The organism is Streptomyces sp. DSM 42067 (assembly GCF_055792885.1).
Window position 1 is genome coordinate 2,270,441 of record NZ_CM147706.1, and the last position, 115,343, is coordinate 2,385,783.

General features: G+C 70.2%; 97 protein-coding genes, 3 rRNA genes and 2 pseudogenes (2 of these 102 running past the window's edge). 31 read left to right on the forward strand and 71 right to left on the reverse strand.

Features of this window, described 5'->3' with window-relative positions:
• The 4 genes from ACSMXV_RS10705 to ACSMXV_RS10720 form a co-directional block, all read right to left on the reverse strand.
• Positions 1-130, reverse strand: the 5' portion of a protein-coding gene (locus ACSMXV_RS10705) for a haloalkane dehalogenase (protein WP_473177430.1). It extends 743 nt beyond the left edge of the window; only the first 130 of its 873 coding nucleotides appear in the window; it begins with the start codon at positions 128-130; its stop codon lies off the left edge, out of view.
• 201 nt (positions 131-331) lie between these two features.
• Positions 332-1,828, reverse strand: coding sequence for a tripartite tricarboxylate transporter permease (locus ACSMXV_RS10710; RefSeq protein ID WP_473177431.1), 1,497 nt, complete (start codon positions 1,826-1,828; stop codon positions 332-334).
• Position 1,829: 1 nt separating this feature from the next.
• Positions 1,830-2,366, reverse strand: coding sequence for a tripartite tricarboxylate transporter TctB family protein (locus tag ACSMXV_RS10715; protein WP_181660906.1), 537 nt, complete (start codon positions 2,364-2,366; stop codon positions 1,830-1,832).
• Positions 2,363-3,346, reverse strand: coding sequence for a Bug family tripartite tricarboxylate transporter substrate binding protein (locus tag ACSMXV_RS10720; RefSeq protein WP_473178884.1), 984 nt, complete (start codon positions 3,344-3,346; stop codon positions 2,363-2,365). Before ACSMXV_RS10720 ends, ACSMXV_RS10715 begins: the two co-directional genes overlap by 4 nt.
• A 236-nt stretch (positions 3,347-3,582) precedes the next feature.
• Here ACSMXV_RS10720 and ACSMXV_RS10725 point away from each other — a divergent pair, with 236 nt between their 5' ends.
• Positions 3,583-4,269 carry a response regulator gene (locus tag ACSMXV_RS10725; RefSeq protein ID WP_473177432.1) on the forward strand — a complete coding sequence of 229 codons (687 nt, stop codon included), beginning with the start codon at positions 3,583-3,585 and terminating at the stop codon, positions 4,267-4,269.
• A gap of 174 nt (positions 4,270-4,443) precedes the next feature.
• On the opposite strand, the gene ACSMXV_RS10730 is transcribed toward ACSMXV_RS10725, so the two are convergent.
• From ACSMXV_RS10730 to ACSMXV_RS10755, 6 genes and pseudogenes are all read right to left on the reverse strand, one after another.
• Positions 4,444-5,418: a DNA polymerase Y family protein gene (locus tag ACSMXV_RS10730; protein ID WP_473177433.1), complete on the reverse strand. Its 975-nt coding sequence runs from the start codon at positions 5,416-5,418 to the stop codon at positions 4,444-4,446.
• Positions 5,415-8,972 (reverse strand): DNA polymerase III subunit alpha, encoded by a 3,558-nt coding sequence (locus ACSMXV_RS10735; protein ID WP_473177434.1) that lies wholly within the window; start codon positions 8,970-8,972, stop codon positions 5,415-5,417. The genes ACSMXV_RS10730 and ACSMXV_RS10735 overlap by 4 nt, the downstream gene beginning before the upstream one ends.
• Positions 8,973-9,209: 237 nt before the next feature.
• Entirely contained in the window at positions 9,210-10,292 is a 1,083-nt protein-coding gene (locus ACSMXV_RS10740) for a S1 family peptidase (RefSeq protein WP_473177435.1), read from the reverse strand.
• Positions 10,293-10,767: 475 nt separating this feature from the next.
• A complete protein-coding gene (locus ACSMXV_RS10745) occupies positions 10,768-11,670 on the reverse strand; it encodes a S1 family peptidase (RefSeq protein ID WP_473177436.1) in 903 nt (300 codons plus the stop codon).
• A gap of 361 nt (positions 11,671-12,031) precedes the next feature.
• Positions 12,032-12,862: a DUF1684 domain-containing protein gene (locus ACSMXV_RS10750; protein ID WP_473177437.1), complete on the reverse strand. Its 831-nt coding sequence runs from the start codon at positions 12,860-12,862 to the stop codon at positions 12,032-12,034.
• Positions 12,863-12,958: 96 nt separating this feature from the next.
• Positions 12,959-14,066 (reverse strand): annotated as a pseudogene (locus ACSMXV_RS10755) (hypothetical protein).
• 348 nt (positions 14,067-14,414) lie between these two features.
• On the opposite strand from ACSMXV_RS10755, the gene ACSMXV_RS10760 reads away from it, so the two are divergent.
• The gene (locus tag ACSMXV_RS10760; protein ID WP_473177438.1) at positions 14,415-14,861 is read left to right on the forward strand and encodes a cell division protein SepF; all 447 of its coding nucleotides are present in this window, start codon (positions 14,415-14,417) and stop codon (positions 14,859-14,861) included.
• A 408-nt stretch (positions 14,862-15,269) separates the two neighbouring features.
• Here ACSMXV_RS10760 and ACSMXV_RS10765 read toward each other — a convergent pair whose 3' ends face one another.
• Positions 15,270-17,105: an MFS transporter gene (locus ACSMXV_RS10765; RefSeq protein WP_473177439.1), complete on the reverse strand. Its 1,836-nt coding sequence runs from the start codon at positions 17,103-17,105 to the stop codon at positions 15,270-15,272.
• A 608-nt stretch (positions 17,106-17,713) separates the two neighbouring features.
• Here ACSMXV_RS10765 and ACSMXV_RS10770 point away from each other — a divergent pair.
• Positions 17,714-18,727: a phosphatase PAP2 family protein gene (locus ACSMXV_RS10770; RefSeq protein WP_473177440.1), complete on the forward strand. Its 1,014-nt coding sequence runs from the start codon at positions 17,714-17,716 to the stop codon at positions 18,725-18,727.
• A 123-nt stretch (positions 18,728-18,850) separates the two neighbouring features.
• Here ACSMXV_RS10770 and ACSMXV_RS10775 read toward each other — a convergent pair whose 3' ends face one another.
• The 5 genes from ACSMXV_RS10775 to ACSMXV_RS10795 all read right to left on the reverse strand — a co-directional run bounded on the left by ACSMXV_RS10775 (position 18,851) and on the right by ACSMXV_RS10795 (position 23,533).
• Positions 18,851-19,066 carry an I78 family peptidase inhibitor gene (locus ACSMXV_RS10775; RefSeq protein ID WP_181660896.1) on the reverse strand — a complete coding sequence of 72 codons (216 nt, stop codon included), beginning with the start codon at positions 19,064-19,066 and terminating at the stop codon, positions 18,851-18,853.
• A gap of 308 nt (positions 19,067-19,374) precedes the next feature.
• A complete protein-coding gene (locus ACSMXV_RS10780; RefSeq protein WP_473177441.1) occupies positions 19,375-20,433 on the reverse strand; it encodes a helix-turn-helix transcriptional regulator in 1,059 nt (352 codons plus the stop codon).
• 49 nt (positions 20,434-20,482) lie between these two features.
• Entirely contained in the window at positions 20,483-21,349 is an 867-nt protein-coding gene (locus tag ACSMXV_RS10785; RefSeq protein ID WP_473177442.1) for a hypothetical protein, read from the reverse strand.
• 49 nt (positions 21,350-21,398) lie between these two features.
• Positions 21,399-22,670, reverse strand: a complete 1,272-nt coding sequence (locus tag ACSMXV_RS10790) for a glycosyltransferase family 4 protein (RefSeq protein WP_473177443.1) — start codon at positions 22,668-22,670, stop codon at positions 21,399-21,401.
• A gap of 257 nt (positions 22,671-22,927) precedes the next feature.
• Entirely contained in the window at positions 22,928-23,533 is a 606-nt protein-coding gene (locus ACSMXV_RS10795; protein WP_473177444.1) for a transglycosylase family protein, read from the reverse strand.
• 534 nt (positions 23,534-24,067) lie between these two features.
• Here ACSMXV_RS10795 and ACSMXV_RS10800 point away from each other — a divergent pair.
• Together ACSMXV_RS10800 and ACSMXV_RS10805 are read left to right on the forward strand one after the other, a co-directional pair.
• Positions 24,068-24,847 (forward strand): hypothetical protein, encoded by a 780-nt coding sequence (locus ACSMXV_RS10800; protein WP_473177445.1) that lies wholly within the window; start codon positions 24,068-24,070, stop codon positions 24,845-24,847.
• A 268-nt stretch (positions 24,848-25,115) separates the two neighbouring features.
• Complete coding sequence (locus tag ACSMXV_RS10805; protein ID WP_473177446.1) at positions 25,116-25,415, forward strand: hypothetical protein; 300 nt, start codon at positions 25,116-25,118, stop codon at positions 25,413-25,415.
• 69 nt (positions 25,416-25,484) lie between these two features.
• Here the strand turns inward: ACSMXV_RS10805 and der are convergent, their stop codons facing one another.
• The 5 genes from der to aroH all read right to left on the reverse strand — a co-directional run bounded on the left by der (position 25,485) and on the right by aroH (position 30,051).
• Entirely contained in the window at positions 25,485-26,957 is a 1,473-nt protein-coding gene (gene der, locus ACSMXV_RS10810; RefSeq protein ID WP_473177447.1) for a ribosome biogenesis GTPase Der, read from the reverse strand.
• Between the two features lie 84 nt (positions 26,958-27,041).
• On the reverse strand, positions 27,042-27,740 hold the full coding sequence (locus ACSMXV_RS10815) for a lysophospholipid acyltransferase family protein (protein WP_376773013.1): 699 nt from the start codon (positions 27,738-27,740) through the stop codon (positions 27,042-27,044).
• Positions 27,698-28,399, reverse strand: coding sequence for a (d)CMP kinase (gene cmk / locus ACSMXV_RS10820; RefSeq protein WP_473177448.1), 702 nt, complete (start codon positions 28,397-28,399; stop codon positions 27,698-27,700). The genes ACSMXV_RS10815 and cmk overlap by 43 nt, the downstream gene beginning before the upstream one ends.
• A gap of 207 nt (positions 28,400-28,606) precedes the next feature.
• Positions 28,607-29,692 carry a prephenate dehydrogenase gene (locus ACSMXV_RS10825; protein WP_473177449.1) on the reverse strand — a complete coding sequence of 362 codons (1,086 nt, stop codon included), beginning with the start codon at positions 29,690-29,692 and terminating at the stop codon, positions 28,607-28,609.
• A complete protein-coding gene (gene aroH, locus ACSMXV_RS10830; protein WP_181660887.1) occupies positions 29,689-30,051 on the reverse strand; it encodes a chorismate mutase in 363 nt (120 codons plus the stop codon). Before aroH ends, ACSMXV_RS10825 begins: the two co-directional genes overlap by 4 nt.
• A 321-nt stretch (positions 30,052-30,372) precedes the next feature.
• On the opposite strand from aroH, the gene ACSMXV_RS10835 reads away from it, so the two are divergent.
• The 4 genes from ACSMXV_RS10835 (at position 30,373) to ACSMXV_RS10850 (ending at position 33,032) form a co-directional block, all read left to right on the forward strand.
• Positions 30,373-31,071: a hypothetical protein gene (locus tag ACSMXV_RS10835; RefSeq protein ID WP_473177450.1), complete on the forward strand. Its 699-nt coding sequence runs from the start codon at positions 30,373-30,375 to the stop codon at positions 31,069-31,071.
• A gap of 67 nt (positions 31,072-31,138) precedes the next feature.
• Positions 31,139-31,729, forward strand: coding sequence for a DUF6529 family protein (locus tag ACSMXV_RS10840; protein WP_473177451.1), 591 nt, complete (start codon positions 31,139-31,141; stop codon positions 31,727-31,729).
• Positions 31,726-32,262: a Rieske (2Fe-2S) protein gene (locus ACSMXV_RS10845; protein WP_473177452.1), complete on the forward strand. Its 537-nt coding sequence runs from the start codon at positions 31,726-31,728 to the stop codon at positions 32,260-32,262. Before ACSMXV_RS10840 ends, ACSMXV_RS10845 begins: the two co-directional genes overlap by 4 nt.
• A 23-nt stretch (positions 32,263-32,285) precedes the next feature.
• Positions 32,286-33,032, forward strand: coding sequence for a nucleotidyltransferase domain-containing protein (locus ACSMXV_RS10850; RefSeq protein ID WP_473177453.1), 747 nt, complete (start codon positions 32,286-32,288; stop codon positions 33,030-33,032).
• A 68-nt stretch (positions 33,033-33,100) separates the two neighbouring features.
• On the opposite strand, the gene ACSMXV_RS10855 is transcribed toward ACSMXV_RS10850, so the two are convergent.
• The 11 genes from ACSMXV_RS10855 to ACSMXV_RS10905 all read right to left on the reverse strand — a co-directional run bounded on the left by ACSMXV_RS10855 (position 33,101) and on the right by ACSMXV_RS10905 (position 46,697).
• Positions 33,101-34,141 carry an ADP-ribosylglycohydrolase family protein gene (locus tag ACSMXV_RS10855; RefSeq protein ID WP_473177454.1) on the reverse strand — a complete coding sequence of 347 codons (1,041 nt, stop codon included), beginning with the start codon at positions 34,139-34,141 and terminating at the stop codon, positions 33,101-33,103.
• On the reverse strand, positions 34,138-34,851 hold the full coding sequence (locus ACSMXV_RS10860) for an NUDIX hydrolase (protein WP_473177455.1): 714 nt from the start codon (positions 34,849-34,851) through the stop codon (positions 34,138-34,140). The genes ACSMXV_RS10855 and ACSMXV_RS10860 overlap by 4 nt, the downstream gene beginning before the upstream one ends.
• 117 nt (positions 34,852-34,968) lie before the next feature.
• On the reverse strand, positions 34,969-36,060 hold the full coding sequence (locus tag ACSMXV_RS10865; RefSeq protein ID WP_473177456.1) for a pseudouridine synthase: 1,092 nt from the start codon (positions 36,058-36,060) through the stop codon (positions 34,969-34,971).
• A complete protein-coding gene (scpB, locus tag ACSMXV_RS10870) occupies positions 36,060-36,722 on the reverse strand; it encodes an SMC-Scp complex subunit ScpB (protein WP_473177457.1) in 663 nt (220 codons plus the stop codon). Before scpB ends, ACSMXV_RS10865 begins: the two co-directional genes overlap by 1 nt.
• Positions 36,719-38,020, reverse strand: coding sequence for a segregation and condensation protein A (locus ACSMXV_RS10875; protein ID WP_473177458.1), 1,302 nt, complete (start codon positions 38,018-38,020; stop codon positions 36,719-36,721). The genes scpB and ACSMXV_RS10875 overlap by 4 nt, the downstream gene beginning before the upstream one ends.
• A gap of 74 nt (positions 38,021-38,094) precedes the next feature.
• Positions 38,095-38,751, reverse strand: coding sequence for a hypothetical protein (locus tag ACSMXV_RS10880; protein WP_473177459.1), 657 nt, complete (start codon positions 38,749-38,751; stop codon positions 38,095-38,097).
• Complete coding sequence (locus ACSMXV_RS10885; RefSeq protein ID WP_181660876.1) at positions 38,736-39,863, reverse strand: ParA family protein; 1,128 nt, start codon at positions 39,861-39,863, stop codon at positions 38,736-38,738. The genes ACSMXV_RS10880 and ACSMXV_RS10885 overlap by 16 nt, the downstream gene beginning before the upstream one ends.
• A 365-nt stretch (positions 39,864-40,228) precedes the next feature.
• A complete protein-coding gene (gene ald / locus ACSMXV_RS10890; protein WP_181867215.1) occupies positions 40,229-41,344 on the reverse strand; it encodes an alanine dehydrogenase in 1,116 nt (371 codons plus the stop codon).
• Positions 41,345-41,567: 223 nt separating this feature from the next.
• Entirely contained in the window at positions 41,568-44,015 is a 2,448-nt protein-coding gene (locus tag ACSMXV_RS10895) for a tetratricopeptide repeat protein (RefSeq protein ID WP_473177460.1), read from the reverse strand.
• Between the two features lie 256 nt (positions 44,016-44,271).
• Entirely contained in the window at positions 44,272-44,898 is a 627-nt protein-coding gene (locus ACSMXV_RS10900; RefSeq protein WP_473177461.1) for an NUDIX domain-containing protein, read from the reverse strand.
• A 116-nt stretch (positions 44,899-45,014) separates the two neighbouring features.
• Positions 45,015-46,697 carry a CTP synthase gene (locus ACSMXV_RS10905; protein WP_181867214.1) on the reverse strand — a complete coding sequence of 561 codons (1,683 nt, stop codon included), beginning with the start codon at positions 46,695-46,697 and terminating at the stop codon, positions 45,015-45,017.
• 489 nt (positions 46,698-47,186) lie between these two features.
• On the opposite strand from ACSMXV_RS10905, the gene ACSMXV_RS10910 reads away from it, so the two are divergent.
• Both ACSMXV_RS10910 and ACSMXV_RS10915 read left to right on the forward strand, forming a co-directional pair.
• Entirely contained in the window at positions 47,187-48,950 is a 1,764-nt protein-coding gene (locus ACSMXV_RS10910; RefSeq protein WP_473178885.1) for a glycoside hydrolase family 15 protein, read from the forward strand.
• A 408-nt stretch (positions 48,951-49,358) separates the two neighbouring features.
• The gene (locus tag ACSMXV_RS10915) at positions 49,359-51,101 is read left to right on the forward strand and encodes a PucR family transcriptional regulator (protein ID WP_473177462.1); all 1,743 of its coding nucleotides are present in this window, start codon (positions 49,359-49,361) and stop codon (positions 51,099-51,101) included.
• 36 nt (positions 51,102-51,137) lie between these two features.
• Here the strand turns inward: ACSMXV_RS10915 and ACSMXV_RS10920 are convergent, their stop codons facing one another.
• From ACSMXV_RS10920 to ACSMXV_RS10945, 6 genes are all read right to left on the reverse strand, one after another.
• On the reverse strand, positions 51,138-52,274 hold the full coding sequence (locus tag ACSMXV_RS10920) for a glycosyltransferase family 4 protein (protein ID WP_473177463.1): 1,137 nt from the start codon (positions 52,272-52,274) through the stop codon (positions 51,138-51,140).
• 215 nt (positions 52,275-52,489) lie between these two features.
• Complete coding sequence (locus ACSMXV_RS10925) at positions 52,490-53,299, reverse strand: hypothetical protein (protein ID WP_473177464.1); 810 nt, start codon at positions 53,297-53,299, stop codon at positions 52,490-52,492.
• Positions 53,300-53,389: 90 nt separating this feature from the next.
• Complete coding sequence (gene recN, locus ACSMXV_RS10930; RefSeq protein WP_473178886.1) at positions 53,390-55,117, reverse strand: DNA repair protein RecN; 1,728 nt, start codon at positions 55,115-55,117, stop codon at positions 53,390-53,392.
• Positions 55,118-55,362: 245 nt separating this feature from the next.
• A complete protein-coding gene (locus ACSMXV_RS10935; protein WP_181867209.1) occupies positions 55,363-56,268 on the reverse strand; it encodes an NAD kinase in 906 nt (301 codons plus the stop codon).
• Positions 56,265-57,080, reverse strand: a complete 816-nt coding sequence (locus ACSMXV_RS10940; protein WP_473177465.1) for a TlyA family RNA methyltransferase — start codon at positions 57,078-57,080, stop codon at positions 56,265-56,267. Before ACSMXV_RS10940 ends, ACSMXV_RS10935 begins: the two co-directional genes overlap by 4 nt.
• Before the next feature lie 7 nt (positions 57,081-57,087).
• Complete coding sequence (locus tag ACSMXV_RS10945) at positions 57,088-57,519, reverse strand: hypothetical protein (protein WP_473177466.1); 432 nt, start codon at positions 57,517-57,519, stop codon at positions 57,088-57,090.
• A 42-nt stretch (positions 57,520-57,561) separates the two neighbouring features.
• Between ACSMXV_RS10945 and ACSMXV_RS10950 the strand changes: the two genes are divergently transcribed.
• Positions 57,562-57,909 (forward strand): SCP2 sterol-binding domain-containing protein, encoded by a 348-nt coding sequence (locus ACSMXV_RS10950; RefSeq protein WP_473177467.1) that lies wholly within the window; start codon positions 57,562-57,564, stop codon positions 57,907-57,909.
• Here the strand turns inward: ACSMXV_RS10950 and ACSMXV_RS10955 are convergent.
• The 4 genes from ACSMXV_RS10955 to ACSMXV_RS10970 form a co-directional block, all read right to left on the reverse strand.
• On the reverse strand, positions 57,893-58,747 hold the full coding sequence (locus tag ACSMXV_RS10955) for an ABC transporter ATP-binding protein (RefSeq protein WP_181660950.1): 855 nt from the start codon (positions 58,745-58,747) through the stop codon (positions 57,893-57,895). The two genes, ACSMXV_RS10950 and ACSMXV_RS10955, sit on opposite strands and share 17 nt — an antisense overlap.
• A 131-nt stretch (positions 58,748-58,878) precedes the next feature.
• Complete coding sequence (locus ACSMXV_RS10960) at positions 58,879-59,910, reverse strand: FecCD family ABC transporter permease (protein WP_473178887.1); 1,032 nt, start codon at positions 59,908-59,910, stop codon at positions 58,879-58,881.
• 92 nt (positions 59,911-60,002) lie between these two features.
• Positions 60,003-61,046: a FecCD family ABC transporter permease gene (locus tag ACSMXV_RS10965; RefSeq protein ID WP_473177468.1), complete on the reverse strand. Its 1,044-nt coding sequence runs from the start codon at positions 61,044-61,046 to the stop codon at positions 60,003-60,005.
• Positions 61,047-61,124: 78 nt separating this feature from the next.
• Entirely contained in the window at positions 61,125-62,159 is a 1,035-nt protein-coding gene (locus ACSMXV_RS10970; RefSeq protein ID WP_473177469.1) for an HAD hydrolase-like protein, read from the reverse strand.
• 72 nt (positions 62,160-62,231) lie between these two features.
• Here ACSMXV_RS10970 and ACSMXV_RS10975 point away from each other — a divergent pair, with 72 nt between their 5' ends.
• Positions 62,232-63,581 (forward strand): DUF1015 family protein, encoded by a 1,350-nt coding sequence (locus ACSMXV_RS10975; RefSeq protein ID WP_473177470.1) that lies wholly within the window; start codon positions 62,232-62,234, stop codon positions 63,579-63,581.
• 79 nt (positions 63,582-63,660) lie between these two features.
• Here ACSMXV_RS10975 and ACSMXV_RS10980 read toward each other — a convergent pair whose 3' ends face one another.
• The 6 genes and pseudogenes from ACSMXV_RS10980 to ACSMXV_RS11005 form a co-directional block, all read right to left on the reverse strand.
• Entirely contained in the window at positions 63,661-64,515 is an 855-nt protein-coding gene (locus ACSMXV_RS10980; RefSeq protein WP_473178888.1) for a tetratricopeptide repeat protein, read from the reverse strand.
• Positions 64,516-64,995: 480 nt separating this feature from the next.
• Positions 64,996-65,799 (reverse strand): annotated as a pseudogene (locus ACSMXV_RS10985) (tetratricopeptide repeat protein); the annotation flags it as partial.
• A 98-nt stretch (positions 65,800-65,897) separates the two neighbouring features.
• A 5S ribosomal RNA gene (gene rrf / locus ACSMXV_RS10990) occupies positions 65,898-66,014 on the reverse strand.
• A gap of 104 nt (positions 66,015-66,118) precedes the next feature.
• Positions 66,119-69,241: ribosomal RNA gene (locus ACSMXV_RS10995) — 23S ribosomal RNA — on the reverse strand.
• Positions 69,242-69,557: 316 nt separating this feature from the next.
• Positions 69,558-71,083 (reverse strand): 16S ribosomal RNA (locus tag ACSMXV_RS11000).
• The 16S, 23S and 5S rRNA genes sit together here, the layout of an rRNA operon.
• 576 nt (positions 71,084-71,659) lie before the next feature.
• Positions 71,660-72,310 carry a DNA-3-methyladenine glycosylase gene (locus ACSMXV_RS11005; protein ID WP_473177471.1) on the reverse strand — a complete coding sequence of 217 codons (651 nt, stop codon included), beginning with the start codon at positions 72,308-72,310 and terminating at the stop codon, positions 71,660-71,662.
• A 184-nt stretch (positions 72,311-72,494) separates the two neighbouring features.
• Here ACSMXV_RS11005 and ACSMXV_RS11010 point away from each other — a divergent pair, with 184 nt between their 5' ends.
• The 3 genes from ACSMXV_RS11010 (at position 72,495) to ACSMXV_RS11020 (ending at position 74,649) form a co-directional block, all read left to right on the forward strand.
• The gene (locus tag ACSMXV_RS11010; protein ID WP_473177472.1) at positions 72,495-73,277 is read left to right on the forward strand and encodes a sporulation protein; all 783 of its coding nucleotides are present in this window, start codon (positions 72,495-72,497) and stop codon (positions 73,275-73,277) included.
• Positions 73,278-73,316: 39 nt separating this feature from the next.
• Positions 73,317-73,856: a YbhB/YbcL family Raf kinase inhibitor-like protein gene (locus ACSMXV_RS11015; RefSeq protein WP_473177473.1), complete on the forward strand. Its 540-nt coding sequence runs from the start codon at positions 73,317-73,319 to the stop codon at positions 73,854-73,856.
• A gap of 286 nt (positions 73,857-74,142) precedes the next feature.
• Positions 74,143-74,649 (forward strand): HNH endonuclease, encoded by a 507-nt coding sequence (locus ACSMXV_RS11020; RefSeq protein WP_473177474.1) that lies wholly within the window; start codon positions 74,143-74,145, stop codon positions 74,647-74,649.
• A gap of 63 nt (positions 74,650-74,712) precedes the next feature.
• On the opposite strand, the gene ACSMXV_RS11025 is transcribed toward ACSMXV_RS11020, so the two are convergent.
• The 3 genes from ACSMXV_RS11025 to ACSMXV_RS11035 form a co-directional block, all read right to left on the reverse strand.
• The gene (locus ACSMXV_RS11025) at positions 74,713-75,660 is read right to left on the reverse strand and encodes an SPFH domain-containing protein (protein WP_181659400.1); all 948 of its coding nucleotides are present in this window, start codon (positions 75,658-75,660) and stop codon (positions 74,713-74,715) included.
• Positions 75,661-75,835: 175 nt separating this feature from the next.
• Positions 75,836-76,264 (reverse strand): NfeD family protein, encoded by a 429-nt coding sequence (locus ACSMXV_RS11030; RefSeq protein ID WP_473177475.1) that lies wholly within the window; start codon positions 76,262-76,264, stop codon positions 75,836-75,838.
• 62 nt (positions 76,265-76,326) lie between these two features.
• The gene (locus tag ACSMXV_RS11035) at positions 76,327-77,118 is read right to left on the reverse strand and encodes an ABC transporter ATP-binding protein (protein ID WP_473177476.1); all 792 of its coding nucleotides are present in this window, start codon (positions 77,116-77,118) and stop codon (positions 76,327-76,329) included.
• A 122-nt stretch (positions 77,119-77,240) separates the two neighbouring features.
• Between ACSMXV_RS11035 and ACSMXV_RS11040 the strand changes: the two genes are divergently transcribed.
• On the forward strand, positions 77,241-78,023 hold the full coding sequence (locus tag ACSMXV_RS11040) for a hypothetical protein (protein ID WP_473177477.1): 783 nt from the start codon (positions 77,241-77,243) through the stop codon (positions 78,021-78,023).
• Between the two features lie 346 nt (positions 78,024-78,369).
• On the opposite strand, the gene ACSMXV_RS11045 is transcribed toward ACSMXV_RS11040, so the two are convergent.
• The 4 genes from ACSMXV_RS11045 to ACSMXV_RS11060 form a co-directional block, all read right to left on the reverse strand.
• Positions 78,370-78,609: a chaplin gene (locus tag ACSMXV_RS11045; RefSeq protein WP_473177478.1), complete on the reverse strand. Its 240-nt coding sequence runs from the start codon at positions 78,607-78,609 to the stop codon at positions 78,370-78,372.
• A 230-nt stretch (positions 78,610-78,839) separates the two neighbouring features.
• Positions 78,840-79,085 (reverse strand): chaplin, encoded by a 246-nt coding sequence (locus tag ACSMXV_RS11050; RefSeq protein WP_181659395.1) that lies wholly within the window; start codon positions 79,083-79,085, stop codon positions 78,840-78,842.
• A gap of 197 nt (positions 79,086-79,282) precedes the next feature.
• Entirely contained in the window at positions 79,283-79,924 is a 642-nt protein-coding gene (locus ACSMXV_RS11055) for a response regulator (RefSeq protein ID WP_181659394.1), read from the reverse strand.
• On the reverse strand, positions 79,917-81,062 hold the full coding sequence (locus tag ACSMXV_RS11060) for a GAF domain-containing sensor histidine kinase (protein WP_473177479.1): 1,146 nt from the start codon (positions 81,060-81,062) through the stop codon (positions 79,917-79,919). Before ACSMXV_RS11060 ends, ACSMXV_RS11055 begins: the two co-directional genes overlap by 8 nt.
• Before the next feature lie 213 nt (positions 81,063-81,275).
• On the opposite strand from ACSMXV_RS11060, the gene ACSMXV_RS11065 reads away from it, so the two are divergent.
• From ACSMXV_RS11065 to ACSMXV_RS11075, 3 genes are all read left to right on the forward strand, one after another.
• On the forward strand, positions 81,276-81,983 hold the full coding sequence (locus tag ACSMXV_RS11065; RefSeq protein WP_473178889.1) for an SDR family NAD(P)-dependent oxidoreductase: 708 nt from the start codon (positions 81,276-81,278) through the stop codon (positions 81,981-81,983).
• Entirely contained in the window at positions 81,974-83,083 is a 1,110-nt protein-coding gene (locus tag ACSMXV_RS11070; protein WP_473177480.1) for an S-adenosylmethionine:tRNA ribosyltransferase-isomerase, read from the forward strand. The genes ACSMXV_RS11065 and ACSMXV_RS11070 overlap by 10 nt, the downstream gene beginning before the upstream one ends.
• Before the next feature lie 291 nt (positions 83,084-83,374).
• Positions 83,375-84,121, forward strand: coding sequence for a transglycosylase SLT domain-containing protein (locus ACSMXV_RS11075; RefSeq protein WP_473177481.1), 747 nt, complete (start codon positions 83,375-83,377; stop codon positions 84,119-84,121).
• 152 nt (positions 84,122-84,273) lie between these two features.
• On the opposite strand, the gene ACSMXV_RS11080 is transcribed toward ACSMXV_RS11075, so the two are convergent.
• Positions 84,274-86,799 (reverse strand): ABC transporter ATP-binding protein/permease, encoded by a 2,526-nt coding sequence (locus ACSMXV_RS11080; RefSeq protein ID WP_473177482.1) that lies wholly within the window; start codon positions 86,797-86,799, stop codon positions 84,274-84,276.
• Positions 86,800-87,143: 344 nt separating this feature from the next.
• Between ACSMXV_RS11080 and ACSMXV_RS11085 the strand changes: the two genes are divergently transcribed.
• Together ACSMXV_RS11085 and serB are read left to right on the forward strand one after the other, a co-directional pair.
• Positions 87,144-89,033 carry a streptophobe family protein gene (locus ACSMXV_RS11085; RefSeq protein ID WP_473177483.1) on the forward strand — a complete coding sequence of 630 codons (1,890 nt, stop codon included), beginning with the start codon at positions 87,144-87,146 and terminating at the stop codon, positions 89,031-89,033.
• 125 nt (positions 89,034-89,158) lie between these two features.
• The gene (gene serB / locus ACSMXV_RS11090; protein ID WP_473177484.1) at positions 89,159-90,364 is read left to right on the forward strand and encodes a phosphoserine phosphatase SerB; all 1,206 of its coding nucleotides are present in this window, start codon (positions 89,159-89,161) and stop codon (positions 90,362-90,364) included.
• A gap of 135 nt (positions 90,365-90,499) precedes the next feature.
• Here the strand turns inward: serB and ACSMXV_RS11095 are convergent, their stop codons facing one another.
• The 4 genes from ACSMXV_RS11095 to ACSMXV_RS11110 all read right to left on the reverse strand — a co-directional run bounded on the left by ACSMXV_RS11095 (position 90,500) and on the right by ACSMXV_RS11110 (position 93,409).
• Positions 90,500-91,021 (reverse strand): SixA phosphatase family protein, encoded by a 522-nt coding sequence (locus tag ACSMXV_RS11095; protein WP_473177485.1) that lies wholly within the window; start codon positions 91,019-91,021, stop codon positions 90,500-90,502.
• A gap of 272 nt (positions 91,022-91,293) precedes the next feature.
• Positions 91,294-91,509 carry a hypothetical protein gene (locus ACSMXV_RS11100; RefSeq protein WP_181659386.1) on the reverse strand — a complete coding sequence of 72 codons (216 nt, stop codon included), beginning with the start codon at positions 91,507-91,509 and terminating at the stop codon, positions 91,294-91,296.
• Positions 91,510-91,715: 206 nt separating this feature from the next.
• Positions 91,716-91,832 (reverse strand): SGM_5486 family transporter-associated protein, encoded by a 117-nt coding sequence (locus tag ACSMXV_RS11105; protein WP_107441149.1) that lies wholly within the window; start codon positions 91,830-91,832, stop codon positions 91,716-91,718.
• A gap of 71 nt (positions 91,833-91,903) precedes the next feature.
• Positions 91,904-93,409, reverse strand: coding sequence for an MFS transporter (locus ACSMXV_RS11110; protein WP_473177486.1), 1,506 nt, complete (start codon positions 93,407-93,409; stop codon positions 91,904-91,906).
• A gap of 241 nt (positions 93,410-93,650) precedes the next feature.
• Here ACSMXV_RS11110 and ACSMXV_RS11115 point away from each other — a divergent pair, with 241 nt between their 5' ends.
• The gene (locus tag ACSMXV_RS11115; RefSeq protein WP_473177487.1) at positions 93,651-94,412 is read left to right on the forward strand and encodes a FadR/GntR family transcriptional regulator; all 762 of its coding nucleotides are present in this window, start codon (positions 93,651-93,653) and stop codon (positions 94,410-94,412) included.
• On the opposite strand, the gene ACSMXV_RS11120 is transcribed toward ACSMXV_RS11115, so the two are convergent.
• The 3 genes from ACSMXV_RS11120 to fabG all read right to left on the reverse strand — a co-directional run bounded on the left by ACSMXV_RS11120 (position 94,396) and on the right by fabG (position 96,615).
• A complete protein-coding gene (locus ACSMXV_RS11120; protein WP_473178890.1) occupies positions 94,396-94,680 on the reverse strand; it encodes a hypothetical protein in 285 nt (94 codons plus the stop codon). The two genes, ACSMXV_RS11115 and ACSMXV_RS11120, sit on opposite strands and share 17 nt — an antisense overlap.
• 442 nt (positions 94,681-95,122) lie before the next feature.
• Complete coding sequence (gene fabI / locus ACSMXV_RS11125) at positions 95,123-95,890, reverse strand: enoyl-ACP reductase FabI (protein WP_473177488.1); 768 nt, start codon at positions 95,888-95,890, stop codon at positions 95,123-95,125.
• Positions 95,891-95,895: 5 nt separating this feature from the next.
• Positions 95,896-96,615: a 3-oxoacyl-[acyl-carrier-protein] reductase gene (gene fabG, locus ACSMXV_RS11130; RefSeq protein ID WP_181659383.1), complete on the reverse strand. Its 720-nt coding sequence runs from the start codon at positions 96,613-96,615 to the stop codon at positions 95,896-95,898.
• Between the two features lie 302 nt (positions 96,616-96,917).
• On the opposite strand from fabG, the gene ACSMXV_RS11135 reads away from it, so the two are divergent.
• The 3 genes from ACSMXV_RS11135 (at position 96,918) to tyrS (ending at position 101,292) form a co-directional block, all read left to right on the forward strand.
• The gene (locus ACSMXV_RS11135; protein ID WP_473177489.1) at positions 96,918-98,441 is read left to right on the forward strand and encodes a TldD/PmbA family protein; all 1,524 of its coding nucleotides are present in this window, start codon (positions 96,918-96,920) and stop codon (positions 98,439-98,441) included.
• An 82-nt stretch (positions 98,442-98,523) separates the two neighbouring features.
• The gene (locus ACSMXV_RS11140; RefSeq protein ID WP_473177490.1) at positions 98,524-99,933 is read left to right on the forward strand and encodes a metallopeptidase TldD-related protein; all 1,410 of its coding nucleotides are present in this window, start codon (positions 98,524-98,526) and stop codon (positions 99,931-99,933) included.
• A 90-nt stretch (positions 99,934-100,023) separates the two neighbouring features.
• Positions 100,024-101,292: a tyrosine--tRNA ligase gene (tyrS, locus tag ACSMXV_RS11145; protein WP_473177491.1), complete on the forward strand. Its 1,269-nt coding sequence runs from the start codon at positions 100,024-100,026 to the stop codon at positions 101,290-101,292.
• Positions 101,293-101,430: 138 nt separating this feature from the next.
• Here tyrS and ACSMXV_RS11150 read toward each other — a convergent pair whose 3' ends face one another.
• Positions 101,431-101,703: a GlsB/YeaQ/YmgE family stress response membrane protein gene (locus ACSMXV_RS11150; protein ID WP_473177492.1), complete on the reverse strand. Its 273-nt coding sequence runs from the start codon at positions 101,701-101,703 to the stop codon at positions 101,431-101,433.
• A gap of 245 nt (positions 101,704-101,948) precedes the next feature.
• On the opposite strand from ACSMXV_RS11150, the gene ACSMXV_RS11155 reads away from it, so the two are divergent.
• Both ACSMXV_RS11155 and ACSMXV_RS11160 read left to right on the forward strand, forming a co-directional pair.
• Positions 101,949-102,380 carry a DUF3099 domain-containing protein gene (locus ACSMXV_RS11155; protein WP_473177493.1) on the forward strand — a complete coding sequence of 144 codons (432 nt, stop codon included), beginning with the start codon at positions 101,949-101,951 and terminating at the stop codon, positions 102,378-102,380.
• A gap of 281 nt (positions 102,381-102,661) precedes the next feature.
• On the forward strand, positions 102,662-102,946 hold the full coding sequence (locus ACSMXV_RS11160; RefSeq protein ID WP_473177494.1) for a hypothetical protein: 285 nt from the start codon (positions 102,662-102,664) through the stop codon (positions 102,944-102,946).
• A gap of 63 nt (positions 102,947-103,009) precedes the next feature.
• On the opposite strand, the gene moaA is transcribed toward ACSMXV_RS11160, so the two are convergent.
• The 3 genes from moaA to ACSMXV_RS11175 all read right to left on the reverse strand — a co-directional run bounded on the left by moaA (position 103,010) and on the right by ACSMXV_RS11175 (position 106,331).
• Positions 103,010-103,999, reverse strand: coding sequence for a GTP 3',8-cyclase MoaA (gene moaA / locus ACSMXV_RS11165; RefSeq protein ID WP_473177495.1), 990 nt, complete (start codon positions 103,997-103,999; stop codon positions 103,010-103,012).
• Positions 104,000-104,322: 323 nt separating this feature from the next.
• Positions 104,323-105,966, reverse strand: coding sequence for a solute symporter family protein (locus ACSMXV_RS11170; protein ID WP_473177496.1), 1,644 nt, complete (start codon positions 105,964-105,966; stop codon positions 104,323-104,325).
• On the reverse strand, positions 105,963-106,331 hold the full coding sequence (locus ACSMXV_RS11175) for a DUF485 domain-containing protein (protein ID WP_473177497.1): 369 nt from the start codon (positions 106,329-106,331) through the stop codon (positions 105,963-105,965). Before ACSMXV_RS11175 ends, ACSMXV_RS11170 begins: the two co-directional genes overlap by 4 nt.
• 350 nt (positions 106,332-106,681) lie before the next feature.
• Between ACSMXV_RS11175 and ACSMXV_RS11180 the strand changes: the two genes are divergently transcribed.
• The 3 genes from ACSMXV_RS11180 to ACSMXV_RS11190 all read left to right on the forward strand — a co-directional run bounded on the left by ACSMXV_RS11180 (position 106,682) and on the right by ACSMXV_RS11190 (position 111,057).
• Positions 106,682-108,232, forward strand: coding sequence for a S8 family peptidase (locus tag ACSMXV_RS11180; RefSeq protein ID WP_473177498.1), 1,551 nt, complete (start codon positions 106,682-106,684; stop codon positions 108,230-108,232).
• A gap of 80 nt (positions 108,233-108,312) precedes the next feature.
• On the forward strand, positions 108,313-109,821 hold the full coding sequence (locus ACSMXV_RS11185) for a CoA transferase (RefSeq protein ID WP_473177499.1): 1,509 nt from the start codon (positions 108,313-108,315) through the stop codon (positions 109,819-109,821).
• Positions 109,822-110,082: 261 nt separating this feature from the next.
• Entirely contained in the window at positions 110,083-111,057 is a 975-nt protein-coding gene (locus tag ACSMXV_RS11190) for a CopD family protein (RefSeq protein ID WP_473177500.1), read from the forward strand.
• Here the strand turns inward: ACSMXV_RS11190 and ACSMXV_RS11195 are convergent.
• The 4 genes from ACSMXV_RS11195 to ACSMXV_RS11210 form a co-directional block, all read right to left on the reverse strand.
• Complete coding sequence (locus ACSMXV_RS11195; protein ID WP_473177501.1) at positions 111,026-111,802, reverse strand: lysoplasmalogenase; 777 nt, start codon at positions 111,800-111,802, stop codon at positions 111,026-111,028. The genes ACSMXV_RS11190 and ACSMXV_RS11195 overlap by 32 nt on opposite strands.
• Positions 111,799-112,698 (reverse strand): sterol desaturase family protein, encoded by a 900-nt coding sequence (locus ACSMXV_RS11200; protein ID WP_473177502.1) that lies wholly within the window; start codon positions 112,696-112,698, stop codon positions 111,799-111,801. The genes ACSMXV_RS11195 and ACSMXV_RS11200 overlap by 4 nt, the downstream gene beginning before the upstream one ends.
• A 314-nt stretch (positions 112,699-113,012) precedes the next feature.
• On the reverse strand, positions 113,013-114,275 hold the full coding sequence (locus ACSMXV_RS11205) for an amidohydrolase family protein (protein ID WP_473178891.1): 1,263 nt from the start codon (positions 114,273-114,275) through the stop codon (positions 113,013-113,015).
• A 20-nt stretch (positions 114,276-114,295) separates the two neighbouring features.
• Positions 114,296-115,343, reverse strand: the 3' portion of a protein-coding gene (locus tag ACSMXV_RS11210; protein WP_473177503.1) for an amidohydrolase family protein. The gene runs 302 nt beyond the window's last position; the window shows 1,048 of its 1,350 coding nt (coding positions 303-1,350); the start codon falls outside the window, past its right edge; it ends in the stop codon at positions 114,296-114,298.

Here is a 115,343-nt window from a genome sequence, read left to right on the forward strand (position 1 = left end):
GCGGGATGACCTTGCGCCACAGGTACGACGACGTGGGGTTACCGTGCAGGAAAACGACCGGGACGCCGCCCGTGCCGGCCTCGACATAGGCCATGAACGAATCGTGGACCTCGACACTTGCCTTGATCACTGTGTCCTCCCGATGTGAACCGCATCTGCGTTCACTTGGTTGGACACAGCCGCCCCGGCCGCTGTGACGTCCCCGCCGAAAAAATCTTCAGGCGGTACCGGATCCGCCGACGGCTGGGCCGGCAGCACCGGAGGCCCGTCAACAGACCACCGGTGACGGGCCCCATCGGGTTCGCAGGCGAGCCGGAGGCGATGCCGTCCGTCAGGCCGCCTCGGTACGGCGTCGTCCCACCAGCCTCTTCAGCAGCGGCCAGGCGACGATGACCACGATCACGCCGTACACCGTCACCGAGAAGGGCGTGTTGACCAGGCCCGTCACGCTGCCGTCGCTGATCTGCAGAGCGCGCCGCAGCTGCTGCTCGGCGCTCGGGCCGAGGATGACGCCGATGACGGCGGGCAGCACCGGCAGCCCGTAGCGCCGCATGCCGAAACCGATCAGGCCGATGATCAGCAGGATCACCAGGTCGATGACCTCGCCGCCGACCGCGTACGCGCCGACCGCCGCGAAGAACAGGATTCCCGCGTACAGATACGGCCGCGGGATACGCAGCAGCTTCGCCCAGAGCGGTGCCAGCGGCAGGTTCAGGGCGAGCAGCAGCACCATGCCGACGAACAGCGAGGCGATCAGGCCCCAGACCAGCTCCGGTTCGCGTTCGAAGAGGAGCGGTCCTGGCTGGATGCCGTACTGCTGGAAGGCGGCGAGCATCACGGCGGCGACGGCGGTGGTGGGCAGGCCGAGTGTCAGCATGGAGACGAGCGTTCCGGCCGCGGAGGCCGACGACGCCGACTCCGGTCCCGCGACGCCTTCGATCGCGCCCTTCCCCCACTCTTCCTTGTGCTTCGACAGCCGCTTCTCCGTCACGTACGACAGGAACGTCGGGATCTCCGCGCCGCCCGCCGGGATCGCGCCGAACGGGAAGCCGATGACAGGGCCGCGCAGCCAGGACTTCCAGGTGCGCCGGACGTCGTCGCGGCCCAGCCAGGGGCGGCCGACGGGGATCGGTTCGCCGGGCGTGCGGCGCAGATGCGCGGCCACCCACAGGGCCTCGCCGATCGCGAAGAGGCCGACCGCGACGATCACCACGTCGATGCCGTCGGTGAGTTGGAGCGAGCCGAAGGTGAGCCGCTGCTGGCCCGTCATCTGGTCGAGGCCGACGAGGCCGAGGGTGAGGCCGATCAGCAGCGATGCCAGTCCGCGGATACGGGAGGAGCCGAGCACGGACGTCACCGCGATGAACGCAAGCACCATGATGGCGAAGTAGTCGGGCGCGCCGATGTCGACGGCGAGGTCGGCGACCGTCGGCGCGAGCGCGACGAGCAGGATCGTGCCGATCATGCCGCCCGCGAAGTGCCCGATGGCGGCCGCCGCGAGAGCCTGGGCGCCGCGCCCGGCCTTGGCCATCGGGTTGCCTTCCATCGCGGCGACGACGGCGGCGCTCTCGCCGGGGGTGTTGAGGAGGATGGAGGTGGTCGAACCGCCGAACATCGCTCCGTAGTAGATGCCCGCGAACATGATGAACGCGCCCGTCGGGTCCAGGCCGTATGTCACGGGGAGCAGGAGCGCGACCGCCATCGCCGGGCCGATGCCTGGCAGTACGCCGATCGCGGTGCCGAGGAGCACGCCGATGGCGGCCCAGAGCAGGTTCAGCGGGGTGAGGGCCGTGCCGAAGCCGTCGAGAAGGGAGTTGAGGGCGTTCATCTCACAGCGCTCCCATCAGCGGGCCGCCGGGCAGCGGCACTCCGAGCAGGTTGTTGAAGACGACGTACGTGATGAGTGAAAGCCCGGCGGCGATCAGCGGGTCGCGGTCGATGCGCCGGCTGCCGAGGGCGAAGGCCGCGCCCCAGAAGAGCAGCGCGCCCGCGACGGGGAAGCCGAGCGGTTCGATGAGGACGGCCGTGGCGAGGAAGACCCCGGCCAGGAGCAGGACCGTGCGCCAGTCGGCGGGTTCGGACAGGTCGATGTCCTCGCCGGTCTCGGCCTGTCCGCTGCCGCCGCGCAGCACGTCGACGGCGAGGAGGGCGGCGATGACGAGCAGGCCGATGCCGACCACGATCGGCACGGTCTTGGGGCCGATGGGCCCGCGCTGGGCGATGTCGACGTCCATCGTGAGGGCGTCGGTGAGGACGAGTACGCCCAGTGCGAGCAGCAGGGCGCACACACCGAGTTCGGAGTGCTCGCGCAGCCAGGAGCGGCGCTCCCCCGCCTCGGTACGTTCCGGTGTCTGCGTCGTCGTCACAGTCCCAGCTCCTTCAGCACCGAAACCACGCGCTTGTCCTGGGCGTCCAGGAAGGCGCCGAACTTGTCGCCGGTCAGGAAGGCGTCGTCCCAGCCGTTCTTCTTGAGGGACTCCTGCCATTCGGGAGAGTCGTGCAGCTTGGTGATGAGGTTGGTGAGCTTGTCGCGTTCGGCGTCGGAGAGGCCGGGAGGGGCGACGACGCCGCGCCAGTTGGTGAAGTCGACGTCGTAGCCGGACTCCTTGAGCGTGGGCGCGTCCAGCCCGTCCACCCGCTCGGGCCCGGTGACGGCGAGCAGCCGCAGCTCCCCCGACTTGATCTGGTCGAGGTATTCGCCGACGCCCGAGACGCCGAAGGCGACCTTGTTGCCGAGGATGGATGCGAGGAGTTCGCCGCCGCCGTCGAAGGGGATGTAGTTGACGTCCTTCGGGGCGATCCCGGCGGCGCGCGCCATCAGCATGGGCGCCAGATGGTCGGGCCCGCCGGGCGAGGAGCCGCCGCCGACGGGCAGCTTGCCGGGGTCCTTCTTCCAGGCGTCGATCAGCTGGTCGATCGTCTGGTACGGGGAGTCCTTGGCGACCACGACGACGTCCTGCTCCTCGGTGAGGCGGGCGATCGGTGTGGTCTCGGCGAGCGTTGTCGGCGCGTGGTTGGAGCGTACGGCTCCTACGACGCCGAGGCCCATGGACATGGCGAGCTTGCCGTTGCCGTGCTCGCCGACGAGCCGGGTGAGGCCGACTGTGCCGCCGGCGCCGGGCAGGTTGAAGACCTCGATGTTGTGGGTGAGCCCGGCGTCCTCGGCGTTCTTGGCGGCGGTGCGGGCCGTGATGTCGTAGCCGCCGCCGGGCGTGTTGGGGACCATGAAGCGCAGGCCGGGGATCTGTGTGCCGGTCTCGGCGCCGCTGCCGGTCGTCAGCAGCGGCGGTCCCGCGAGCACGAGCACCGCGGCCCCGAGCAGGGCGAGGGGAGTGCGCAGCCGCACGTGTGCCACCACCTGTCGGTACGTCGTCGGTATGGGGACGGGTTCCGTCTGTGGGGGAATCCGTGGTGAACGGGGAGAACGGAGATCCGTGTGTGGGACACCTCACCCGGATCCGCTCGGGGGAGTCGTGGATCCGAGTGAGGTGGCCCACATGTTGCCCGCGTGTTAACGAGCTGTCTCTCTTCCGCAAGCAAGGAACGTTGTGGTCCTTGTGGTCGGGCCCATAGCCTGCGGCGGTGACGAAGGTGCTGGTCGTGGACGACGACTTCATGGTCGCCAAGCTGCACAGCCGCTATGTGTCCGCGACGGACGGGTTCACGGTCGTCGGCGTTGCACACAGCGGCGTGGAGGCGCTGCGTGCGGTGGAGCAGCTGAGCCCTGATCTCGTACTCCTGGACGTCTATCTGCCCGACATGGACGGGATCGGCGTGCTGCGCGAGCTGCGGGCCGCCGAGGAGCGCGATCCGGAACGGGCTCAGGTGGACGTCCTGTTCATCACCGCGGCGCGGGATGCGGAGGTGGTGCGGGCCGCCTTGCGCGCCGGGGCGCTGCACTATCTGATCAAGCCGTTCAACCAGGCGGCGCTGCAGGAGCAGTTGCGGCACGTGGCGGCGTTGCGGGCACGTCTCGACGGCCTCGACGAAGCGCGCCAGGAGGATGTCGACCAGATCTTCGGCACCCGCCCGCCCGGCTCACGCGAGCTGCCGAAGGGCCTGGCGGCACACACCGCGGAACTGGTCGAACGCACCCTGCGCGCCCACCCGGACGGCCTGTCCGCCTCGGAGTGCGCCCAGGCGGGCAGCCTGTCCCGGGTCAGCGCCCGCCGCTACCTCGAGTACTTCGCGTCCACGGGCCGGGCGCAGGTGACGCTCAAGTACGGGAGGACGGGCCGGCCGGAGCGGCGCTACCGGTGGGTGGGCTGAGGCCGTCGCCTCCCGGACGCTCTGCACTCCCCCGGACGCTTTGCACTCCCCGGGCGCTCTGAACTGCCCCGGGCGCCCTGAACCCCCGGGACGCCCTGAACCCCCCGGACGCCCTGACTCCCCGGACGCCCTGAACCCCCCGGGCGCACTGAACCCCCCAGGCGCACTGACGCCCTACGCCGCCAGCGTCCCCGGCCTGACCGCCCCGGGGCCGAACCGGGCGCGGGCCCGGTCCGCCGCCTCCTCCAGACGGCGGGCCTTCTCGTCCGCCGGGTCGAAGCTGAGCTGGTGGGCGGTGCCTTCGGCCGGGCCCAGGCCCTCGGCGCGCAGGGCGACGGCGCGCACCCGGGCCCGCTGCAGGCCGAGCGCCTCGTACATCCGGTACGCCGCGTCGGTGAGCGAGGACGAGTGGGCGGTGGGCTCGGGGAGCGTCCGGCTGCGCGTGGTCGTCGAGCGGTCCGCGTAGCGCACGGTGAGGGCCAGTACCCGGCACACCTGTTCGTCGGCGCGCAGCCGGGCGCCCAGCTCCTCGGTGATCGAGAGAAGGGCGCGCCGGTGCTGGAACGGGTCCAGCTCGTCGCGCGGGAAGGTCCGTTCGGAGGCCAGCGAGCGCGCAGCCGCGTTGGGGACGACGCGGCTCCGATCGATGCCGTGTGCCTTCTCGTGCAGCTCCCGCCCGGCGCGGGCCCCGACGAGCCGCTGCACGGTGGACAGGGGTGCGGCGGCGAGCCTGCCGATGGTGTCGAGCCCGTACGAGCCGAGGGTACGGGCGGTCGCGGCGCCGACCCCGGGGAGCGCCGAGACCGGCTTGCCGGCGAGGAACTCGGCGATGGCGTCCGGGTGTTCGGGCACGACCCGGGTCACGCCCGGCGCGGCGTCGCGTGCCGCCATCCGCGCCAGCATCGGCCCTGGACCGGCCCCGATCGCACAGTCGACGCCGTACAGGGCGAGCGCGCGCACCCGTATCACCGCGGCCAGCTCGGCCGCGTCGCGCCCGAAGTACCGCACCGCTCCGCCCAGATCCGCGAGTGCCGCATCGGGCGGGGCCGCCTCGACGACGGGGGTGAACTCTCCGAGCAGCGTGAGGAGCCCCGGCAGGACGGCCTCGCCCGCCGCGGGCAGCTGGAAACGCAGACAGAGGATGGTCATCCCGCACTCCCTGGACTCTGGTGCCACAACTTCCGCCCGCTCGCCGGGCCTTCACCCGCCGGACGCAGATCCGCCCACGGATGCATCTCGTATCCGGTGGGCATACGGATGCGACGGCCGTCCGCACCGCCCTCACGGCCGTCGCCTTCCGCCTCTCCCCCGCCGCCCTCACCGGGCCCCTCCGTAGCCGGGGCCCCCGCCGTCGCCGGCTCGGCCAGCCGCTGCGCCACCGCGTCGAGGCCGCCCTCGCGGCGCAGTTCCAGCAGGTCGGCGAGGTTCCAGGCGGCGGAGCCGACCACGCTGAGGCTGCGGGGGCCGCGGCGCTGCACCACTCCGCGTACGAGCAGCAGCCAGGAGTGGAAGACCGTGTGCGCGCACGTGGCGTGGGCGTCGTCGAAGAAGGCGAGGTCGACCAGGCCCGTGCCGTCGTCGAGGGTGGAGAAGATGACCCGTTTTCCGGAGCGGATCGGCGGCGTCTGCGTGGCCGCCTTCGCCCCCGCGACCAGGACCGTTTCGCCGTGCCTGGCCGTCCGCAGCCGACGCGCCGGCACCACGCCCAGCTCGTCCAGGAACTCCTGGTAGTCGCCCATGAGATGGCGCGACGCGTCCATGCCGAGGACGCCGAGCTCGGCGCTGAGCCGCTCGGCGGCGCCCAGGTCGGGCAGCCCGGCCGGGGCGGTCTTCCGCCCGCCGGCGAGGGGCAGCTGAGGAGCGCCCGACGCGTGTGCGCCGCGGTGCAGCTCCGACAGGTGCAGTTGCAGATCCCGGCGGTTGGCGCCGAACTCGTCCAGCGCGCCTACCTGTGCGAGCCGCTGGGCGACCGGCCTGCTGGGCCTGGCCCGCTCCCAGAAGTCGAGCAGCGAGGAGTACGGCTGCCCGTCGGCGATCCGCTGCGCCTCTGCCTTGCTGATGCCGTGTACGTCGGAGAGGGCGAGCCGGAGCCCCCACCGGCCGCGGCCATCACCGTCACGAGGACCCTGGGAACCCCCGGAACGACCCTGGGAACCCCCAGAACCAGACACCAGTTCGATCCGATGATCGACCCCGGACCGGTTCACATCCAGCGGCAGGATCGGCACCCCCTGCCGCCGCGCGTCCGCGAGCAGCAGCCGCTTCGGGTACATCCCGGGGTCATGGGTGAGCAACCCGGCGTAGAACGCGGCTGGATGATGGGCCTTCAGCCACGCCGACTGGTACGTCGGAACGGCGAAGGCGACCGCATGCGCCTTGCAGAAGCCGTACGAGCCGAAGGCCTCGACGATCTCCCACGTCCGGGCGATCGTCTCGGCGTCGTACCCCTTCGCCGCCGCCTCCTGCGCGAACCAGGCGCGGATCCGCCCCTGCGACTCGGGGTCGGAGAGACCACGCCGCACCTGGTCCGCCTCGTCGCGCCCGCAGCCGGTCATGATGCGCAGGATCTCGATGATCTGCTCATGGAAGACCACGACTCCGTAGGTCTCCTTGAGCGGCTCCTCCAGATCGGGGTGCGGATAGCGGACCGGTGCCCGGCCGTGCCGTGCCGCGATGAACGGCCGCACCATGTCGGCCGCGACCGGGCCCGGCCGGAAGAGCGATATGTCGACGACGAGGTCGTGGAAGGTCTCCGGCTGCAGCCGCCCGATCAGATCGCGCTGGCCCGGCGACTCGATCTGGAAGCAGCCCAGCGTCTCGGTGGAGCGGATGAGTCGATACGTCGATGGATCACCCTCGGGCACGGCGTCGATGTCGACATGGACACCCGTGACCCGCTCGACCTCGGCGATCGCGTGCGCCATCGCCGACTGCATCCGCACGCCCAGCACGTCGAGCTTGAGCAGCCCGAGGTCCTCGACGTCGTCCTTGTCGAACTGCGACATCGGGAAGCCCTCGCCGCTGGTGGGCATGGTGGGCGTACGGGAGAGCAGGGAGGCGTCCGAGAGCAGCACCCCGCACGGGTGCATGGCGACCCCGCGCGGCAGCGCGTCCAGCGCCTCGACCAGCTCCCACAGGCGGCCATGCCGCTCCCGCTCCCCCGCCACCTCACGCAGTTCGGGCAGCTCGTCCATGGCCGCCCGGGCGTCGCGCGCACGGATGTGCGGGAAGGACTTGGCGATCCGGTCGATCTCCGCCGGGTCCATGGACAGAGCGGCGCCCACATCGCGGATGGCGTGCCGCACCCGGTAGGTCTCGGGCATGGCGACGGTCGCGACCCGCTCGGTGCCGAACCGGTCGATGATCGCGCGATAGACCTCCAGCCGGCGTGCGGACTCCACGTCGATGTCGATGTCCGGCAGCGCGGTCCGCTTCTTGGACAGGAAGCGCTCCATCAGCAGGTTCTGCTCCACCGGGTCGGCGTGCGCGATACCGAGCAGGTGGTTGACGAGGGACCCGGCGCCCGAGCCGCGCGCGGCAACACGGATACCCATCCGCCGGATGTCGTCGACGACCCCGGCCACCGTGAGGAAGTACGTGGCGAAGTGGTGGTGGGCGATGATGTCCAGCTCGTGGTGCATCCGCTCCCAGTACACGCGGGCGTCGGGGCGGCGATCGTAGCCGCGCAGCACCATGCCCGCCGCGGCACGCGACGCCAGCACGCGCTGCGCGCTCCGCCGCCCGGCGCCGACGAGATGCGGCTCGGGGAAGTGGACGGAGCCGATCCCGAGATCGTCCTCGGGGTCGACGAGGCATTCGGCGGCGGTGGCCTGCGTCTGTTCGAACAGGCGGTACGCGGTGTCGCGGCGGTAGCCCGCGGCATCGACGATCCGCTCGGCGACGCGCAGCATGTCGTCCGCGCCCTTGAGCCAGCGCTCGCCGCCGTCCAGCTCCTTGCGGGGATCGATGGGGACGAGGCGGCGGGCCGCGTCGAGAACGTCGGCGACCGGGCCGAGACCCGGGTCGGCATAGCGGACGTCGTTGCTCAGCACGGGGCGAATGCCCTGCTCGGCGGCGAAGCCGACGGTGCGGGCGGCGAGCCGGAGCGAGCCGGGGCCCGCACCCTCCCGGCCGTGGTGGACGGCTTCCAGGCGCAGCGCGTCGCCGTAGATCTCGCGCCAGGGGGCGAGCAGTGCGGCGGCCCGGTCCGGGCGGCCCGCGGCGAGCGCGAGTCCCACGTCGGATGCGGGGCCGAGCAGCACGGTCAGCCCTTCGCCGTGGTTCTCCTGCCACGGCAGGACCGGGCGGTCCTCGGGGATGCGGCGGCCCTCGGCGCTGTGGGCGGCGGTGATCAGGCTGCACAGGGCGGCCCACCCGCGGGCGCCGTCCTGGGCGAGGTAGGTGACACGAGGTGTCGACTCATCGATGAAGGCACCTCCGCGTACGGGGGTACGTGCGTGAGCGCGCCCCTGCCGGCGCGGTGCGGGCGCGGCGACCGCCAGCTCCGCCCCGAACAGCGGCCGCACTCCGGCCCGCGCACACGCCTTGGCGAAGCGGACCGTGCCCGCCACGGTGTCCCGGTCGGTGAGCGCGAGGGCGTCCATCCCCCGCTCGGCGGCGCGCTCGGCCAGCCGCTCCGGGTGCGAGGCTCCGTACCGCACGGAGAAGCCCGAAACGGTGTGCAGATGCGTGAACCCTGGCACACGCACCTCCTGATCACACCTGCTCTCGCCACCCCCAGCTCCACCATAGACCATTTTCGAACAGACGTACGAGGCGACGCGCGGGCTCGGGCAGGCGCGGCCCGTGCAGACGAGGCGAAGGCGTTCGCGTCCCGGCAGGCGACGCTCGGGCAGACGAAACAGGCCGACCCGCCACAACGGCGGGCCGACCCTCGTTTCGCGGCACCCTCACGACTTCGCGGGGGACCGTCCGCGCCGTCAGCCGATCTCGGCCCCGTACGCGTTCAGCGCCTCCGTGACCGGCTGGAAGAACGTCTCGCCGCCCGAGGTGCAGTCGCCGCTGCCGCCCGAGGTGAGGCCGATCGCGGTGCTGCCGGAGAACAGCGAGCCGCCGGAGTCGCCGGGCTCGGCGCAGACCGTGGTCTGGATGAGCCCGTTGACGATGTCGCCGTTGCCGTAGTTCACGGTCGCGTCGAGCCCCGTGACCTCGCCGTCGTGCACCTGGGTCGTGGAGCCGCTGCGCGTCACCTGCATGCCGACGGTCGCCTCGCCCGCCCCGGTGATCTGCTGCGCGCTGCCGTCGTAGAGGTTGACCTCGCTGGGGTGGTCGACGTCGGCGGTGTACTTGACCAGGCCGTAGTCGTCGCCCGGGAAGCTGGAGTCCTCGTTCTCACCGATCACATTGCCGTCCGAGTCCGACCAGGTGGAGATCGACTCGGTGCAGTGCCCGGCGGTCAGGAAGTACGGCTCCCCGCCCTTGACCACGTTGAAGCCGAGCGAGCAGCGGCCACCGCCACCGGTGATCGCGTCGCCGCCGGCGATGAAGGGCTTGAACTCGCCCTTGGTGCGCTTGAGTTCGGCCGTGCCGCCCAGGCTCTCGACGACCTCGGTCAGCTTGTCCAGCTCCGCGCCCTCGACCGTGCGGTCCGCCGTGACGACGACCTTGTTGGACGCCGGGTCGACCGCCCAGGCGGTGCCGGGAATGGTCGCCTTGTCCTTCAGCGTGGTCCGGGCGCTCTTCAGCTCGGCCAGGGAGTTCTGGACGATTCTCGCCACGGCGCCGGCCGCCTCGGCGGTCCCCGCCGCGTCCTCGTCGAGGACGTTCACGACGAGGTGCTTGGCCTTCGCGTCGTAGTACGTGCCCGCCGCGTCGGCGCCGAGCTCCTCGGTGAGCGACGAGGCGAGCTTTCCGGCCGTCGCCACCGAGAGGGTTTCCGGGGTGAGAGTGGGGGTGTCCGTGCTCGCGTTCGCGGTCTGGAAGGTGACGCCCGCGGCGACCAGTGCGGCGATGCCCGCACCTGCCACGGCGGCACGCCGCCTGGGTATGCGTCGGTGCTTCAACTCACGTCCTCCTGTGGGGGGTCGGTCCCGGTTGCTGTGGGGACGCGCGGGACCGGAAGGCGTACGGGCATGGACCCGGCAGACACCAAAAAGCCGCGTCCATGCCAATCGTGACGCCCACTATTCCGAGGCCTTCGGGTAACACACAAGGTCGACTTCTGGACGCGCGCGCAGCAAGGGCCCTGCGGTCCACGCGCGTTGAGCGCCGCCCGTATGCCGGGAGCGCCGCTGATCGCGGCACCACCGCGCCGCGTCGGTTCCCGGTGCAAACACCCCGTGCAAGCGTCGGGTGGGCAGCGTGTGAGGACTAGTCCTGTCCGGATTCCGCTGTTCGCCGTGACGCCGCGGTACGAACAAGGGCGAGCCCCCGCACGGCAGTTCCGTGCGGGGGCTCTCCTGCTGCTGGCTGCAGGTCTTCCGGGTGGTGCGTGTGGTACGCGCGCGTGCGTGTCGTTACGTGTAGCCGGTGCGCGGGTCAGTAGACGCTGACTCCGTATGCGCTCAGTGCCTCGGTGACGGGCTGGAAGAAGGTCGTGCCGCCGGAGGAGCAGTTGCCACTGCCGCCGGAGGTCAGGCCGTAGGCGATGCCGCTGTTCGAGTAGAGCGGGCCGCCGGAGTCGCCGGGCTCGGCGCAGACCGTGGTCTGGATCATGCCGTAGACGATGTCGCCGCCGCCGTAGTTGACGGTCGCGTTGAGGGCGGTGACGCGGCCGCTGTGGGTGCCGGTGGTGGAGCCGCGGCGGTAGACGGTCGTGCCGACGCTCGGGGTGGCGGCACTGGTGATGTCCACGCTGCCGACGGTGCCCGACTTGGTCACCGAGGTGTTGGTGTACCGCACGATGCCGTAGTCGTTGCCCGGGAAGCTGGATCCGGCGGTCGAGCCGAGGACCGTCGTACGGCCGGAGTTGGACCACCAGGTGCCCGCGCCGTCGGTGCAGTGACCGGCTGTCAGGAAGTAGTAGGTGCTGCCGCTGCGCACGTTGAAGCCGAGGGAGCAGCGCCAGCTACTCGCATAGATGGCGTCGCCGCCGGAGATCAGCTTGTTGAACTTGCCCGGGGTGCGCTTGATCTGGATGGCGCCGGCGGTGCTGCCCGCCGTCTCCTTGATCTTCGCGATCTCTGTCTGGGAGACCGTGCTGTCGACCGTGACGACAAGACGCTTCGTCTTCTGGTCGACCGCCCAGGCGGTGCCCGGCACATCGGCCTTGAGCACCGAGTCGCCCGCCTTGGTGAGCTGGGACGCGCTGTAGGTCTGGACTTCGCCCGCGTTCGCGGTGGGTACGGCGAAGCCTGCCACGGCCACGAGTCCGGTGGCCACGGCGATCAGCCGCGTCCGTCTCGCAATACCGCTGCGGGGGGTGGTGCGCTTGATCCTCACTGGTCGTTCCTCCCGAGGGGAAGTCGGGGGCCCCTGTGGGGTCGGGGCCCGTGAGGCGCAGCCAAAGAGCCCGGCTGCTCCGGATTCCGGATAAGCCGTGCCCCTGACAAGCGCTGCTCGGGAGTATTCGGCGCGAGGACTGCCTGGCACAAGGGCGCCTTTCGGCCGTCTGCGCATACACGCCAACCGGCCCCGGTAGCTCTGCGTTCCTGCAACAGGCCACCGGGGCTTGGTCATCGGCAACGGTTCTGACGTACGGGCGGCCGAAAGGGTTCCCGCCCGATCGAGTTTCGCTCGAAGGAGTGACCCTGCCTGATTGGGCGTCACCCGACCGGGTTCCACACGGCCGGAAGCACGCCCTTCAGCCGCCGGCGAGCCGCCGCTCCCCCGCTTCGATCGCGGCATCCAGCGCGTTGCCGGGCGGAGGGAAGGGGCAGACGAAGTGGTCGGCGAAGGCGCAGGGCGGCAGCAGCGACCGGTTGAAGTCCACGGTCGTACGACCGTCGGGGTCGGGGGCCGCCGGCCGCAGGAACCGGAAGCGGTAGCTTCCGCGACCGCTGGTGGAGTCGGAGAACACCGCCCACAGCGAGCCGTCCTCCTCGACCGCCACCTGGAGGGTGTGGCCCTGTCCGTCGAGGTCGAAGGCCAGGATCCCGCCGAGCCCCAGGCCGCGCCGCCGCCCGTCGGCGTTCGTCACCAGGACGGTGCGGCTCTCCCCGTACGGGGTGAAGTGCCCCGGCACGGACCAGCGCTCGTCGTACTCGGTGACCTCGATGCCGTGGAAGTCACGCCGCGCCTGTGCGCCGGGGTCGAAGTCGCGTACGGCCCACAGCCCTTCGCGCGCGATCACGACGAGCCGGCGTTCGCCCAGCCCGACCCTCGCGTCGGCCGCGGGACCGCCGTCCGCGGTGAGCCGTACCTCTCCGACGAAAGGCTCTCCGTCGAGGGTGAGGCCGTCACCCTCGGTCGCTGTCAGGACGACCGCGTCGCCCTGCGGGGATTCGGCCCAGTGCCCGGCGATGGCCGGAATTCGACCTTCCGCATGGCCCGCGAGCCAGTACGTGCCGGTGAGTGAGAGCGGCCCGTAGGGCGCCGTCACGGACTCCGTGCGCCGGTCGCGCCAGAGCTTCCAGTCCCGCAGAGCCGCGTCGGCGGCGTCCGGCGCGAACTCCTGCTGTGCGTCAGTACTCATGTCCGACATGTTTTCAGCCCTTTACTGCGGGTGCGTGCAGCCGTGAATCGACCGCGACGTCGCGCCGGGCCGACGTCAGCAGTCGCACCAGCAGTCTCAGCAGTCGCACCCGCAGTCGCAGTCGCAGCGGTCACAGCAGTTGCCGCAGCAGTCACAACAGTTGCAGCAGTCGCCGCATCCGCTGCAGTTGCCGTCGCACTGGGTGCAGAGCCCGTCCTTGCGTTCCCTGGTCCAGGGATCCTCGTACGTTCCGCAGCACGTCTGGCACGTGCAGGCCAGACCCGCCCACACCAGGCACCCGGTGATCAGGCCGCGCCGGTTGCGGTGCGGGGGCTCGGGAGGAAGCGGCGGGCCGCCCGGCCCACTGGGGGCGTACGGTCCGCCGGGTGGTGGCCCGTACGCCTCCGCCTGGTGCGAGCAGCTGCTCGTACCGAAGGCCCGGTCCACGGAGAGTCGCAGCTCATGGGCGAGCAGCACATGCGCCAGCCTGCCATCCGTGAAGTCGACTTCACGCAGGGCGAGCCGTATGCCGTGCAGGGCGTCGTCGGCGAGGCGGCGCGCCTCGGCGAGATCCGTGCCGGTGGCGGATGGGGGTCCCCCCAGGCGTTCAGCTCTGGGGGAGGGTTCCAGGCACCCGACGCCGCGTCAGCTTCCCTGTCCTCGACGGCGTCCAGCAGATGGGCGAGCCGGCCGAAGAGCCGGCCGGCCTCGGCGAGCGGCTCTGCGTTGCCCGGCCGGCCGGCGAGAACGGCGGTGTGCGCGAAGGCCGCAGCAGTCGCGGTCTCGGTCGGTTCGGTGACCGTCGACAAGGGTGTGCCGGGCCCTGCGAGAGCCTCGATCCCGGTCTGCCGGTCGACGGCGTCGACGAGGACCGCCGTGTCGAAGCCGACCTCGGCGCCGGTGCGCTGCCCGGCCCGCCCCCAAGTTCGCGGCGACGCGCTGCGCAGCGGCCGCCATCGGCTTCCGCGCCAACAGCCCGTCCCCTGCGCGACGGAGGCGGTACGCATGCCGCGGTTGGGGTCTCCCCTGCTCCTTAAGAGCTTGGGGAAGGACACGGGCCGGCCGTTCGCCGCCATCCCGTGGTGCGCTCGGCCTGAGCCTCCGTCAGGACCGAGATGAGCAGACCGTCGTAGTTTGTGACGACTCTCGCGAGCTGCCCGTGGTCGCCGCGCAGCGCGAGACACAGCCCGCACAGATGCGCCATCCACTGGGTCTTCAGTCCCTCACCGAGACGATGTGCGCAGGGCCTGACTATGCCGAACACGACGGTCCCCCCGTGAGCCGTACGAGCTGAGTCGCCGCAGCCTACCGAAAGCGCCGTTCACCCGGACGCTCCGACCGTCACCCATACGCCGAGAAGAATATTATTTCACTCTCAGTCAGCAGCCTTACACAGCAAGACCCTTGGGAATCAAGGTCACCAACGGGTTTGCTGTGCACCAGAACCGTCACGAAAAACCCGCGCGGCGACTATCCCCTTGGCGCACAGTCAGCATCATGGACGACCATAGGGGTGCGGCACACAGAAAGACCGCTGTGAGAGGAGGCGTCCATGGGATCGGTGCGCAAGGCGAGTGCCTGGCTTGGCCTCGTCGACGACAACAACAACGACGAGCGTTACTACGACGGCTATGACGACGACTCGGCCGAGGGCCACGAGCCCGGAGACGTCTGGGTGACCGATCCTCGCGTGAAGGTGGCGACGGAGGAGGCCGAGGAGAAGGGCCGCCGGATCGGCACGATCACGCCGGACAGCTTCCGTGACGCCCGTACCATCGGCGAGCTGTTCCGGGAGGGCGTCCCGGTCATCGTCAACCTCACGGCCATGGAGCCCGGCGACGCCAAGCGCATCGTGGACTTCGCGGCCGGGCTGATCTTCGGCCTGCGCGGCTCGATCGACCGCGTCGCACATCGCGTCTTCCTGCTCACCCCCGCGCACACGCAGATCGTCAGCGAGGCGGCGGGCCGCCCGGAGGATGGTTTCTTCAACCAGAGCTGAGGCAAGGCACGCCTGGCGTGCCTTGCCTTCGGCCCGGCCTCGACGTACACCTCGCAACGGCCGCAGCACAACCGGCCACCGGCCAGCAGTCGCGTACATGCCGAAGAGAACGTGCCGGGATGTGCGCCCGCTGGCGGTACCTCCCAGGCCCTCAAGGCACTGGGGGAGGCCGGCGCAATCGTTCGGCTCCGTCAACCACAAGGGCTCGGCGCCCAGACCGAGGACGTACGTTCCGGCGTGGCCCCGCCCCAGGTGGCGCCCGCCTGCCAGCGGCAGGTGGCGCACCCGCCGGTCACCGGCCCAGAGCCGAGTGCGTATCCCGCATCGCCCTTCGGGCTCGTCCTCAAACTCCCCCGGCCGACTCCCCCAGCTAACGCTGGGCGTGCCCCCAGGAAATTCAGGCGTCCGTCAGCCCGCGGCTTCCGCGCCGATCCGTCCGGCCCTGGCCGTGTCCTGCGGCGACTGCACATTCCGGAGCGCCCTGTCGCGAGGCGCCGCGTCATGGGACACCGCGTGGTGGGCCTCTGCATGATGGGGGGCCGCATGACGGGGCGTCGAACCACCCGGCGTCGCATTCCGGCGCGGCGCACCACCAGGCGCCACCGCCGAAGGCGCCGTATCGCGACGCGCCGCATCCCGCGCCGTCGGAACCTCCGCGGGGTTCCCCTCAGTGACCGCCGGGGGCTCCCCGCACTCCATGACCCGCGGCAGCCGCAGCGCCATCAGCGCACCGAGGAGCAGCAGACCCGCGCTGACCAGCAGCGTCACATGAAGACCGTGTACGAACGCGGTGCGGGCCGCCTCGCGCAGGGCCGGGCCCGCGGTGCCGCCGAGGTGGCCGGACACCTCGTACGCCTCGCCGAGCGAGTGGCTCGCGGCGTTGCTCGCCGCGGCCGGGACGCCCGGCACCGCGGAGAGCCCGGGCGCATACGCGGCGTTCATCACGCTGCCCAGCAGCGCTATGCCGATCCCGGCGCCCAGCTGGTACGACGTCTCGCCGATCGCGGCCGCCCCGCCCGCCTGCTCCTGCGGTGCCTCACTGAGCATGGACTCGTAGGCACCGAACAGCGTCGTCTCCAGGCCGAAGCCGAGCAGGACGAATCCTGCCAGCAGCAGCCCGGGGTTGTCGTGGCCGCCCATCGCGGTGAGGGTGATGACGGCTGCCGCGGTGAGGCCGAAGCCGAAGCAGACCATCCGGCGCGGCCCGAAGCGGTGCAGCATCTTCGAGCCCGCGAGGCCCGCGGCCATCGCGGCGACGGTGAGCGGCAGCAGCCGCAGTCCCGTCTCCAGGGGTGAGAGTCCGAGGACGAGCTGCAGATACTGCGCGGCGATCAGCTCGAGTCCGACCAGGGCGAGCATCGCGAGGACGATGCAGCCGACGGAGGTGGAGAACGCGGGCCGGGCGAACATCTTCAGATCGACGAGCGGCTGCGTCCGCCGCCGCTGTCTGCGGACGAAGCCGACGAGCAGTGCGGCACCCACCAGCAGCGGCAGCACGGTCATCGGGCTGACCAGCGGCTCGCCGCCGCCCGCGCGCTTCACACCGAGCACGACGCCGAAGAGACCGACCGCCGCCATCAGCGCGCCCGCCACGTCCCATGGTCCCTTGCCGTCGCCGGTGGACTCCGGCAGCAGCCAGCGGCCGACGGGCAGGCTGACCAGCATCAGCGGGATGTTGACGAGGAAGACCGAGCCCCACCAGAAGTGCTCGAGGAGGAAGCCGCCGAGCAGCGGTCCTACAGCGGCGCCCACGGCTGCCACCGCGCTCCAGATGCCGATCGCGAGGGCGCGCTCGCGACGGTCGGGGAAGACCTGTCGGAGGATCGACAGCGTGGCCGGCATGATCATGGCGCCGCCGACGCCGAGCAGCGCGCGGGCCGCTATGAGGATCTCCGGGGTGTGGGCGAACGCTGCCGCCGCGGAGGCCACGCCGAACAGCGCGTACCCGAGGAGCAGGACGCGTCTGCGGCCGATACGGTCACCGAGCGTGCCGAAGAGGATCAGCAGCGAGGCGCAGACGAGCGGATAGATGTCGACTATCCAGAGCAGCTCTATGGCACCGGGTCTCAGGTCCTCGGTCACGGCCGGGACCGCGACATGCAGCACGGTCGCGTCGACGGCGACCAGCAGCAGGCTGACGCAGAGGACGACGAGGACAAGCCAGCGGTTGGTGTCCTGCGCCCGGTGGTGATGTCGGGGGGCGCCCGCGGGACCGCGCGCAGCGGCCGTGGTCGTCCCGGACATGGCGTACCTCCAATGTTCCCTCGCGCTCGGCGGGCCTGCGGGGGTGGGGGACGGATCCCGCAGCGTCGGCACCGGAGGAGCGGCTCCCGGGCCCCGGCTACACAACACGAGTGAGCCGCCAGAGTACGCGAGATCCCACCGATGGCACGTGGCGGACCTCTCATGGATGTACACGACGGCGTGTGGCGTACGCCACTCCTCTGTCTGTGCACCACGCCCCCAGGGGCGGCCTGGTTCCCCGAGTCCTCGATAATCGGGTTGATGACTCGATCTTGCTCCGCCCTCTCGCCGGCCCGGATCCGCGCCACGCGGGCAGGGGTCCGCCGCGCGTGCTGCGCGTACGCGGTCGGGGGCCGCTGACGCCCCTCCGAACGCTCGCACACCCGGTGAGCGCCGGGGAAATTCCCCGCCAGCACCCGGTGAACAGAATTCGGCCCGTCATAAAACTGCCCCAGCACAGTCCTTGAGGGAATTGCGGGAGAAACGCCGGACGGATTCCCCAAATGCACTGAATAAAGCCCTCGTTGAGAGCAATCCCACATCACATCGTCATCACAAAAGCGAGGATTCGACCAGGTCGGCACCTCACTCGCTGTAACGTCGATTGGGTGCGTACCGAACAAAACCTGACCCGCGTGGACCGGGTCTTCGCCCGGCTGGACCGGGAGCCGGAACGGCCGGCCCATCTCGACATGCCGCATATGAGCCGGCACCGGGTCGTGCTGTTCGGGCTCACTCTGGCCTTCTACGCCGCCATCGTGTGGGCCGTGGTCACCACTTCGTGGCTGGTCCGGTTCGACTGGCAGGTCATGTTCTTCCGCCCGTACCAGCAGTGGCCGGAGATCCACGCCTTCCTCGACTACTACGTGGTCCTGGGCCAGCGCGGCCCGACCGCCGTCATGGTCGCCGCCTGGCTGGGCTGGCGCTCCTGGCGGCAGCACACGCTGCGTCCGCTGCTGACGCTCGGCGCATCGCTGCTGCTGCTCAATGTGACCGTGGGTGCCGCCAAACTCGGTATGGGCAGACTCGGCCCGCACTACGCGACCACGATCGGCTCGAACGAGATGTGGCGCGGCGGCGATATATTTCCGTCAGGCCACACCGCGAATGCCGTCGTGACCTGGGGCATTCTCGCCTACATGGCATCGACGCCGCGGGCCAGGCGCTGGCTGTCCGCCCTCTCCGCCGTGATCGCTCTCGGCGTCGGACTGACCACCGTCTACCTCGGTACGCACTGGCTGAGCGACGTCCTGCTCGGCTGGGCCGCGGGTCTGCTGATCCTGCTGGCGCTGCCCTGGTTCGAACCGCTGATCAACCGGGCCGAGGCCTGGATCTTCGGCCTGCGGGACACCTGGCGCAGCCGTCGGGCCGGCACGGCGCCCGTACCTGCCCCGGTCGGCGCCCCGGAGCCGGTCTCGCAGCGTCCCCAGCCGGACGAGGAGACGACGCCGGTGCGCGACCCGGTCGCTTCCCCGCGTGTCGGCGCCCAGCGCGGCCCGGTCCACCTGGCGCCGGGACCGCACTCGGCACGGTCGGAGCGCACTCCGGTCACTCCGGTGGGCAGCCGACGCCCGCCCCACCCGGACCGGCCGACGCGCGGCGCGAGTTCGGCCGCCCGTTGACGGGCAACTGACCGACAGCGGCGGAGTCCTGGTACGCACACCCGCTCCCCGCACCACGAAGGCCCCGGCTCCCGCCTTTTCAGGCAGGTGCCGGGGCCTTCGCCATGTCGGCGGTAGTGGGGCTCAGCCCTTCCAGCAGCGCGTCACCGTGCCGTTGGTGACCTCGAAATTGAGACGTCCCGCGCGGTACTCCATGGTGATGATCGCGCCCGGCGGCAGTGACCTGACCGTGGACCAGCCGCGCGCGCGGGCGTGCCGCTCTGCGGACTCGGCGTCGAGGCCCACATACGAGTCGGGGCTGTCCTTGGGCTCTGCGGGTGGAGTGGGAATGGGTGCCATGCCCGCCACGTTAGGCGGCCCGACGCGCAGGCGAAAGGCCGTTCAGGATCACTCTCATAAGTGACCAGGCGTCACTCATTCCTCTCCTGTCACACTTCTGTCACAGGATCACTACGGGTATCACCGTGAACTCCGTTACCCGCAGCGGCGGAATCCGCGTTACTCAAGGCCCGTCTCCGGGCTTCCCGTCGGGATAACCCCGGGGCCTCTTGGCACTGACGGAAATAGGCCACAGGAAAAGACGCCGAGAGCAAGCCAGCGGCCCGTTCCCTTTCCGTGTCAGGTGCTCTTCACGAGCATTTGACCGCTCACGGGGAATCCGTTCTGGACTGGCTGGGCGCGGAGGGCATGCCCCAGCACAACTTCGTCACGCTGCCTGTACTCGGCGACCCGGCGGGAGAGCCGGGCCGCTCCAGAGCCCGGTCGAGGCGGTCACGGAGCGTCCTGATGTGATCGGTGAGTTCGGCCGGTTCGACGACCTCGAAATCGAAGCCCAGCAACGCCACGTGGATCACCATCACGTCGAGGCTCGCGGCCCCGGTGCGCAGCAGGCAGGTGCCTTCGCTCTCGGCCTCCAGCACCCCGGCCGTCGGTGAGATCCGGAGCCTGGCCTCCTCGACCGGTACGAGCAGTCTGATGACGGCTTGCGTGGCGTACGCGCGTGTGGAGATGCCCTGGGAGACATAGGCGGCGAGGTCCGCGGCGGGCGGGGTGCGCGGCTCGAAGCGCGGTCCGTGGGGCGGCTTGGGCGTGATGCGATCGACGCGGAACGTACGCCAGTCGTCGCGGTCCAGGTCCCAGGCCACCAGGTACCAGAGCCGCTCGGTGCACACCAGCCGGAGCGGTTCGACGGTGCGCCGGGACGAGGAGCCGCCGTGGTCGCGGTACTCGAAGCGCAGCCGCTCGGAGTCCCGGCAGACCGCCGCCAGTTCAGTGAGGAGGGAGGGGTCCACGGCGGAGGTTCCCGGGCCGCGCAGCATGGGCACCGTGAAGGCGTTCAGCGCGCCGACGCGGCGGCGCAGCCGGCTGGGCAGCACCTGTTCGAGCTTGGCCAGGGCGCGTACCGAGGTCTCGCCGATGCCCTCGATGCCGTGACCGGCGGCGGTGCGCAGGCCCACCGCGACGGCCACGGCCTCGTCGTCGTCAAGCAGCAGCGGCGGCAGTTCCGCGCCCGCGCCGAGCTGGTAGCCGCCGCCGGTGCCGCGGCTCGCGTTGACGGGATAGCCGAGTTCGCGCAGCCGGTCCACGTCCCGCCGGACGGTGCGGGGCGTGACACCGAGACGATCGGCCAGGTCCGCACCGGACCATTCGCGGTGGGTCTGCAGGAGGGAGAGCAGACGCAGCAGTCGAGCCGAAGTCTCCAGCATGCGTCCGAGTCTGCCAGCCCATGCGGACAACCACTGTCCGCAAGGGCTCTCAGCCGTCCTTGCCCGGCCCGGCCGCCCGCACGTGCACCGACAGATCGTTGTCCAGGGTGTAGTACGGGCCGGTCTCGACCGGTCCGTACTCCGTCTCCATGCGCATGAACGGGTAGGTGAAGATCGCCTTCTTGTCCGGCACATCGTCCAGCAGTCGCGCGATCCGTACGCGCGGCCCGCTCTCACCGGCCGGGCGCAGCCACAGGTTCCACCGGCCGGGGCCGGTCCCGGTCAGCAGCCCGTAGTGAAGGATGACGGTGAAGTCCCTGCCCGCGACGGTGACTTGGGACCGCTGGACACGGTCCTGCTCGGTGCGCGGGACCGCCTCGGCGTAGGCGTCCGGGGTAAGTGGGGTGCCGTAGACGCGGCCCCGGATGTCGATCGACGCCTCGCTGATGAGGATCTCGCCCGCTTCGGCGTGCGGGGAGCGCAGCCAGCTGCGCACGGTGAGGTTGCCGTGCTTGGTCGCGTAGGGGATGCGCACGGCGATCTGTTCGCCGGTGCTGTCCGGGGCGCGGTCGACCAGCGAGCGCAGATCGTTGACGCCGGGCGCCAGACGCTGCGGCTCCTCGCCCGCCTGCTGGGCGTAGACGTCCCACCGCCCCTCCGCCAGCCGGACGCTGCTGGGCAGCGCGGCCCGCAGCCGGCCGTCCGCCGCCGGGGTCAGCGGCAGCCGTACCTCGTCGGCGGGATGACCGGAGTCCCGGCGGCGCAGCACCAGATGCACCGGGCCGGGCGTGCCCGGGTCGCTGATGTCGAAGGTCAGTCCACCCGCGGAGTCGGCCTGGCAGTCGACGCGGGGCGGCGCGACCTGGTCCGCTTCGGAGTGCCGGTCCCCAGCGGGGTTGGGTGCCAGGGTGGTCATACGACGTGCCCTCTCTTCGGTGCCGGAGTGGTGGTCCGGGCCGTGCCGCTCATGCCGTACGCCTCTTCTTCAGCGCTGCGCGTCCGGCGTCCCGAACGACGTACGCACCCCCGAGCAGCGCTCCACGGGCACGATGCAGCGAGCCGCGCATCCGGCCCGCCCCGCCGGCGCCGCCGCCGCGTGCGACGAGCGCGGAGAACATCGCTTCGTACCGCTCGGCGATCCGGGCCGGGTCGAAGCGCTGCGAGTCCTCGAGGGCGGCGTGGCCCATCTGCTGCCGCAGTTCGTCGTTGTTGATCAGTTCGAGTAAGCCACCGGCGATGGCGTCGACATTGCCGACCTCGACGAGCCGTCCGTCGACTCCGTTGACGATGATCTCGCCGGGCCCGTGCGGGCAGTTCGTGGAGACCACGGGCAGGCCGCAGCGCATCGCCTCGACGATGGTCATGCCGAAGGACTCCAGGCTGGAGGTGACGGCGGCGATGGAGCCCTTGGCCCACTCCGGCTCGATGGGGCTGGCGGGACCCATCAGATAGACGTGGTTGTAGAGGCCGAGTTCGTCTATCAGGGCCCGCAGTGCCTCCTTCTCCTTGCCGCCGCCATAGATCCTCAGGCGCCAGTCGGGCCGCTGGTCGCGTACCTTGTCGAACGCTCTGATCAGCAGGTCGTAACGCTTCACCGGGGCGAGTCGGCCGGCTGCGACGACCCACTTGTGCGAGCCGTCCGCTGGCTCTATACCGGGTTCCGGCACGGGGTTCGGCAGGGCCTGGATGCGCACTCCGGGCAGCCGCATCTTGCGGCGGTACGCCCCCGCGTCCGCCTCCGTGGTCGTCGTCAGCGCGTCGAGTCGCGGATACACCCCACGCAGTCGCGCGCGCAGTGCCTTCGAGTGGCTGTCGAGCGTGAGGTGTTCCTGACCCACCCGCACGGGGCCGGGCCTGGTCTCCAGGGCGAGATGCACATTGAGCCCGGGCCGGGTGCCGACCACCACATCGGACTCGACCGCGGCGAGATGCCCGGCGATACGCCGGTCGGTCAGGGCGCTGTACTGCTCGTAGCGGCCCTCCGCGCGCGGGAAGGTGCGCGCCGGACGCGCATGCTCGGGGTCGTCGCCCTCGTACCCCGGGGCGTCCTCACGAACGTCGACGAGGTGGTGGACACGGACTCCCTCCGCGGGCGTGAAGACCGGCTCGTCGCGGTGGCGGAAGACCGAGACGATCTCCACATCGTGCTGCTGGGCGAGGGCGCCCGCGAGGTTGTACGTCGTCCGGATCGTCCCTCCGATTCCGTAGGCGTTGTGAATCAGGAAAGAGATATGCATACGGCCCCGTATCCCACGCTTCCTCGCGGACAGTCCCGTCTCGTCCGCCTACCGCAGGGTTAGACCCGGGGCATGGTGCGTGGGTTGGGCATCATCATCATCTTGTGCCCGAACAGTTGCGCCATCGAAAGCGGTATCGGGGAACCATTCGGCGACTTCGGGCATACGTGCAGGTGGAGCGCAGCTGAACGCCGCATGGCCCCGTCGGGCCGGAGCACCAGACGGGGCCACGCGCGCGTGCATCCGCACCAGGAGGGTCAGAGGTCGAGCCGCTGCCCCGGCACGATCAGGTTCGGGTCGTCTCCGATGACCGCCTTGTTGGCGGCGTAGACCGCACGCCAGGACGTACCGTGCTTCGCGGCGATGGAGCTCAGGGTGTCGCCGCGCTTGACGGTGTAGTCCGCACGCGCGGAGCCCCGGTCCGTGTGACCCGACGAGCGAACCGGCGCCTCCGACGGCTGCTTCGAGGGGGCTGCCTCGGTGGTGGCCGACGCCGCGGGAGCGCTTCCGGACGCCCCGGCGCGCGCCGAGCAGGTGGGCCAGGCACCCCATCCCTGTGCGCGCTGGACCTTCGTGGCGACAGCGATCTGCTGCGCCTTGGAGGCCTTGTCGGCGGTGGCCGCATAGGCCGTACCTCCGTACGCGCGCCACGTGCCGGCGGAGAACTGCAGTCCGCCGTAGTAACCGTTGCCGGTGTTGATGTGCCAGTTCCCGCCGCTCTCGCACTGCGCGATGCGGTCCCACACTCCGCTGTCCGCTGCCTGGGCGGTGCCCGTGGCGGCGGCGAGCAGTCCCAGCGGGGCGAGCAGGGCGGCCCCGACGAGAACTGCCGTCGTACGAGTGGACTCGGGACGTGCGGACATAGAGATCCCTCTCTACGGACCCGGGCTCCCCCAAGGCGGTTCGGCCGCCCAGCGCATACGGCGCCGGGCTGTGCCGCTCCACCCCGTCCGCCGACGGCCGGCTTGCGATCTGGCTGGTGCGGCCGGCGGACGTACCCGAGCGGTGCTCGATGCACACGGCGGAGGAATCTAGGCAGCTGTTCGCCCCGACATCAACCAACTCCTTGTCTTTCGAGGTCAGTTGCCCATTACCAGCGGTATCGACGATTTTCGGCCACCCACTTCATTCGCCGATTTCCGGATTTGTCGACCTCACCCCACGAGGATCTGTGACTCACTTCACCGGCCCAACTCCCTTGCATCTTTCGAGAGTTGGCATGGAGTGACCGATTCCGGGCACGACATCACGCTGCGCTTCGGATGGTTCGATTCCGTTCACATCCGGGCGTGACTCCGGCCACAGATCGTCCGTTGTTCATTCATGAGCCGGGAACCGCCCGGCTCAAGCCGGGAAGCGCCCGGTGTCCGTACCAAGCGAATTCCGAGGAGCCACCCGTGCCGCGCATGCTCGACGTCAGCGACGACGTACGCGCCGAGATCGGCGACGAAGAAGCGAACCGGCTGCTTGCCGGAGAGAACACCCCCGGCAGTTACGACTGCACGTCCTGCCGCACCCCGGGCAACTCGGAGCAGGAACGCACCAGCACCGTCCTGTTCGTCGGCGACGAGACCGCCGTGCTCGCCTTCGCCCACGCCACGTGTCTGCCCTCCCAGGTCGTCCAGGTCAGCGAGGAGCAGCTGCAGGGCGCCGTGCGCTCGATGGCCACAGGCGACGAACTCCTCGGTCCCCGCTCCGCGTCCGAGCCGGCCGTCCTCGGTGTGACCAGCGGTCTGGTCCTCATCGAGGGCGAGCTCCACCCGGCGCTCGTCGTCGAGCCGACCGGCCCCATCGCGCGCCCCGGCGCGACGGGTGGCGGCGACGACTTCCTGCCGCTGCTCATCGAGCAGGGCTTCATGCCGGTCTCCGAGGTGAACACCATGCCGCATGTGCAGCACGGCTGGTCGGTGCTGCTCGCCATGGGCCAGCTGCACGCCGTGCTCCAGCCGGGCGCGGGCGGCGGCTCCCCCGTCGCCTGGTGGCAGGCACACCAGCCGCTCCAGGTCACGGACGGCTGGCGGACGGCGGCCAACAAGCTCCAGCAGGTGCTGGTCTTCGCGGCCCCGGTCGGCACGATCGGCCGCCAGCCCCGCGAGGACCTGCTGCGCGAGGCCCTGGACCGGGCCGCGGCCGCGGGCAGGCTGGTCGCGGCGGCGATGCCTCTCGCCGGCACCTGAGCCTGCGCCGGCATACTTCGACTCCCGACCCGGGCGTCGCGGACGTCGAGCGTCCCTGAGCGACAGCTCTCGGGGGCGCCGCGGCAACCATCAATGGAGGCACCACGACGGCGAGCAACCAGGTCCGCGAGTGGGGGTATCCCCGGACGGAGTCTTGGGGAGGTGCCGGTTTAGGCACAAAAGGCAGTATCTGTTCGGGTAGGGAGTCGTTGGCACGTACGTGCACACTTACAACCCCTCCCGCCAGCCGTATCAGACCATCCCCTCCATGCGCCCCCCTCAGGAGGCGACGGTCAGCCACTCGGCCACGCCGATCTACGACACGCTGTACGCCGAGTACCGCAGGTCCTTCAGGACACTGCCGGGCGACCGCAGCGGCGAGGAGGACCTGGTGTTCACCGGTTTCGGGACGGGGTCGGGCGCCCGGCGCCATGACACCCGGGGCGCCGGCGGGCACGCCGGACCGACTAGCCCGACCACCGGCGTCTGGCAAGCAGTCGGGCGGCAGCACGGCTTCGGGAGTCTCCTCCCAGCCGCGCTGCCGCCCGTTCCGCGCAGAGAGCGCTGACTCCGTTCCGCGCGGAGAGCGCTGATCTCGGCGCCGCGCTCTCTGCGGTCTACTGCCTGCTTCTTCCGCTTACTTCTTCCTGCCGCGCTTCTCCCGCACCCGCACGGAGATGTGGATCGGAGTGCCCTCGAACCCGAACTCCTCGCGCAGCCGGCGCTCCACAAAGCGCCGGTAACCGTGCTCGATGAAGCCGGAGGCGAAGAGCACGAACCGCGGCGGCTTGGTCCCGGCCTGCGTACCGAACAGGATGCGCGGCTGCTTGCCGCCGCGGATCGGGTGCGGGTGGGAGGCGACCAGCTCGCCGAGGAAGGCGTTCAGCCGGCCCGTCGGGACGCGGGTCTCCCAGCCCTCCAGCGCCGTCTCGATCGCCGGGACGAGCTTCTCCATATGACGGCCGGTGCGCGCCGAGACGTTGACCCGCGGCGCCCAGGCGACCTGACCGAGTTCGGTCTCGATCTCCCGCTCCAGGTAGTAGCGGCGCTCCTCGTCGAGGGTGTCCCACTTGTTGTACGCGAGGACGAGCGCGCGGCCCGCCTCGACGGCCATCGTGACGATGCGCTGGTCCTGGACGGAGATCGTCTCGGACGCGTCGATGAGGACGACGGCGACCTCGGCCTTCTCGACGGCGGCGGCCGTGCGCAGCGAGGCGTAGTAGTCGGCGCCCTGCTGAAGGTGGACGCGCTTGCGGATGCCCGCCGTGTCCACGAACTTCCAGGTCTTTCCGCCGAGTTCGATCATTTCGTCGACCGGGTCGCGGGTGGTGCCCGCGATCTCGTTGACGACCACGCGCTCCTCGCCCGCGACCTTGTTGAGCAGCGAGGACTTGCCGACGTTCGGGCGGCCGATGAGGGCGATGCGGCGGGGGCCGCCGATCGCGGTGCCGAACGTCTGGGCCGGGGCCTCGGGCAGCGCCTCCAGGACGGCGTCCAGCATGTCGCCGGTGCCGCGGCCGTGCAGGGCGGAGACCGGGTGCGGCTCGCCGAGGCCGAGCGACCAGAGCGCAGCCGCGTCTGCCTCGCCGCTCGGCCCGTCGACCTTGTTGGCGCACAGCACGACGGGCTTGCCCGCCTTGCGCAGCAGCCGTACGACCGCCTCGTCCGTGTCCGTGGCGCCGACCGTCGAGTCGACGACGAACACGACCGCGTCGGCGGCCTCGATCGCGTACTCGGCCTGCGCGGCGACGGACGCGTCGATGCCGAGGACGTCCTGCTCCCAGCCGCCGGTGTCGACGACCTTGAAGCGGCGGCCCGCCCACTCGGCCTCGTACGTCACACGGTCACGCGTGACGCCCGGCTTGTCCTCGACGACGGCTTCGCGACGGCCGATGATGCGGTTCACGAGGGTCGACTTGCCGACATTCGGGCGGCCGATGACGGCGAGTACCGGCAGCGGGCCGTGTCCGGCTGCCTCGATCGCGCCTTCGACATCCTCGATGTCGAAGCCCTCTTCCGCGGCGAGCTCCATGAACTCCGCGTACTCGGCGTCGCCAAGCGCCCCGTGCTCGTGCTCCGCCGAGCCCTCGGGCTGGATCTGGTCGTTCATGAAGTCCGTACCTCGTTGTTCATCGTGGTGATCGGTGGACTCCCCGTGGGGTGAACCATGGGTGATCCACTACTCAAGTGTCGCCTAGCGTCCGGTCAGACGCCTGGCGTTTTCCAGGTGGGCGGTGAGCTGTCCCTGGATGCGTACGGTCGCCTCGTCGAGCGCCTTGCGCGTACGCCTGCCACTGCCGTCGCCCGCCTCGAACGGGTCGCCGAAGACGACGTCGACGCGGCTGCGCAGCGGGGGCAGCCCCCGTATCAACCGTCCGGGCCTCTCGTCGCTTCCCAGCACCGCGACCGGCACGATCGGCGCGCCGCTGCGCACCGCGAAGTACGCCAGGCCGGCCCGCAGCGAGGCGAAGTCGCCGCTGCCCCGCGTGCCCTCCGGGAAGATGCCGAGGACTCCGCCGCTCTCGAGGACTCCGAGGGCCTGGGTGATCGCCGTGCGGTCGGTGCTCGTGCGGTCGACCTTCAGCTGGCCGATACCGCGCAGGAACGGGTCGAGTGGACCGACGAACGCCTCTTTCTTGATCAGGAAGTGCGTGGGCCTGGGCGCGACGCCCATGACCATCGGGCCGTCGATGTTGTGGGAGTGGTTCACGGCCAGGATCGCCGGGCCGGTCGCGGGGACCTTCCAGGCGCCGAGGACGCGCGGCTTCCACAAGCCGTACATGAGTCCGACGCCGATACGGCGCCCGACCTCGGCCCCCTGCCGGGACGGCGTCGCGCTCACCGCCGTGGTCACTTCGCGGCCCGCTTCTCCTCGATGAGGGTGACGACGCACTCGATGACCTGCTGCAGCGTGAGGTCGGAGGTGTCCACCTCGATCGCGTCGACCGCCTTGGCGAGCGGAGAGGTCTTGCGGCTCGAGTCGGCCGTGTCCCGCTTGATCAGCGCCGCCTTGGTGGCGGCGAGGTCGGCGGCCTCCTTGCCCTTGAGCTCACCGTTGCGGCGGGCGGCGCGGGCCTCGGGAGATGCGGTGAGGAACACCTTGAGGTCCGCGTCGGGCAGCACGGTCGTGCCGATGTCACGGCCCTCGACGACGATGCCCTTCTCGGCGGCGGCGGCGATGGACCGCTGCAGCTCGGTGATGCGGGCGCGCACCTCCGGAACCGCGCTGACCGCGCTCACCTTGGAGGTGACCTCCTGGGTGCGGATGGGACCGGCGACGTCGGTGCCGTCGACGGAGATCGTCGGCGCGGACGGATCCGTACCCGAGATGATGTCGGGCTTGCCGGCCACGGCGGCTATCGCGCCGGGGTCGGTGATGTCGATCCCGTTGTTCACCATCCACCAGGTGATCGCCCGGTACTGGGCGCCGGTGTCCAGATAGCTGAGGCCGAGCTGGGCGGCGACGGCCTTGGACGTGCTCGACTTGCCCGTGCCGGAGGGGCCGTCGATGGCGACGATCACTGCCTGGGCAGTCCGGGCGGCGGTTTCCACGGCGAAGGACACCTTCCTGGTACGGGGTGGTGGGCTGATGCGGGACACGATCGTGCCCCGCACAAGGTTACTGGCTCCCTGGACCCGCCATTACGGACCGGGCCTGGGAGCCGGGTCCCCTGCCAGGGGCGCACACGAGGGCTGAGGGTCCCAGTCCGTGGCCGCAACCGCAGCCCGTGGCCGCAACCGCAGACCGCGGGCGAGCCGCTACTGCCGGATCGCCCAGCCCCTCTCCCGCAGCGCGGCCGTCAGCACAGGCGCCGTCTTCGGCTCCACCATCAGCTGCACCAGGCCCGCCTGCTGGCCCGTCGCGTGCTCGATGCGGACGTCCTCGATGTTGACCCCGGCCATCCCCGCGTCCGCGAAGATCCGGGCCAGCTGGCCCGGCTGGTCGCTGATCATGACGACGACGCTCTCGTACACGGTCGGGGCAGCGCCGTGCTTGCCCGGGACGCGGACCTGGCCTGTGTTGCCGCGGCGCAGGACGTCCTCGATGCCCGTGACGCCTTCGCGGCGCTTCGCCTCGTCCGAGGACTGGAGTGCGCGCAGCGCCTGCACCGTCTCGTCGAGGTCGGCGGCCACGTCCGCGAGCAGATCGGCGACCGGCCCGGGGTTCGCGGACAGGATGTCGATCCACATCCGGGGATCGGACGCGGCGATGCGCGTCACGTCGCGAATGCCCTGGCCGCACAGGCGTACCGCGGCCTCCTCGGCGTGCTCCAGGCGGGCCGCGACCATGCTGGACACCAGGTGGGGCATGTGCGAGACGAGCGCGACCGCCCGGTCGTGGGAGTCGGCGTCCATGACCACCGGGACGGCGCGGCAGAGCGCGACCAGCTCCAGGGCGAGGTTGAGCACCTCGGTGGCGGTGTCGCGGGTGGGCGTCAGCACCCAGGGGCGCCCCTCGAAGAGGTCGCCGGTGGCGGCGAGCGGCCCGGACTTCTCGCGGCCCGACATGGGGTGCGTGCCGATGTACGCGGACAGGTCCAGGCCCAGCGCCTCGAGATCGCGGCGGGGGCCGCCCTTGACGCTGGCCACGTCGAGGTAGCCCCGGGCGGCGCCCCGGCGCATCGCGTCGGCGAGCGTCGCGGCGACGTGCGCGGGCGGTACTGCCACGATCGCGAGGTCGACAGGGCCCTCGGGAGCGTCGTCCGTACCGGCGCCCAGCGCGGCCGCCGTACGGGCCTGCTCGGGATCGTGGTCGACGAGATGGACGGTGACGCCGCGGCCAGCGAGCGCGAGGCCGGCGGAGGTGCCGATCAGGCCGGTTCCGATGACGAGGGCGGTTCTCACTGGGCGATGTCCTTGCGGAGTGCGGCCGCGGCGCCGAGGTAGACGTGCGCGATCTCGGACCTGGGCTTGTCGGATTCGATGTGCGCGAGGACACGGACGACGCGGGGCATGGCCCCGTCGATGTCGAGCTCCTGCGCACAGATCAGCGGCACGTCCACGATGCCCAGCTTGCGGGCGGCGGCTGCCGGGAAGTCGCTGTGCAGATCCGGGGTGGCCGTGAACCAGACGCTGATCAGATCGTCGGCGGTCAGTCCGTTCCGCTCCAGGATGGCGGTGAGCAGCTCGCTGACCTGCTCGTCCATGTGCCCGGCCTCGTCCCGCTCAAGTTGGACGGCGCCCCGGACCGCTCGTACCGCCACGGTGTTGCTCCTTGCTCGCGTACGTACTGCATGCCACCTGCTGCATGCCTGATGCCACCTGCATGCCGTCTGCCGCATGCCTGTGCAGCCAGCCTAGTCAGCGCGGTACGCGCGCGTGCGCGACGCCCGCGTGCCGAGACGGGCGCCCACCGAGACGGGCGCGTCCCGAGACGGCGCGGCGCGCTGACCGATGGTCCTACGCACGCGGACGTACGCGGTGTCCGGCGTGTTCCGGACCGGGCCCGGCCCGCTCTGGACGCGGTGGCCGGGGTCCGGTTGCATGGATGAGGTCGCGCACGGTGCGCCTCGGGGGAGGCTGGTATGAAGCGCTCCGGACCCCTTTTCACGCTCTTCGCGGGGCTGTTGCTCGCCCTGTTCATGCTGTCGCTCAACGAGACGACGGGGGCGGGGACTTCGTCGTACGGGGGCGCGTCGCCCGGCACGGCGTCGCCGAGCCCGTCCGGCACTCCGCCGTCGCCCTCGGAGACACCGCCCTCCCAGCCGCCGTCGGGAGGGCCCTCCGAGAGCCCGTCGGCGAGCCCCACCAAGAGTGCTCCGCCGAACGCCGACTACGCGGGCCGTACCGACGACGATTCCTCCGCGGTCGCCGTCTCGCTGCGGGACGGCAAGGCCATCGCGTACTTCTGCGACGGGCGCGACCAGGAGTCCTGGCTGAAGGGCGATGTCGAGGACGACGGCAGCATGAGGCTGACCGGCAAGCACGGCGCCAAGCTCGAGGGCACCCTGAGCGGCAGGAAGATCCGCGGCACCGTAGAGATCGACAAGCAGCGCTGGGCCTTCACGGCCGACAAGGCGATCAAGCCGTCGGGGCTCTACCGCGCGACGGCCGAGGTGCGCGGCGCGCAGATCGACGGCGGCTGGATCGTGCTGCCCGGCGGCCGCCAGGTCGGCATCCTCAAGCGCGACGGCGAGCCCGCGCCGGCTCCCGAGATCGACCCGGAGACCGGTGCCGTGACGGTCGACGGACAGCGCCTCACCGCCCGCCCGGTGGTCCCCTGATCTGCCACCTGACCGATCTGTCCCCTTGATCCCCCGCCCCTCGTCCCCACTGACCCAGGGAGCCGGCATGACCGTCGACCCCAATGCCGTCACACAGGACTTCCCCTCGCCCCATCCGGGGACAGGTCACCGGCGCCCGCACGCGGCGCGTTATCTCGTACCGACGCTGGTCGCCGCGGCGGTCGCGGTGGGCCTCGGCGTGTACGGAAAGGTGCACGACCCTCAGGGCACGGCCTTCAACCTGGCCGGGTTCAGCAGCACGGGTGCGGTCAAGTCATGGCTGGCGACGACGGCGTTCGCCTTCGCGCTGCTGCAGGTCGCGTCGGCGTTCATGGTGTACGGACGGCTGCCGGGGCCGTCCTGGGCTCCTGCCCTGCACCGCTGGTCGGGCCGGATCGCATTCCTGGTCTCCGTGCCCGTCGCCGTTCACTGCCTCTACGCGCTCGGCTACCAGTCGCACGAGCCGCGCGTGCTGTGGCACTCGCTGCTGGGCTGCTTCTTCTTCGGGGCATTCAGCGCCAAGATGCTGCTGCTCCGCTCGGAACGGCTGCCGGGCTGGCTGCTGCCGGTCGTCGGCGGCCTCGTCTTCACCGTGCTGACGGTGGTCTGGCTGACGTCGGCGCTGTGGTTCTTCCGGACGTTCGGGGTGACGACATGACGTCGGCACGCGCGCGTGCGTCGCGACGTACCGTCCTCGCGACGGGCGCGCTGGCGGTGGTCACGGCCGGATGCAGCAAGTACGGCGACGAGGGCGGCGGATCCGGGGCCGACGGCGGCGCGTCGGCCGAGGCCCCGGCCACGTCGCAGGCGCCCGGCCCCTCGCAGCAGAGCCCGCAGCCGTCCGGCGCCTCCCCGTCCGGGCAGCAGTCGGGCGGCGGACAACCGGGGAACAATGCGCCCGACGGAGAGGAACTGGCCAGGACCACCGACATCCCGGTCGGCGGCGGCAAGGTCTTCGCCGACCGGAAGATCGTCGTGACGCAGCCGAGCGAGGGCGACTTCAGGGCCTTCTCGGCGGTCTGCACCCACCAGGGGTGCACGGTCCGCGACGTGACGGGAGGCACCATCAACTGCCCCTGCCATGCCAGCAGGTTCCGCGTCGAGGATGCCTCGGTGGCGGGCGGCCCCGCGCCGAGTCCGCTGGAGCCGCGGAGGATCACGGTGTCGGGAAATTCGATCCACCTCGCGTAGCGGCCGCGCGTACGCTCGCGGGCATGCTTCCCGAGGACCTCGTACGCCACCACACTGTCTACGCCTGTGTGATGGGCTCGCGCGCCTTCGGCCTGGCCACTGACACCAGTGACACGGACCGCCGCGGGGTCTTCCTCGCGCCGACCCGGCTGTTCTGGCGCTTCGAGAAGCCGCCGACGCACGTCGACGGCCCGGCGGAGGAGCAGTTCTCATGGGAGCTGGAGCGCTTCTGCGAGCTCGCGCTGCGCGCCAATCCGAACATCCTGGAGTGCCTGCACTCGCCGCTCGTCGCGTACGCGGACGAGACCGGCCGCGAGCTGCTGTCCCTCCGCGGCGCGTTCCTCTCCCGCCAGGCCCACGAGACGTTCACCGGCTACGCCCTCGGCCAGCGCAAGAAGCTCGAGGCGGACGTACGACAGCACGGCGCCCCGCGCTGGAAGCACGCGATGCACCTGCTCCGCCTGCTGATGAGCTGCCGCGACCTCCTCCGCACGGGCGAGCTGACGGTCGACGTCGGCGTCGAGCGCGAGCCGCTGCTCGCGGTGAAGCGCGGCGAGGTCCCCTGGCATGAGGTCGAGTCCCGCATGGCCCGCCTGGCCGCCGAGGCGGACGAGGCCGCCACCCGCAGCCCGCTCCCGCCGGAGCCGGACCGGGCTCGGGTGGAGGACTTCCTGATACGCGTGCGCCGCGCCTCAGCCCTTCGGACGGACCCGGACGACGAGTTGGTACAGGGCGTCGTCGTACGCACTCGTGGCGTCCGGCAGCGCTGACGCGGCCTGAGCCTCGTCGGGCACCGCGTGCAGCACCTTCTCGAAGAGCCGCCAGTGCGTGGCCGCGATCACGCGTCCCAGAGCGCGCCGAGGGTCACGAGCTCGCTGTGGTACTCGATCCGGTCCGCCCACTCCGCCGGCCACGCCTCGGCGCCCAGGTGCGCGCCCGCGAAGGCGCCGGCCAGGCAGGCGATCGAGTCGGAGTCGCCGGACGTGCAGGCGGCCCTGCGCAGGGCGGTGACCGGTTCGTCGACGAAGAGCAGGAAGCACAGCAGGCCGGTGGCGAGTGCCTCTTCGGCGATCCAGCCCTCTCCGGTGGCCAAGCACGGGTCGGTCTCGGGCGAGGGGCTGCGCAGGGCGTGCTGCAGGCGTTCCAGGGCCGCCAGGCAGTCGTCCCAGCCGCGTGCGATGAAGTGCTCGGGACTGGGGTCCTGGCTCCTGGTCCACAGCCCGCCGAGCCAGCGCTCGTGGTAGCGGGTGCGGTTCTCGTAGGCGTACGAGCGCAGCAGGCCCACCAGGCCCGTCGGCTCGGCGCCCCCCGCCAGCAGCCGAACGGCGTGCGCGGTGAGGTCGGACGCGGCGAGCGCCGTGGGGTGGCCGTGGGTGAGGGCCGACTGCAACTGGGCGGCGCCCGCGCGCTGTTCGTCGCTGAGCCCTGGTATGAGTCCGATGGGCGCGACCCGCATGTTGGCGCCGCAGCCCTTGGAGTGGATCTGGCTCGCCTCTTGCCAGATACGGTCGTCCGCCCCCAGCAGGTTGCAGGCGACCAGGCACGTGTTGCCGGGGGCACGGTTGTTCTCCGGCGAGCGGTACCAGTCCACGAACTCCTCGCGCACCGGCCGCTCCATCCGCTGCGGTGCGAGCGGGCCGCGGTCCATGGCGGTGCGCAGGCCGCGCCCGAGCGCCAGCGTCATCTGGGTGTCGTCGGTGACGATCGCGGGCTTCGGCAGTTCCATCTCCCGCCAGGGCCCGCACTTGGCGAGGATCGACGGCACGTCGCTGAACTCCGTCGGGAAGCCGAGCGCGTCCCCGAGGGCGAGCCCGATGAGGGAACCGGTGGCGGCGCGCTTCATGCCGGTCCTCCGTACCGAGGGCGTGGCTGAGGTCATGACGGTCGTCCTTCCGGTCGCAGCAGCGGTGGGTGCAGCGTGGTGGCGGTGCCAGCGCGGTAGAGGGCGGCGGGTTTGCCGCGGCCTCCTGTCAGCCGTGCGGCACCGGGGACCGGCTCCACGAAGCCGGGTGTGGCAAGGACTTTGCGCCGGAAGTTGGGCCGGTCGAGCCCGGTGCCCCAGACCGTCTCGTAGATCTGCTGCAGCTCGCCGAGCGTGAACTCGGGCGGGCAGAACGACGTGGCGAGGCACGTGTACTCGAGCTTGGCACCGACGCGCTCGCGGGCGTCGGCGAGGATCCGGTCGTGGTCGAAGGCGAGCGCACCGGCGCCACCGTGGGGCAGCCACCGGGCCTGCGCCGCGTCACCGCCGCCGCGCGGCTCCGGCAGGTCGGGGACGAGCGCGGTGAAGGCGACCGAGACCACCCGCATCCGGGGATCGCGGCGGGGCTCGCTGTACGTACGCAGCTGCTCAAGATGGAGCCCGGAGACGTCCACGATGCCGGTCTCCTCGGCGAGCTCGCGCCGGGCGGCCGTCTCGGCGGACTCATGGGGCAGTACGAAGCCGCCGGGCAGCGCCCACCGGCCCGCGTACGGTGCCTGCCCGCGCTCGACGAGCAGCACTTGGAGCTCGCCCGCGCGGACGGTGAAGACGGCGAGGTCGACGGTGACGGCGAACGGTTCGAAGGCGTACCTGTCGTATCCCTGCATCCGCCCACCCCCTTAATAGTCGCAATGACTATAAACAGCGGAGCCGCGCGGGCACAAGAAGGCGGCCGGCTCCCGTCACCACGGGAACCGGCCGCCACATGACCGAAGGAGAAGGACCTACAGGTCGACTTCCTTCATCAGCATGCCGACCTCGGTGTTCGACAGGCGGCGCAGCCAGCCCGACTTCTGGTCACCCAGCGTGATGGGCCCGAAGGCGACGCGTACGAGCTTGTCGACGGGGAATCCCGCCTCGGCGAGCATGCGGCGCACGATGTGCTTGCGGCCCTCGTGGAGGGTCACCTCGACCAGGTAGTTCTTGCCGGTCTGCTCGACGACGCGGAAGTGGTCCGCACGTGCGTACCCGTCCTCCAGCTGAATGCCGTCCTTGAGCTGCTTGCCCAGGTCACGCGGGATCGGACCCACGATGTGCGCCAGGTAGGTCTTCTTCACGCCGTACTTCGGGTGCGTGAGTCGGTGGGCCAGCTCGCCGTGGTTGGTGAGCAGGATGACGCCCTCGGTCTCGGTGTCGAGCCGTCCGACGTGGAAGAGCCGCGTCTCGCGGTTGGTGACGTAGTCCCCGAGGCACTGGCGCCCCTCCGGGTCCTCCATCGTCGACACGACACCGGCGGGCTTGTTGAGCGAGAAGAACTGGTACGACTGCGTGGCCACGGTCAGCCCGTCGACCTTGATCTCGTCGTGCTCCGGGTCGACGCGCAGGCCCTGCTCGAGGACGATCTCGCCGTTGACCTCGACTCGCGCCTGCTCGATCAGCTCCTCACACGCGCGCCGCGAGCCGTAGCCCGCCCTGGCGAGGACCTTCTGCAGCCGCTCGCCCTCCTGCTCGGCGCCCGGGAAGGTCTTGGGCAGCTTGATGTCCTTCTTGCCCGCGTACCGCTCGCGGTTGCGCTCCTCGGCACGGGTCTCGTACTCACGGGAGCGCGCCGGAGCCGTACGGCCGCCGCGCTGCGGCTGACCCTGCTTGGGGCCGCCCTTGGCGCCTCCGCGGGCCGCCGCGCCCCGGCCCTTCTTGGGCCCGTCGCCGCCCGCGCCGCCGGAACCGCCCACGTCGTAGCGGCGCTCCTCGGGACGGGGGCGGCCCGCGCGCTTCTGCTTGTCGTCGCGCTGTCCCCCAGTCTCCGACCGGGAGGTGCCACCACCGGCCCCCCGGTAGTTACCGCGTCCGCTGCTGTTCCTGCCGCTGCTTCGCATCAAAGTTCCGTCGTCGTCGTGTCGCGTGAGTCTGATTCCGGATCCGGTGCATCCGGATCGAACGACGGGACCCCTTCCTGCGTCTCGGCCTCGATCGCCTCCGCCTCCGGGAGGAAGGGCGCGAGCTCCGGGAGCTCGTCCAGGCCGCGCAGGCCCATCCGCTCCAGAAAGTAGTTCGTCGTCCTGTACAGGATCGCACCTGTTTCGGGTTCCGTGCCCGCCTCCTCCACGAGACCGCGCTGGAGCAGGGTCCGCATCACGCCGTCACAGTTCACACCGCGGACCGCGGAGACCCGGGAACGGCTGACCGGCTGGCGGTACGCGACGACGGCGAGCGTCTCCAGCGCGGCCTGCGTGAGCCGCGCCTGCTGGCCGTCCAGAACGAAGCCCTCGACGGCCGCGGCGTACTCGGGGCGCGTGTAGAACCGCCAGCCGCCCGCCACGAGCCGCAGCTCGAAGCCGCGTCCCTGCACGGTGTACTCGTCGGCCAGCTCGCGCAGCGCGTCGGCGACCGCCCGCCGGGGCCGCTCCAGGATCTTGGCCAGGTGCTCCTCGGTCGCGGGCTCGTCGACGACCATGAGGACGGCCTCGAGGGCGGGCTTGAGATCGAGATCCGCGACGGTGCGCAGGCCGGCCGGGCTCTCGGTCGTCTCCTCGCTCACGTCTTCTCCTCCTTGGCTTCCTCGTCCCCGGCTCGCAGGCCCTTGCCTTCCGCGCCCTTGGCTTCCGCGCCCTTGGCTTCCGCGCCCTTGGCTTCCTCGGGCGGTCGGTCGAACTCGTCCGTCACCCTCGGCTGCTCGTCGCCGTCCCCACCGGTCCAGCGCACCAGCAGCTCGCCGAGGGCGGTCTCCTGTTCCAGCGCCACGGCTTTCTCCCGGTACAGCTCCAGCAGGGCCAGAAAGCGGGCGACGACGGTGAGCGTGTCGTCGGTGTCCTCCACGAGGGTGCGGAAGCTGGCCTCGCCGAGCTCCCGCAGCCGCGCCACGACGATCCCGGCCTGCTCCTGCACGCTCACCAGCGGGGCGTGGATGTGGTCGACGTACACCTGCGGCTTGGGCTTGGGCTGCATCGCCTTCACGGCGAGCTTGGCGAAGCCCTCGGCGCCGATGCTGATGACGACGTCGGGCAGCAGCTCGGCGTGGTGCGGCTCGAGACCGACGGTACGCGGGTAGCGCCGCGCCTCGTCGTCGAGCCGCCCGCTGAAGATGTCCGCGATCTGCTTGTACGCGCGGTACTGCAGCAGCCGCGCGAACAGCAGGTCACGGGCCTCGAGCAGTGCGAGGTCGGCCTCGTCCTCGACCTCGGCCGCGGGCAGCAGCCGCGCCGCCTTCAGATCGAGCAGTGTGGCCGCCACGACGAGGAACTCGGTCGTCTGGTCGAGATCCCAGTCCGGCCCCATGGCCCGGATGTGCGCCATGAATTCATCGGTCACCTTGGACAGCGCGACCTCGGTGACATCGAGCTTGTGCTTGGCGATCAACTGCAGAAGCAGATCAAAGGGCCCCTCGAAGTTCGCCAGCCGAACTTTGAACTTCCCGTCCGACGGCTCACTGACGGGAGCCGCAGGAGTGTCGGCGGGCGCCGTGTGGTTGTGGGCAGGCGTTCCGCTGGGCGATGGGGGTACCCCCTGCTCGAGCGAAGCCGAGAGCTTGGGGGAGGGTGGGCACAACCCGCCACGGTCCGCACCGGACCCAGGAACTTCAGCCACAGCCGGGCTCTCCGCCGAAGGCGGTGCAACCTCCGCAGGAGGCGGTGCAACCTCCGCAGGAGGCGGTGCAACCTCCGCAGGAGGCGGTGCAACCTCCGCAGGAGACGCAGCAGCCTCCGCAGGAGACCCAGCAGCCTCCGTGGGAGGAGCCAAAGGCTCATCAGCTGGAGGCGCCGCCCCCGGCCCACGCCCCAGCATCCGCCTACGGGCAGCCCGAGGCGACGAAACAGAGTCGTCAGAGGTCGGCGGCATTACGGTCCAGGGAAGGGGTGCGAGGGAAGCGCGGGCAAGGCCCGCGTACGAGCTCGCAGGCTACCGCGTACCGCCTACCGCCCCCGAAGCCGCCGCACAAGAATGCTGGCGTCCCCACGCGACTCGAGATCCGCAAGAACAACGGCGACAGCCTCCCGCACGATCCGCCCGCGGTCCACCGCGAGACCGTGCTCCCCGCGCAGCACGAGCCGCGCATGCTCGAGGTCCATCAGCTCCTCGGCGGAGACGTACACCGTGATCTTCTCGTCGTGGCGCTCGCGTCCACTGGGCCTGCGCGCCGCGGCCCGCCCGCGCCGCCGCGCAGCGGCAGACCCGGAAGAAGCCCCGGACGCACCCGATCCGGCAGATGCGCCCGCCGCCGACCCGGCAGCCCCCGGAGCGCCGGAACCCGACCCCTCCTTGAGCGCCCGGCGGCGCCCCGCCTCCCTCTCGCCCTCCGCGGCAGCCGACCGGCTGCGGGACTCGCCCGCCTCGGACTCGGCGTCCGCGGCGGCGTGCTCGGCGCTCTCGCGGTCATCGCCGCCCTGCGCCGTCGTACCCGCGGACTGCGCCGACGCGTCCTCCGCGGCGACGGCATCGCTCTCGCCCGCCGGACCAGGAACCCTGGCCTCGCCGTTGACCGGGCGCCTCGGGGTGGACGACTGGAGCGCCATTCCCCCGGTCGTACGGAACAGTTCGTCGGCCCCGGGCAGACTCACTCGGCGTGACACCGGGCGAGCACCTCCCTGGCGAGCTGGCGGTAGGCGGCGGCACCGACGGAGTTGGAGGCGTACGTGGTGATCGGCTCACCGGCGACCGTGGTCTCCGGGAAGCGGACCGTGCGCCCGATGACCGTGTGGTACACGTGATCGTCGAAGGCCTCGACCACACGGGCCAGGACCTCGCGGCTGTGCACCGTACGCGAGTCGTACATCGTGGCGAGGATGCCGTCGAGCTCCAGCTCGGGGTTGAGCCGCTCCTGGACCTTCTCGATGGTCTCGGTGAGCAGCGCGACACCGCGCAGCGCGAAGAACTCGCACTCGAGCGGCACGATCACCTTGTGGGCCGCGGTCAGCGCGTTCACGGTCAGCAGACCGAGCGAGGGCTGGCAGTCGATCACGATGTAGTCGTAGTCGGCCATGAGCGGCTTCAGGGCGCGCTGGAGCGTCGACTCGCGCGCGACCTCGCTCACCAGCTGCACCTCGGCGGCCGAGAGGTCGATGTTGCTCGGCAGCAGGTCCATGTTCGGGACCGCCGTCTTCAGCAGGACCTCGTCCGCGGCCATTCCCCGCTCCATGAGCAGGTTGTAGACCGTCAGGTCGAGCTCCATCGGGTTCACGCCGAGACCCACGGACAGCGCGCCCTGCGGGTCGAAGTCGACGAGCAGCACCCGGCGTCCGTACTCCGCGAGCGCGGCGCCCAGGTTGATGGTCGACGTCGTCTTGCCGACGCCGCCCTTCTGGTTGCACATCGCGATGATCTTCGCGGGGCCGTGGTCGGTCAGCGGGCCCGGGATCGGGAAGTAAGGCAGCGGGCGGCCGGTCGGGCCGATGCGCTCGCGGCGCTGGCGTGCGGCGTCGGGCGCGAGCGTGGCCGCGTACTCGGGGTCTGGCTCGTACTCGGCGTCGGGGTCGTAGAAGTGCCCCTCGGGCAGTTCGTCGTAGTCGGCGAAGTGGTCGCGGTTCTCGCCACTTCCGTTGCCGGCCATGGCGTTCACGTGATGGCCATCCATGCTCTGGTGTGCTGTCTGAGTCATCCGGGGACTCTGGTGGGCTGCGAAGGTACGGACAGCGACGGAGCCGACAGCCTCGAGCCCCGTGGGCCCTGGGCCCTGCGCAGGCATTCCTGGTTGACCACCCCCGGGAGTAAATGTCGACTCATTCACAAGTCGTCTTACCTCCTTGGTGACCAGGAAACTTCTAGATAGGTCAGCGTGGCACCATGCCGACGATTGGCGACTCTATGGCGTGTCACCGGTCCGCAGCAACACAATCCACCGGACCCGGCCCGATGTGTCGGCAACCGAACACCCCTCTGTCAAGGGCGTACAGCAGTCATTGGCCGCGTTTCGCGGGTGTACGAATCGGTTGAAGCGCTACGTTCGAGGCAAGTTGAGCGAGTCTCGCAAAGTGAGCCGACACACATCCGGCCGGACCTTGTCGGGCAAGGTCCGGCCGGGGGCGCGGTGTTGACGACCGGTGTTGACGGTCAGCCGAGCAGGGACTCGAGTTCGACGTGGTCCAGGCCGTGCGCCTCGGCGACCTCGCGGTAAACGACCTTGCCGTCATGCGTGTTGAGGCCCTTGGCCAGCGCCGCGTCACGGCGCAGCGCCTCGGCCCAGCCGCGGTTCGCGACCTCCACGATGTACGGCAGCGTGGCGTTGGTCAGCGCGTACGTCGAGGTGTTCGGGACGGCGCCGGGCATGTTGGCGACGCAGTAGAACACCGAGTTGTGCACCCGGAAGGTCGGCTCGGCGTGCGTGGTCGGACGCGAGTCCTCGAAGCAGCCGCCCTGGTCGATCGCGATGTCGACAAGGACACTTCCCGGCTTCATGCGCGAGACCAGCTCGTTGGTGACCAGCTTCGGCGCCTTGGCACCCGGGATGAGCACGGCACCGATGACGAGGTCGGCGTCGAGGCAGGCCTTCTCGAGCTCGAAGGCGTTGGAGACGACGGTCTGGATCTTCGTACCGAAGATCTTGTCGGCCTCCTTGAGCTTGTTGATGTCCTTGTCGAGCAGGGTCACGTGGAAGCCCATGCCGATGGCGATCTGCGCGGCGTTCCAGCCGGAGACGCCACCGCCGATGACGACGGCCTTGGCGGCCGGCACGCCCGGGACGCCGCCCGGCAGCACGCCGCGGCCACCGTTCGCGGCCATCAGGTGGTAGGCGCCGACCTGCGGAGCGAGACGGCCCGCGACCTCGGACATCGGGGCGAGCAGCGGCAGCGCACGGCTGGGCAGCTCGACGGTCTCGTACGCGATCGCGGTGGTGCCCGACTCGAGGAGAGCGTCGGTGCACTCCTTGGACGCGGCGAGGTGCAGGTAGGTGAAGAGCGTCTGGTCCTTGCGGAGGCGGTGGTACTCCTCCGCGATGGGCTCCTTGACCTTGAGCAGCAGGTCGGCGGCCGCCCAGACCTCGTCGGCGGTCTCCAGGATCTGCGCTCCGGCCGCCACGTACTCGTCGTCCGGGATCGACGAGCCGACACCGGCGTTCCGCTCGACGACGACCTGGTGGCCGTTGCGCACGAGCTCATGCACGCCGGCCGGGGTGATGGCCACGCGGAACTCGTTGTTCTTGACCTCGCGGGGGATGCCGACCTTCATCGTCGATCACGGTCCTTGGCTCTGGGGATTTCTCGGGCAATGCAACACATACCCGGATGCACAGGAGCGCATCGGGAGACACCGCAAAAGTACACGGCAGAGCCAGTCTAATGAAGGGTTTCTGGCTGTCTAGCCTTTCAATGCATCAATCTCTCGCGGATGCACTACGGATTTCGTAGGTGTAAGAGGTCTGTTCCATTGATGCGTCGGGCTGGCGGGCGGTTCAGCCCCTCGTCCTGCAGGCCCCCTGCCCCGCGTGCTGGGGGTCTGCTTGGCGCGCCCCGTCTGCCCGCCCTTGCCCGTCCTGGTCCTCGGGAACAGCCGGGCTGGCGTCGACCTCGATATCCGCAGGGCTGTCCTCGACCTCGGGATCCGCAGGGCTGCCCTCGGGGATCCGGGTGTCCTCGTGTGCCGGGTTGTGGTCGGAGCGGACCTCCTGGCGGCTGGCGCCCTCCTGGATGCTCTCCGGGTCCTCGCGCCGTGTCCGGCCGCTGCCCTCGCTCTCCGGCCCCAGCATCCGCTCGGCCACGCCCCGGTGCAGCCGGGCCGCGGCGGGATCTCCGAGGCGCTCCAGCGTGTCGGCGAGCCGGAGCTGCAGCGCGCACTGAAGCCGCAGGTCGCGGGCCTGTCGAGCCTGTTCCACGGCCTCCTGGCAGGTACGCAGCGACTCCTCGGGCCGCCCCGCGTACTCCTGCACCCGTGCCATCTCGCTCAAAGCCCTGGCCAGGGCGGACACGTCGCCCGCCCTGCGGTACGCGGCGACCGCCGACCGCCAGTTGCGCAGCGCCTCGCCGTAGCGGCCCGCGTAGGTGTGCACGGTGCCGAGGCGCCCGTACAGCCGGGCCGCGTCGGCGCGCTCGCCGTTGGTGAGCCGCTGCGCCAGGGCTCGTCCGTACCAGTCGGCGGCCCGGTGCCAGTCCCCCAGCTCCTGGTGGGCACCGCCTACGGATTCCATCGCGCGGCCCGTCGCATACGGGTCGTTCGCCTGCCGTCCGGCGTCCAGGGCCGCCCGGTAGCGTGCCAGCGCCTGCTCCGTACGGCCTGTCCGTGCGTCGAGGTCCGCGAGGTTCAGCAGCGCCGCGGCCTTCTCGCGGTGAAGATCACGGCGCTCGGCGACATCGAGGACGAGCCCGTGGATGCCGTACAGCTCGGGGGCGGCCGCCTCCGTGCCGCGGTGGGCGACCAGCGCGCGCACCAGCGCCGCCATCAGTCGCCGCGCGAGCGTGTCCAGCTCGCCGTCGGCGACCGCGAGCCGGGCCGCGGCGAGCAGCGCCGGCTGCCGGACCCGCAGCCACTCGGCGGCGGCCGCGGGGCTCGGGAAGCGCAGGGCGCGGGGCAGTCCGGCGAGCTTCTTGCGGGCGAGTGAGCCCTCGGGTTCGGTGGTGGCGCGGCAGGACTGCAGCAGGCGTACGGTCCGCTCCAGCATCCGGGCGCGGGCCAGCTGGACCTCGGCAGGGCGGTCCAGTGTCTCGCTGAGCCCGCGCAGCAGCGGCACCAGGCAGCCCGGCACCTCGTACTGCGGCAGCGGCGAGTCGGGATTCATGCGACTCGCCTCCGGGGCGCTCCAGCCGGTGTCGAGGGCGCGACCGTGCTCAGCCCTTCGGGCCTCCGCGCGCTCGCGCCCTCGACACCGGCGCGCCCCTTCGGCTCGCACGGGCCGTACCAGTCCGAGGGTGGCGAACTCGTCGAGCCTCGCCTGTGCCGTGGAGACCGAGCAGCCCGCGAGCGCGGACGCGGTGTGCGGGTCGACGACGCCGGCGGGGGCGAGCGAGAGCAGGCGCAGCGTCCGTGCGGCGACCGACGGGAGGGCCACGTACGCGTGCCGGAAGACCCTTTCCAGCGCCGGGCCCTCGTCGGTATCGCCGGACAGCCATTTGGCCAGGTCGGCCACCGATGCCTGGGGACGCGCCGCGAGCCAGCCCCCGGCGAGGAGCAGCGCCGCGGGCTGCCCCCCGCACTGCTCGACGAGGGCTTCGGCGGCGTGCGGGTCGCAGGTGATACGAACCGATCCCGTGAACCGGCCGAGGAGTTCGACCGCGGACTTGGTGTCGAGGCCGCCGAGTGTGCAGGGCCGTACGTCGGGGATGCCGGTCAGCGGCCCTCCGGAGACCGCGACGACGAGGCAGTCGGGGTTGTCCGGCAGCAGTGCGTCGACCTGCTCGGCGTCCGCGGCGTCGTCGAGGAGCAGCAGGACGCGGCGGTCGGCGAGGGCGTCGCGCAGCGCCTCCGTGAGGTCGTCCTCCGCCGCTCCGGGCGGGGCGGGCAGATCGAGCGCGCCGAGGAGTCCGCGGGCCGTGCGCTCGGCGGGCACCGGTGTGCCGCCCGGCTCGGTCAGCCGGGCACGCAGGACGCCGTCCGGGTAACGGCCGGCGACCTGTCGTACGAGCTCCTCGGCGAGCGCCGTGCGGCCTGAGCCGGGCTTTCCGGCGATCAGCAGCACGCGCGCGCGGGGGGCCTTGCGACCCGCGATGGTGTCGAGGCCGGCGCGTTCGATGTCCGCCCGGAGTTCCTTCAACTCCCTTGTACGGCCAAGGAACTGACTGACCGCGGGATTCGCCGCAGGAGTCTCAGGGGGCTTCGCGGGACTCTCCGCAGGAGCGGACCCGGCAGCCGGTTGCTGCCCCTCCCCCGGCACTTCCGCGCCGTCGGTGTCCACCGCCTGATCCGCCACGGGCCACGCTCCCGTCACACTGCGCACACGATCCCGCCGGGACTCCGTCGGGGCGTTTCCAGAGGGTAGTTCACTCTCTGCAACGATCCCCTGGGAGCACGGCGGGGAGGTCCCTCGATCGGATCAGCGGATCTTCGGATCGGCGGCGGGACGGGCTGCTTTCAGCCCGTCCGGGGGCACCTGCTGGGGCAGCCCCAGTGTTGGCTGGGGGAGCTTGAGGACGAGGCGGCGCAGCCGCCGGCAACGGGGTCGCCCGTCAGGCCTCGAACGGCCGCGCCGGCCAAGGCGCCTCGGCCGGGCGCAGGCTGTCCAGGCCGTCGCCGTTCAGCGCCGCGGTGAGCGAAAGGGCGCCCACGACCAGGCAGTTGTTGTGCAGCTCGCCGGCGAGGACACCACGTACCAGCTCGTCGAGCGGTACCCGGGCCAGCTCCATGTCGGCCTCTTCGTGCTCGACCTCGAAACGCTCGCCGTCGGCCTCGGACAGCTCGCGGGCGAGGAAGATGCGGACGGCCTCGTCGCAGCCGCCGGGCGTCGTGTAGACGTCGGTCAGCACCCGCCAGTCCTCGGCCTTGACGTGCGCCTCCTCGTAGAGCTCGCGCTGCGCGGCGTGCAAGGGGTTCTCGCCGGGGACGTCGAGGAGCCCGGCGGGGATCTCCCACAGCTTCTGCCGCACGGGGTGCCGGTACTGGCGCAGGACCAGGACGCGGTTCTGCTCGTCGAGCGCGAGAACGGCCACGGAGCCGGGGTGGACCTGGTAGTCGCGGCGGGCGACCGTTCCGTCGGGCATGACGACGTCGTCGGCGCGGACGGACGTCTTGTTCCCCACGAACGGGGTCTCCGTCGCCCGGACCTCCCACTCCTCGGCGGTGTCCTTGATCGTCATGTCGACCTGCCTCCTCAACGCGTACGGCCAAACAGCACGCGCAAACACAGAACAAATACAGAAACCGGGGCACGTCGCTCAAAAGCGCGTACCCCGGCAACCGTATCGCCCTTGTGTTACTTCCCGGTCTTGCCCGTCTTGCCGGCGGCCTGCTGGCGCTCGACGGCCGCCTTGACGAGGCCGGCGAAGAGCGGGTGCGGCCGGGTCGGACGGGAGCGCAGCTCGGGGTGCGCCTGGGTCGCGACCAGGTACGGGTGGACGTCGCGCGAGTACTCGACGTACTCGACGAGCTTGCCGTCCGGCGAGGTGCCGGAGAACTGCAGGCCGGCCTTCTTCTCCAGCTCCGCGCGGTAGGCGTTGTTCACCTCGTAGCGGTGGCGGTGACGCTCCTCGACGTACTCCTTGCCGCCGTACACCTCGCGCACGATCGAGCCCTCGGCGAGCTTCGCCGGGTACATACCGAGCCGCATGGTGCCGCCCATGTCGCCCTCACCGGCGACGATGTCGAGCTGCTCCGCCATGGTGGAGATCACCGGGTGGCCGGTCGCGGCGTCGAACTCGGTGGAGTTGGCGTCGGGGATGTCCGCGAGGTTGCGGGCGGCCTCGATCACGATGCACTGCAGGCCGAGGCAGAGGCCGAGCAGCGGGATCTTGTTCTCGCGGGCGTACCGGATGGCGCCGACCTTGCCGCTGACGCCGCGGTCGCCGAAGCCGCCGGGGACGCAGATCGCGTCGACGTCCGAGAGCTGCTCGGCGGCGCCCGCCGGGGTCTTGCAGTCGTCAGAGGTGACCCACTTGATCTTGACGCGGGTCTTGTTGGCGAAGCCGCCCGCGCGCAGCGCCTCGGTGACCGACAGATAGGCGTCGGGCAGGTCGATGTACTTACCGACGAGCGCGAGCGACACCTCGTGCTCGGGCTTGTGGACGCGGTCGAGCAGGTCGTCCCAGGTCGACCAGTCGACATCGCGGAACGGCAGGTCGAGCTTGCGCACGACGTAGGCGTCCAGGCCCTCGGTGTGCAGCACCTTCGGGATGTCGTAGATCGACTTGGCGTCGACGCAGGCCACGACCGCGGTCTCGTCGACGTCGCACATCAGCGAGATCTTGCGCTTGATGGAGGTGGGCACGTCGCGGTCGGCGCGCAGCACGATGGCGTCCGGCTGGATACCGATGTTGCGCAGGGCCGCGACCGAGTGCTGGGTCGGCTTGGTCTTCAGCTCGCCGGACGGGCCGATGTAGGGCAGCAGCGAGATGTGCACGACGAAGACGTTGTCGCGGCCGACCTCGTGGCGGACCTGGCGGACGGTCTCCAGGAACGGCAGCGACTCGATGTCGCCGACCGTGCCGCCGACCTCGGTGATCACGACGTCGACGTCGTCGGTCGCCATACGGCGGATGCGGTGCTTGATCTCGTTGGTGATGTGCGGGATGACCTGCACGGTGTCGCCCAGGTACTCACCGCGCCGCTCCTTGGCGATCACCGTCGAGTAGACCTGGCCGGTGGTGACGTTCGCGGACCCGTCGAGGTCCACGTCCAGGAAGCGCTCGTAGTGACCGATGTCCAGGTCGGTCTCGGCGCCGTCGTTGGTGACGAACACCTCACCGTGCTGGAAGGGGTTCATCGTGCCGGGGTCGACGTTGATGTACGGGTCGAGCTTCTGCATCGTGACCCGAAGCCCACGCGCCTTGAGCAGCGCGCCCAGGCTGGAGGCGGTGAGGCCCTTGCCGAGGGAGGAGGCGACGCCCCCGGTGACGAAGATGTGCTTGGTCGTCGAGGGTGACGAGGATCGATTCGGCATGGCCAAGGCGGAACTCCCGTGGTCGCGGTCTGAATTGCGTGCCGGCTTTCTCGGATTCCGGGAGATCGGAATTCCGGGGTGCCGTCGCTGCGGTTCGGGGGTCTCGCAACGCCGGAGAATGCCCACCGGTCCACGGGCTACCAGGGTATCAGCGGCGAGGCGTGACTGCTCCCGGCCACGCTCCGCACACCGTTCGCACACGGTCCGCCACAGACGTCACCCCGCGCCCACTCTTTCGGCTCATTACGGTTGACCAGTGCGGCACGCGGGGACCTACCGTGCGTCGTATCCTGCTCGGACATTCGCTGCCGAGTCAGCCCGGCAAACGGCACACCCCAGCCCGTCGCCCGGAACAAGAGCTCGTCAGTCAGTTGTTGAAGATCGGTTTCCCCCTTCACCGCAGAGCGAGCGCCCCCTGAGGGCGCTGTGGCCGTTTGACTGGAGACGTACGTGGCCGGGCGCATCGAGGACTACGCACTAATCGGAGACATGCAGACCGCCGCCCTGGTCTGCCGGGACGGCACGGTCGACTGGCTGTGCCTGCCCCGCTTCGATTCGCATGCCATCTTCGCGGGCCTGCTCGGCACGGAGGAACACGGTTTCTGGCGCCTCGGACCGGCGGTCCCGGCAGGCGCCGAGCCCCCGACCGCGAACCGTCGCACCTACCGCGGCGACTCGCTGATCCTCGACTCCGAGTGGGACACACCACGCGGCACGGTCCGTGTGACCGATTTCATGCCCCCTCGTGACGGAGCCCCCCAGGTTATCCGCATCGTCGAGGGCGTCAGCGGCCGCGTCCCGATGCGCTCGGCCCTGCGCATGCGGTTCTCGTACGGGCGCATCACTCCCTGGGTGCACAAGATCGACGGCCGTACGGTCGCCGTCGCGGGCCCCGACTCGGTCTGGTTCGACACCCCCGTCGAGACGTACGGCAAGGACCTCACGACGTACTGCGACTTCACGGTGGCCCCCGGTGAGCGCGTCGCCTTCACCATCTCCTGGCAGCCCTCCCACAAGGAGCCGCCGGGCCTGCCGGAGCCCGAGCAGTCGCTGGAGGCGACCGAGGAGTTCTGGAAGGAGTGGGTGGCGCACTGTACGTACCACGGCCCGTACCGTGAGGCGGTCGTCCGCTCCCTGATCACCCTGAAGGCCCTGACGTACGCGCCGACCGGCGGCATCGTCGCGGCGCCGACGACCTCCCTCCCGGAGCACATCGGCGGCGTCCGCAACTGGGACTACCGCTACACCTGGCTGCGGGACGCGGCGATCACCCTCTCCTCGCTGCTGCGCACCGGCTACCGCGAGGAGGCGCGCGCCTGGCGCGAGTGGCTGCTGCGCGCGGTCGCAGGGGACCCCGAGAACCTGCAGATCATGTACGGCATCGCGGGCGAGCGCGAGCTGGGCGAGGCGGAGCTCGACTGGCTCCCCGGATACGAGAACTCCGCCCCGGTCCGGGTCGGCAACGGCGCCGCGAACCAGCTGCAGCTCGACGTCTACGGCGAGGTCACCGAGGCCCTGCACCTGGCCCATATGACGGGCCTGTCCCGCAACGACTACGCGTCCCTGCTCCAGCTCAAGCTGATCCACTACCTCGAGGACCACTGGGACGAGCCGGACGAGGGCATCTGGGAGGTGCGCGGCCCGCGCCGCCACTTCGTGCACTCCAAGGTGATGGCCTGGGTCGCCGTCGACCGCACGATCAAGCTCATCGAGTCGGGCGACGTGGACGGCCCGGTGGACAAGTGGCGCGAGCTGCGCGACGACATCCACCGCGACGTCTGCGAGAAGGGCTACGACAAGGAGCGCAACACCTTCACCCAGTCCTACGGCTCGCAGGAGCTCGACGCCTCGCTGCTCCTGATTCCCCAGATGGGCTTCCTGCCCCCCGACGACAAGCGGGTCATCGGCACCATCGAGGCCATCCAGCGCGAGCTGTCGACCCCGGACGGCTTCATCCTGCGCTACCCCACCGCGGGCGACGACGCGGGCGTGGACGGCCTGGCGGGCGACGAGGGCGCCTTCCTCGCCTGCTCCTTCTGGATGGCGGACGACCTGGCGATGATCGGCCGCGTGGACGAGGCCCGCCGCCTCTTCGAGAAGCTGCTGTCCCTGCGGAACGACCTGGGCCTGCTGGCGGAGGAGTGGGACCCGAAGCTGCAGCGGCAGGTGGGCAACTTCCCGCAGGCGTTCAGCCACGTGCCTTTGATCGACACGGCGCTGCGGCTGACGGCTTCCGGGGCGTACGGGGGCTGAAGGGCTTACGGGGGGTCCCGACAGGCAGGTGGGCGCGTACGGCAGCCGAGGCCCCGTACGCGCCCGTGAGGGACCGGACGTAGGCGCTCAGGCAGGAGTGGCCGCAGCCTCGGGCGTCTCCTCTGCGTCGTCCTCCGCCCGTTCCGCCGCATCGTCCAGCACGATCCGCCCGATGCTCTCGTACCGCTCGGGGTACCCGGCCTTGGCCTTCGGTGGAACGTCGGAGATCGAACCGGCGCCGTCGCGCGGAGGGGCAAGGACGGCGCCCGCATGACGAACGCCACAAGCGACACGAGGTCGCGGTTTCCCGCGCGCGGACGACGAGATGTCGCACGGTAAGGCCTGGTGCGGCCCGGTGTGACGAGAGGGAGATGTCCTCGGAACACGAGCCCGGGTAACGTCCGGCAAATGGAGACGCAGGGCGGTATCACCGTGCAGCGGGCACTCGAGCTGCCGGGGCTGCGCAGCGGGCTTCCGGAGGTCCTCGCCGGAGCCGACCGGCTGCAGCGCACCGTCCGCTGGGTGCACGCGGGCGAGGCACCCAACATCGCCTCGCTGCTCAAGGGGGGCGAGCTCCTGCTGACCACGGGGCTCGGGCTCGGCAGCCGCCCCGCCGAACAGCGCGGTTTCGTACGGCGGCTCGCCGAGCGCGGCATCGCGGCGCTCGTCGTCGAACTCGGCCCCCGCTTCACGCGCCTCCCCGCGGCCGTCGTGGAGACCGCGCGGGCGGTCGGTCTGCCCTTGGTGCAGCTGCATCGCGAGGTGCCGTTCGTGGCGGTCACCGAAGAGGTGCACACCGAGATCGTCAACTTCCACTACGCGCTGCACCAGCAGGCCGAGGAGGTGCACCGGCGGTGCACCGAGGCGCTGCTGGGCGGCGGCGGGGTGCCCCAGGTGCTGAGCATCCTGGCGGAGTTCAGCGGCAACCCGGTGTTCCTGGAGACGCCGGAGGGGCAGCTCCTGTACGCCGCCGGGACCGGGCCGGCGGGGACGGATCCGCTGCAGGTGTGGGACGGGCTGCGGGGCGGCCGGGCGGCTCGTGAGGCCGCCCGGGAGCAGGGGCCGCCTGCCAGTGCCGTGATCGTCGACGTGCCGGGGGGCGGCCCCGGCGGCGGAGGGCTGGGCAGCGGTGGTCTGGGGACCGGCCCGGGCGGCAGCGGGCTGGGAGCCGGGCCCGGGGGTGGTGGTCCCGGCGGTGCGCCGGTCACGACCGGCTCGGTGCGTGCCCGGCTCGTGATGCTCGCGGTCGCCAACCCGACCGCGCCCGTACACCGGATCGCGGCGGAGCGCGCCGCGGGCATCCTCGCCGTCGTCCTGATGCAGGCCCGCCAGGAGGAAGAGCTGGCCGCGCGCGGCCGCGGCGACTTCCTCACCGATCTCGCGGAGGGCCGCATCGCGGCCGAGGACGCCCCGGCGCAGGCGAGGGTGCTGGGATTCAAGCCCGGCGAGGCGCCGCTGCTCCCCGTGGTGATGCGGTTCCCGGACGGGCATGCCGGGCTCTCGCCGGGCGGCGGCTGGGCGGTCCTGGCGCGTGCCGTCGCGGAGGAACTGGCGTCGGTGGGCGTGCCGGTGCTGCTCGGTGTACGCCCGGTCGAGGGGCGTGTGCCGCTGCTGCTGGCTCTGCGCTCCGAGTCCGAGCGCACGGCCGTCGCGGACCGGGTCGCGGCGGCGCTGCGGGCCGGCGTGGAGCGGGCGGGCATGCAGCGGGCCGGCGGGCAGCCGCCGGTCGTGGTGGTCGGGGTTGCGGGCGGCTGGGCGGCCGCATCGGCGGGGCTGCGGCATGCCGCGGAGACGGCGACGGCGGCGCAGGGCCTGCCCGACCGCCCGTGGTACGACGCGCGGCGTCTGGACATCGACCTGCTGCTGTGGCGTCTGCGCGACCACCCGGACCTCGCGGCGTTCGTCGACCGCGCGATCGGGCCCCTGCGTGACCACGACCGCCGCTCGAAGCCGCCGCTCCTGCCGACGCTGGAGACCTATCTGGCCCATGCGGGCCGCAAGGCGGAGACGGCCCGCGAACTCCACCTCAACCGGCAGACCCTCTACAACCGTCTGGCCCGTATCGGCGAACTCCTCGGCACGGACCTGGACGACCCGCAGACGGTGCTGGCTCTGAGCCTGGCGCTGCGGGCCCGGAGGTATGCACCATGACGCTGTTGGCCTGAACCCTTCGCCGGCCGACGCTCGCTATGTCGTCAGCGTCCCCGTCAACTCGTCATAGACGCTGAGGACTTGAGCGACCGTCTCGTCCTCCGTCGGCCAGGTCGCCGCCTGGGCCTCGCCCAGCGCCCTGAGCTGTTCCCTTCGCCCGGGGTCGGCGAGGAGGCGCCCGACCGCGTCCGCGAGCGCCTCCGCGTCGCAGGGCGGGACGAGTTCCGCGGCGTCCCCGACAAGGTCGGGCACGCCGCCCACGGCTGTCGCGACAAGCGGCACGCGCGCGTGGAGCGCTTCCTGGGCGAGGACGGAGCCTGCCTCCCAAGGGCTGGGCAGCAGGGCGATGTCGGCGGCCGCGAGCAGTTCCGGTACGTCGTCACGTCGGCCGAGGATGCGTACGGGCAGCCCCTCGTCCTCGATACGCCTCTGCAGCGCACCCCGCAACTGCCCCTCTCCGGCGATGACCACGAGCGGTACGGGGTCGAGGTGCCGCCACGCGCGCGTGGCGTCCAGCAGCGTCTCGTAGCCCCGGTGTCGTTCGAGCGCGCCGACAGCCATGAGCAACGGCCGGTCGACGGCGCCGAGTTCGGCGCGTGCCTTGTGATGCGGCCGGTCGGCGTCCTCCTCGGCACCCGCCGAGCCCTCCGCCCGCCGGGGCCCGGGGAACGCGACGGCCGCGAGCCGTGCGTCACGCGCACCCCTGCGGCGGGCCCGGTCGACGAGGTCCGACGACGTGCCGAGCACGACCGAAGCCGACCTGGCGACCCGGCGTTCGAGCAGGCGCAGAAGGTGGGCGCGCGCCCCCTCGGCGTGTGTGCGGGTGTGCCAGGTGACGACGAGCGGGGTGCGGCGGCCGCTGAGGGCGAGGGCGGCACGGACGGCCGCGTTCAGCCCGTGCGCATGCACCAGGTCGGCATCCGCGCAGGCCAGGCGTAGTGCCGCCACGGACGCCGGATCGCTGCGGCGCGGTAGGGGGATGTGCTGGGCGCCGACGTCCCGGAAACCGAGCCCTCGTGCGACCTCGGTGGGGGCGCACACGGTGACCCGCACGCCCCTGGCGACAAGGCCGGCGGCGAGTGAGCGGACGTGGACGCTGCTGCCCCCGCTGCCCCCGCCGAGCACCTGCACGGTGCGCAGCGGCGAGTTGCCGTGCGGTGTGTGGCTGCTCACGGTGGCCGGGCTCCTGGGGCGGCGTGGGACGGCGGTGAAGGGTCGTACTGCCTGAGTGGCGGGGCGTGATGGGTTGACGTACAGCCTCAAGGATGCCAGCCCGTACGGACGTTCCGGCACCGACCGATGACCACCACCGTGTCGGAGCGGGCAACACGCCGCTATTGGATCACCCAATTGGGCGACGGCGTGGCCGCTTTGGTCTGAAAACCGAATCAACCCACTACTGTCGGCGCCCCCTTCCACGTCCTCTGATCCGTCTCTCCCACCTGCCGCGCAAGCTCGCTCACCTTGTCGCCGTACACCGCCGCCGCGACCAGCCCGGCCGCATGCGCCGCGAGGCCCGCGCGGCCGTTGCCCGCGACGATCGCGGCACCCAGCGCCGCACCCAGCGCATGCGCTCCGGCATCGCCGATCATCGTGCGCTCGGCGACGTCGTCGGGAAGCACGGCGGCGGCCGCCCCGACGGATGCCGCGGACAGCACCCCGGCCGGCCCCTTCCTGAGCAGTCCTGGTGCGCCCAGGGTGAGTACCGCGGCAGTGGCCCTTCCAGGCCGCACGTCCACAAGGTTGACGAAGTGCGCAGTGCCGGCGATCACCATGCCCGCCAGGAACCGGTCCACGGGCCGCTCCTTGAGCAGCGCCCCGGCGGCGAGCCCGGCCGCCGAGATACCGAACAGCTTGACGGCCCCGCTGGTCACCTCACGGTCGCGGAGCGCGGACAGATGCGCACGGAACCCGCGTCGGGTGTCCCCGGCGCCGGCGACGTCGTCGTACGCCCCGCACGCCCCGGCCGCCAGTACGGCCAACGCGGCGGCGCCCCTGGTACGGGCAGGCAGCGCGCCGAGAGCGGCCCCCACGGCAACCGCAGGCCCGGCTCCCAGATGCACGGTGCGCCCGGCGTAGTTCGTACGCTCCCACCGCGACGCACCCCCGGGCGAACGTCGCAGCAACTCCCCGTAGACAGCGCGCGTGGCTCCCGCGCCAAGCCCGAACGCGACAGCCCTGCCGAACCTTCCGATCATGCCCGTCACCTTACGGAGACCGGCGTGCCGACCGGCGACGCGGGCACAGGGCGCGCACCGGCACGGCGGTGCCCGGCGAAGCCCTGCCGGCTAACCGTCCGCCCGCGCCGTGGCCAGCAGCTCCTCGGCATGTGCCCGAGCCGTCTCCGAGTCCTCCTGGCCGGCCAGCATCCGGGAGAGCTCGCGGATGCGGTCCTCGCCCTCCAGGACCTTGACCCCCGACCGGGTCACGGAACCGTCGTTCGTCTTCTCCACGAGGAGCTGGCGATCAGCGAAGGCCGCCACCTGCGGAAGGTGCGTGACGACCACGACCTGCGCCGACTTTGCGAGCTTGGCGAGCCGGCGGCCGATCTCGACCGCGGCCTTGCCGCCGACACCCGCGTCGACCTCGTCGAAGAGGTACGTCGGCACGGGGTCGGTGCCCGCGAAGACCACCTCGACAGCGAGCATCACGCGCGACAGCTCACCACCCGATGCGCCCTTGGCGATGGGCCGCGGCGGCGCGCCCGGGTGCGGGGCGAGCAGCAGTTCGACCTCGTCGACGCCCGTGGGCCCGTACGCGACGGTCCGCCCACCGACCTCGACGCCGTCCCCGTCCTCGGCCACCTCGGTCTGCCGGATGTCGATCGTCACGCGCGCGTGCGGCATCGCGAGGGAGGCGAGCTCGGCGGTGACCGCGGCGCCGAACCGCTCAGCGGCCTCCGCGCGGGCCTCCGTCAACGCCTCGGCGAGCCCCGCCAGTTCGTCGCGCAGAGCATCCCGCTCCGCCGTCAGCTCACCGATCCGCTCGTCGTCACCCTCGAGTTCGGTGAGCCGGACGGCGCTCTGCTCGGCCCAGGCGAGCACCGCGTCGATGTTCTCGCCGTACTTGCGCGTGAGCTGGGTGAGTGCGGCCCGCCGCTCCTCCACGGCGGCGAGCCGCAGCGGGTCGGCGTCGAGGTCGTCGGCGTACCCGGCGAGCTCCCCCGCCACATCGCCCAGCAGGATCCCGATCTCGCCGATCCGCTCGGCGAGCCCGGCGAGAGCGGGGTCGTGGGAACGAACGGCCTCCAGCGCCCGGTGAGCGCCCGCGACGAGCGTCGTGGCGTCGACGCCCTCGGGGTCCTCGGGATTGCCCGCGAGCGCGGCGTGTGCGGCCGTGGCGGCGGAGGCGAGGGCCTCCGCGTGGCCCAGCCGCTCCGCCTCGGCGGCAAGCTCGGTGTCCTCGCCGGCGCGCGGCTCGACGCCCGCGATCTCGTCGAGGCCGAAGCGCAGCATGTCGGCTTCCTGCGCACGCTCCCGCGCGCGCGTGGTGATTTCGTCGAGTTCCGCGGTGACGGCACGCAGCCTGCGGTACGCCGCCGTGTACTTGGCGAGCGGCACGGCGACCGCGTCGCCCGCGTACCGGTCGAGCGCCTGCCGCTGCCGGGACAGCTTGAGCAACCCCTGCTGATCGGTCTGGCCGTGCACGGCGACGAGCTCGTCGGCGAGTTCGGCCAGCACCCCCACGGGCACGGAGCGTCCGCCCAGATGCGCCCGCGACCGCCCCTCGGCGGAGACCGTACGGCTGATCAGCAGCGCCCCGTCGTCGAGCTCGGCGCCCGCCTCCTCGGCCCGCACGAGGGCGGACGAGTCCGCGGGTACGGTGACCCGCCCCTCGACGACCGCCGACTTGGCGCCGATCCGCACGAGGGCGGCGTCCGCGCGCCCGCCGAGCAGCAGGCCGAGGCTGGTGACCACCATCGTCTTGCCCGCACCGGTCTCGCCCGTCACGGCGGTGAAACCGGGCGACAGCTCGACGACCGCGTCGTCGATGACTCCGAGCGACCGTATCCGCATCTCCTCCAACACGGACAAGACCTTACGAGGTCGAGGCCCGGCTGTGCGACGGCCCCTGCCCCACTCCCGAGAACCCGCAGGTAGCGAAGTCCTATATCACCCGCTGGAGGACCCCACCGCTGTGGGCAGGCGCTCCGACCGCTGTGGGCATACGTTCCGCAGGGCGGAACGGGTGGGCACAGCCCACGACGGCGGGTGCCCCGAAAAAGCACAGCGCCTAGGGACACCAAGAGCCGCCCGCAGGGCTAATGCGGCGCCCCGCGCCACCCAGAAACCGGCAACGCGAACTTCGCGACCAACCGATCCGTGAACGAGGCATGGTGCAACCGAGCCAACCGCACCGGCACCGCCCCCCGGCTCACCACAACCCGCGCCCCCGGCGGCAGTTCCAGCGTCCGCCGCCCGTCACACCACAGCACCCCGTGCGGCGTATGCGTCTGCACCTCGACGGCAAGCACCGAATCCGGCGAGGTCACGAGCGGCTTGGCGAACAGCGCGTGCGCACTGATCGGCACCATGAGCAGCGCCTCGACCTCCGGCCACACCACGGGCCCGCCGGCCGAGAACGCGTACGCCGTCGACCCGGTGGGTGTCGCGCACACGATGCCGTCGCAGCCGAAGCCCGTCACCGGCCGCCCGTCGATCTCGAGGACGACCTCGAGCATCCGCTCCGCCGACATCTTCTGCACGGCGGCCTCGTTGAGGGCCCAGTCCGTGTGCACGATGTCGCCGTTGCTCTGCACGACGACGTCGACGGTCATGCGCTCCTCGACCTCGTACTCCTTCGTCACCACCCGGTCGACCACCTTCTCCAGGTCGTCCCGCTCGGCCTCCGCGAGGAACCCGACGCGCCCGAGGTTGACGCCGAGCATCGGCACACCCGAGGCCCGGGCGAACTCGGCGCCGCGCAGCAGCGTCCCGTCGCCGCCGAGCACGATCAGCAGCTCACAGCCGTCGAGGGCCTCGGGCGTGGCCTCCGGCACCAGCTCGACGGAGGGCGGGAGCGGCGGCAGGTCGGCGGCCTCCGACTCCAGTACGCGCACGCCCAGGCCGCAGCGCTGCAGCCCCTTCACGACGAGTTCGGCGCTGCGGATGGCCGCGGGCCGCCCCGTGTGGGCGAGCAGGAACACCGTACGTCCGGTCTCGGTCACCGCGGCCCCTCCGCCACTGCTCGGTCGACATCGGCCGGGTCTAGGTCGGGCGCCCCGGCACGCAGCCACAGAAAGTACTCGACGTTCCCCGAAGGACCCGGCAGCGGACTCGCCGTGACGCCCCGCACGCCGAGCCCGAGCTTGGCGGCCTGCCGCGCCACTCCGCGTACCGCTTCGGCCCGCAGCTCCGGGCTGCGTACGACGCCTCCGCTGCCCAGCCGCTCCTTGCCGACCTCGAACTGCGGCTTGACCATCAGCACCAGGTCCGCGTCGGGCGCCGCGCACCGCACCAGGGCGGGCAGCACCAGGCCGAGCGGGATGAAGGACAGATCACCGACCACCAGGTCCACGGGCTCCCCATCGATCGCGTCCAGCGTCAACTCGCGTACGTTCGTACGGTCCTTGACGATGACGCGTTCATCGCTCTGGAGCGACCAGGCAAGTTGTCCGTACCCGACGTCGACGGCGACGACCTGAGCCGCCCCCGCCCGCAGCAGGACATCGGTGAAGCCGCCCGTGGACGCACCGGCGTCCAGCGCGCGCCGCCCCTCCACCTCCAGGCCGAGCGGTACGAAGGCCTTCAGGGCGCCCGCGAGCTTGTGGCCGCCGCGCGAGACGTAGTCGGGGTCGCTGTCGTCCTTCACGACGACGATGGCCGCGGCGGTCTCCACCTGCGTGGCGGGCTTGGTCGCGGTGTTGCCGCCGACCGTCACGCGCCCGGCGGCGATCAGCTGGCTCGCATGCTCGCGTGAGCGGGCGAGCTTGCGGCGCACCAGCTCGGCGTCGAGGCGGCGGCGTGCGACTCCTGCCACGTTCGGTTCAGCTCCTGTGTCCGTAGGTATTGCCGTAGGAGGCCGGGGATCCATGGGGGTCCTCCCTGCTCGAGCCAAGCCGAGAGCTTGGGGGAGGTCCCGAGGGTCCGCGCGGTCCCGGTGGTCCGGGCGGCCCGGGAAGTCCCGGGCGCGCGTCGAGCGCGGTCAGCGCGTCGCGCAGCCCGCGGTGTACATCCTCGTACACCTCGACGTGCCCGTCCGTGGCGAGGTGGTCGGCGTCGGCCAGCCGCTCCAGCTGCGCGTCGACGTCGGCGTTGCCGGTGGGGGTGCGGGGAACGCCGAGGGGGGCGGGACCGGACGGCTCGTACGTCTCTGCCGGAACCGCCTCATCGGCCGCATGAGTCTCACGGGTCTCATGGGTTACGTCGCCGTGTGTCTCAGGCGTCACGTCGGTGGCCCCCGGCACTGAGTCGTTCATGCCCTGACGCTACCGCGAAGCGCTGGGGTACCGTCGATCGCGATGGCCACGAATGAGGAGTGCCTCAGCGCGCTCGAGAAGCTCTCCGACAACATGGCGGGCGCCGATGGTGCCGTACGCAAGGCGGCGGAGCTGGACCGCTCGCTGAGCTGCCATATCACCGACCTGGACATCACCTTCACCGGCCGCCTCAAGGGCGGCCGGATCGAGGTGCTGGACACGCTGCAGGGCGGCCCGCCGGAGAAGGCTCAGATCCGGCTCGCCATGACCGGCGACGACCTGGTCGCCCTCGTCAACGGCGAGCTGAACTTCGCGAAGGCCTGGGGGTCCGGCAGGGTGAAGCTGGAGGCGGGCCTGTTCGACCTGTTCCGCCTCAGGAGCCTGTTGTAACCGCACCGCCGCTCGTCGCGGTTGCCCGCCGCCTCCGTGCCGCCGGCACCACCAGCGGCGTACCGGTCTCCGGGTCGTCGATGACCTGGCACCGCATCCCGAACACCCGCTCGACGAGGTCCGCGGTCACGATGTCGGACGGCGCGCCCTCCGCGATGACCTCGCCGCCCCGCAGGGCGATGAGGTGGGTGGCGTACCGGGCCGCGTGGTTGAGGTCGTGCAGCACCGCGACCAGCGTCCGCCCCTGCTCCTCGTGGAGTTCTGCGCAGAGGTCGAGTACATCGATCTGGTGCTGGATGTCCAGGTATGTCGTCGGCTCGTCCAGAAGCAGCAGAGGCGTCTGCTGGGCGAGTGCCATGGCGATCCAGACGCGCTGACGCTGACCGCCGGACAGTTCGTCGACATAGCGGTCCGCCAGATCGGCGACGCCCGTCGACTCCATCGACTCACGCACGATCCGCTCGTCGTCGGACGACCACTGACGCAGCAGGCCCTGGTGCGGGTAGCGCCCCCGCGCGACCAGGTCGCCGACCGTGATCCCGTCCGGCGCGATCGACGACTGCGGCAGCAGACCGAGCGTACGGGCCACCTTCTTCGCGGGCATCGACTGGATGACCTGCCCGTCGAGCAGCACCCGGCCGTGCGCCGGCTTGAGCATCCGTGACAGCGCCCGCAGCAGCGTGGACTTGCCGCAGGCGTTGGGCCCCACGATGACGGTGAACGAGTTGTCGGGTATCTCCACCGACAGCTTCTCCGCGATGACGCGCTGGTCGTAGCCGAGGGTGACGTCGTCGGCGATGAGCCGGTTCACTGAGGCACTCCTAGAGGTGGTCTTCATGTCCGTCGGCCGGGATACGAGGGGCCGGGATGCCGACTGCCGGGATGCCGACTGCCGGGAAACCGGCAGCCGGGAAACCGGCAGCCGGGAAACCGGCAGCCGGGAGACCGGCTGCCCGGGCGGCGCGCTCGTCATATCCGTCCCGCCTTACGCTCCGTGACGAGCAGCCACAGCAGATAGACACCGCCGACCACTCCCGTCACCACGCCGACGGGCAGCTGGTCAGCGCCGAACGCCCGCTGCGAGGCCCAGTCCGCGACGATCAACAGGGCGGCGCCCATGCACATCGCGGGCACCAGGTTGGGGCCGGGCGAGCGCGTCAGGCGCCTCGAGAGCTGCGGCGCGGTGAGCGCGACGAAGCTCACGGGCCCCGCGGCGGCGGTCGCGGACGCGGTGAGCAGCACCGCGGACAGCATGAGCAGCATCCGCGTACGTTCGACGCGCACCCCGAGCGCGTACGCGACGTCGTCGCCCATCTCCAGCATGCGCAGCGGCCGCGCGTTGGCGAGGACGAGCGGTACGAGCACGGCGCACAGCGTGAGCAGCGGCCAGACCTGTTCCCAGCCACGGCCGTTGAGGGAGCCGGTCATCCATACGACGGCCCGGGCCGCGTCGACGAGATCGGCCTTCGTGAGCAGATAGCCGTTGACGGCCGTGACGACGGCCGACACACCGATGCCGACCAGGACCAGCCGGTAGCCGTGCACCCCTCGCTTCCAGGCGAGCACATAGATGGCAAGACCGGTCAGAAGGCCGCCGGCGAGCGATCCCCCGGCGACCTGGAACGCGCTGCCCTTGAACAGGACGATCATGATGAGCGCCCCCGCGGTCGACCCCTGTCCGAGGCCGAGCACGTCCGGACTGCCCAGCGGGTTGCGGGAGATGGACTGGAACAGCGCCCCGCCGAGCCCGAGCGCGGCACCCACGAGCAGTCCCACGAGGACGCGCGGCAGCCGCAGTTCGTTGACGATGAACTCCTGTCCGGCGTCGCCGTTCCCCATGAGCGTACGGATCACATCGGCGGCGGGTATGGGGAAGTCGCCGGTGCCGATGAGCACGACGCTCGCCACGAGTGCGGCCACGCTCAGCAGCACGACGACCGTGAGCGCGCGGATGTCCAGCCGGACGGAGAGCCCGCGGGAACGAACTGCCCGGATGCGCAGCGGCTGCGCGGATGCGGACCCGCTGGACCCTCGAGCTGGGGAACCGCTGCCCCCGCCGGCTGCGGACCCGGTGACCTGGCTACGTGTGGGCTTCACAGCTGCGCCGTCCTCCGCCGTCGTACGAGATAGATGAAGACCGGGCCGCCGATGACCGCGGTGACGATGCCGACCTGGAGCTCGGCGGGCCGTGCGATGATCCGGCCGATCACATCGGCACCGAGCAGCAGCACGGGCGAGAGCACGGCCGCGTACGGCAGGATCCAGCGCAGATCGGGCCCGGTGAAGGAGCGCACCGCGTGCGGCACCATCAGTCCGACGAACGCGATCGGCCCGCAGGCGGCCGTCGCGGCCCCGCAGAGCAGGGTGGCGGCGATCATGGACAGCGCGCGGGTCCGGGTCAGGTGGGCACCCAGTGCACGGGCGGTGTCGTCACCCATGGCCACGGCGTTGAGCGGCCGGGCGAGGCCCAGCGCGAGCACCGTACCCACGGCGAGGAACGGCAGGACCTGCATGATGGTCGCGTTGGTGGCCGACCCCAGGGAACCGACCGTCCAGAAGCGCATCTTGCCGAGCGCCGCATTGTCCATGATCATGACGGCCTGCAGATAGCCGCTGAGCGCCGCGGTGAGCGCGGTACCGGCGAGCGCGAGCCGCACGGGCGTGGCGCCGCGGCTGCCGCCCAGCGAGTAGACCAGCACGCCGACGATGGCGGCCCCGGCGAAGGCGAACCACACATACCCGGTCAGTGAGGTGACCCCGAAGAAGGTGATGGCGGTGACGACCGCGGCCGAGGCTCCCGCATTGATGCCGAGGAGTCCGGGATCCGCCAGCGGATTACGGGTGAGCGCCTGCAGGACGGCCCCCGCCAGTCCGAGCGCCGCCCCCACGAGCAGTCCCAGCACGGTACGGGACAGCCGCTCGCGGACGACGACGTCGCTGTACGTCCCCGAGTCCTGGAACAGACCGTGCCATACCTGGTCCACGGGCAGGTGTTTGGCGCCTATCGCGATGCTCGCCACGGCGACGGCCAGCAGCACACCGAGCGAGACGAGAAGCCCGGCGGCACGTATCGCCCGGCGATTGGGGGGCGCGGGAGCGGTCTCCGCGCGCTGTTCGGGAGGACTGTCGACCAACACCCGGTTAGGTTAGCCTACCCTGCTATTCCTCTCGATCCTCCGTCCCCCTCTCAACTCACCCTCGGCGCTTGGACTTGCTCAAAGCCCCAGCCGCGCCAGCGCCTTCGCCCCGTCAAGACGGCAAGCTCCGTCCCCGGCCACCGTCCAGGCCGCCGCACACAGCGCCCGCAGTCCGTCGACTGCCTCACCGCCACCGTCCAGCTCCAGCTCCTCCCCCGCCCTCGCCGTCCAGCCGCCGCAGCGGAACCCTCCACTGTCCGCGACGACCTCCGGCTGCCCGGTGAGCAGCCCCCGGAGATCGGTGTCGACAAACGTCGGCCGGTGCTCCGGCACGGCGGCCAGCAGCTGGGCGCCGTCCGTCACCCCCGTCAGGACGAGCAGCGAGTCCACACCCCCGTTGAACGCGCCCTCGATGTCCGTGTCCAGCCGGTCCCCGACGACCAGCGGCCGCTCGGCCCCCGTCCGCAGGATCGTCTCCCTGTGCATGGGCGGAAGCGGCTTGCCGGCGACCTGGGGCTCCGCACCCGTGGCGATCCGTACGACCTCGACCGCCGCCCCGTTGCCCGGCGCGATGCCGCGGGCGCTCGGGATGGTGAGATCGGTGTTGGACGCGAACCACGGCACGCCGCGCGCGATCGCGTAACAGGCCTCCGCGAACCGCCCCCAGGGCAGCTCAGGTCCCCCGTACCCCTGCACCACCGCCACCGGATCGTCGTCCGCCGACTCCACCGGCTCAAGACCCCGCTCCCGCAGCGCCACCCGCAGCCCGTCACCGCCGACCACCAGCACCCGCGCGCCCTGGGGCACCTGATCGCTGATGAGCCGGGCCACGGCCTGCGCCGACGTGATGACGTCCGAGGCCGATGCCGGAATCCCGAGCTCCGTCAGATGCGCGGCCACGGCGTCCGGCGTACGCAGCGCGTTGTTGGTCACGTACGCGAGGTGCATCCCGCCGTCACGCGCACGGCCGAGCGACTCCACCGCGTGGACGATCGCGTGCCCGCCCGCGTACACCACCCCGTCCAGGTCGAGCAGCGCCGTGTCGTACGCCTCGCTCAGCGCCCGCGGGCTTCCCTCGGGCCGCGTCCTGGGGGTCGGGACGGTCTGGCTCATTACGCATCTCTCCTCGTTCGGTCCCACTCCCCCGATCATCCCGCATGCCACTGACACACATACGATGCAGCAATGAACATTGCAGGCCACGCGGCACCTCCAGCAGCGGGCGGCCTCGACCTGATCCCCTTCCGGGGCGTGCGGTATGTCCCCGGGCGGGTCCGCAGCCTGGCCGCCGTCACCTCACCGCCGTACGACGTGGTCGTCCGGCCCGACGGCCTGCACCACCTGGAGTCCGCCGACCCGCACAACATCGTCCGGCTGATCCTTCCCCAGAACGGCCCCGAGACCCGCAACGAGCAGGCCGCCGACACCCTCGCCCGCTGGCTGTCGGAAGGCATCCTCGCGCCCGACCCCGAGCCCGGCCTGTACGTCTACGAGCAGCACAGCGGCGACGTGCTGCAGCGCGGCGTCATCGGCGCGCTGCGCCTGACGGAGGCGGCGGAAGGCATCGTCCTCCCGCACGAGGACGTCATGCCGCACATCGTCGCGGACCGTGCGGCCCTGATGCGCGCGACGGCCGCCAATCTGGAGCCGCTGCTGCTGACGTACCGCGGCAACGGCACCGCGCAGGGCACGACAGGCGTCAACGGAAACGGCAGCACCTCCGCCGTCGTCGAGCGCACCGTCCTGAGCCCGCCACTGCTCGCCACGACCACAGAGGACGGCTTCAGCCACCGCCTGTGGGCCGTGACCGACCCGGCCGACGTGGACGAAATCCGGTCGGATCTCGCCCGTCACCAGGCCGTGATCGCTGACGGCCACCACCGCTGGGCGACGTACCTGCGGCTGCGCGCCGAACACCCGTCCCCGGGCCCCTGGGACTTCGGCCTGGTCCTCCTGGTGGACACGGCGCGCTACCCGCTGCGCGTCCGGGCGATCCACCGCCTCCTGCACCGTCTGCCGCTCTCCGAAGCGCTCAGGGCCCTCGACAGCCACTCGGGCTCTGTCCGCGTACGCACGGTCGAGGGCCCCCTGCCGTACGCACTGGACGCCCTGGCGGAGGCCGCGAGCGAGGGCAACGCGTTCCTCCTGGCAGGCGAGGGTGCGGGCCTGGCGACAGGCGCCGAAAGCGGCCGCTTCCACCTCGTCGACCGCCTGTCTCCCGACCTCCTGGACGCGACGGTCCCACGGAACCGCCCCAAAGCCTGGCGCGCCCTCGACGCGACGGTCCTGCACTCGACCCTGCTCGACCACATCTGGCAGATCCCGGACACCCCGGAACACATCGCGTACATACACGACACGACAGCCACGATCGCCAAGGCGGAACGCGACGGCGGAACGGCCGTCCTGATGCATCCGGTCCACGAGGACGTCGTACGCGATCTCGCCCAGCAGGGCGTCACGATGCCGCGCAAGTCCACGTCGTTCGGGCCGAAACCGGCGACGGGGCTGGTGCTGCGCAGCTTGACGCACTGAGGCGCGGACTCGGCGTCGCGCGCACAAAGCCGAAGGGCGGGACCCCTACCGGGATCCCGCCCCTACGAGCTGCGCTCCGTCAGACCTGTTCGCCCTTTGAGTCGGCTTCGGGGCTGCCCGCCGTCTTCTCGTCGTCCTCGTCGTCCTGCGACTCGGTAAGGGTCTCGGGCGTGCCCTCGGGCGTGACCTCGTCCTGGGGCTCGTCCGAGTCAGCCTCGCCCTCGTATTCGCGCTCGACGACCTCGTCCCCCTCCTCGTCAAGAGCATCGACGAACTCGACGCCGTCCAGCTCGGCCAGCCGGTCGGAGGCGTCCGTGCTGCCGTCCTTGTCCGACTCGACGGCCTTCGCGAACCACTCGCGCGCCTCGGACTCACGTCCGGCCGCGAGCAGCGCGTCGGCGTACGCGTAGCGCAGACGCGCGGTCCAGGGCTGCACGGAGTTGGAGGCCAGCTCGGGGCTCTGCAGCGTGACGATGGCCGCGTCGAGCTGCCCCATGTCACGCCGGGCACCGGCTGCCACGAGCCGCATCTCGACCTGACCGGCCTTGTCGAGCTTGTGCACCTCGGGCGCACCGGCCATGTCGAGCGCCTTCTCGGGCCGCCCGAGACCACGCTCGCAGTCGGCCATCACGGGCCAGAGCTCCACGTGGCCGGTCATCCTGCGCGCGGCCCGGAACTCGGCGAGCGCCTCGCTGAACATCTGGTTCGCGTACGCGGCGAAGCCGGCAGCCTCGCGTACGGCGGCGACACGCGAGGCGAGCCGCAGCGCGACCTTCGCGTACGCGTAGGCGCCCTCGGGGTCCTCGTCGATGAGCCGGGCCACCATCACCAGGTTCCTGGCGACGTCTTCGGCAAGGGTCTTGGGCAGGCTCTGCAGCTCCTGCCGTACGTCCTTGTCGATCTCGTCGCCCGTGACGTCCTCGGGGATCGGCAGCCGCTTGATGGGCTCGCGGTCACGGTCCCTGTCGCGGTCCCGACCGCGCTCGTCACGGCCGCGCTCATCACGGAACCGGCCGCCGCCGCGCCGGTCGTCACGGCGGTCGTCCCTGCGATCGTCGCGACGGAAGCCACCGGGGCGGCCGCGACTGTCGTCCCGACGCGGGCCACGTCCGCGGTCGTCGCGTGCGCGGTCGTCACGGCCTCGGTCGTCACGGCCTCGTTCGTCACGGCCTCGTTCGTCACGGCCTCGTTCGTCACGGCCTCGTTCGTCGCGGCCTCGTTCGTCGCGGCCTCGTTCGTCGCGTCCGCGGTAACCGCCTCCGCGGCTGTCGTCGCGACGGAACCCACCACGGTCGCCACGCTGCTCGCCGCGCTCGCCGTCACGACGGTCATCACGCCGAACGTCACGGCGGTCATCACGCCGGAAACCACCGCGGTCGTCATCGCGTCGGAAGCCTCCACGGTCGCCGTCACGCCGGTCGTCCCGCCGGTCATCACGGCCCCGGAAACCACCGCGGTCGCCGTCGCGCCGGTCGTCACGGCGGAAACCGCCACGGTCACCATCGCGCCGGTCGTCCCGCCGGAAACCGCCACGATCACCATCGCGGCGGTCGTCCCGCCGGTCGTCACGGCGGAAGCCACCACGGTCACCGCGATGACCCTCACGCCGTTCGTCCCGCCGGTCATCGCGACGGAAGCCCTGCCTGTCGCCGTCCCTGCGGACGCCGCCCTCACGGTCGTCGCGACGCTCCTCACGACGCGACCCGCCAGGCCGGTCGTCACGACGGAACGCAGGACGTCCACCGCGGTCGTCCCTGCGGTCGTCACGGGGGCGGTAACCGCCTCCGCGGCTGTCGTCGCGACGGAACCCACCACGGTCGCCACGCTGCTCGCCGCGCTCGCCGTCACGACGGTCATCACGCCGAACGTCACGGCGGTCATCACGGCGGAAGCCACCGCGGTCGTCATCGCGTCGGAAACCGCCACGTCGGTCGTCCCGCCGGTCGTCACGACGGAAGCCGCCACGATCACCGCGGTCGCCCTCGCGCCGGTCGTCCCTGCGGTCGTCGCCGCGCTCACCGAAGCGCCGGCCGCCACGGTCGCGGTCGTCACGGCGGCCATAGCCCCCGCGGTCTCCATAGCCACCACGATCACCGTCGCGGCGCGGTTCCCCGCGGTATCCGCCGCGGTCACCACTGTCCCGGCGGCGCTGGTCGCGCTCCGGTCGATCGTCGGGAGAGTTGGTGGACATCGGTGGCTCCTGTCTGCGGTACCGCATTCATTCTTGCGCACCCGGCTACTCAGTGCGCGCTTGGAAAAACAAAAAGGACCTCTGGTCCCAGCATGAACGCTGGGACCAGAGGTCCTCCAAAGATTGTTCGGCGGCGTCCTACTCTCCCACAGGGTCCCCCCTGCAGTACCATCGGCGCTGAAAGGCTTAGCTTCCGGGTTCGGAATGTAACCGGGCGTTTCCCTCACGCTATGACCACCGAAACCCTATTGGTTTCGAGCGAACAAGCACACTCTTCAGTTGGATGTTCTACTCAAAGCCGGCAACGGTCGTTGCCTCAGAACTAACACAGTGGACGCGAGCAACTGAGGACAAGCCCTCGGCCTATTAGTACCAGTCAACTCCACCCATTACTGGGCTTCCATATCTGGCCTATCAACCCAGTCGTCTACTGGGAGCCTTACCCCATCAAGTGGGTGGGAGTCCTCATCTCGAAGCAGGCTTCCCGCTTAGATGCTTTCAGCGGTTATCCCTCCCGAACGTAGCCAACCAGCCATGCCCTTGGCAGAACAACTGGCACACCAGAGGTTCGTCCGTCCCGGTCCTCTCGTACTAGGGACAGCCCTTCTCAAGACTCCTACGCGCACAGCGGATAGGGACCGAACTGTCTCACGACGTTCTAAACCCAGCTCGCGTACCGCTTTAATGGGCGAACAGCCCAACCCTTGGGACCGACTCCAGCCCCAGGATGCGACGAGCCGACATCGAGGTGCCAAACCATCCCGTCGATATGGACTCTTGGGGAAGATCAGCCTGTTATCCCCGGGGTACCTTTTATCCGTTGAGCGACGGCGCTTCCACAAGCCACCGCCGGATCACTAGTCCCGACTTTCGTCCCTGCTCGACCCGTCGGTCTCACAGTCAAGCTCCCTTGTGCACTTACACTCAACACCTGATTGCCAACCAGGCTGAGGGAACCTTTGGGCGCCTCCGTTACTCTTTAGGAGGCAACCGCCCCAGTTAAACTACCCATCAGACACTGTCCCTGATCCGGATCACGGACCCAGGTTAGACATCCAGCACGACCAGACTGGTATTTCAACGACGACTCCACCCGAACTGGCGTCCGAGTCTCAAAGTCTCCCAGCTATCCTACACAAGCCGAACCGAACACCAATATCAAACTGTAGTAAAGGTCCCGGGGTCTTTCCGTCCTGCTGCGCGAAACGAGCATCTTTACTCGTAGTGCAATTTCACCGGGCCTATGGTTGAGACAGTCGAGAAGTCGTTACGCCATTCGTGCAGGTCGGAACTTACCCGACAAGGAATTTCGCTACCTTAGGATGGTTATAGTTACCACCGCCGTTTACTGGCGCTTAAGTTCTCAGCTTCGCCATGACGAATCATGACTAACCGGTCCCCTTAACGTTCCAGCACCGGGCAGGCGTCAGTCCGTATACATCGCCTTACGGCTTCGCACGGACCTGTGTTTTTAGTAAACAGTCGCTTCTCGCTGGTCTCTGCGGCCACCCCCAGCTCACCAAGTAAATTGGATCACCAAGTGTGGCCCCCCTTCTCCCGAAGTTACGGGGGCATTTTGCCGAGTTCCTTAACCATAGTTCACCCGAACGCCTCGGTATTCTCTACCTGACCACCTGAGTCGGTTTAGGGTACGGGCCGCCATGAAACTCGCTAGAGGCTTTTCTCGACAGCATAGGATCATCCACTTCACCACAATCGGCTCGGCATCAGGTCTCAGCCTTGATGAGCGGCGGATTTACCTACCACTCGGCCTACACCCTTACCCCGGGACAACCACCGCCCGGGATGGACTACCTTCCTGCGTCACCCCATCACTCACCTACTACCAGCTCGGGTCACCGGCTCCACCACTCCCCTCAACTCCGAAGAGATCAGGGCGGCTTCACGGGCTTAGCATCACTGGATTCGATGTTTGACGCTTCACAGCGGGTACCGGAATATCAACCGGTTATCCATCGACTACGCCTGTCGGCCTCGCCTTAGGTCCCGACTTACCCTGGGCAGATCAGCTTGACCCAGGAACCCTTAGTCAATCGGCGCACACGTTTCCCACGTGTGTATCGCTACTCATGCCTGCATTCTCACTCGTGAACCGTCCACCACTGCCTTCCGGCGCGGCTTCACCCGGCACACGACGCTCCCCTACCCATCACAGTCCCCGTTGGGGGTATGTACTGCAATGACACGACTTCGGCGGTACGCTTGAGCCCCGCTACATTGTCGGCGCGGAATCACTAGACCAGTGAGCTATTACGCACTCTTTCAAGGGTGGCTGCTTCTAAGCCAACCTCCTGGTTGTCTCTGCGACTCCACATCCTTTCCCACTTAGCGTACGCTTAGGGGCCTTAGTCGATGCTCTGGGCTGTTTCCCTCTCGACCATGGAGCTTATCCCCCACAGTCTCACTGCCGCGCTCTCACTTACCGGCATTCGGAGTTTGGCTAAGGTCAGTAACCCGGTAGGGCCCATCGCCTATCCAGTGCTCTACCTCCGGCAAGAAACACACGACGCTGCACCTAAATGCATTTCGGGGAGAACCAGCTATCACGGAGTTTGATTGGCCTTTCACCCCTAACCACAGGTCATCCCCCAGGTTTTCAACCCTGGTGGGTTCGGTCCTCCACGACCTCTTACAGCCGCTTCAACCTGCCCATGGCTAGATCACTCCGCTTCGGGTCTTGAGCGCGCTACTATATCGCCCTATTCGGACTCGCTTTCGCTACGGCTTCCCCACACGGGTTAACCTCGCAACACACCGCAAACTCGCAGGCTCATTCTTCAAAAGGCACGCAGTCACGAGACAAGCACAAGTGCTTGTCCGACGCTCCCACGGCTTGTAGGCACACGGTTTCAGGTACTATTTCACTCCCCTCCCGGGGTACTTTTCACCATTCCCTCACGGTACTATCCGCTATCGGTCACCAGGGAATATTTAGGCTTAGCGGGTGGTCCCGCCAGATTCACACGGGATTTCTCGGGCCCCGTGCTACTTGGGTGTCTCTTAAACGAGCCGCTGATGTTTCGACTACGGGGGTCTTACCCTCTACGCCGGACCTTTCGCATGTCCTTCGCCTACATCAACGGTTTCTGACTCGTCCCACGGCCGGCAGACCGTAGAAAAGAGATCCCACAACCCCCTGCATGCAACCCCTGCCGGGTCTCACACATACAAGGTTTAGCCTCATCCAGTTTCGCTCGCCACTACTCCCGGAATCACGGTTGTTTTCTCTTCCTGCGGGTACTGAGATGTTTCACTTCCCCGCGTTCCCTCCACATGCCCTATGTGTTCAGGCATGGGTGACAGCCCATGACGACTGCCGGGTTTCCCCATTCGGAAACCCCCGGATCAAAGTCTGGTTGACGACTCCCCGGGGACTATCGTGGCCTCCCACGTCCTTCATCGGTTCCTGGTGCCAAGGCATCCACCGTGCGCCCTTAAAAACTTGGCCACAGATGCTCGCGTCCACTGTGCAGTTCTCAAACAACGACCAACCACCCGTCACAACCCGCCGAAACGGATCTTTACCGGGGCCGGCATACCGAAGGAACGAGCATTCAGCCCGTGCCCTCAGACACCCAACAGCGTGCCCGACACACTCCCCGCTCCCCTCAACGTTCCACGCTCAAAGAGCAGTACTGGAAGGAGAAGACGATCAAGTGTGCCGAATAATCAACGTTCCACCCATGAGCTAACCACCGTCGATCGTTCGCCGACGTAGTGGCTCTGGACCACCAAGCAAGCTTGGCGGCCTAGATGCTCCTTAGAAAGGAGGTGATCCAGCCGCACCTTCCGGTACGGCTACCTTGTTACGACTTCGTCCCAATCGCCAGTCCCACCTTCGACAGCTCCCTCCCACAAGGGGTTGGGCCACCGGCTTCGGGTGTTACCGACTTTCGTGACGTGACGGGCGGTGTGTACAAGGCCCGGGAACGTATTCACCGCAGCAATGCTGATCTGCGATTACTAGCAACTCCGACTTCATGGGGTCGAGTTGCAGACCCCAATCCGAACTGAGACAGGCTTTTTGAGATTCGCTCCACCTCGCGGTTTCGCAGCTCATTGTACCTGCCATTGTAGCACGTGTGCAGCCCAAGACATAAGGGGCATGATGACTTGACGTCGTCCCCACCTTCCTCCGAGTTGACCCCGGCAGTCTCCTGTGAGTCCCCATCACCCCGAAGGGCATGCTGGCAACACAGAACAAGGGTTGCGCTCGTTGCGGGACTTAACCCAACATCTCACGACACGAGCTGACGACAGCCATGCACCACCTGTATACCGACCACAAGGGGGCGACCATCTCTGGCCGTTTCCGGTATATGTCAAGCCTTGGTAAGGTTCTTCGCGTTGCGTCGAATTAAGCCACATGCTCCGCTGCTTGTGCGGGCCCCCGTCAATTCCTTTGAGTTTTAGCCTTGCGGCCGTACTCCCCAGGCGGGGAACTTAATGCGTTAGCTGCGGCACCGACGACGTGGAATGTCGCCAACACCTAGTTCCCACCGTTTACGGCGTGGACTACCAGGGTATCTAATCCTGTTCGCTCCCCACGCTTTCGCTCCTCAGCGTCAGTAATGGCCCAGAGATCCGCCTTCGCCACCGGTGTTCCTCCTGATATCTGCGCATTTCACCGCTACACCAGGAATTCCGATCTCCCCTACCACACTCTAGTCTGCCCGTATCGAATGCAGACCCGGGGTTAAGCCCCGGGCTTTCACATCCGACGTGACAGACCGCCTACGAGCTCTTTACGCCCAATAATTCCGGACAACGCTTGCGCCCTACGTATTACCGCGGCTGCTGGCACGTAGTTAGCCGGCGCTTCTTCTGCAGGTACCGTCACTCTCGCTTCTTCCCTGCTGAAAGAGGTTTACAACCCGAAGGCCGTCATCCCTCACGCGGCGTCGCTGCATCAGGCTTTCGCCCATTGTGCAATATTCCCCACTGCTGCCTCCCGTAGGAGTCTGGGCCGTGTCTCAGTCCCAGTGTGGCCGGTCGCCCTCTCAGGCCGGCTACCCGTCGTCGCCTTGGTGAGCCACTACCTCACCAACAAGCTGATAGGCCGCGGGCTCATCCTGCACCGCCGGAGCTTTCCACCCGAGAAGATGCCTTCCCAGGTAATATCCGGTATTAGACCCCGTTTCCAGGGCTTGTCCCAGAGTGCAGGGCAGATTGCCCACGTGTTACTCACCCGTTCGCCACTAATCCACCCCGAAGGGCTTCATCGTTCGACTTGCATGTGTTAAGCACGCCGCCAGCGTTCGTCCTGAGCCAGGATCAAACTCTCCGTGAATGTTTTCCCGACTGCGCCTAATTAAAGACTGCGGGCCGACACCACGAGAGCGGAACGGCCAGGCGGAATAAGCCCGGCCGTTCACAGCGTCCTCGCTGTGTTATTTCAAAGGAACCTCGCCCCAGCCGAACCGGCCGGAGACGGGGTATCAACATATCTGGCGTTGATTTTTGGCACGCTGTTGAGTTCTCAAGGAACGGACGCTTCCTTTGTACTCACCCGAGAGACTCTCTCAGGCTTTCCTCCGGGCGCTTCCCTTCGGTCTTGCGTTTCCGACTCTATCAGATCGTTTTCCGATCCGATTCCCTGTCGGCGGGCATCCCGTAAGCGGGATATTCACGCTGTGTCTTTTCGGCCTCGCGGCCTTTCGACATTCACTACGTTAGCCGATTCTCCCGGCTGCTCATAATTGAGCTTCGCGAGCTCAGATTCCGGCACACAAAAGGCACAGGAAATAAGCACCCGCTGATGGGGAGTCCTTGCTGAGTAGTGGGGTTTGGCCGCTTCCGGCTGCTGGCTGAACGCCGTACCCGGTTCAAGCGGCTCGGGCTACGTTACGCCCCGCCCAGGGGCGAGTCAAGTTCGGCGCCGGCGCGGCGTGTGGGCCCGATATGGGCTGACCGTGGGGTCGTTGGCGATCCAGTAGCGCCAGGGGTGGGCCTCTCCGTCGCCACCGTCGCCGGCGACTCCGGTACGGGGACCATTGCGGACCTGGTCAGGACGTACGGGCGTTCCCGTGAGGATGCTGAGCGGGGCGTCGGCGCCCGCACATATGTCGCTGCCGTCGAGCGCCCGGTCCACGCCCAGAGCCGTCGCCAGTCGTGCCGGACCTTTGGCCAGTTCCTTGTCGGTGCGGGCCGAGAGTCGACGTTTGCGGGCGAGGTCGGCGCCCTCCGTGATCTCGCCGGCGCGGAGCAGGACCGCGCTCGCCATGCCTTCCGGGCCGCAGACCAGATTCATGCAGTGCCACATGCCGTAGGTGAAGTAGACGTACACGTGACCAGGCGGACCGAACATCACGTCGTTGCGGGCGGTGCGGCCGCGGTAGGCATGGGAGCCCGGGTCCTCCGTACCCGCGTATGCCTCGACCTCCGTGAGGCGGAGTTCGATCGGGCCCTCCGGGGTGTTGCGCACGAGAATGCGGCCCAGCAGGTCCGGTGCGACCTGCAGGACGGGGCGGTCGAAGAACTCCTGGCTGAGGGGCGTACGGTCGGGGGCCGTGATCATGGCGTACGAGCGTAGTGCAACCGGTGTGCACGCGCGGGTGGCCATGGGCCCTGCTGCTTGCCAGGGTGATGGCTCGGAACCGGCCGGGGTCCGGTCGCGTTTCTAAGGATCAAGGGCCCGAGGATCAAGGATCAGTGATCAGGGATCGCGTCTGGCCGACAGGCGCCTCCCGGGGAGGAGAGATATGGGGTTCAAGAGGCTGCTGGCGAGCCTGGGAGCTGGTGGGGCGTCGGTCGAGACGGTCCTGACCGAGGTCAATGTGGTGCCGGGCGGTGTCGTCCAGGGCGAGGTGCGGATCCAGGGTGGGTCCGTCGACCAGGAGATCGAGGGGCTGTCGGTCGGTCTTCAGGCCCGGGTCGAGGTCGAGGGGGGTGACCAGGAGGTCAAGCAGGACATCGAGTTCACGAAGATGCGGCTCGGTGGTGCCTTCTCGCTGCAGGCGGGCGCGGTGCACGCGGTGCCGTTCGGGCTCTCCATTCCCTGGGAGACGCCGATCACGAGCTTCGCCGGGCGTCAGCTGCCCGGCATGAACATCGGCGTCACCACCGAGCTGCAGATCGCGCGGGCCGTGGACTCCGGTGATCTCGACCCGATCGTCGTGCATCCTCTGCCGGCGCAGCAGGCGATTCTGGACGCCTTCGGGCAGCTCGGGTTCCGGTTCAGGAGCGCGGACATGGAGCGCGGTCACATCCGGGGTACGCGGCAGCAGTTGCCGTTCTACCAGGAGATCGAGTTCGTGCCGCCGGAGCAGTACCGCGGGCTGAACCAGGTCGAGTTGAGCTTCGTCGCGGACGACCGTGAGATGGACGTCATCCTGGAGATGGACAAGAAGCCGGGCCTCTTCAGTGAGGGCAGCGACTCGTACAAGGCGTTCAGGGTCGGTCTGCACGACTTCCAGGGGACCGACTGGGCGGCGTACCTCAATGAGTGGCTGTCCCAGGTCGGCAGCCGTCGCAACTGGTTCTAGGCTCGGGCGGGAGACATCGCCGATCCAGGAGGTACAGACGTGACCGAGCTCAAGAGGCCGCCGCTTCCGCATGACTTCCATCCGCCGGTGCCCTCGTTCACGGTGGTGAGCGAGGACGTCGAGCCGGGCGCGGTGCTGAAGGACGCTCAGGTCTACGCGGCCGGGAACACCTCGCCGCATCTGCGGTGGGAGGGTTTCCCGCCGGAGACCAAGAGCTTCGCCGTGACGTGCTTCGACCCGGACGCCCCGACGGGCAGCGGGTTCTGGCACTGGACGGTGTTCGACATCCCGGTGTCCGTGACGGAGCTTCCGACGGGTGCGGGCAGCGGCAAGTTCGAGGGGCTGCCCGAGGGCGCGATCCAGGTGCGGAACGACTACGGGACGAAGGACTTCGGGGGCGCCGCGCCGCCGCCCGGGGACCCGGCGCACCGTTATGTGTTCACCGTGTACGCGGTGGACCAGGAGAAGCTCGGTCCGGACTCCGACGCGTCGCCCGCCGTAGTCGGGTTCAACCTGCGCTTCCACACCCTGGCGCGTGCACAGCTGATCGGTGAGTACGCGTCCCAGGCCGAGGGATAACCACCCCAGGCCGAGGGATAACCATCGCGCGCCGAGGGACAGGCGTCCGTCACGCGACAGACGCCCCGTCGAACTGAAGGTTCACAGAACGTTTGCCCGCCTCTGGTCTTGGAATTGATCAGAGGCGGGCATTTTTGTTGCCGGGGGCCCGGGGATCTGCGGTGGTAGTGGTGTGGTCGCAGTCCCCCGGGAGGCACAGATATTGCGTTGTCCATCTCGGCGTGCCCGGCCAGAGTTGATCCCAGCCCGCCAGGGGGTGGGCCGGTGCACACGGGAGGTGGGCTGGATGCGGGACACGCTGGTGCTGAACGCGAGCTTTGAGCCGCTGTCGACGGTGACGTTGAACCGAGCCGTCGTTCTGGTGCTTCAGGACAAGGCCGTCGTCGAGCAGGCCCACCCCGAACTCCGTATGCGCGCGGCCGCGGTGGATCTTCCCGTGCCGCGGGTGATCAGACTCTGCAGGTATGTGAGGGTGCCCTTCCGAAGACAAGCGCCGTGGTCGCGGCGCGGTGTTCTCGTACGGGACCAGCACAGGTGCGCGTACTGCGGAAGGCGGGCGACGACCGTGGACCACGTGGTGCCGCGGTCGCAGGGTGGCGCTGACTCCTGGCTGAACACGGTGGCCTCGTGCGCGGAGGACAACCACCGCAAGGCGGACCGTACGCCGGAGCAGGCCGGTATGCCGTTGCTGCGGGAGCCGTTCGAGCCGACTCCTGCGGACGCGATGCTGCTGGCGCTGGGGCATGACGATCTGGAGTCGCTGCCGGAGTGGATGGCGCAGCCGGCTGCGTGACCGCAAGCAGGAAGACGACATGAAGGTGCCCCGCCTTCCCTGGAGGCGGGGCACCTTCATGTCCTAGTCGATGCGCGGCTGCTCTCGGCGCTCGGTGCCTGTGCCGTTGCCGTTCTGCTTGCCCGAACCCCCGGTCGTCGGGCCGAAGTTGCCGATGGCGCCCGACAGGCCCTTGAGGGCGTCGCCGATCTCGCTGGGCACGATCCAGAGCTTGTTGGCGTCGCCTTCGGCGATCTTCGGGAGCATCTGGAGGTACTGGTAGGAGAGGAGCTTCTGGTCGGGGTCTCCGGCGTGGATCGCCTCGAAGACCGTACGGACGGCCTGCGCCTCGCCCTCGGCGCGCAGCGCTGCGGCCTTGGCCTCACCCTCTGCGCGCAGGATCGCGGACTGCTTCTCACCCTCGGCGGTGAGGATCTGCGACTGGCGGATACCTTCGGCGGTGAGGATGGCGGCGCGCTTGTCACGGTCGGCGCGCATCTGCTTCTCCATCGAGTCCTGGATGGAGGTGGGCGGCTCGATGGCCTTGAGCTCGACGCGGTTGACGCGGATGCCCCACTTGCCGGTGGCCTCGTCGAGGACGCCGCGCAGGGCCGCGTTGATCTCCTCACGGGAGGTGAGCGTCCGCTCGAGGTCCATGCCGCCGATGATGTTGCGGAGGGTGGTGACGGTGAGCTGCTCGATCGCCTGGATGTAGCTGGCGACTTCGTAGGTCGCGGCACGGGCGTCGGTCACCTGGTAGTAGATGACCGTGTCGATGTTGACGACCAGGTTGTCCTGGGTGATCACCGGCTGGGGCGGGAAGGGTACGACCTGCTCGCGGAGGTCGATGCGGTTGCGGATGGAGTCGATGAACGGGACGACGATGTTCAGGCCCGCGTTCAGCGTTCTCGTGTAGCGGCCGAAGCGCTCGACGATTGCGGCACTTGCCTGTGGGATGACCTGGATGGTCTTGATCAGGGCGATGAAGACCAGCACCACCAGAATGATCAGGACGATGATGATCGGTTCCATCGTGGCTCCCCGTACCCTTCTTGACTCGTCATGTCCGCTGGATCCCAAGGGTGTTGAGGTACCTCGGGGTCCTGAAGATCTTGCTGGTCGAGTCTGTCAGAACGCCGCCTGCGACGGGAGGCGTTCGGTCACATGACGTGACATCACACTCGAGGTCACGCCCCGGATCACCACGTCACATGACGACCGCGGTGGCGCCGTCGATGTCCACGACGTCCACTTCCTGGCCCACCTCGTAGGTCTGCCCGGTGTCCAGGGCGCGTGCCGACCAGACCTCGCCGGCGAGTTTGATCCGGCCTCCGGACCCGTCCACGCGCTCGAGCACGACGGCCTGTCTGCCCTTCAACGCCTCCACGCCGGTGGCCAGTTGGGGGCGCTGTGCCAGGTGCCGGGCAGCGATCGGGCGTACGAGCGCGATCAGGGCGACCGAGACGACGGCGAAGACGAGGACCTGGAGCACGATGCCGCCGTCGAGACTCGCGGTCACGGCGGCGGCGACGGCACCCACGGCGAGCATGCCGAACTCGGGCATCGCGGTCAGTACGAGCGGAATTCCCAGTGCGGCCGCGCCAATGAGCCACCACACCCACGCATCGATGTCCACATGGTCATGGTAGGACCGCGAGTCTTCCGCGGACAGGGGCCCGGTCGGGTCGCGCGGCCGGGTCAGGACAGGGGCAGGCCCTGTGCGGTCCAGCGGTCGCCGTTCTGCTCGACGACCAGGGGGAGGCCGAAGCAGTGGGAGAGGTTGCGGGAGGTGAGCTCGAGTTCCAGCGGGCCCGCGGCGATGACCTTGCCCTGGCGGATCATGAGGACGTGGGTGAAGCCGGGGGCGATCTCCTCGACATGGTGCGTGACCATGATCATCGAGGGTGCGAGGGGGTCGCGGGCGAGGCGGCCGAGGCGGCGTACGAGGTCCTCGCGGCCGCCGAGGTCCAGGCCCGCCGCCGGCTCGTCGAGGAGGAGCAGCTCCGGGTCGGTCATCAGCGCGCGGGCGATCAGGGTGCGCTTGCGCTCGCCCTCGGAGAGCGTGCCGAACTTGCGGTCCAGGTAGTCGCTCATGCCGAGGCGGTCGAGGAAGGCGCGGGCGCGCTGCTCGTCGACGTCCTCGTAGTCCTCGTGCCAGCCGGCGGTCATGCCGTATGCGGCGGTGAGCACGGTCTGGAGGACGGTCTGGCGCTTGGGAAGCTTCTCGGCCATGGCGATGCCGGCCATGCCGATGCGCGGGCGGAGTTCGAAGACGTCGACCTTGCCGAGGGTCTCGCCGAGGATGGTGGCGGAGCCCTTGGTCGGGAAGAGGTAGCTGGACGCGACATTCAGGAGGGTCGTTTTTCCGGCGCCGTTCGGGCCGAGGATCACCCAGCGCTCCCCCTCCTTCACCGACCAGGAGACCTGGTCCACCAGAGCCCGGCCCTCGCGGACCACGGATACGTCCTCCAGCTCCAGTACATCGCTCATGAGCGCACTGTCTCCCATTGCAGTCTCGGCTGTCGCGTGCGCCTGTGGGCGCAGCCCCCAGGGAAAAACCTACGCCACCGGTCGTGCGGTCCGGCCGCTAGCCCGGTCCTTAGGCTGGGTGCATGCTCTCGGAACCACGCTCAGGACGGCTGGCCGCATGGGGAAATGCCCTTTTGGCCGGGTTTGTTGCACCGGATGACGCCGCGGACGCGATTGTCGGCGATGACGCGATCCATCGGGTGGAGGGGCTCCCCGGGGAGACGTCTCCGGTCGGGCTGACGCTCGCGCTGGGGCGGCTGCGCGCCCTGGGTACGACGGGCCTGCGGGTCGCGCTGCCCGCGCCCGGGCATCCGCTGGGGCTGAGCGGACCGCCCGAGTTCAACGCGCGGGCGCTCGATGCGGAGGAGGCGGTGGTCTGCCAGGGCGCCGCGCTGGGCCTCGTACCGGAGGTGTACGAGGTGGGGCCCGACGGCGATGTCCATGTGGAGGTCGTCTGGCACTGCCTGCCCGTACGGGAGGCTCCGCCGGCCGATGTGCCCTCGCTCGGGGAGGCCGAACGGGAGCTGGCGGAGGCGCTGCGGGAGGCGACGGCGGTGCTGTCGCGGCTCGACGTCGCCGGCTCGGGTCCTGTCGCGGAGGCGGCGATCGATGCGTACCGGGCGCGGGCCGAGCGGGGTCGCGAGGTGCTCGCGCCGGGGTATCCGCCGCGGGCGGTACGGGTCCTGGAGCTGGCGCAGCGCGTGGGGCTGCTGATCTCGGTGGCCTACGAGAACGGGCACGGCGGGGCTGTGAGCGCGTCGGAGATGGCGGCGCGGGCCCAGGCTCTGCGGCCCGTGGAGCGCACGGCGCGCCGGGCGCAGGTGGCGGCGTACAACGCGTACGTGGAGGAGCGGGAGCGGGGGTGAGCGGTGCCGGGGAAGTGCGGGTGCGTTCCCGCGCCCGCCGCGGCAGCGGCTTGTGTCAACAGCGGGTGCGTGCTCTGGGGGTCCCCCCGGCCGGAGGCTGGGGGAGTGCCGGACGAAGGTCCTCGATGGGGCATCTCCCACGCCCTTAAGGCAATGGGGAGGAGCTACTGGGGCCTTTGGCCGGTGCGGCGAGTGGGGACACCTCCCACGCCCTTGAGGCAGTGAGGGAGCGTGCCGGGCGGCGTGGGGCGTGGGGGCGTGCCTGAACTTCCCCGGGCCGCTCTGGACGCGAAGAGCCCCGCGAACCCGCTGAGGTTCGCGGGGCCCGAGACCCGAGAGGGGTGCGTCAGCTGTTCGACCCCTGGTTGTCGGACGTCGGGTTGAGCAGACCGACCACGTTGATGCTGTTGCCGACGACATTGGCGGGGACGTGAACCGGGAGCTGAATGACGTTGCCCGAGAGGATGCCGGGCGATCCGGTGGCCGCGCCGCTGGCGTTGGCGTCCGCGACCGCGGCCCCCGCGGACGCGCCCGCGGCGATACCGGCGACGGCGATGGTCAGGGCTGCCTTCTTGGCGATGTTCATGGGAAGCGTTCCTCCTGCTGAGCGTTTCGACCCCGTCCACGGGGTCGCATGCACTGGGGAACGGAGCCGTCGGCCCGATGGCACGGGAGGGGCGGTCGATGTACCCAGAAGGCGCACACAACGGCACGGAACAGACCAATAAGCGGATCATGCTCCCGGGAACGCGGACCGGCCCCCGAGTTGAATCCTCTGGGGGCCGGTGGTGGTCAGCGATTGACCTGAGGTGCTTGTCAGCCGTTGAACCCGTAGTTACCGAAGGCGGGGTTCAGGGCCCCGACGACGTTCACGGTGTTGCCGACCGCGTTCACCGGGACGTGCACCGGCGCCTGGATCAGGTTGCCCGAACCGATACCCGGGGAGTGGCTGGCGCTGCCGCCCGCGTGCGCACCCTCGGTAGCGGAGGCGAGACCGGCACCGGCGGCGACCAGGCCCCCCGCCACCATCGTGACAGCCATGGCCTTCTTCAGGTTCTTCACTTTCTTGGACCCTCCTAGCGATCACTGCGGCCAAGTACCGCAGCACGCCTGGAGAACGGCCGGGGGCCCAGGCGGGATACGCCATCAGAGGGACATCCACACGACAGTATGAATCTCAGCCTGGAATGGAACCGTCCGCGTCACCACTCGCTGCCTGCCCTGCCATGCGAGGTCAGCAGGACGATCGGCTGCGGAGATCAGCCGGTCACGCCGTGCCGTACGGCCCAGAGCGCGGCCTGGGTGCGGTCCGCAAGGTCGAGCTTCATCAGGATGTTCGACACGTGCGTCTTGACCGTCTTCTCGGAGAGGACGAGGGCGCGGGCTATCTCCCGGTTGGAGCGCCCGTCCGCGATCAGGCCCAGCACCTCCCGCTCCCGCTCGGTGAGCGAGCCGCCCCTCCCCTGGCTGTTGCCCGTCTCCTCCTGGGACAGCAGGGCGCCGGCGACCTCCGGCTGGAGCAGCACATGGCCGGCGTGGACGGAGCGGATGGCTCCGGCGAGCGCGTCCGGGTCGATGTCCTTGTAGACGTACCCGGCGGCGCCCGCGCGCAGGGCGGGGACGACCGTGCGCTGCTCGGTGAAGCTGGTGACGATGAGCACGCGCGCGGGGTTGTCGAGTTCGCGGAGTTTCCGCAGGGCCTCGATGCCGTCCATGCCCGGCATCTTGACGTCCATCAGGACGACGTCCGGTTTCAGCTGCTCGGCCTGGGCGACGCCTTCGGCGCCGTCGGCCGCCTCTCCCACGACCTCGATGTCGTCCTGCACCTCGAGGAAGGTGCGCAGCCCGCGGCGGACCACCTGGTGGTCGTCGACGAGCAGGACCTTGATCGGGTCAGCCACCGGGAACCTCCATCTCGATCGTGGTGCCCTTGCCGGGCGCCGATTCCACGGTCAGCGCCCCGCCGACGCCGCTTGCCCGGTCGCGCATCGACACGAGGCCCAGGTGGCGCCCCGCCCGTCGTATCGCACGGGGCTCGAAGCCGCTGCCGTCGTCGGTGACCCGGAGCACCGCGCCCGGGCCGCGTTTGGCGAGGAGAACGTCCACGCGCTCGGCGCCGGAGTGGCGTAGCGCGTTGTGCAGGGCTTCCTGGGCGACCCGCAGCATGGCCTCCTCCTGCGCGGCGGGCAGGGCGCGCACTCCGCCGGACGCGAAGGTGACCCGTGCGGAGTGGGCGCGGTCCAGGACCTGGACCTGGGTGCGCAGGGTGGCGACCAGGCCGTCCTCGTCGAGGGCGGCGGGGCGCAGCTCGACGACGGCGGCGCGCAGTTCGTCCGCGGCCTCCGCGGCGAGCGCCGCCACGTGCTGCAGCTCGCCCTTGGCGCGCGACGGGTCGCGGTCGACCAGGGTGGTCGCGGCCTGGGCGGTCAGACGCAGGGAGAAGAGCTTCTGGCTGACGGCGTCGTGCAGCTCATGGGCGAGGCGGGAGCGCTCCTCGGCGATGGTGAGCTCGCGGCTGCGCTCGTACAGCCGGGCGTTGGTGAGCGCGATGGCGGCGTGCTGGGCGAGGATCGACAGCAGCTCCTCGTCCTCCTCGGTGAAGCCGCAGCCGCCTTGGGGCTTGGGGCACCTCTTGTTGGCGAGGAAGAGTGCGCCGATGGTCTCGTCGCCGTCGCGGATGGGCAGGCCGAGGAAGTCGGACATGTCCGGGTGGGCGGACGGCCAGCCCTCGAAGCGGGGGTCCTGACGTACGTCGGCGAGGCGCTGGGGCCTCGCCTCGTGCAGCATCGCGGCGAGGATGCCGTGCTGGCGCGGGAGCGGGCCGATGGCCTTCCACTGCTCGTCGCTGACCCCGTCGACCACGAACTGCGCGAAGCCGCCGTGGTCGTCCGGCACGCCGAGCGCCGCGTACTCCGCGTCGAGCAGCTCGCGGGCCGAGGCGACGATCGTCTTGAGGACGTCGCGCACCTCGAGGTGTCTGCTCATGGCCAGCAGCGCGGAACTCACCGCGTACAGGCCGGACCGGGGGCCGTGACTCATGCCTTCACCGTACCGGCGCGGTGTGACAGGGCGTATCGGACCTGTGGCGGCAGCCGCCTAGGGCCCTGGGCTTAGGGCGAAGGGCCCTGGCATGCCCGGGCCCGGGTACGAGGCGCCGGCGGCGGGTCCGTTCCTACGTTGAAGGCGGCCGAAGGGCCGATCCGAGGCGGCCGCCGGGACGGCGGTGCCTGGTGCGACGAGGGGACGGACGTCATGCCGGTGGCGATCACCACGGGGGCTTCGAGGGGGTTCGGGCGTGCACTGAGCGCTGCCCTGGCCGAGCGGGGCTGGGACCTCGTACTGGATGCGCGGTCCGCTGGACCGCTGGAGACGACGGCGCAGGAACTGCGGAAGCACGGAACGCACGTGGTGGCCCTGGCGGGGGACGTCACCGACGCCGGACACAGGGGTGCGCTGGTGGCCGCCGCACGCGGGCTCGGCGGCCTCGATCTGCTCGTGAACAACGCGGGGATCCTGGGTACGGAGCCGCTGGTTCGGCTCGACAGCCATCCGCTGGACGGCTTCCGGGCCGCGCTGGAGACCAATGTGGTGGCGCCTCTGGGGCTGCTGCAGGAGGCACTGCCCCTGCTGCGCGTGGCGCCCGCCGGTACCGTGATCAATCTGAGTTCGGACGCCGCGGTGGAGGCGTACCGGACGTGGGGCGCCTACGGAGCGACGAAGGCGGCCCTGGACCAGCTGTCGGCCGTACTGGCGGTGGAGGAGCCGGATCTACGGGTCTGGTGGGTGGATCCGGGCGGGATGCGTACGGACATGCTGGCCGCCGCGGAGCCCGACGAGGACCTGTCGCAGACGCCCACGCCCGACGAGATCGCTCCTGTCTTCCTGCGGCTGCTGGACGACCGTCCGGCGAGCGGCCGGTACTCCGCTCCCTCTCTCATGGAGCCCATGCCATGGGCCTGACCGCGGGTCGGCCGCCGGATCTGGCGTTCCAGGTGCCCGACGAGCTGTCGGCGCGGGTGCCGGCCGAGCAGCGTGGTCCCGGGCTCGACCGGGACGCGGTGCGCCTCATGGTGTCGCGCGGCACAGAGGTGTCCCACCACGACTTCGTGGAGCTGCCTCGGCTGCTGCGCGCCGGCGATCTACTCATCGTCAACACGTCGCCGACGCTGGCCGCAGCGGTGGACGGCCGGATCGGGCACGCACGCGTGGTGGCGCACTTCTCGACGCGGGGCGATGACGGCCGGTGGGCGGTGGAGCTGCGCGATCCGGACGGCGGGGGCACTACGCGCGCGCGTGCGGGCGGACCTGCGGGAGCAGTGGTGGAGCTGTCCGGGGGCGCGTGCCTCGTATATGAGGAGCCGCTGAGCCCGGGCAGCGGGCGGTTGTGGTGGGCCCGGGTGTCGGGGAAGGGCGTGCCGGCGCTGCTGCGGCGGCATGGCCGGCCCATTCGCTACTCCTATACGGAGCGGGACCAGCCGCTGTCCGCCTACCAGACGGTGTTCGCTCGGCCGTCGGCCGACGGGTCGGGGAGCGCGGAGATGCCGAGTGCGGCCCGGCCCTTCACCCCGCGGCTGGTGGCGGAGCTGGTGAGCCGGGGAGTGCAATTCGCACCTGTCACTTTGCACACAGGCGTCGCATCGGCGGAGGCCCACGAGCCGCCGTATCCGGAGCGATTCACCGTCTCCGAGCACTCGGCGCGGCTCATCAATGCGGTGCGGCAGGGGGACGGCCGGGTCATTGCGGTGGGTACGACGGCCGTGCGCGCGGCGGAGTCCGCGGCCGGATCCGACGGGATCGTGCGGGCGGCATCGGGCTGGACGGATCTGGTGATCACGCCGGAGCGCGGCGTGCGCGTGGTCGACGGCCTGCTGACCGGACTGCACGAGCCGGAGGCCTCTCATCTGCTGATGTTGGAGGCGATCGCCGGACGGCGGACGATCAGCCGTGGTTACGGGGAAGCACTGCGGCTCGGATACCTGTGGCACGAGTTCGGCGACACCCACCTCCTGGTGCCCGAAATGTCCGACCACGGGGCGCGTTGCCCCGGAAACTATGGGTGAGAAACTTATGGGCGCCATGTGAGCCCGCACATAGGGCGCACGTCACGTACGGAGTGGCCTAGTAGGGGACGAAAGTCCCATCACTGGGGTAAGAGGGCCTTTCGGTGCCATAAGTCCGTTTCGTGATCCACTATCTCGGATCGTACGTCACACCTTTGCCCCAGGATTTTGCGGCCGCTAAGAATGGCTGCCGTCGCTCGGCGCCGCGGGAGCTTACCCGCGGCGTTTGTGCCGGAAACACGTCCCTGCCGGCCGAGAGCGACTCCAGCTACTCGAAGAGGTCCTACACCCATGTCGATTTTCCATGCCAAGTCCGGTGATCGCCGTCTGAAGAAGACCCAGAAGTTCTCCCTCGCCGGTGTCGCCACGCTCGGCGCCGCGGCCGTCGCGTTCACCGTCGTGCCCGCGTCGTCCGAGGCCCAGGTCCAGGAGACCCAGGCCGTTGCCGCGGCAGCCCCGGTCGGCCTGGCCGCCACCGGCACCGCCAAGGACATCAAGGCGAGCGTCACCGACCAGCTGGCGAACGCCAACCTGAAGGCCCAGGACGCCGCCGCCCGCCTGAAGGCGCAGCAGGAGGCCGCCGCCAAGCAGAAGGCCGAGGCCAAGGCCAAGGCGGAGGCCAAGGCGGAGGCCCAGCAGGAGCGCAAGGTCGCCCCGGCCGTGAGCCGCTCGACGCAGCGCGCAGCGGTGGCCACCCCGGTCGCGGCGAAGACCTACGCCAACAACCTCGACGGCTGGATCCGCGAGTCCCTCGACGTCATGAAGAAGAACAAGATCCCGGGCACCTACAACGGGCTGTACCGCAACATCATGCGTGAGTCGTCGGGCAACCCGATGGCCATCAACAACTGGGACATCAACGCCAAGAACGGTGTCCCGTCGAAGGGCCTGCTGCAGGTCATCCAGCCGACGTTCAACGCGTACCACGTCCCGGGCACGTCCTGGAACATCTACGACCCGGTCGCCAACATCACCGCCGCGGCCAACTACGCGGCCGACCGCTACGGGTCGATGGACAACGTCTTCGGCGCCTACTGAGTCTCTTCGGGACCTCTGGGCCTCAGGAAAACGCCGAAGTAACGCCGAAGGGCGGCACCCCGCGGGGTGCCGCCCTTCGCGTTGTCCGGACCGCGGCCCACTCGGCACATACCGTTCGGTGCCGGTCAATACCGTTCGGTGCCGGTCAGTGCCTACTTGCGCATGACCTCCGGCTCGTGGCGGCGCAGGAAGCGGGCCACGAGGAAGCCGCAGAGCGCGCCCAGGGCGAGCAGCGCACCCATGTCGATGAACCACTGGGACGCCTCGTGGTCCCACAGCGGGTCCGTGCTCCCCGGGTCGTCGGTGTTGGGGCTGACGAGGTTGAAGTCGAGCGTGGTGCCCGCGGCCGCCACCGCCCAGCGGGACGGCATCAGATACGAGAACTCGTTCACACCGGGGCTGCCGTGCAGGATGAAGAGGCAGCCGGTGAAGACGACCTGGACGATCGCGAACATCACCAGGAGCGGCATGGTCTTCTCCGAGGTCTTCACCAGCGCGGAGATGATCAGGCCGAACATCATCGAGGTGAAGCCGAGCGCCATGATCGGCAGGGCCAACTCGAGGAGCGTCAGCTTGCCGAGGACGAGCCCCTCGTCGGGGATGTCGCGCAGCGCGAAGCCTATGCCGCCCACGATCCCGCCCTGGATGACCGTGATCATGCCGAGGACGATGACCTTGGACATCAGATACGCCGAGCGGGACAGGCCGGTGGCGCGCTCCCGCTCGTAGATCACGCGTTCCTTGATGAGCTCGCGGACCGAGTTGGCGGCACCGGCGAAGCAGGCGCCCACCGCGAGGATCAGCAGGACGGTGGTGGCCGTTCCGTTGGGGGTGATGGTGCCGTTGGCGCGGGGCTGGTTGGGCAGCAGCCCCTGGTCGGGCTCGATGAGCAGGCTGACCACACCGAGCACCGCCGGCAGGATCAGCATGAGCGCCATGAAGCCCTTGTCGGACGCGATCACCGAGACGTAGCGCCGGATCAGAGTCCACAGCTGGGAGCCCCAGCTCTGCGGCTTGGGCGGGCGCACCGCCTGCGGCGGCGGCATCTGCATCGACTGCGGGGCGACGGCATCGATGTCCGCGGCGTACATCTGGTAGTGCTGGGAGCCCTTCCAGCGGCCCGCCCAGTCGTAGTCGCGGTAGTTCTCGAAGGCGGAGAAGACGTCGGCCCAGCTTTCGTAGCCGAAGAAGTTCAGCGCCTCCTCGGGCGGGCCGAAGTACGCCACGGCGCCACCGGGCGCCATGACCAGGAGCTTGTCGCAGAGCGCCAGCTCGGCCACGGAGTGCGTGACGACCAGGACCGTACGGCCGTCGTCGGCGAGGCCGCGCAGCAGCTGCATGACGTCGCGGTCCATGCCCGGGTCGAGGCCGGAGGTCGGCTCGTCCAGGAAGATCAGGGACGGCTTGGTCAGCAACTCCAGGGCGACCGAGACGCGCTTGCGCTGGCCGCCGGAGAGGGACGTGACCTTCTTTTCCTTGTGGATGTCCAGCTTCAGCTCGCGCAGGACCTCGTCTATACGGGCTTCGCGCTCGGCCGACGTGGTGTCCGCGGGGAAGCGCAGCTTGGCCGCGTACTTGAGCGCCTTCTTGACGGTCAGCTCCTTGTGCAGGATGTCGTCCTGCGGGACCAGACCGATGCGCTGGCGCAGCTCTGCGAACTGCTTGTACAGGTTCCGGTTGTCGTAGAGGACGTCGCCCTGGTCGGCCGGGCGGTAACCGGTGAGCGCCTTCAGCAGGGTCGACTTGCCGGAACCTGACGGGCCGATGACCGCGATGAGGGACTTCTCCGGGACGCCGAAGGACACGTCCTTCAGGATCTGCTTGCCGCCGTCGACCGTGACGGTCAGATGGCGCGCGGAGAAGGAGACCTCACCGGTGTCGACGAACTCCTCGAGGCGGTCGCCGACGAGCCGGAACGTCGAGTGGCCGACACCGACGATGTCGTTCGGGCCGAGGAGTGCGGAGCCGCCCTTGGCGATCGGCTGACCGTTGACATACGTGCCGTTGTGGGAGCCGAGGTCGCGTATCTCGAAGCGTCCGTCGGGAGTCGCGTGGAATTCGGCGTGGTGGCGCGAGACCTGGAGGTCGGAGACGACAAGGTCGTTCTCGAGCGCACGGCCGATGCGCATCACACGGCCGAGGGCCAGCTGGTGGAACGTCGTGGGGCTGCGGTCGCCGTAGACCGGCGGGGCGCTCGCGACGTCGTCGCCCGGTGCCTGCTGGTGCGGGATCCCCGTGGCTGCCTGCTGCGGCTTCTGCCAGGCCTGTTGGTCGGCCGGCTCCTGCGGGTGCTGCTCCTGCGGCGGGGCCTGCTGGGCCCAGCCGGGACCGGCGCCCGGCGCCTGCTGCGCGGGCTGCTGGGCCTGCTGCGGCGTGGCCATGGCGGCGGCACCCTGGACGTTCAGCAGCGGGCCGTCCGTCGCATTGCCGAGGTGCACGGCCGAGCCCGGGCCTATTTCCATCTGGTGGATTCGCTGGCCCTGCACATAGGTGCCGTTCGTGCTGCCGTGATCCTCGATGACCCAACTGCGCCCGCCCCAGCTGATCGTGGCGTGACGCCAGGAGACCCGGGCGTCGTCGAACACGATGTCCCCCTGCGGATCACGTCCGAGGGTGTAGGACCGGGACGAGTCGAGCGTCCAGGTTTGTCCATTCAATTCCAGTACGAGTTCAGGCACTCCATGCCCCACTGAGTTGTCCCCCGAGTTTTGCCCCCGTCGATGGGGAGTCTAGGGATGTCGAACATCGTGAGGAACTATTCCAGGCTGATCCCCCCGCCCGAAAGCCGCGCCTTGTGAAGAGTGGGTACCGCGCCCGGAGCGGTACGGGGCTCCCGGGCGCGCGCGTACAAGGCCCCCGGGACGACTGCATACAGCCCCCCGGGCGACTGCGTACGTGCCCCCGCGGTCGCCCGGTTGACGGGGCAGATACCGGCCCGGAGAGTGGTAAGCGCCCATGAGTGCGTATGGATCATGATCATCCGGAGCGAACAGGGCATCGCGGTACGGATCGGGGGGTCCTGATGGAGACCGGCGGGCGCAAGGGCGATGTCAACAGCGGTGCCCGGAGCGTGCATTGGGTGGACGTGCTGCTCTCCGCGACAGCCGCCGTGAGCTGGGCCCTGATCGGCATGGCGGTGACGGCCGCCCTGGGGCTGCATCTGCTCGGCGCCGATACGGCGGGGTCTCTCGGGCCGATGACGGCTGCGGTGGTGGCGCTCGGCGCGGGCGGGTCGGTCACGCCGTCCGGTGACGTGTCGGCGTTCGGCCTCGAGGGCGCCCAGGCGGACACGGCCATCGATATCGCGCCACTCGGCGTGAGTCTCGTGGGTGCGCTGCTGCTGGCCCATTTCTTTCTGCGGTCCTTGCGTGGGGCGGGTGTTGTGATCTCACCCGCCGAACTCCTCGCGCGCGCGGGGTCGGTGGTCGTGCTCTTCCTGGCGCTGCTGGGCGGGCTGGCCTGGGCGGGGCATGACGTCATCACGATCGACGGCGGCTCGCTCGGCCTGGACGATCTGCCGGCCGGCGACCTGCCGGAGGACCTCGGTGGCATCGGGGACGGCCTGGGGCTCGGTGACATCGGGGACATCGGCGGCCTCCTGCCGGACCGGCTCGGCGATCTCGCCGAGGCCAAGGCCTCGGTCGGTTTCACCGTCGACACCGGCCCCACCCTGCTCGGCGGCACGGTATGGGTGGCCGGCGTCCTGTTGATCGCCGTGCTGGCCTCGCGCCGGACGCCGCTGCCGCGCGGCTGGGACGCCGTGCACCGGGTGGTACGCCCGGCCGCATCGGCGCTGGTCACCGTGTTGCTGGTGGCCGTTGCCGCGGGGCTCGCCGCGGCTGCGTACGCGATGACCGGCGACGACCATCCGCGGCGAATCGCGGGCGCCGCGCTGCTGGGCGCGCCCAACGGCGTCTGGCTCGGCATCCCGCTGGGGCTCCTCGTGCCGTGGGAAGGCCGGGCGACGGGTGAGCTGGCGAAGCTTCTGCCGGATCCCCTGGACGAGCTGTTACGCGTCTCGGCCGACGAGACGATCACGCTGGGGCGTCTCGCGGAACTGCACGGCTCGGTGTGGTTCCTGGGGGCCGGGGCTGCGCTGATGATGCTGTTCGCGGGGGTGCTGACCGCTGTGCTTACGCCTTTCGTCGGTGCTGTGGGGGCCGGCGGCGGGGCCAGGACGAGGGGCCCTGCGGAGGCGGCCGGCGGTGGCCACGGAGCTGGTGTCGGCAGCATGAGCGGTGCGGGTACGGATGCGGTGCGCGGCCGCGGCGGACCAGGCGTCCTGGGGTTCGCCGGGCAGTGCGCGCTGCGGCTCGGTGTCGTGACGGCGCTGGGGCTCCCGCTGCTCGTGTGGCTGACGGATGTGTCCGTGGGTGCCTCGCTGTCCGTGCTCGGCTTCGACGCCTTCGGTGCCGGGATCGAACTGCACGGGAACGCGGCGATGGCGCTGCTCCTGGGCGCGGCGTGGGGCGCGGGCGCGGGCGCGGTGGGGGCGCTCCTCGCGTACGCCACGGGGGAGGCCGGCACGCGCGCGGCACCCCTCGCGCTGCCCGGCCGGGACAGGCGCTCCGGGGAGGCGCCGGACCGTACGTATCCGCAGCCCGCACACGACTCGGGTCCCTACAGCCCCACCAGTCACTATCGCCCCTCCCACGACGAGACCAATCCGTATCTCCGACCCCCGGACGAGGCCTTCCGACCGCCCGACGAGGCCTTCCGGCCGCCTGACGGGGCGCCGAGCCCGCCCCGCGACGTGTACAGCGCGCCCACGGTGATGGGCCCGATCACGCCGCCCCCTCCCCGTCCGGGCCCGCGGCCCCATGGCGCGGGGTGGCCACCTCCTCCGCCGCCTCCGCCGCCTGCCGAGGAGGGTCCGCCGTCACCAGGGACGCCGGGGGGCCGCGGTCGCTGAGTGCGGGGCGTTCACTTGGTAGTCGCCCGGCAGGCACCCAGGTGCCGAGCCGTGTTTCCGGCCTCTGTCCGGTACGCGGACCGCAAGCGCGGCAGGCACTGGGTGCCGGATACGGTGGTGGCACCATGAGCGCTTCGCAGACCTCTGACATCCCCACTCTTCTGGTCAAGATCTTCGGCAAGGACCGGCCAGGGATCACGGCCGGCCTGTTCGACACCCTCGCCGCCTACTCGGTCGACGTCGTCGACATCGAGCAGGTCGTCACTCGTGGCCGCATCGTCCTGTGCGCGCTCGTGACCAAGCCGCCGGCCGCCCTCGAAGGCTCCCTGCGGGCCACCGTCCACAGCTGGGCGGAGTCCCTGAAGCTGCAGGCCGAGATCATCTCCGGTCTCGGTGACAACCGTCCGCGCGGGCTCGGTCGCTCACACGTGACGGTGCTGGGGCATCCGCTCACCGCCGAGTCGACGGCGGCGATCGCCGCGCGGATCACCGCGACGGGCGGCAACATCGACCGTATCTTCCGGCTCGCGAAGTACCCGGTGACGGCCGTCGAGTTGATGGTCTCCGGAGTGGAGACCGAGCCGCTGCGCACCGCGCTCGTGACCGAGGCCGCCGCGCTGGGCGTCGATGTCGCGGTGGTGGCGGCTGGGCTGCACCGGCGGGCGCAACGGCTCGTCGTCATGGATGTCGACTCGACTCTCATCCAGGACGAGGTGATCGAGCTGTTCGCCGCCCACGCGGGCTGCGAGGACAAGGTCGCCGAGGTCACGGCTGCCGCGATGCGCGGGGAGCTCGACTTCGAGCAGTCGCTCCACGCGCGCGTGGCGCTCCTCGAGGGGCTCGACGCGTCGGTCGTGGACAAGGTGCGCAGCGAGGTGCGGCTCACGCCCGGCGCCCGCACCCTGATCCGTACGCTGAAGCGGCTCGGCTATCAGGTCGGGGTGGTGTCCGGCGGTTTCACCCAGGTCACGGATGATCTGAAGGAACGTCTCGGCCTCGACTTCGCCCAGGCCAACACGCTGGAGATAGTCGACGGGAAGCTCACGGGCCGGGTCACCGGCGAGATAGTGGACCGGGCGGGCAAGGCGCGGCTGCTGCGCCGGTTCGCGACGGAGGCCGGGGTGCCGCTCGCCCAGACCGTGGCGATCGGCGACGGCGCCAACGACCTCGACATGCTGAACGCCGCCGGCCTCGGCGTCGCCTTCAACGCCAAGCCGGTCGTACGCAAGGCCGCGCACACCGCGGTGAACGTGCCGTTCCTGGACACGGTGCTCTATCTGCTGGGCGTCACGCGCGAAGAGGTCGAGGCCGCGGACATGCACGAGGACTGAGGCGGAGGAGCGACGCGGGCGCGGCGCGCCCGAAAGCCGTGGGGGCCGGCACCGGTGTGTGGTGCCGGCCCCGTTCGTTCGCTGTCGGAGGGTGTCCGTCCACGTGTACGCGTATCAGCACCCGTTGTGGAGGGGCTACGCCCCGCCCGGCGCCCAGTAGTCGACGAGCGTGGCCACGCCGGGCTCGACGGACTTCCACGGGCCCGTGACGGAGAGCACCGCGAAGGCCGAGGTCGGGAAGCCGCGGCGGTTCATGCGCTTGTGGGCGTCGCCCTCGGACTGACCGGCGAGGATCTCGGTGAGCCCCTGCACGCCGGGGTTGTGGCCGATCAGGATGACGTTCTGCACGTCTTCGGGGATCTCGTTGAGCACGGCGATGAGCTCGCCCGGCGAGGCCTCGTAGATCCGCTCCTCGTAGACCGTCCTGGGCCGGTGCGGGAGCTCGTGAACGGCGAGCTTCCAAGTCTCGCGGGTCCGGGCCGCGGTCGAGCAGAGGGCGAGGTCGAAGGGGATGCCGGTGTCGGCCAGCTTGCGACCGGCGACGGGGGCGTCCTTGCGGCCTCGCTCGGCGAGCGGCCGCTCATGGTCGGACACCTGTGGCCAGTCGGCCTTCGCATGTCGGAAAAGGACAATCCTGCGGGGTTCTGCGACGCTCATGGGTCCCAGCTTCGCATGAAACAGGCCATGGAGCGCAGGGAGTTGACGGGGTCTACCCGGCGGGGTTGACGGCCTGCGCGCAGGTGGCCCAAGGGCTGGTGCGGCACGCACGCCGTGGGGGCTGGTGCGGCGCGAATGCCGTGAGGGCTGGCGCGGCACGCATGCCGCGCGCGGGGCTGGCGCGACGCCGGACGCTCACGAGCCGCTGCGGCGCTGGACGCTCAGGAGCCGATGCACGCTGGACGCTCAGGAGCCGGTGCGGCGCGGACGCCTCAGGGGACCTGCCTGAGGACCGCCTGCTGCATGCGCTCGAAGACGTGGGTGAACGAGGGGTCGCCGCTCGCCGCCTGGGCGTCGGCCGGGTTGAGCACCAGCATCAGCAGCGCGGCGAAGGCGATCACGGGCAGGAGGAGCGCCCACCAGGGCAACCGGGGTGCGGCGCCGCCCGTGCGTACCGGGTGGGACCGGGTGTGCGCAGGGACCGACATGCCGCCTCCGTGGTCCTCGAGAAGTCCTTGCCGCGTCGTCGCGTTCACATCTCGAAACTACGGAGTGCGCATGCTTCAGCCCATCCGGTGATCCACCCACTTGACCCTGACACTGACCCCCTAGGGGATGGTGGGGACAACCCCACCGAGGGATGCTCGGGGGCCGGGGCGCCGGCAGCGGGTCCCACCACGGACGGCGCCCGGGGTCACGGGGAGGCGATCGACGCGATGATGCCGATGATCACGGTGATGGCCAGCATCGCGCCGAACACGAGGAGCAGCTTCTTCTGACCGTTCTGGGGATTCGGATCGAGCACAGGCATGCGGCAAGTGTCGCACCCGCGATGCGAAGGGCCGCCGCCGGGGTGAACGGGCAATGGGCGGCCCACCGGGCTCAAGCCGCCCCGCGCCACCCGCACTCGTCCTCGACCGTCCGCTTGCGGCCCGCGAGTACGCCCATGACGATCTGCGGGATCATCAGTGCCGTCATGAGCGCGAGGGGCAGGCCCCAGCCGCCGCTGTGCTGGTAGAGCACGCCCACGAGCAGCGGACCCGGGATGGAGATCAGATAGCCCGTGCTCTGTGCGAAGGCGGAGAGCTTGGCGACGCCCGCCGCGGTTCTGGACCGCATGCCGACCAGGGTGAGGGCCAACGGGAAGGCACAGTTGGAGACGCCGAGCAACAGCGCCCAGGCCCATGCGCCACCGGCCGGGGCGAGGTAGAGGCCGGCGTATCCGGCGAGACCGCAGACGCCTAGCGCGACCGCGATGGGCCCCTGGTGGGACAGCCGGGTGGCCACGCGCGGGATGACGATGGCGAGAGGTACGCCCACCGCCATGGTGACGGCCAGCAGCAGGCCCGCGGTGCCCGCCGGGACGCCGGCGTCGCGGAAGATCTGCGCCATCCAGCCCATCGTGATGTACGCGGCGGTGGCCTGGAGCCCGAAGAAGACGGCGAGGGCCCAGGCGGTACGGCTCCGGGTGATCCGGGGCGCGTCGGGCTCGGTCCCGGGACCAGGCGCGTTCTGGGGTCCGTTCACGGGCCTGTTCACGGATGTGTCCGCGGGCCTTTCCGGGGACCTGTTCTCAGGACCGCTCCGCGCGCCGACACCGGATGCAGGACCCGCTCCACCCGATGAAGCACCCGGTCCACCCGATGAAGCACCCGCTCCGTCCGATGCGGCACCCGCCCCGGATGCGTCACCTCCAGCTGCCAGGCCACCGGCTCGTGCCCCTCCGGTTCCCCGGGCGCCTACAAGCGGCAGCCACGGCAGGACGGCCGCCGCGGCCAGAACGGCCCAGACCACGAGCCCGGACTGCCAGCGGCCGCCAAGTGCGTCGGCCATCGGCACGGTGACGGCGGCTGCGAGGGAGGTGCCGAGGGCGAGCGCCATCGAGTAGAGACCGGTCATCGAGCCGACGCGGTCCGGGAACCAGCGCTTGACGATCACGGGCATCAGGACGTTGCTGACGGCGATGCCCATGAGGGCGAGGGCGCTCGCCGCGAGGAAACCGGCAGTGCTGCCGGCGTACGGCCGGACGGCCAGGCCGGCGGCGATCGCGGCCATGCCGGCGCAGACCACCGCGCCGGGGCCGAAGCGGCGGGCGAGGCGCGGGGCCATGACGCCGAAGACGGCGAAGCAGAGCGGCGGCACGGAGGTGAGCAGGCCCGCGATGCTGCCGCTCATGCCGAGGCCGTCACGCACCTCCTCGAGGAGGGCACCGAGGCTCGTTATGGCGGGGCGGAGATTCAGGGCCGACAGGACGAGGCCGAGGATCACCAGACGCGTCGGCCACGCGCGCGTGGCCGATCGTCCGGGCTCGTCCGCTGTGTCCGCGGCCGCAGCAGCTGAGTCCGCGGGCGAATCGGCTGTGTCCACTGGCGCACTTGCTGTGCCCATACGTGGAGGAGCCGCTGGGGTCGACGCCATCGTCGGAGATTCCTCGCAAGCCATGCCCGACATCATAGAATCATGGGATGATTGACTGTCCACCCTCTTGGGGCCGTCTTGTTCTGCGTCACAGGGCGGTGCGCCACAATCAGGCCAGTCCAGCCCCTCCGGTCGGCCCCGCCGGGCCGGTCGGAACAGCCACCACGGCCGCCACGGCCGCCGCCCGGCCGAATCCGCCCGAAGGACCGTCATGCCGTTGAGTCACGCCCGCCGATCGGCGCTGTCGGAGCAGGTCATCGCCGCGCTGCGGAACCAGATCAGCTCGGGTGAGTGGCCTGTCGGGTCCCGTATCCCGACCGAGCCGGAGCTCGTCGAGCAGCTGGGGGTGGCCCGCAACACCGTGCGCGAGGCGGTGCGCGCGCTCGCTCACAACGGACTGCTCGACATCCGCCAGGGGTCAGGCACCTATGTCGTCGCGACCAGCGAGCTGGCCGGTGTGATGCACCGCCGGTTCGCGGACGCCGATCCGCGGCACATCGCCGAGCTCCGCTCCACGCTGGAGTCGAGCGCGGCACGGCTGGCCGCAGAGCGGCGCACCGAGCGGGACCTCAAGCAGCTCGACGCGCTGCTGCTGCGTCGCGAGGAGGCGTGGGAGTCGGGCGACGCGGAGGCCTTCGTGACGGCCGACGCGACCTTCCACATGGCCGTGGTGGCCGCTTCGCACAACGAGGTGATGACGGCGATGTACGCGGATCTCGGCGAGGTGCTGCGCGACTGGCTGCGCGAGGACGTCGGCGATGAGCTGACGCCGGAGAACCACATGGATCACACGCGGCTGGTGGACGCGATCCGTGCGGGCGACACCGAGGATGCCGCCTCCGAGGCCGCCGGTTATCCGTTTCTGTGCCTCCCGGGTCGCCTCCATAGCGGGAACCGCCGAGGCGGCGACGGGAGCGGTGCCGACGACGACAGTCCAGGCGGCGAGGAGGGCCCCGTCACCGCTCGTGGCTGACCCACACCGAGCGGACCTCCTTCCAGCACCGCCCGGTGAGCCGGACCGTCATGGCCGGCTCCGCCGCGACGGGGGCGCCGTCACTGTCGAGGTCCCACCAGCGGTCGCACTCGATGTGCAGCCGGACCCGGTCGGTCTCCGGGTACGGGTTGTGGCAGTACACCGTCACGTGTGAGCCGTCGATGCTGGTGCGGCACTCCGCACCGAACGTCTCCGGCACGGGTTTGTCGCCATCGTCGCCGTCCACGCGCGCGTGCTGCTCACGCATGGACTCTTCGGACGCGTTCAGGGAGGCAAGGGACGGCAGGACGGCGACGAGGGCGAGAGCGGCGAGAATCGCCCCAGGGAGCGCGGCGTAGCCGCTCCAGCGGAACCGGTGCCCGGACAGGCGGGGGAACACGCGCACAAGGGGTACCTCCTCGGCCGTACTGCGGCAGTCGACGAGGCCGCCGCGGCTGCACCACAAGGGGGAATGCCTTCTCGGTGGAACCCTGGGGGAACCTCCCGGAGAACTCGGACTTCTCGACTTTCTCGACTTTGAGGACTTCTCGTACTCCAGAGTGCGCGGTTTCGCGCCCCGGCCGCCCCTCAGGTGGGCCGAACGGGTGACGCCCCGTCCCCCGCGCGTGCGGGAGACGGGGCGTCGCCTATTCGTGAACTTGTGAACGCCCGGCCGTGGCCGTACGTACGTCTTGCGGAGGTGCCGGGCCTCAGGCGCCGACGGCGTGCAGACCGCCGTCCACGTGGATGATCTCGCCGGTGGTCTTGGGGAACCAGTCCGACAACAGGGCCACGACGCCGCGGCCGGCCGGCTCGGGGTCGGAGAGGTCCCACTCCAGGGGGGCGCGGGTGTCCCACACGGAGGCCAGCTCGCTGAAGCCCGGGATGGACTTGGCGGCCATCGAGCCGATCGGGCCAGCCGAGATCAGGTTGCAGCGGATGTTCTGCTTGCCGAGGTCACGCGCCATGTAGCGGTTGGTGGCCTCCAGCGCGGCCTTGGCCGGGCCCATCCAGTCGTACTGCGGCCAGGCGTACTGGGCGTCGAAGGTGAGGCCGACGACCGAGCCGCCGTTCTGCATCAGCGGCAGGCAGGCCATGGTCAGCGACTTCAGCGAGAACGCGGAGACGTGCATGGCCGTGGCGACCGACTCGAACGGGGTGTTGAGGAAGTTGCCGCCGAGCGCGTCCTGCGGGGCGAAGCCGATGGAGTGGACGACGCCGTCGAGGCCGCCGAGCTCCTCGCCCACGATGTCGGCGAGACGGCCCAGGTGCTCGTCGTTGGTGACGTCGAGCTCGATGACCTTGGTGGGCTTGGGCAGCTTCTTGGCGATGCGCTCGGTGAGCGTGGGCCGCGGGAAGGCGGTGAGGATGATCTCGGCGCCCTGCTCCTGGGCCAGCTTCGCGGTGTGGAAGGCGATGGAGGACTCCATCAGCACACCGGTGATCAGGATGCGCTTGCCGGCGAGAATTCCGCTCATGGTGATCAGTGACCCATTCCCAGTCCGCCGTCAACCGGAATGACGGCTCCAGTGATGTACGAGGCGTCGTCCGAGGCGAGGAACCTCACCGCGGCGGCGATCTCCTCGGGCTGCGCGTACCGGGCGAGCGGTACCTGCGACACGATGCTCTCGCGCTGCTCGTCGGAGAGCGCCTTGGTCATGTCGGTGTCGACAAAACCGGGGGCGACGACATTGAAGGTGATGTTGCGCGACCCGAGCTCACGGGCGAGGGAGCGCGCGAAGCCGACCAGGCCCGCCTTGGACGCGGCGTAGTTGGCCTGACCGGCCGAGCCGAGCAGACCCACGACGGAGGAGATCAGCACGACGCGGCCCTTCTTGGCGCGCAGCATGCCGCGGTTGGCGCGCTTCACGACCCGGAAGGTGCCGGTGAGGTTGGTGTCGAGGACGGAGGTGAAGTCGTCCTCGGACATGCGCATCAGCAGCTGGTCCTTGGTGACGCCGGCGTTGGCGACGAGCACCTCGACGTTGCCGTGCTGGGCCTCGATCTCCTTGTAGGCCTGCTCCACCTGCTCGCTGTCGGTGATGTCGCACTTGACTGCCAGGCAGCCCAGTTCCGTCAGGGCGGCCGGCGGCTCACCCGAGCGGTACGTGATCGCGACCTTGTCGCCTGCCTCCGCGAAAGCGCGGGCGATGGCGAGGCCGATGCCCCGGTTTCCTCCGGTGACGAGAACCGAGCGGCTCAACGGATCACCCTTTCGAATAGCGGGTCTGGTACCTCGGAAACCTATCCGTTTCGACCCGCCCGCGGAGAATCGGCCACCCACAGTGGCTGCGGGTACACACTGTCGGGTCTCTACAGAATCACTCTCGGGTCCCCAGAGAAACGACCCACGACGACACCCTGCGGAGACGCCCGGCCGCGGTACGTCGCGAGCGGCGCGCCGAGGGCGAGGCCGCGACCTGGAAAAGTCCGGCGCCTGCGGGCCGCCGGTCATGTTTCACTTCGGACTGGCAAACGGAGGGTACGAGGGAAGGAAGGCCACGCGTGGCCCATGACATTGATCAGTCGTTCCTCGCGCTGCCGCTGAGGGCACTTGCCGACGCGGCGCTCGCACGGGCGCGGGCGCTCGGGGCGGAACATGCGGACTTCCGCTTCGAGCGGGTGCGCAGCGCGTCATGGCGACTGCGTGACGCGAAACCGTCGGGCTCGGCGGACACCACGGATCTCGGCTATGCGGTCCGTGTGGTGCACGGCGGCACCTGGGGGTTCGCGTCGGGCGTGGATCTGACGATGGACGCCGCGGCGAAGGTGGCGAGCCAGGCCGTGGCGATGGCGAAGCTGTCGGCCCGGGTGATCGAGGCCGCCGGATCCGAGGAGCGGGTGGAGCTCGCCGACGAGCCCGTGCACAGCGAGAAGACATGGGTCTCCTCATACGAGATCGACCCCTTCTCCGTACCCGACGAGGAGAAGACCGGACTGCTCGCCGCATGGAGTGAGCAGCTGCTCGCGTCCGACGCCGTCGCGCACGTCGACGCCTCGCTGCTCACCGTCCACGAGAACAAGTTCTATGCCGACACGGCGGGGACGGTCACGACACAGCAGCGGGTGCGGCTGCACCCGCAGCTCACGGCGGTCGCGGTCGACGAGTCGAGCGGCGAGTTCGACTCGATGCGGACGCTGGCGCCGCCGGTCGGGCGCGGCTGGGAGTACCTGACGGGCACGGGCTGGGACTGGGAGAGTGAGCTCGCGGAGATTCCCGGGCTGCTGGCCGAGAAGATGCGCGCGCCGAGCGTCGAGGCGGGCGTGTACGACCTGGTCGTCGATCCGTCCAATCTCTGGCTGACCATCCACGAGTCCATCGGGCACGCGACGGAGCTGGACCGGGCCCTTGGCTACGAGGCGGCGTACGCAGGGACCTCGTTCGCCACCTTCGACCAGCTCGGCAAGCTGAAGTACGGCTCCGAGATCATGAACGTGACGGGTGACCGGACCGCCGAGCACGGGCTCGCGACCATCGGGTACGACGACGAGGGCGTGGCCGCGCAGTCCTGGGACCTGGTGAAGGACGGCACGCTCGTCGGCTACCAGCTGGACCGGCGGATCGCGAAGCTCACCGGCTTCGATCGGTCCAACGGCTGCGCCTACGCCGACTCCCCCGGCCACGTACCCGTACAGCGGATGGCGAATGTGTCGCTGCAGCCGGATCCGGGAGGGCTGTCGACGGAGGATCTGATCGGCGGGATCGATCGCGGGATCTATGTCGTCGGCGACCGGTCCTGGTCCATCGACATGCAGCGCTACAACTTCCAGTTCACCGGGCAGCGGTTCTTCAAGATCGAGAACGGGCGGCTCGCCGGGCAGCTCCGCGATGTCGCGTACCAGGCGACGACCACCGACTTCTGGGGCTCGATGGCGGCTGTCGGCGGCCCTCAGACGTATGTCCTGGGCGGCGCCTTCAACTGCGGCAAGGCCCAGCCGGGCCAGGTCGCGGCCGTCTCACACGGCTGCCCGTCGGCCCTCTTCAAGGGCGTGAACATCCTCAACACCACCCAGGAGGCCCGGCGATGAGCGTCAGCCACGTATCCGGCCGGGGGTCCGGGGGTCGCCCCCCGGGAAGGCACAGTCTGAATACGACGCAGGAGGCCGGGCGATGAGCACGACGACGCGTACATCTCGTACGAACAAGCCGCACGAGGTCGTCGAGCGCGCCCTCGAGCTGTCCCGCGCCGACGGCTGCGTCGTCATCGCCGACGAGCACTCGACCGCGAACCTGCGCTGGGCGGGCAACGCGCTGACGACGAACGGTGTCACGCGCGGCCGTACCCTCACCGTCATCGCGACCGTCGACGGCAAGGAGGGCACGGCATCAGGCGTCGTCTCCCGCTCGGCCGTCACCGCGGACGAGCTGGAGCCGCTGGTGCGGGCCGCCGAGGCCGCGGCGCAGGGAGCGGGGGCCGCCGAGGACGCGCAGCCACTCGTCGAGGGTGTCCCGGCCTCGCCGGACTTCACGGACGCGCCCGCCGAGACGTCGTCCGCGGTCTTCGCGGACTTCGCCCCGGCTCTCGGCGAGGCCTTCGCCCGGGCCCGCGCGGGCGGCCGCGAGCTGTACGGGTTCGCCAACCACGAGCTCGTGTCCAGCTATCTCGGTACGTCGACAGGGCTGCGGCTGCGGCACGACCAGCCGAACGGGACGCTGGAGCTCAACGCCAAGTCGCCGGACCGGACGCGCTCGGCCTGGGCGGGGCGCTCCACGCGCGACTTCCGGGACGTCGACCCGGGCGCCCTCGACGCGGAGCTGGCCACGCGGCTCGGGTGGGCCGAGCGGCGTGTCGACCTGCCCGCGGGCCGATACGAGACGCTGCTGCCGCCGACCGCAGTGGCCGACCTGCTCATCTACCAGATGTGGTCGTCGTCGGGACGGGACGCCGCCGAGGGGCGGACGGTCTTCAGCAAGCCGGGCGGCGGCACGCGGATCGGCGAGAAGCTGTCCGAGCTGCCGCTGACACTGCGCAGCGACCCGAAGGAGCCGGGGCTCGAATCCTCCCCCTTCGTCCTCGCGCACTCCTCCGGCGACGACGCCTCCGTCTTCGACAACGGGCTGCCGCTGACCCCCACCGACTGGATCCGGGAGGGCACGCTTGCCCACCTGATCACCACGCGGCACAGCGCGGGCCTGACGAAGCTGCCGCTGGCCCCGTCGATCGGCAATCTCATCCTGGACGGCGGCGACGACCGCTCGCTGGACGAGATGGTCGCCTCGACCGAACGGGGGCTGCTGCTGACCTGCCTCTGGTACATCCGCGAGGTCGACCCGGCCACGCTGCTGCTCACCGGGCTGACCCGGGACGGCGTCTACCTCGTGGAGAACGGCGCGGTCACGGCGCAGGTGAACAACTTCCGGTTCAACGAGTCGCCCGTCGATCTGCTGGGCCGGGCGGTGGAGGCCGGCCGTACGGAAAAGACACTTCCGCGCGAATGGAGCGACTATTTCACTCGGGCCGCGATGCCTGCCCTGCGAGTGCCGGACTTCAACATGAGCTCGGTCAGTCAGGGCGTGTGACCCTCATAGACTTGCGGGGAGCGGTCCACACCGTTCAGACCCTTCCAGCAGCCTTCCAGCTGTTTGAACCGTTCAAGGAGACAAGCAACCGTGACGGACATCGTCGACGAGCTGAAGTGGCGGGGCCTTTTCGCCCTGTCCACTGACGAGGACGCTTTGCGCAAGGCGCTCGCGAACGGTCCCGTCACGTTCTATTGCGGCTTCGACCCGACCGCGCCCAGCCTGCACGTGGGGCATCTGGTGCAGGCGCTCACCATGCGCAGGCTCCAGCAGGCGGGCCACCGCCCGCTGGCACTGGTGGGCGGGGCGACCGGCCAGATCGGCGACCCCAAGCCGACCGCGGAGCGCACGCTGAACGACCCGGAGACGGTCGCGGCCTGGGTGGAGCGGGTCCGGGCCCAGATCGAGCCGTTTCTGTCCTTCGAGGGCGAGAACGCCGCGGTCATGGTCAACAACCTGGACTGGACGGCGGGCATGTCCGCCATCGAGTTCCTGCGCGACATCGGCAAGCACTTCCGCGTCAACAAGATGCTGACGAAGGACTCGGTCGCCCGCCGGCTGGAGTCCGACCAGGGCATCAGCTACACCGAGTTCAGCTACCAGCTGCTGCAGGGCATGGACTTCCTGGAGCTGTACCGGCGCTACGGCTGCACGCTGCAGCAGGGCGGCAGCGACCAGTGGGGCAACCTGACCGCCGGTCTGGACCTGATCCACCGCCTGGAGCCGCACGCCAGCGTCCATGCGATGGCGACGCCGCTGATGACCAAGGCGGACGGCACCAAGTTCGGCAAGACCGAGGGCGGCGCCATCTGGCTGGACCCGGAGATGACCACGCCGTACGCGTTCTACCAGTTCTGGCTGAACGTGGACGACCGGGACATCTCGACATACATGCGCATCCTCAGCTTCAAGAGCCGTGAGGAGCTCGAGGAGCTGGAGAAGGTCACGCAGGAGCGCCCGCAGGCGCGCACGGCCCAGCGTGCCCTGGCCGAGGAACTGACGACGCTCGTGCACGGCGCCGACCAGACGGCGGCGGTCATCGCGGCGTCCAAGGCCCTCTTCGGCCAGGGTGAGCTGGGCGAGCTGGACGAGGCCACGCTGAGCGCGGCCCTCGCCGAGGTGCCGCACGCGAAGGTCGCCGAGCTCGGCCCGGTCGTGGACCTGCTCGCGGAGACCGGCCTCGCGCCGAGCAAGTCCGCCGCGCGCCGCACCGTCAAAGAGGGCGGGGCGTACGTGAACAACGTCAAGGTCGTCGGCGAGGACGCCGTACCGGCGGCCGAGGACCTGCTGCACGGCCGCTGGCTCGTGCTGCGCCGGGGCAAGAAGAACCTGGCGGCTGTCGAGGTGGCAGCAGGCTGATGATCCGTGCGTCGCCCGGGCACTCGTCCGGGCGACCACGCGCAAGCATGCCGAAGGGGGCGGTTCCGCCATCATGCGGAGCCGCCCCCTTCTGTTCGCAGGTTCAGAGGTCTGTGCGCAGGTCCAGCAGTCGGTACCTCACGCTCTCCGCCTGCCCCGGACCGACAGGTACAGCATGTCGCCGAGTCCTACGATCACCAACGCCGCGACAAGTTGCAGCACGTGTCGGCCCCAGTCGATGCCCCTGGTCTCGGCGATACCGAAGGACGACGCCAGCGCGTTACCGATGACGGCTCCGATGATGCCGAAGACAGTCGTCAGCCACAGTGGGCTGTGCTGCTTGCCGGGGAGGATCGCCTTGGCCAGCAAACCGAGTACAAAACCAACGATAATCGCCCACAACCAGCCCATGACTGCCTCCTAGTACGGCTTGACGCGAGCTTGATCCCAGTCTCGGGCCGTCGGCCATACGGCGCATGTCGGCGACGCCCGTACGACGGACGGCGCAGTGGGTACGCCCAGGTGGGACGGGGACCTGGTGTCGAACCCGGCGCAGCCGCGGCGTAACGTGGGGGGTGTTCGGACCGGGCTCCGGCCGGATCGGTCAGGTTCGGGCCGGGGGAGAGTCCGACACGGCATTCAGGTGGTGGAACACGATGCGGAAGCACAGCGGGGGCGAGGTCTTCCGGATCACAGCGGCCAGGCAGGGCCTCGAGGCCGATGTACGGGCGCGCCAGCGCCGCTACGTCATCTCGATGTCGGTCCGCACGGTCTCGGTGATCCTCGCCGCGGTGCTGTGGAACGTGGAGCGGCATGTCGCCATCGTGGCTCTTGTGCTCGGTGCTGTTCTCCCCTATATCTCCGTGGTGATCGCCAACGCCGGGCGGGAGAACGCCCCTTCGCTTCCGTCGTCTCTCATCACGGCGCCCACCCGGCCGATGATCGCGCCGCCGCAGCGAGACGGCGGCTCCGCGGAATCGGTCCCGGAAGACGTCGCCGACACCGGCGACACCGCCGCCGAAGCCTCCACCGGCGTCGCCGGGGACAGACGCGACCGGTCCGGCGACGAGGTGCCGGACCAGAGCTGATCACCGGAATTCCGCAAAGCTCAAGAAAAGCTCAGATCAATCATGACGTTCCGCTGCCAGTCGCCGGGTCCTCCGTGACATACTTCCTACGCGCTCCGCATCCCCCGTCGGAGCGACGGACCGACGCCGGGCAGCTCCCCCCGTGGCTGCTCGGCGTCGCCTTTTGTCCCCCTCCTTTTGACCCGCCGGTCTGCGAGCCGGACAAGGGGATCCGTATCACTGCCCAGGGGCAGCTGGGGGCACTGCCCAGGGGTAGCTGGGGGAGCGTTAGGGTCGGGGGGGTGAACGTCCCCGACTTCTCCTTCCCGCTCCCCTCCTCGCCGGAGTCCCCGATCTGCTCCGCCAAGGGCTGCCGCGCCGCCGCGGTATGGGTCCTCGCCTGGAACAACCCGAAGCTTCATGCGCCGGAGCGCCGCAAGACCTGGCTTGCGTGCGAGGAGCACCGCGAGCATCTGTCGAAGTTCCTCGGGGTGCGCGGTTTCCTCAAGGACGTGGTGAAGCTCGAGGAGTGGGAAGCGCCGGAGGACACGGAGGAGCCGGAGGACACGGAGGAACAGGGCGGCTGAGGCGCCCTGTCCGGCGCCGCGCAGACCGAGCGGGGCTGCGGTGGCCGGCCCGGGTCAGTCCGGTCAGCCGCCGATCGCCGACATCGGCCGCTCCGGTTGCAGGAACGACGGGTCGTCGAGCCCCGAGCCCGCCTTCTTGCCCCACATCGCCAGCTTCCATATGCGGGCGATCTCCTCGTCGGACGCGTCCGAGCGGAGCGCTCCGCGCAGGTCCGTCTCCTCGGTGGCGAACAGGCACGTGCGGACCTGGCCGTCGGCGGTGAGCCGGGTGCGGTCGCAGGCCGCGCAGAACGGACGGGTGACGGAGGCGATGACGCCGACGCGGTGCGGGCCGCCGTCGACGATCCAGCGCTCGGCAGGTGCCGAGCCGCGCTCCTCGGCGCCTTCGGGGGTGAGCTCGAAGCGCGTCCGCAGCGACTGCAGGATGTCCCCCGCGGTGATCATGCCCTCGCGCTTCCAGCCGTGCTGGGCGTCCAGCGGCATCTGCTCGATGAAGCGCAGCTCGTAGTCGTTCTCGACGGCCCAGGCGAGCAGCTCCGGGGCCTCGTCGTCGTTGAGCCCGGGCATCAGCACCGTGTTGACCTTGACCGGGTCGAGGCCGACCGCGCGGGCGGCCTCGAGGCCCGCCAGCACGTCGTGGTGGCGGTCGCGGCGGGTGAGGGTCTTGAAGACGTCCGGGCGGAGGGTGTCCAGCGAGACGTTGACCCGGTCCAGGCCCGCCTCCTTCAGGGCCTTCGCCGTACGCCCCAGGCCGATGCCGTTGGTCGTGAGGGACATCTGGGGGCGTGGCTCCAACCGGGCGACCTGGTCGACGATGCCGACGAGGCCGGGGCGCAGCAGGGGCTCCCCGCCGGTGAAGCGGACCTCGGTGATGCCGAGCCGGGTGACGGCTATGCGGATGAGGCGGACGATCTCGTCGTCGGTGAGCAGGGTGGACTTCGACAGCCACTGCAGGCCCTCTTCCGGCATGCAGTAGGCGCAGCGCAGATTGCACCGGTCGGTCAACGACACGCGAAGGTCGGTGGCCACTCGGCCATAGGTGTCGATGAGCACGTCGGCCCCCTCCCTGGTCCGGATCACTCAGTCACTTGCGAGCCTACGCGACGAGACTGACATCGACACCGGCCTGATCCCACGGGATACCGGCCTGACCCCACGAATAACCGGCCGGATCCCACGAGAAACGGGCTGGACCCCACGAGAAACCGGGCTGGATCCCACGAGAAACCGGGCTGACCCCACGAGAAACGGCACGGCCGCGTCGTAGAACCCCATCACGGGATCCACGACGCGGCCGTTCGCAGGCTCCACGCGGCCGCTGGCGCGGGGGGGTGTGGCGGCCGCGTGGAAGTCGAGCAGGGCAGGACGGCTCCGGCTCAGTGCGCCCCGGTGCCCGTCAGGGACCGCACCTCCAGCTCGGCGTACTTCGCGGAGTCCGCCGCCTCCTTGGACAGGACGGTGCCCAGCCAGCCCAGCAGGAAGCCCACCGGGATCGAGATGATGCCGGGGTTCTCCAGCGGGAACCAGTGGAAGTCGGCGTCGGGGAACATCGACGTGGGCTTGCCCGAGACCACCGGTGAGAAGAGCACCAGCGCGACGGCCGTGGTCAGACCTCCGTAGATCGACCACAGGGCGCCCTGGGTGGTGAACCGCTTCCAGAAGAGGCTGTACAGGATCGTCGGCAGGTTGGCGGACGCGGCGACCGCGAAGGCGAGGGCGACGAGGCCGGCCACGTTCAGGTCGCGGGCGAGCGCGCCCAGGCCGATGGAGACGACACCGATCGCGACCGTCGCGTAGCGGGCGGCGTTGACCTCCTCCTTCTCGGTGGCCTGGCCCTTCCTGATCACGTTCGCGTAGATGTCGTGCGCGAACGACGAGGACGAGGCCAGCGTCAGACCGGCGACCACCGCAAGGATGGTGGCGAACGCGACCGCCGAGATGGTGGCCAGCAGGATCGCGCCCCACGCCGAGTCGACGCCGCCGAGGTGGAGGGCGAGAAGCGGGGCCGCCGTGTTGCCCGCCTTGTTGGAGGCGATGATCTCGTCCGGCTTGATCAGGGCCGCCGCGCCGAAGCCGAGCGCGATGGTCATCAGGTAGAAGCCGCCGATGATGCCGATCGCCCAGATCACGGACTTACGCGCCGCCTTGGCGGTCGGCACCGTGTAGAAGCGGATCAGGATGTGCGGCAGGCCGGCGGTGCCCAGGACCAGCGCGATGCCCAGCGAGAGGAAGTCCAGCTTGGACGTGGCCGTGGCGCCGTACTTGAGGCCGGGCTCCAGGAAGGCCGCGCCCTTGCCGCTGTTCTCGGCGGCCGAGCCGAGCAGGTCGGAGACGTTGAAGTTGAACTTGAGGAGCACCAGGAACGTGATGAGCAGGGTGCCGCCGATGAGAAGGACGGCCTTGACCATCTGGACCCATGTGGTGCCCTTCATGCCGCCGATGGTGACGTACACGATCATCAGGACGCCGACCAGCGCGACGATGGCCACCTTGCCCGCGTCGCTGGTGATGCCGAGCAGCAGCGAGACGAGAACGCCGGCGCCCGCCATCTGGGCCAGCAGGTAGAAGATCGAGACGACGATCGTCGAGGTGCCCGCGGCCGTACGCACCGGGCGCTGGCGCATCCGGTAGGCGAGCACGTCACCCATGGTGTAGCGGCCGGAGTTGCGCAGCGGCTCGGCGACCAGCAGCAGCGCCACCAGCCAGGCGACGAGGAAGCCGATCGAGTAGAGGAAGCCGTCGTAGCCGAAGAGGGCGATGGCGCCGGCGATACCGAGGAACGACGCGGCGGACATGTAGTCGCCGGAGACGGCGAGTCCGTTCTGGAAGCCGGTGAACTGGCGGCCGCCGGCGTAGAAGTCGGCGGCGTCCCTGGTCTGGCGTCCCGCCCACACGGTGATGAAGAGGGTCGCGACGACGAAGAGCGCGAACAGGGTGATGATCAGCGGCCGGTGCTCACTCGCCTCACCGGCGGCCAGCGGGACCTGTGCGAGCTGGACCTGTGCGACTGCGGAGCTCATGCGCCGCCCTCCATCCGGGACTTGATGGCCTCGGCCTTCGGGTCGAGCTTGGCCGCGGCGTGGCGGGCGTACCACCAGGCGATCAGGAACGTGGTGAGGAACTGGGCGAGGCCGAGCACGAAGGCGACGTTGATGTTGCCGAAGAGCTTGGTGCCCATGAAGCCGCCCGCGTAGTTGGACAGCAGGACGTACAGCAGGTACCAGGTGATGAACGCGACGGTGAGCGGGAAGGCGAAGGAGCGGTACGAGCGGCGCAGTTCGCCGAACTCCGCACTCTCCTGCACCTCGATGAAGTCCTCCGCCGAGGGTGTTGCGGGACTGGTCGCCGGGCCGCCCTTGGACGGCGGCGGAGCATCGGTAGCCACGGAGTCTCCTCGCGATGCGGGTGCGGTGGTGTTCTGGGACATGGACGTATTCAGAGCGGTATGTACCGTTTTTGCCGGTTTGTGATCTGACGTTATGTGGATCAGGGACCGGTTGCGGACATACGTCCGCGGCCCGGAACGTGATCCGGCCAGGGGTTCGATGGTGCTGGCACCCCCTGTCCAACGTCACGGCGGCGCGCACGGCTCGGTTCAACGGTCTTTATTTCTTTCAGAACTCGTTGCTGGCCAGGGATGACGGGATATAGCTTCACCCTGAACCACCGTCATGTACCTGCCCGAGCAGCATCCGCGTTCGGGCAGTTCACGTTTCCGGATGATGTGGAGACCCCATGGCTCATCTGCCTTCCAGACGCACGGGACGCCCAGGACGGCGAAAGGCCGCTCTGGCCGTGCCGATCGGCATCGCGCTGACGGCGTCCCTCTCGCTGATGCCGGGCGTCGCGACGGCCGCAGCGCCCGACACCCCGACTGCCGCGGCCGCGGAGAGCTCGACCTATCCGTACGTCGTCAACACCTCGACCGATCACAAGACGATCGAGTCGGTGAAGAAGGCGATCACGAAGGCTGGCGGCTCGATCGTCATCGCGTACGAGAAGATCGGCGTCATCGTCGTCCACTCGTCCAACCCGGACTTCGGCAAGCAGATTCGTGCGGTGCGCGGGGTGCAGTCAGCGGGGGCGACGCGCACGGCGCCGCTCACGGCGGCGGGAACCACGGAGGCCGGTGCCCCCCAGTACATATCGGCGGCCGAGGCGGCCAATGCCCAGGCGCAGACCGCGGACGCGGAAGCCGAGCCGCTCGAGGCCGAGCAGTGGGATCTCCGGGCGATCGGCGCCGACAAGGCAGCGAAGATCAACCCGGGCAGCAAGGACGTCACCGTCGCCGTGATCGACACCGGCGTCGACGACACCCACCCGGACCTCGCCCCCAACTTCTCCGCCTCGCAGTCCGCGAACTGCGTGAGCGGCAAGCCCGACACCACGTACGGCTCCTGGCGTCCTGTGGACGCCGACCACTACCACGGCACGCATGTGGCGGGCGAGATCGCCGCGGCCCGCAACGGCGTCGGCGTCGCGGGCGTCGCACCCGGCGTCAAGGTCGCCGGCATCACGGTGGCCCAGCCGGACGAGAACCAGCTGTTCTTCCCGGAGAGCGTGGTCTGCGCCTTCGTCTTCGCCGCCGACCACGGCGTCGAGATCACCAACAACAGCTACTACGTGGACCCGTGGCTGTACAACTGCATGGACGACCCCGACCAGCGGGCCATCGTCGACGCGGTCAACCGGGCCCAGCTGTACGCCCAGAAGAAGGGCACGCTCAACCTGGCCTCCGCGGGCAACTCCAACGACGACCTCGCCTCCGACGCGATCGTCGACGAGTCGAGCCCCGACGACTCGACTCCCGTCACCCGCACCATCGACCCGAGCGAGTGCTTCGACGTGCCGACGCAGCTGCCGGGCGTGGTCACGGTCAGTGCCACGGGCGTCCAGAACCTCAAGTCGTACTACTCCACCTACGGCAAGGGCGTCATCGACATCGCCGCGCCGGGTGGCGACCGGTACCAGATCCCGGACACCCCGTCGGGGAACGGCCGGATCCTCTCGACGATGCCGAACGGCGAGTACGCCTATCTGCAGGGCACCTCGATGGCGTCGCCGCACGCCGCCGGTGTCGCCGCGCTGCTCAAGTCGACGCACCCCGACGCCACCCCGTCGCAGCTCCAGTGGCTGCTCAAGGCGCAGGCCGACAACCCGGGCTGCCCGACCGAGCCGTACGACCCGGACGGCAACGGCGTCGTGGACTCCACCTGCGAGGGTGGCGACCGTGTGAACGGCTTCTACGGCTTCGGGATCGTCAACGCTCTGAAGGCCGTCAAGTAGCAGGACCTCGCGAGGGCGTTGAGGGCTGTTCGGGGGGTGCCCCGGACGGCCCTCGCTGCTGTGTGCGGGATAGTGCATGCATGACGCAGTCACCTTTGGACGAGTCGGACGGGTTGGCCGGGCCGGACGGGCTGGACGGCTTGGGCGGTACGCGAGCGGCGTGGACCGCGCTCGGCGGGAGCCCGGCTCTGCTCGACCGTGTGACGCACGTCGTCCGCGAGGGGGCGTTGCCTGCGCGGCTGCCGGTCGTCGAGCTGGCCCGCGCCTGCGTCGGGGCGTGCGCGCTGGCCGCCGCCGAGCTCGCCGCGCGCCGCACGCGCCGTACCGGGCGGCCCGTGCCCGAGGTGCGGGTCGACGACGGCGCGGTGGCCACGGCGTTCGTGAGCGAGCGGCATCTGCTCGTGGAGGGGAGGGCGCCGGTCAACTTCGCGCCGTTGTCGCGCTTCTGGCGGACGGGGGACGGGTGGGTGCGGACGCACGCGAACTATCCGCATCACCGGGCGCGGTTGCTCGCCGCGCTGGGGCTGGAGGAAGGCGACGGCGAGAGCGCCGGCGAGGCCTCGGTCGAGCGGGTGGCCGCGGCTCTCGCGGAGCTGCGGGCCACGGAGGTGGAGGACGCCGTATACGCGGCCGGGGGCCTCGCCGTCGCGCTGCGCACCCCGGAGGAGTGGGCAGCGCATCCGCAGGGCGTCGCCGTGGCCGGGCAGCCGCTGCTCAGCCGGGAGCAGATCGGGGAGCCGGACTCCTCCGCGAACCGCCGACCCGGGCCCCGCCGGCTGCCGGAGCTCTCCGGAGATCCCCTGCTGCCTGCTGCCGGACTGCGCGTCCTCGACCTCACCCGGGTCATCGCGGGCCCTGTGGGCACCCGCACACTCGCCCTGCTCGGCGCCGACGTACTGCGCGTGGATCCCCCACATCTGCCCGAACTCCCGGACCAGCACGCGGACACCGGCTTCGGCAAGCGCTCCACCACGCTCGATCTGACCGCGCACGCCGACCGCCGCACCTTCGATGAGCTGCTCGCCGAGGCCGATGTCGTCGTCACCGGCTACCGGCCCGGCGGGCTGGACCGGCTCGGGCTCACACCGGAGGCACTGGCCCGGCGCCGACCGGGCGTTGTGGTCGCCCAGGTGTCCGCCTGGGGTGACTACGGGCCGTGGGGCGAACGCCGGGGCTTCGACAGCCTGGTGCAGGTCGCCTCCGGCATCGCGGCCGTGGAGGGGTCCGTCGAGCGGCCTGGGGCGCTGCCCGCCCAGGCGCTGGACCACGGCACCGGCTATCTGCTGGCCGCGGCGGTGCTCCGCTCGCTCACCGAGCAGCTGGACGGAGGCGGCGCGACGCTCGTCCGGCTGGCCCTCGCTCAGACGGCGCAGTGGCTGGTGCACCGGATCGCCGCCGTCGAGGCGGGGCAGGGCACCGCCGTGGAAGCCGTATACGACCCGGAGAACCCCACCCCGTGGCTCACCGTCACGCAGAGCTCACTGGGGCGGCTGGGGCATGCGCTGCCGCCGGTCTGCTTCCGCGGCGGACCGGACAACTGGGCACACGCACCGAGCCGTTGGGGCGAGGATGCTCCCAAGTGGCTCTGAATCTCCGAACCGCCAAAGAGCCGAGGCCCGCCGACGTTACCGGAATGCTCCGAACCAGTTGTCCTGCCGGAGTTGCCCCGGTCGACGCTCGCTGGCGAAGCTCTTGCGGTGAGCTCCATACGACCGGATGCCGGCCCCAACGGCGAAAGACCTGTCCGAGAGGCACCCGGGCCCGCCTCTGTCCCTCCCGCCTCTGTCCCTCCCGCCTCTGTCCCTGCTGCGTCCGTTTCTGCTGCGTCCGTTCCTGCTCCCGCTGCTCTCGTGCGGCGGGAGGTCGCAGGGCGAGCCGTCGCGGTGCTCGTTCTCGTGGCCGTCGCGGCGCTCGTGCCGCTTCTCGGCCCGTCGGCCACCCTGCACGGCACCGGGGAGGCCGCGGCGCCCGGGGTCGGCGGGATCGGAGTGCTGCGTATGGTCCTGTTCGCCGCCCTGTGTGTGCAGCTCGGTGAGGCGTTCACCGCGTGGCTGGCCCGGCGGGTGCCGGGGGCCCCGCAGGAGCCGTCTCCGCGCAATTGGGCGCCGTACGCGGCGGGTGCGGGATGTGTGGCGGCGCTGGGGCTCGCCTCGGTCGCGTCCACCGGAAACCTGATGCCGCAGCAGCTCTCCGACATGGACATCGGCGGGCTTTACCAGACCCGTGACGGTGCGGTGGCGCTGCTGGAGTTCAACGCCTTCCTCGTCGCCGGGCTGTGCGCACGCTCGCGCCGGCCCGCGACACAGCTGCTGCCGCTGGCCGCGATCATCGTCGCCGAGGCGCTGCGCGCCCACCCTCCGGCGGAGGACACCCCGCTCATCGGAGCCGGCCTGACCCTCGTCCATCTCACGTGCGCCGCCCTGTGGGCCGGCGGGCTGCTGCACGTGCTGCGCCGGATGCGGCTGTGGCGTCGGATCGCGCCCCAGGCCGGTGCGGCGCTTCTCGGGCTGTACGCGCGCGTGGCGATCGTTCTGCTCGCCGCGATCACGACGACGGGGCTGTGCAGCACCCTGCGGCGGATGCCGCCTTCCACGGTCCTCGACCAGCTGGTGACGACGGCCTACGGGCGCGCGCTGCTGGCGAAGGTCCTCCTCGTGGCCGTCGTCACCGCCCTCGCGTTGACCGCGAGGCGCCGCCTGGGGCGGTCGACCCCGGCCGACCGGTACAGCGCGTACGTCCCCGCGCGCGCGGAGGTGGCCGTACTGGGCCTGGTGGTGGCCGTGTCGGCGCTGCTCACGGCGTTGCCGTTGCCCATCCGCTGGTAGCTGCCGGGCACCGCCTGCCGTGGGCGTCGAGCACCCCGCGGGTGAGCAGGTACTGGGCCGCGAGATAGGTGCCCATGATCCACAGATCGGGGAGCGGAAGCTGCGGCCACTCGGCGACGCCGGTCGCGATGAGCGTGTCGGACAGCAGGAAGAGCGCTCCCCCGATGCCCGCCGCGAGCCCGAGCCGACCCGCTCCGTACGCCATGGCCGTCAGCAGCAGGCTGTACGCGGCGACGGGCCCGCGCAGCTCCTCCGGCAGATCCGGCCACAGCAGGGTGACGGTGCCGATGAGCACAACGCCGTATGCGACCGGGAGCCAGACGGCACGCGCGCGTGCGGCGCGGTTCGGCTCCGACTCCGGCTCCGCCGCCACCTCCAGCTCCGACTCCGACTCCGAGATCGCAGGCCGTTTGAACGGCACGAGCCTTGCGAAAGGCACGAGCCTCCCGAAAAGCACCAGGTAGCAGACGTGCCCCACCGCGAACGCCGCCATCCCGGCGAGGAACGCCGGATCGGCCTCGAACAGCAGCAGCGTGTCGCCTGCCCACCCGCACAGCAGCGCCCCGACCAGGAGCCGCGGCCCGCCTCGCGCGGCCGCATGGGCGGCGAGCAGCGGCATGAGCAGCGGCTTGACGACGGTGTGGACCACGTCGGCCCCGGCTGCCAGGGCGACGAGATCGGCGACCGCCGCGAGCGCGAAAGCCCACAACAGCGCGCGGGCGGCCCCCTCGCGGCGGCCGTTCACGCGGCGCCCTCCCCGACCGCAGCGCCATCCCCGACCGTCTGCTGTGCCGCCGCGGGCGGTACGGGCTCCGCCGGCTGCCACCCCGGTCCGCGGAACACGCGTCCCGCCCGCTCACGCCAACTACCCGCCGTGCGGAGGTCGTTGGCGATGGCGACGTACTCGTGCGTGGCCACGCGCAACGGGTTGTAGGTCGCGATGTTCTTGGTCAGCCCGTAGACGGGCCGCTCGGTCTCCGGTACGAAGCTGCCGAAAAGCCGGTCCCAGACGATCAGGATGCCGCCGAAGTTGCGGTCCAGGTAGCCGCCTTGGGAGGCGTGGTGGACACGGTGGTGCGACGGCGTGTTGAAGATGAACTCGAAGGCGCGGGGCAGCTTGCCGATGCGTTCGGTGTGGATCCAGAACTGGTACACGAGGTTCACCGACGAGCAGAACGCGAGCGCCGCCGGGTGCACGCCGAGCGCGATGACCGGCAGGTAGAAGGGCCAGACCGTCCATGACGTCCAGGGCTGCCGCAGCGCGGTCGTGAGATTGAACCTGCGGCTGGAGTGGTGGACGACGTGGCAGGCCCACAGGATCCGTACGACGTGGTGGCCGCGGTGCGACCAGTAGTAGAAGAAGTCCTGCGCGAGCAGCATCAGCGGGACCGTCCACCACAGCACGGGCACCCGCAGGGGCGTGAGCTCGTACACCGCCGTGTAGATCGCGACGATCGGGATCTTCCACAGGAAGTCGAAGACGAGACTGCCGAGCCCCATCGTGACACTGGTGGCGGCGTCCTTCGCCTCGTACCCGGCGGCGTCCTCGTCGGGATGGAGGCGGACACTCACCATCTCGACGACGGTGAGCAGGACGAAGGCCGGTATGGACCACAGCACGACATCGGGCAGGTTCGGCATGGGTGCACCGTAGAGGCCTGGGCGTGCGGCGACCAGACCTTGTTACCGACAAGTATTACCGGCGGTACGGCCCCACTTCTTGGTGGCTTCGGCCATTGATCTTCAGGTTGATCTCCGGCCGGCCCTCCCGGCACGGAGGCGGTCGTCCTCTCCGGCATGAAGCCGGTCGAGGCGCTCACCCGGCGCACCCGTGTGGGCCTCGCCGTGCGGAGTACCGCTGCCGGGCGTAGCGTCACTTTCGGGTGCCTGGTCGCTCACCCGGGGAAACTATCTTGCCCCCGGGTGAGCGATCGGCCATGTACAGGCCATCACCCTCACCAGACGCGGACCGATCCCCCGGGCGCGAACACCGGACTGGTGGCGTCCGCCGGCGGTTCCTTCAGGGTTTCGTCCAGCTCCTCCACGGTCGGGCCGACCCTCGCCGCGATCGGCTGGAGGAGGTCCAGGTCGAAGCCGTAGACGCGGGCCGCGTTGCCGCCCACCATCGCCGCGATCTCATCGCGCGGCAGACCCGCGTAAGCGATGCGCAGGCCCTCACGGGAGTACGGATACGTCCCTTCGTCGTGCGGGTAGTCGCTGCCCCACATGATCTTGTCAAGGCCGATGCGGTCGCGCAGCGGTACCTCGTGCGGGCGCATGAAGCTCGCGCCCACGAAGCAGTTCTCGCGCCAGACCTCGCTCGGGCCCTTGCCCATCGAAACCGCCAGGCCCGCACCGAACTTGGACTCAGCGGTGGACGCGCGCGTGGCCGCCGCCACCAGCCGTCCGTGGTAGTAGTCCAGCATGTCGAGCACACCCGGGATCCAGCCCGAGCCCTGCTCGGTGAGGACGAGTTTCAGCTCCGGGTGGCGGCGGAACGCTCCGCCGAACACCAGATGCCACAGCGCCCGGTGCGAGAACCACGTCGTCTCCACCATGAAGACGGCGCGGGCGGCCGGTTCGTCGCCGAGCGGCGGGGAGGCGGAGCCGGCGTGGTGGTTGACGGGTACGCCGAGCTCGGCGCAGGTCGCCCAGATCGGGTCGTACGCCGAGGAGTACAGCTCGGGCAGGCCCGATCCCGGTGGGGTGCCGGGCAGGAGCAGACCGCCCTTGAGGCCCGCGGCCGCCGCCCAGCGGATCTCCTTCACCGCCTCGTCGACGTCGCCCAGGAGGATCTGGAAGACGCCCGCGCGGCGTCCTGGCACGGCCGCGCAGAAGTCGGCGAGCCAGCGGTTGTGGGCGCGCAGGCCCGCCCAGCGCTGGTCGAACTCCTCGCGGGTCGGCGCGGGGGCCATCAGCGATGCGGACGGGAAGAACGGCGGGATGGTGTTGGGGAAGACGACCTCCGCGACGATGCCGTCCTGCTCCAGCTCGGCAAGGCGCCGGTCGGAGTTCCAGTTCTTGTCGGCGGAGTCGGCGAGCAGGTCCTCGTACGGATTGACGTAGGTGGCCGCCCAGGCGTCGAACGCGTCGTGGAGCCGGGATTCCAGGTACGGCTTGTAGTCGAGGAGGTCGGCGCCCGCGTGGCAGTCGGCGGAGATGACCGTGTAGCGGTCGGTCGTGGCCGTCTCGGAGTCTCGGTCGCTCGTGGCCGTCACGGGGACTCGGTCGGTCGTCGTCACGGTGTCACCCCCAGGGCCGGGAAGTCGTGATCGGTCAGCCAGTGGCGGCCCACCTCGCGTGAGCGCGCCCAGGACGCCTCGACGGCCGTCTGGTCTGCGGGCTGGCCCAGTTCGGCCGGTGTCGGGCCGATACGGCCGGCCAGCGGCGTCAGCTTCTCCACGTCGAAGCCGAAGACCTCGGCCGCCGCCAGGCCGAGCATCCGGCGGGTCTCCACGACGGGGATGTCGTGGAAGGTTTTCGCGAGCCACGCGCGCGTGTCGGGCCACGTCCCCTCGGGGTGCGGGAAGTCGCTGCCCCACAGGATGTTGTCGACACCGATCTCGTAGCGCTGGGCGAGTTCGCGGCGCTTGGTGTTGGTGGCGCAGACGAAGACCTGCCGGTCCAGGTACTCGTGCGGGGGCCGCTTCAGCTCGGCGAACGGCGAGAGCTTCTTGCCGCCGTGCGCGCCGAGGTAGAGGCGGTCCATGAACCACAGCAGGTTCGGCAGCCACCAGCAGCCCGACTCGGCAACGCCGAACTTCAGCCCGGGGTGCCGCTCGAAGACGCCCGACCAGAGCAGGAACCACAGCGGCCGGGCGGGCCACCAGGTCACCTCGCTCACATAGATGCCCAGGTGGTCGCCGTACTCGTGGCGCGGCGCCGCTCCCGAGTGGGTGACCACCGGCATCCCGCAGTCGGCCGCCGCCGCCCACACGGGGTCGTAACGGCGGTCGTGGTAGGGCGCCTTGTCGACCCACATGGACGGGATCATGAGGGCGCCGAGTCCGGACTCCTTGGCCCGGTGGATCTCGGCGACGACCTTGTCGGGCTCGGCTGTGACCGGTAGCAGGGCCACACCGCAGTGCCGCTCCGGGTTCTCGGAGACGAAGTCGGCGAGCCACCGGTTGTGGGCCTGCGCGCCCGCCATGCCCAGCTCGGGGTCCTGGTCGCCGGAGAGTCCGAGACCCACACCGAAGGGGGCGGCGGTCTGGCTGTCGACGGCGTCGGCGTCCGGGAAGACGACCTCCGCCGCCACACCGTCTCCGTCGAGTTCCTTGAGCCGC

Coding starts and splice junctions, on each gene's coding strand:
- ACSMXV_RS11185 (WP_473177499.1), top strand. CDS start 108,313: ATGACGCAGTCACCTTTGGACGAGTCGGACGGGTTGGCCGGGCCGGAC.
- ACSMXV_RS10805 (WP_473177446.1), top strand. CDS start 25,116: ATGCGCCCCCCTCAGGAGGCGACGGTCAGCCACTCGGCCACGCCGATC.
- ACSMXV_RS11045 (WP_473177478.1), bottom strand. CDS start 78,609: ATGAACATCGCCAAGAAGGCAGCCCTGACCATCGCCGTCGCCGGTATC.
- ACSMXV_RS10925 (WP_473177464.1), bottom strand. CDS start 53,299: ATGATCGGAAGGTTCGGCAGGGCTGTCGCGTTCGGGCTTGGCGCGGGA.
- ACSMXV_RS10950 (WP_473177467.1), top strand. CDS start 57,562: ATGGCCACGAATGAGGAGTGCCTCAGCGCGCTCGAGAAGCTCTCCGAC.
- ald (WP_181867215.1), bottom strand. CDS start 41,344: ATGAAGGTCGGCATCCCCCGCGAGGTCAAGAACAACGAGTTCCGCGTG.
- ACSMXV_RS10885 (WP_181660876.1), bottom strand. CDS start 39,863: ATGCCTGCGCAGGGCCCAGGGCCCACGGGGCTCGAGGCTGTCGGCTCC.
- ACSMXV_RS10730 (WP_473177433.1), bottom strand. CDS start 5,418: ATGACCATCCTCTGTCTGCGTTTCCAGCTGCCCGCGGCGGGCGAGGCC.
- ACSMXV_RS11155 (WP_473177493.1), top strand. CDS start 101,949: ATGCGGAAGCACAGCGGGGGCGAGGTCTTCCGGATCACAGCGGCCAGG.
- ACSMXV_RS11075 (WP_473177481.1), top strand. CDS start 83,375: ATGTCGATTTTCCATGCCAAGTCCGGTGATCGCCGTCTGAAGAAGACC.
- ACSMXV_RS11040 (WP_473177477.1), top strand. CDS start 77,241: ATGCTCTCGGAACCACGCTCAGGACGGCTGGCCGCATGGGGAAATGCC.
- ACSMXV_RS11140 (WP_473177490.1), top strand. CDS start 98,524: ATGAGCACGACGACGCGTACATCTCGTACGAACAAGCCGCACGAGGTC.
- ACSMXV_RS11005 (WP_473177471.1), bottom strand. CDS start 72,310: ATGATCACGGCCCCCGACCGTACGCCCCTCAGCCAGGAGTTCTTCGAC.
- ACSMXV_RS10875 (WP_473177458.1), bottom strand. CDS start 38,020: ATGCCGCCGACCTCTGACGACTCTGTTTCGTCGCCTCGGGCTGCCCGT.
- ACSMXV_RS10855 (WP_473177454.1), bottom strand. CDS start 34,141: ATGACCTCAGCCACGCCCTCGGTACGGAGGACCGGCATGAAGCGCGCC.
- der (WP_473177447.1), bottom strand. CDS start 26,957: ATGAACGACCAGATCCAGCCCGAGGGCTCGGCGGAGCACGAGCACGGG.
- ACSMXV_RS10860 (WP_473177455.1), bottom strand. CDS start 34,851: ATGCAGGGATACGACAGGTACGCCTTCGAACCGTTCGCCGTCACCGTC.
- ACSMXV_RS10750 (WP_473177437.1), bottom strand. CDS start 12,862: ATGAGTACTGACGCACAGCAGGAGTTCGCGCCGGACGCCGCCGACGCG.
- ACSMXV_RS10835 (WP_473177450.1), top strand. CDS start 30,373: ATGAAGCGCTCCGGACCCCTTTTCACGCTCTTCGCGGGGCTGTTGCTC.
- ACSMXV_RS10765 (WP_473177439.1), bottom strand. CDS start 17,105: ATGTCCGGGACGACCACGGCCGCTGCGCGCGGTCCCGCGGGCGCCCCC.
- ACSMXV_RS10915 (WP_473177462.1), top strand. CDS start 49,359: ATGGAGACGCAGGGCGGTATCACCGTGCAGCGGGCACTCGAGCTGCCG.
- ACSMXV_RS10795 (WP_473177444.1), bottom strand. CDS start 23,533: ATGTCCGCACGTCCCGAGTCCACTCGTACGACGGCAGTTCTCGTCGGG.
- ACSMXV_RS11010 (WP_473177472.1), top strand. CDS start 72,495: ATGGGGTTCAAGAGGCTGCTGGCGAGCCTGGGAGCTGGTGGGGCGTCG.
- ACSMXV_RS10785 (WP_473177442.1), bottom strand. CDS start 21,349: ATGACCACCCTGGCACCCAACCCCGCTGGGGACCGGCACTCCGAAGCG.
- ACSMXV_RS10710 (WP_473177431.1), bottom strand. CDS start 1,828: ATGAACGCCCTCAACTCCCTTCTCGACGGCTTCGGCACGGCCCTCACC.
- ACSMXV_RS10760 (WP_473177438.1), top strand. CDS start 14,415: ATGGGATCGGTGCGCAAGGCGAGTGCCTGGCTTGGCCTCGTCGACGAC.
- ACSMXV_RS11200 (WP_473177502.1), bottom strand. CDS start 112,698: ATGCCGAACCTGCCCGATGTCGTGCTGTGGTCCATACCGGCCTTCGTC.
- ACSMXV_RS10845 (WP_473177452.1), top strand. CDS start 31,726: ATGACGTCGGCACGCGCGCGTGCGTCGCGACGTACCGTCCTCGCGACG.
- ACSMXV_RS11025 (WP_181659400.1), bottom strand. CDS start 75,660: ATGGAACCGATCATCATCGTCCTGATCATTCTGGTGGTGCTGGTCTTC.
- ACSMXV_RS11170 (WP_473177496.1), bottom strand. CDS start 105,966: ATGAGCTCCGCAGTCGCACAGGTCCAGCTCGCACAGGTCCCGCTGGCC.
- ACSMXV_RS10945 (WP_473177466.1), bottom strand. CDS start 57,519: ATGAACGACTCAGTGCCGGGGGCCACCGACGTGACGCCTGAGACACAC.
- ACSMXV_RS11070 (WP_473177480.1), top strand. CDS start 81,974: ATGGGCCTGACCGCGGGTCGGCCGCCGGATCTGGCGTTCCAGGTGCCC.
- ACSMXV_RS10840 (WP_473177451.1), top strand. CDS start 31,139: ATGACCGTCGACCCCAATGCCGTCACACAGGACTTCCCCTCGCCCCAT.
- ACSMXV_RS10970 (WP_473177469.1), bottom strand. CDS start 62,159: ATGAGCCAGACCGTCCCGACCCCCAGGACGCGGCCCGAGGGAAGCCCG.
- ACSMXV_RS11060 (WP_473177479.1), bottom strand. CDS start 81,062: ATGAGTCACGGCCCCCGGTCCGGCCTGTACGCGGTGAGTTCCGCGCTG.
- ACSMXV_RS11120 (WP_473178890.1), bottom strand. CDS start 94,680: ATGCGTGAGCAGCACGCGCGCGTGGACGGCGACGATGGCGACAAACCC.
- ACSMXV_RS11115 (WP_473177487.1), top strand. CDS start 93,651: ATGCCGTTGAGTCACGCCCGCCGATCGGCGCTGTCGGAGCAGGTCATC.
- ACSMXV_RS11095 (WP_473177485.1), bottom strand. CDS start 91,021: ATGAGCGTCGCAGAACCCCGCAGGATTGTCCTTTTCCGACATGCGAAG.
- ACSMXV_RS10955 (WP_181660950.1), bottom strand. CDS start 58,747: ATGAAGACCACCTCTAGGAGTGCCTCAGTGAACCGGCTCATCGCCGAC.
- ACSMXV_RS10910 (WP_473178885.1), top strand. CDS start 47,187: ATGCAGACCGCCGCCCTGGTCTGCCGGGACGGCACGGTCGACTGGCTG.
- ACSMXV_RS11065 (WP_473178889.1), top strand. CDS start 81,276: ATGCCGGTGGCGATCACCACGGGGGCTTCGAGGGGGTTCGGGCGTGCA.
- ACSMXV_RS11020 (WP_473177474.1), top strand. CDS start 74,143: ATGCGGGACACGCTGGTGCTGAACGCGAGCTTTGAGCCGCTGTCGACG.
- ACSMXV_RS10975 (WP_473177470.1), top strand. CDS start 62,232: ATGAACATTGCAGGCCACGCGGCACCTCCAGCAGCGGGCGGCCTCGAC.
- ACSMXV_RS11085 (WP_473177483.1), top strand. CDS start 87,144: ATGGAGACCGGCGGGCGCAAGGGCGATGTCAACAGCGGTGCCCGGAGC.
- ACSMXV_RS10790 (WP_473177443.1), bottom strand. CDS start 22,670: ATGCATATCTCTTTCCTGATTCACAACGCCTACGGAATCGGAGGGACG.
- ACSMXV_RS11150 (WP_473177492.1), bottom strand. CDS start 101,703: ATGGGCTGGTTGTGGGCGATTATCGTTGGTTTTGTACTCGGTTTGCTG.
- ACSMXV_RS10905 (WP_181867214.1), bottom strand. CDS start 46,697: ATGCCGAATCGATCCTCGTCACCCTCGACGACCAAGCACATCTTCGTC.
- ACSMXV_RS11105 (WP_107441149.1), bottom strand. CDS start 91,832: ATGCCTGTGCTCGATCCGAATCCCCAGAACGGTCAGAAGAAGCTGCTC.
- ACSMXV_RS11035 (WP_473177476.1), bottom strand. CDS start 77,118: ATGAGCGATGTACTGGAGCTGGAGGACGTATCCGTGGTCCGCGAGGGC.
- serB (WP_473177484.1), top strand. CDS start 89,159: ATGAGCGCTTCGCAGACCTCTGACATCCCCACTCTTCTGGTCAAGATC.
- ACSMXV_RS10775 (WP_181660896.1), bottom strand. CDS start 19,066: ATGGCACCCATTCCCACTCCACCCGCAGAGCCCAAGGACAGCCCCGAC.
- ACSMXV_RS11180 (WP_473177498.1), top strand. CDS start 106,682: ATGGCTCATCTGCCTTCCAGACGCACGGGACGCCCAGGACGGCGAAAG.
- fabI (WP_473177488.1), bottom strand. CDS start 95,890: ATGAGCGGAATTCTCGCCGGCAAGCGCATCCTGATCACCGGTGTGCTG.
- ACSMXV_RS10850 (WP_473177453.1), top strand. CDS start 32,286: ATGCTTCCCGAGGACCTCGTACGCCACCACACTGTCTACGCCTGTGTG.
- ACSMXV_RS10780 (WP_473177441.1), bottom strand. CDS start 20,433: ATGCTGGAGACTTCGGCTCGACTGCTGCGTCTGCTCTCCCTCCTGCAG.
- recN (WP_473178886.1), bottom strand. CDS start 55,117: ATGCGGATACGGTCGCTCGGAGTCATCGACGACGCGGTCGTCGAGCTG.
- ACSMXV_RS11100 (WP_181659386.1), bottom strand. CDS start 91,509: ATGTCGGTCCCTGCGCACACCCGGTCCCACCCGGTACGCACGGGCGGC.
- ACSMXV_RS10900 (WP_473177461.1), bottom strand. CDS start 44,898: ATGACGATCAAGGACACCGCCGAGGAGTGGGAGGTCCGGGCGACGGAG.
- ACSMXV_RS10865 (WP_473177456.1), bottom strand. CDS start 36,060: ATGCGAAGCAGCGGCAGGAACAGCAGCGGACGCGGTAACTACCGGGGG.
- ACSMXV_RS11110 (WP_473177486.1), bottom strand. CDS start 93,409: ATGGGCACAGCAAGTGCGCCAGTGGACACAGCCGATTCGCCCGCGGAC.